General features: G+C 33.3%; 97 protein-coding genes and 2 tRNA genes (1 of these 99 running past the window's edge). 45 read left to right on the top strand and 54 right to left on the bottom strand.

Annotation, left to right across the window (positions count from 1 at the left end; translation table 11 throughout):
* On the top strand, positions 1-201 hold the 3' end of the coding sequence (locus AA089_RS02305; RefSeq protein WP_046755292.1) for a LytR/AlgR family response regulator transcription factor. 546 nt of this gene lie to the left of the window's left edge; the window shows 201 of its 747 coding nt (coding positions 547-747); its start codon lies off the left edge, out of view; its stop codon occupies positions 199-201.
* 145 nt (positions 202-346) lie between these two features.
* On the opposite strand, the gene AA089_RS02300 is transcribed toward AA089_RS02305, so the two are convergent.
* From AA089_RS02300 to AA089_RS02275, 6 genes are all read right to left on the bottom strand, one after another.
* Complete coding sequence (locus AA089_RS02300; protein WP_046755291.1) at positions 347-871, bottom strand: OmpH family outer membrane protein; 525 nt, start codon at positions 869-871, stop codon at positions 347-349.
* Positions 872-1177: 306 nt separating this feature from the next.
* A complete protein-coding gene (locus AA089_RS02295; RefSeq protein WP_046755290.1) occupies positions 1178-2020 on the bottom strand; it encodes a class I SAM-dependent methyltransferase in 843 nt (280 codons plus the stop codon).
* Positions 2021-2266: 246 nt separating this feature from the next.
* The gene (locus AA089_RS02290; protein WP_046755289.1) at positions 2267-3100 is read right to left on the bottom strand and encodes a GNAT family N-acetyltransferase; all 834 of its coding nucleotides are present in this window, start codon (positions 3098-3100) and stop codon (positions 2267-2269) included.
* Positions 3101-3134: 34 nt separating this feature from the next.
* Positions 3135-5006 (bottom strand): tRNA uridine-5-carboxymethylaminomethyl(34) synthesis enzyme MnmG, encoded by a 1872-nt coding sequence (gene mnmG / locus AA089_RS02285; protein ID WP_046755288.1) that lies wholly within the window; start codon positions 5004-5006, stop codon positions 3135-3137.
* A gap of 60 nt (positions 5007-5066) precedes the next feature.
* Positions 5067-5489 (bottom strand): rRNA maturation RNase YbeY, encoded by a 423-nt coding sequence (gene ybeY, locus AA089_RS02280; RefSeq protein WP_046755287.1) that lies wholly within the window; start codon positions 5487-5489, stop codon positions 5067-5069.
* On the bottom strand, positions 5482-8937 hold the full coding sequence (locus tag AA089_RS02275) for a DUF4175 family protein (RefSeq protein ID WP_162200401.1): 3456 nt from the start codon (positions 8935-8937) through the stop codon (positions 5482-5484). The genes ybeY and AA089_RS02275 overlap by 8 nt, the downstream gene beginning before the upstream one ends.
* Positions 8938-9017: 80 nt before the next feature.
* Between AA089_RS02275 and AA089_RS02270 the strand changes: the two genes are divergently transcribed.
* The gene (locus AA089_RS02270) at positions 9018-9845 is read left to right on the top strand and encodes a transporter (protein ID WP_046755285.1); all 828 of its coding nucleotides are present in this window, start codon (positions 9018-9020) and stop codon (positions 9843-9845) included.
* On the opposite strand, the gene AA089_RS02265 is transcribed toward AA089_RS02270, so the two are convergent.
* Entirely contained in the window at positions 9842-10582 is a 741-nt protein-coding gene (locus AA089_RS02265) for a class I SAM-dependent methyltransferase (protein ID WP_046755284.1), read from the bottom strand. The two genes, AA089_RS02270 and AA089_RS02265, sit on opposite strands and share 4 nt — an antisense overlap.
* Before the next feature lie 223 nt (positions 10583-10805).
* Here AA089_RS02265 and AA089_RS02260 point away from each other — a divergent pair, with 223 nt between their 5' ends.
* The 4 genes from AA089_RS02260 (at position 10806) to AA089_RS02245 (ending at position 16032) form a co-directional block, all read left to right on the top strand.
* Complete coding sequence (locus AA089_RS02260; RefSeq protein WP_046755283.1) at positions 10806-11846, top strand: alkane 1-monooxygenase; 1041 nt, start codon at positions 10806-10808, stop codon at positions 11844-11846.
* Positions 11847-11997: 151 nt separating this feature from the next.
* On the top strand, positions 11998-13944 hold the full coding sequence (locus tag AA089_RS02255; RefSeq protein WP_046755282.1) for a T9SS type A sorting domain-containing protein: 1947 nt from the start codon (positions 11998-12000) through the stop codon (positions 13942-13944).
* A 216-nt stretch (positions 13945-14160) separates the two neighbouring features.
* Entirely contained in the window at positions 14161-15672 is a 1512-nt protein-coding gene (gene gltX / locus AA089_RS02250; protein ID WP_046755281.1) for a glutamate--tRNA ligase, read from the top strand.
* 159 nt (positions 15673-15831) lie between these two features.
* Complete coding sequence (locus AA089_RS02245) at positions 15832-16032, top strand: hypothetical protein (RefSeq protein WP_046755280.1); 201 nt, start codon at positions 15832-15834, stop codon at positions 16030-16032.
* An 89-nt stretch (positions 16033-16121) separates the two neighbouring features.
* Here AA089_RS02245 and AA089_RS02240 read toward each other — a convergent pair whose 3' ends face one another.
* Entirely contained in the window at positions 16122-16772 is a 651-nt protein-coding gene (locus tag AA089_RS02240; RefSeq protein WP_046755279.1) for a hypothetical protein, read from the bottom strand.
* A 95-nt stretch (positions 16773-16867) separates the two neighbouring features.
* On the opposite strand from AA089_RS02240, the gene AA089_RS02235 reads away from it, so the two are divergent.
* Together AA089_RS02235 and AA089_RS02230 are read left to right on the top strand one after the other, a co-directional pair.
* On the top strand, positions 16868-17794 hold the full coding sequence (locus AA089_RS02235) for an SPFH domain-containing protein (protein WP_046755278.1): 927 nt from the start codon (positions 16868-16870) through the stop codon (positions 17792-17794).
* A 79-nt stretch (positions 17795-17873) separates the two neighbouring features.
* Complete coding sequence (locus tag AA089_RS02230; RefSeq protein ID WP_046755277.1) at positions 17874-18404, top strand: hypothetical protein; 531 nt, start codon at positions 17874-17876, stop codon at positions 18402-18404.
* Between the two features lie 350 nt (positions 18405-18754).
* Here the strand turns inward: AA089_RS02230 and AA089_RS02225 are convergent, their stop codons facing one another.
* From AA089_RS02225 to AA089_RS02215, 3 genes are all read right to left on the bottom strand, one after another.
* On the bottom strand, positions 18755-22366 hold the full coding sequence (locus AA089_RS02225) for a S8 family serine peptidase (RefSeq protein WP_046755276.1): 3612 nt from the start codon (positions 22364-22366) through the stop codon (positions 18755-18757).
* A 218-nt stretch (positions 22367-22584) separates the two neighbouring features.
* Positions 22585-23886, bottom strand: a complete 1302-nt coding sequence (locus tag AA089_RS02220) for a tetratricopeptide repeat protein (RefSeq protein ID WP_046755275.1) — start codon at positions 23884-23886, stop codon at positions 22585-22587.
* A 95-nt stretch (positions 23887-23981) separates the two neighbouring features.
* Positions 23982-26018: a glutamine--tRNA ligase/YqeY domain fusion protein gene (locus AA089_RS02215; RefSeq protein ID WP_046755274.1), complete on the bottom strand. Its 2037-nt coding sequence runs from the start codon at positions 26016-26018 to the stop codon at positions 23982-23984.
* Positions 26019-26149: 131 nt separating this feature from the next.
* On the opposite strand from AA089_RS02215, the gene AA089_RS24155 reads away from it, so the two are divergent.
* The 5 genes from AA089_RS24155 to AA089_RS02195 all read left to right on the top strand — a co-directional run bounded on the left by AA089_RS24155 (position 26150) and on the right by AA089_RS02195 (position 28201).
* A complete protein-coding gene (locus AA089_RS24155) occupies positions 26150-26359 on the top strand; it encodes a zinc ribbon domain-containing protein (protein ID WP_082113171.1) in 210 nt (69 codons plus the stop codon).
* Between the two features lie 254 nt (positions 26360-26613).
* Entirely contained in the window at positions 26614-27189 is a 576-nt protein-coding gene (locus AA089_RS02210; RefSeq protein WP_046755273.1) for a Panacea domain-containing protein, read from the top strand.
* Between the two features lies 1 nt (position 27190).
* A complete protein-coding gene (locus AA089_RS02205) occupies positions 27191-27634 on the top strand; it encodes a hypothetical protein (RefSeq protein ID WP_046755272.1) in 444 nt (147 codons plus the stop codon).
* A gap of 8 nt (positions 27635-27642) precedes the next feature.
* Entirely contained in the window at positions 27643-27999 is a 357-nt protein-coding gene (gene folB / locus AA089_RS02200; protein WP_046755271.1) for a dihydroneopterin aldolase, read from the top strand.
* A gap of 131 nt (positions 28000-28130) precedes the next feature.
* Positions 28131-28201: transfer RNA gene (locus tag AA089_RS02195), tRNA-Cys, on the top strand.
* A gap of 70 nt (positions 28202-28271) precedes the next feature.
* On the opposite strand, the gene AA089_RS02190 is transcribed toward AA089_RS02195, so the two are convergent.
* The 8 genes from AA089_RS02190 to rnr all read right to left on the bottom strand — a co-directional run bounded on the left by AA089_RS02190 (position 28272) and on the right by rnr (position 36587).
* Positions 28272-28913, bottom strand: a complete 642-nt coding sequence (locus tag AA089_RS02190) for a LysE family translocator (RefSeq protein ID WP_046755270.1) — start codon at positions 28911-28913, stop codon at positions 28272-28274.
* Between the two features lie 120 nt (positions 28914-29033).
* Positions 29034-29705, bottom strand: coding sequence for a head GIN domain-containing protein (locus AA089_RS02185; protein WP_046755269.1), 672 nt, complete (start codon positions 29703-29705; stop codon positions 29034-29036).
* Between the two features lie 211 nt (positions 29706-29916).
* A complete protein-coding gene (locus tag AA089_RS02180) occupies positions 29917-30204 on the bottom strand; it encodes a hypothetical protein (protein WP_156168867.1) in 288 nt (95 codons plus the stop codon).
* A gap of 305 nt (positions 30205-30509) precedes the next feature.
* The gene (locus AA089_RS02175; protein WP_046755267.1) at positions 30510-30992 is read right to left on the bottom strand and encodes a hypothetical protein; all 483 of its coding nucleotides are present in this window, start codon (positions 30990-30992) and stop codon (positions 30510-30512) included.
* Positions 30993-31027: 35 nt separating this feature from the next.
* A complete protein-coding gene (locus AA089_RS02170; RefSeq protein WP_046755266.1) occupies positions 31028-31795 on the bottom strand; it encodes a hypothetical protein in 768 nt (255 codons plus the stop codon).
* Positions 31796-31815: 20 nt separating this feature from the next.
* Positions 31816-33630 (bottom strand): hypothetical protein, encoded by a 1815-nt coding sequence (locus AA089_RS02165; RefSeq protein ID WP_046755265.1) that lies wholly within the window; start codon positions 33628-33630, stop codon positions 31816-31818.
* An 83-nt stretch (positions 33631-33713) separates the two neighbouring features.
* The gene (locus AA089_RS02160) at positions 33714-34043 is read right to left on the bottom strand and encodes a YbjQ family protein (RefSeq protein ID WP_046755264.1); all 330 of its coding nucleotides are present in this window, start codon (positions 34041-34043) and stop codon (positions 33714-33716) included.
* Positions 34044-34391: 348 nt separating this feature from the next.
* Positions 34392-36587 carry a ribonuclease R gene (gene rnr, locus AA089_RS02155; protein ID WP_046755263.1) on the bottom strand — a complete coding sequence of 732 codons (2196 nt, stop codon included), beginning with the start codon at positions 36585-36587 and terminating at the stop codon, positions 34392-34394.
* 332 nt (positions 36588-36919) lie between these two features.
* On the opposite strand from rnr, the gene AA089_RS02145 reads away from it, so the two are divergent.
* The 4 genes from AA089_RS02145 to rpiB all read left to right on the top strand — a co-directional run bounded on the left by AA089_RS02145 (position 36920) and on the right by rpiB (position 39852).
* On the top strand, positions 36920-37852 hold the full coding sequence (locus AA089_RS02145; RefSeq protein ID WP_046755261.1) for a diacylglycerol/lipid kinase family protein: 933 nt from the start codon (positions 36920-36922) through the stop codon (positions 37850-37852).
* A gap of 189 nt (positions 37853-38041) precedes the next feature.
* The gene (locus tag AA089_RS24490; protein ID WP_156168866.1) at positions 38042-38215 is read left to right on the top strand and encodes a hypothetical protein; all 174 of its coding nucleotides are present in this window, start codon (positions 38042-38044) and stop codon (positions 38213-38215) included.
* A gap of 76 nt (positions 38216-38291) precedes the next feature.
* Positions 38292-38534 (top strand): putative signal transducing protein, encoded by a 243-nt coding sequence (locus AA089_RS02140; protein ID WP_046755260.1) that lies wholly within the window; start codon positions 38292-38294, stop codon positions 38532-38534.
* Between the two features lie 883 nt (positions 38535-39417).
* Positions 39418-39852 carry a ribose 5-phosphate isomerase B gene (gene rpiB / locus AA089_RS02135; protein WP_046755259.1) on the top strand — a complete coding sequence of 145 codons (435 nt, stop codon included), beginning with the start codon at positions 39418-39420 and terminating at the stop codon, positions 39850-39852.
* Positions 39853-39920: 68 nt separating this feature from the next.
* Here rpiB and AA089_RS02130 read toward each other — a convergent pair whose 3' ends face one another.
* The 7 genes from AA089_RS02130 to AA089_RS24150 all read right to left on the bottom strand — a co-directional run bounded on the left by AA089_RS02130 (position 39921) and on the right by AA089_RS24150 (position 48722).
* A complete protein-coding gene (locus AA089_RS02130) occupies positions 39921-40274 on the bottom strand; it encodes a hypothetical protein (RefSeq protein ID WP_156168865.1) in 354 nt (117 codons plus the stop codon).
* A 10-nt stretch (positions 40275-40284) separates the two neighbouring features.
* Complete coding sequence (locus AA089_RS25525) at positions 40285-40854, bottom strand: hypothetical protein (RefSeq protein ID WP_156168864.1); 570 nt, start codon at positions 40852-40854, stop codon at positions 40285-40287.
* A gap of 280 nt (positions 40855-41134) precedes the next feature.
* Positions 41135-41497 carry a hypothetical protein gene (locus tag AA089_RS02120; RefSeq protein WP_046755257.1) on the bottom strand — a complete coding sequence of 121 codons (363 nt, stop codon included), beginning with the start codon at positions 41495-41497 and terminating at the stop codon, positions 41135-41137.
* A 130-nt stretch (positions 41498-41627) separates the two neighbouring features.
* Positions 41628-42104, bottom strand: a complete 477-nt coding sequence (locus AA089_RS02115; RefSeq protein ID WP_046755256.1) for an SMI1/KNR4 family protein — start codon at positions 42102-42104, stop codon at positions 41628-41630.
* Positions 42105-42110: 6 nt separating this feature from the next.
* Positions 42111-42977, bottom strand: coding sequence for a hypothetical protein (locus AA089_RS02110; protein ID WP_046755255.1), 867 nt, complete (start codon positions 42975-42977; stop codon positions 42111-42113).
* 6 nt (positions 42978-42983) lie between these two features.
* Positions 42984-45164, bottom strand: coding sequence for a hypothetical protein (locus AA089_RS02105; RefSeq protein WP_156168863.1), 2181 nt, complete (start codon positions 45162-45164; stop codon positions 42984-42986).
* Between the two features lie 108 nt (positions 45165-45272).
* Entirely contained in the window at positions 45273-48722 is a 3450-nt protein-coding gene (locus tag AA089_RS24150) for a hypothetical protein (RefSeq protein ID WP_053002164.1), read from the bottom strand.
* A gap of 288 nt (positions 48723-49010) precedes the next feature.
* Between AA089_RS24150 and AA089_RS02095 the strand changes: the two genes are divergently transcribed.
* Positions 49011-49457: a GNAT family N-acetyltransferase gene (locus AA089_RS02095; protein WP_046755253.1), complete on the top strand. Its 447-nt coding sequence runs from the start codon at positions 49011-49013 to the stop codon at positions 49455-49457.
* A gap of 312 nt (positions 49458-49769) precedes the next feature.
* On the opposite strand, the gene AA089_RS02085 is transcribed toward AA089_RS02095, so the two are convergent.
* The 3 genes from AA089_RS02085 to rnpA are packed head-to-tail and all read right to left on the bottom strand — an operon-like array spanning position 49770 to position 52991.
* Positions 49770-50861, bottom strand: a complete 1092-nt coding sequence (locus AA089_RS02085; RefSeq protein ID WP_193786560.1) for a hypothetical protein — start codon at positions 50859-50861, stop codon at positions 49770-49772.
* 57 nt (positions 50862-50918) lie between these two features.
* Positions 50919-52556, bottom strand: a complete 1638-nt coding sequence (locus AA089_RS02080; RefSeq protein WP_046755251.1) for a S41 family peptidase — start codon at positions 52554-52556, stop codon at positions 50919-50921.
* A 42-nt stretch (positions 52557-52598) separates the two neighbouring features.
* Positions 52599-52991 carry a ribonuclease P protein component gene (rnpA, locus tag AA089_RS02075; protein WP_046755250.1) on the bottom strand — a complete coding sequence of 131 codons (393 nt, stop codon included), beginning with the start codon at positions 52989-52991 and terminating at the stop codon, positions 52599-52601.
* A 73-nt stretch (positions 52992-53064) separates the two neighbouring features.
* On the opposite strand from rnpA, the gene AA089_RS02070 reads away from it, so the two are divergent.
* Entirely contained in the window at positions 53065-53379 is a 315-nt protein-coding gene (locus AA089_RS02070) for a hypothetical protein (protein WP_046755249.1), read from the top strand.
* A 140-nt stretch (positions 53380-53519) separates the two neighbouring features.
* A complete protein-coding gene (locus AA089_RS24480; protein WP_156168862.1) occupies positions 53520-53675 on the top strand; it encodes a hypothetical protein in 156 nt (51 codons plus the stop codon).
* A gap of 38 nt (positions 53676-53713) precedes the next feature.
* Here the strand turns inward: AA089_RS24480 and AA089_RS02065 are convergent, their stop codons facing one another.
* The 6 genes from AA089_RS02065 to AA089_RS24475 all read right to left on the bottom strand — a co-directional run bounded on the left by AA089_RS02065 (position 53714) and on the right by AA089_RS24475 (position 58004).
* The gene (locus AA089_RS02065) at positions 53714-54325 is read right to left on the bottom strand and encodes a hypothetical protein (RefSeq protein ID WP_046755248.1); all 612 of its coding nucleotides are present in this window, start codon (positions 54323-54325) and stop codon (positions 53714-53716) included.
* Positions 54326-54394: 69 nt separating this feature from the next.
* The gene (locus AA089_RS02060) at positions 54395-55735 is read right to left on the bottom strand and encodes a hypothetical protein (RefSeq protein ID WP_046755247.1); all 1341 of its coding nucleotides are present in this window, start codon (positions 55733-55735) and stop codon (positions 54395-54397) included.
* A complete protein-coding gene (locus AA089_RS02055; protein ID WP_046755246.1) occupies positions 55732-56172 on the bottom strand; it encodes a phage holin family protein in 441 nt (146 codons plus the stop codon). Before AA089_RS02055 ends, AA089_RS02060 begins: the two co-directional genes overlap by 4 nt.
* Positions 56159-56593, bottom strand: coding sequence for a TIGR02594 family protein (locus tag AA089_RS02050; RefSeq protein ID WP_046755245.1), 435 nt, complete (start codon positions 56591-56593; stop codon positions 56159-56161). The genes AA089_RS02055 and AA089_RS02050 overlap by 14 nt, the downstream gene beginning before the upstream one ends.
* A gap of 480 nt (positions 56594-57073) precedes the next feature.
* A complete protein-coding gene (locus AA089_RS02045; RefSeq protein WP_053002163.1) occupies positions 57074-57745 on the bottom strand; it encodes a phage tail protein in 672 nt (223 codons plus the stop codon).
* A gap of 103 nt (positions 57746-57848) precedes the next feature.
* Complete coding sequence (locus tag AA089_RS24475; protein WP_156168861.1) at positions 57849-58004, bottom strand: hypothetical protein; 156 nt, start codon at positions 58002-58004, stop codon at positions 57849-57851.
* 270 nt (positions 58005-58274) lie between these two features.
* On the opposite strand from AA089_RS24475, the gene AA089_RS02040 reads away from it, so the two are divergent.
* Positions 58275-59078, top strand: a complete 804-nt coding sequence (locus AA089_RS02040; RefSeq protein ID WP_046755244.1) for a S24 family peptidase — start codon at positions 58275-58277, stop codon at positions 59076-59078.
* Positions 59079-59131: 53 nt separating this feature from the next.
* Here the strand turns inward: AA089_RS02040 and AA089_RS02035 are convergent, their stop codons facing one another.
* The 5 genes from AA089_RS02035 to AA089_RS02015 all read right to left on the bottom strand — a co-directional run bounded on the left by AA089_RS02035 (position 59132) and on the right by AA089_RS02015 (position 66840).
* Entirely contained in the window at positions 59132-60970 is a 1839-nt protein-coding gene (locus tag AA089_RS02035) for a M1 family metallopeptidase (protein WP_046755243.1), read from the bottom strand.
* 16 nt (positions 60971-60986) lie between these two features.
* Positions 60987-62615, bottom strand: coding sequence for a S8 family peptidase (locus tag AA089_RS02030; RefSeq protein ID WP_046755242.1), 1629 nt, complete (start codon positions 62613-62615; stop codon positions 60987-60989).
* Between the two features lie 35 nt (positions 62616-62650).
* Positions 62651-63508: an MBL fold metallo-hydrolase gene (locus AA089_RS02025; protein WP_046755241.1), complete on the bottom strand. Its 858-nt coding sequence runs from the start codon at positions 63506-63508 to the stop codon at positions 62651-62653.
* 249 nt (positions 63509-63757) lie between these two features.
* A complete protein-coding gene (locus AA089_RS02020; protein WP_046755240.1) occupies positions 63758-65995 on the bottom strand; it encodes a SulP family inorganic anion transporter in 2238 nt (745 codons plus the stop codon).
* On the bottom strand, positions 65992-66840 hold the full coding sequence (locus AA089_RS02015; RefSeq protein ID WP_046755377.1) for a universal stress protein: 849 nt from the start codon (positions 66838-66840) through the stop codon (positions 65992-65994). Before AA089_RS02015 ends, AA089_RS02020 begins: the two co-directional genes overlap by 4 nt.
* A gap of 207 nt (positions 66841-67047) precedes the next feature.
* Between AA089_RS02015 and AA089_RS02010 the strand changes: the two genes are divergently transcribed.
* Positions 67048-69465, top strand: coding sequence for an HRDC domain-containing protein (locus AA089_RS02010; RefSeq protein ID WP_046755239.1), 2418 nt, complete (start codon positions 67048-67050; stop codon positions 69463-69465).
* 92 nt (positions 69466-69557) lie between these two features.
* Positions 69558-71408 carry a cation:proton antiporter gene (locus AA089_RS02005; protein ID WP_046755238.1) on the top strand — a complete coding sequence of 617 codons (1851 nt, stop codon included), beginning with the start codon at positions 69558-69560 and terminating at the stop codon, positions 71406-71408.
* Positions 71409-72004: 596 nt separating this feature from the next.
* Here AA089_RS02005 and lepA read toward each other — a convergent pair.
* On the bottom strand, positions 72005-73801 hold the full coding sequence (lepA, locus tag AA089_RS02000) for a translation elongation factor 4 (RefSeq protein WP_046755237.1): 1797 nt from the start codon (positions 73799-73801) through the stop codon (positions 72005-72007).
* A gap of 157 nt (positions 73802-73958) precedes the next feature.
* Between lepA and AA089_RS01995 the strand changes: the two genes are divergently transcribed.
* Positions 73959-76361, top strand: coding sequence for a TonB-dependent receptor domain-containing protein (locus AA089_RS01995; RefSeq protein ID WP_046755236.1), 2403 nt, complete (start codon positions 73959-73961; stop codon positions 76359-76361).
* Between the two features lie 65 nt (positions 76362-76426).
* Complete coding sequence (gene dusB, locus AA089_RS01990; protein WP_046755235.1) at positions 76427-77419, top strand: tRNA dihydrouridine synthase DusB; 993 nt, start codon at positions 76427-76429, stop codon at positions 77417-77419.
* 126 nt (positions 77420-77545) lie between these two features.
* Here dusB and AA089_RS01985 read toward each other — a convergent pair whose 3' ends face one another.
* Positions 77546-78754 (bottom strand): ABC transporter permease, encoded by a 1209-nt coding sequence (locus AA089_RS01985; RefSeq protein WP_046755234.1) that lies wholly within the window; start codon positions 78752-78754, stop codon positions 77546-77548.
* Positions 78755-79147, bottom strand: coding sequence for a 30S ribosome-binding factor RbfA (gene rbfA, locus AA089_RS01980; RefSeq protein WP_046755376.1), 393 nt, complete (start codon positions 79145-79147; stop codon positions 78755-78757).
* 95 nt (positions 79148-79242) lie between these two features.
* Between rbfA and mce the strand changes: the two genes are divergently transcribed.
* The 7 genes from mce (at position 79243) to AA089_RS01945 (ending at position 85430) form a co-directional block, all read left to right on the top strand.
* Positions 79243-79644, top strand: coding sequence for a methylmalonyl-CoA epimerase (gene mce / locus AA089_RS01975; protein ID WP_046755233.1), 402 nt, complete (start codon positions 79243-79245; stop codon positions 79642-79644).
* Between the two features lie 52 nt (positions 79645-79696).
* A tRNA-Ile gene (locus AA089_RS01970) sits at positions 79697-79770 on the top strand.
* Between the two features lie 166 nt (positions 79771-79936).
* Positions 79937-81145, top strand: a complete 1209-nt coding sequence (locus tag AA089_RS01965; RefSeq protein WP_046755232.1) for a site-specific integrase — start codon at positions 79937-79939, stop codon at positions 81143-81145.
* Between the two features lie 38 nt (positions 81146-81183).
* The gene (locus tag AA089_RS01960) at positions 81184-81999 is read left to right on the top strand and encodes a hypothetical protein (protein ID WP_156168860.1); all 816 of its coding nucleotides are present in this window, start codon (positions 81184-81186) and stop codon (positions 81997-81999) included.
* A 118-nt stretch (positions 82000-82117) separates the two neighbouring features.
* Complete coding sequence (locus AA089_RS01955; protein ID WP_046755230.1) at positions 82118-83449, top strand: DUF3987 domain-containing protein; 1332 nt, start codon at positions 82118-82120, stop codon at positions 83447-83449.
* 120 nt (positions 83450-83569) lie between these two features.
* Entirely contained in the window at positions 83570-84439 is an 870-nt protein-coding gene (locus tag AA089_RS01950; protein WP_046755229.1) for an AAA family ATPase, read from the top strand.
* The gene (locus AA089_RS01945; RefSeq protein ID WP_046755228.1) at positions 84411-85430 is read left to right on the top strand and encodes a DUF3871 family protein; all 1020 of its coding nucleotides are present in this window, start codon (positions 84411-84413) and stop codon (positions 85428-85430) included. The genes AA089_RS01950 and AA089_RS01945 overlap by 29 nt, the downstream gene beginning before the upstream one ends.
* Before the next feature lie 33 nt (positions 85431-85463).
* Here the strand turns inward: AA089_RS01945 and AA089_RS01940 are convergent, their stop codons facing one another.
* The 5 genes from AA089_RS01940 to AA089_RS01920 are packed head-to-tail and all read right to left on the bottom strand — an operon-like array spanning position 85464 to position 94358.
* Positions 85464-87851 carry an AIPR family protein gene (locus AA089_RS01940; protein ID WP_046755227.1) on the bottom strand — a complete coding sequence of 796 codons (2388 nt, stop codon included), beginning with the start codon at positions 87849-87851 and terminating at the stop codon, positions 85464-85466.
* Positions 87844-88824 (bottom strand): PD-(D/E)XK motif protein, encoded by a 981-nt coding sequence (locus tag AA089_RS01935; protein WP_046755226.1) that lies wholly within the window; start codon positions 88822-88824, stop codon positions 87844-87846. Before AA089_RS01935 ends, AA089_RS01940 begins: the two co-directional genes overlap by 8 nt.
* A 2-nt stretch (positions 88825-88826) precedes the next feature.
* On the bottom strand, positions 88827-91655 hold the full coding sequence (locus AA089_RS01930; RefSeq protein ID WP_053002161.1) for a Z1 domain-containing protein: 2829 nt from the start codon (positions 91653-91655) through the stop codon (positions 88827-88829).
* Entirely contained in the window at positions 91652-93121 is a 1470-nt protein-coding gene (locus tag AA089_RS01925; RefSeq protein ID WP_046755225.1) for an ATP-binding protein, read from the bottom strand. Before AA089_RS01925 ends, AA089_RS01930 begins: the two co-directional genes overlap by 4 nt.
* Before the next feature lies 1 nt (position 93122).
* Positions 93123-94358: a DNA cytosine methyltransferase gene (locus AA089_RS01920; RefSeq protein ID WP_046755224.1), complete on the bottom strand. Its 1236-nt coding sequence runs from the start codon at positions 94356-94358 to the stop codon at positions 93123-93125.
* Positions 94359-94859: 501 nt separating this feature from the next.
* Between AA089_RS01920 and AA089_RS01915 the strand changes: the two genes are divergently transcribed.
* The 3 genes from AA089_RS01915 (at position 94860) to AA089_RS01905 (ending at position 98742) form a co-directional block, all read left to right on the top strand.
* Positions 94860-95255 carry a hypothetical protein gene (locus AA089_RS01915; protein WP_046755223.1) on the top strand — a complete coding sequence of 132 codons (396 nt, stop codon included), beginning with the start codon at positions 94860-94862 and terminating at the stop codon, positions 95253-95255.
* Positions 95256-95333: 78 nt separating this feature from the next.
* The gene (locus AA089_RS01910) at positions 95334-95771 is read left to right on the top strand and encodes a JAB domain-containing protein (protein ID WP_046755374.1); all 438 of its coding nucleotides are present in this window, start codon (positions 95334-95336) and stop codon (positions 95769-95771) included.
* Positions 95772-96342: 571 nt separating this feature from the next.
* A complete protein-coding gene (locus AA089_RS01905) occupies positions 96343-98742 on the top strand; it encodes a TonB-dependent receptor (RefSeq protein WP_206540698.1) in 2400 nt (799 codons plus the stop codon).
* 185 nt (positions 98743-98927) lie between these two features.
* On the opposite strand, the gene AA089_RS01900 is transcribed toward AA089_RS01905, so the two are convergent.
* Both AA089_RS01900 and AA089_RS01895 read right to left on the bottom strand, forming a co-directional pair.
* Positions 98928-99518 carry a hypothetical protein gene (locus AA089_RS01900; protein ID WP_046755222.1) on the bottom strand — a complete coding sequence of 197 codons (591 nt, stop codon included), beginning with the start codon at positions 99516-99518 and terminating at the stop codon, positions 98928-98930.
* Between the two features lie 9 nt (positions 99519-99527).
* Positions 99528-100082: a YceI family protein gene (locus tag AA089_RS01895; protein WP_053002160.1), complete on the bottom strand. Its 555-nt coding sequence runs from the start codon at positions 100080-100082 to the stop codon at positions 99528-99530.
* A 223-nt stretch (positions 100083-100305) separates the two neighbouring features.
* On the opposite strand from AA089_RS01895, the gene AA089_RS01890 reads away from it, so the two are divergent.
* A complete protein-coding gene (locus tag AA089_RS01890; protein ID WP_046755371.1) occupies positions 100306-101166 on the top strand; it encodes a winged helix-turn-helix domain-containing protein in 861 nt (286 codons plus the stop codon).
* Between the two features lie 218 nt (positions 101167-101384).
* On the opposite strand, the gene AA089_RS01885 is transcribed toward AA089_RS01890, so the two are convergent.
* The 3 genes from AA089_RS01885 to AA089_RS01875 are packed head-to-tail and all read right to left on the bottom strand — an operon-like array spanning position 101385 to position 107118.
* Positions 101385-102701 carry a TolC family protein gene (locus AA089_RS01885; RefSeq protein WP_046755221.1) on the bottom strand — a complete coding sequence of 439 codons (1317 nt, stop codon included), beginning with the start codon at positions 102699-102701 and terminating at the stop codon, positions 101385-101387.
* Positions 102691-105993, bottom strand: coding sequence for an efflux RND transporter permease subunit (locus tag AA089_RS01880; protein WP_241479960.1), 3303 nt, complete (start codon positions 105991-105993; stop codon positions 102691-102693). Before AA089_RS01880 ends, AA089_RS01885 begins: the two co-directional genes overlap by 11 nt.
* Positions 105994-105996: 3 nt before the next feature.
* Positions 105997-107118 (bottom strand): efflux RND transporter periplasmic adaptor subunit, encoded by a 1122-nt coding sequence (locus AA089_RS01875; protein ID WP_046755220.1) that lies wholly within the window; start codon positions 107116-107118, stop codon positions 105997-105999.
* 370 nt (positions 107119-107488) lie between these two features.
* On the opposite strand from AA089_RS01875, the gene AA089_RS01870 reads away from it, so the two are divergent.
* Positions 107489-107686, top strand: a complete 198-nt coding sequence (locus AA089_RS01870; protein ID WP_046755219.1) for a hypothetical protein — start codon at positions 107489-107491, stop codon at positions 107684-107686.
* Positions 107687-107689: 3 nt separating this feature from the next.
* Here AA089_RS01870 and AA089_RS01865 read toward each other — a convergent pair whose 3' ends face one another.
* Positions 107690-108280, bottom strand: a complete 591-nt coding sequence (locus AA089_RS01865) for a riboflavin synthase (protein WP_046755218.1) — start codon at positions 108278-108280, stop codon at positions 107690-107692.
* A gap of 57 nt (positions 108281-108337) precedes the next feature.
* On the opposite strand from AA089_RS01865, the gene pdxA reads away from it, so the two are divergent.
* The 8 genes from pdxA (at position 108338) to AA089_RS01825 (ending at position 115073) form a co-directional block, all read left to right on the top strand.
* Positions 108338-109384 carry a 4-hydroxythreonine-4-phosphate dehydrogenase PdxA gene (pdxA, locus tag AA089_RS01860; RefSeq protein WP_046755217.1) on the top strand — a complete coding sequence of 349 codons (1047 nt, stop codon included), beginning with the start codon at positions 108338-108340 and terminating at the stop codon, positions 109382-109384.
* A gap of 74 nt (positions 109385-109458) precedes the next feature.
* Positions 109459-109998, top strand: a complete 540-nt coding sequence (locus AA089_RS01855) for a YceD family protein (RefSeq protein WP_046755369.1) — start codon at positions 109459-109461, stop codon at positions 109996-109998.
* Positions 109999-110006: 8 nt separating this feature from the next.
* Positions 110007-110207, top strand: coding sequence for a 50S ribosomal protein L32 (gene rpmF / locus AA089_RS01850; protein WP_046755216.1), 201 nt, complete (start codon positions 110007-110009; stop codon positions 110205-110207).
* 180 nt (positions 110208-110387) lie between these two features.
* Entirely contained in the window at positions 110388-111386 is a 999-nt protein-coding gene (locus tag AA089_RS01845; protein ID WP_046755215.1) for a beta-ketoacyl-ACP synthase III, read from the top strand.
* Positions 111387-111407: 21 nt separating this feature from the next.
* Positions 111408-111896, top strand: coding sequence for an acetyl-CoA carboxylase biotin carboxyl carrier protein (accB, locus tag AA089_RS01840; RefSeq protein WP_046755214.1), 489 nt, complete (start codon positions 111408-111410; stop codon positions 111894-111896).
* A 91-nt stretch (positions 111897-111987) separates the two neighbouring features.
* Positions 111988-113337: an acetyl-CoA carboxylase biotin carboxylase subunit gene (gene accC, locus AA089_RS01835; RefSeq protein ID WP_046755213.1), complete on the top strand. Its 1350-nt coding sequence runs from the start codon at positions 111988-111990 to the stop codon at positions 113335-113337.
* Positions 113338-113514: 177 nt separating this feature from the next.
* Positions 113515-114627, top strand: coding sequence for an NAD(P)/FAD-dependent oxidoreductase (locus AA089_RS01830; protein ID WP_046755212.1), 1113 nt, complete (start codon positions 113515-113517; stop codon positions 114625-114627).
* Complete coding sequence (locus AA089_RS01825; RefSeq protein WP_046755211.1) at positions 114624-115073, top strand: 3-oxoacyl-ACP synthase; 450 nt, start codon at positions 114624-114626, stop codon at positions 115071-115073. The genes AA089_RS01830 and AA089_RS01825 overlap by 4 nt, the downstream gene beginning before the upstream one ends.
* Positions 115074-115343: the final 270 nt, after the last annotated feature.

Here is a 115343-nt window from a genome sequence, read left to right as displayed (position 1 = left end):
ATGAGTTCGTATAGTATTGGGCATTTTTTGAAGCTTTTAAAACATCCCGATTTTTACCTAATTCATAAATCACATTTAATTAATATCAACTATATTTTGAAGTATTTAAATGAAGGATATGTCGTGTTGGAAGACAATCATAAGTTGCCTGTTTCACGGACAAAACGTACCGATTTTTTGAATATGATTCGGAGTGTGTGATGTGTGGAATTGTCCATTTGTGGATTCGTGGATTTGTTTATTTGTTTATTTGAAAGTTCAGTTTGACGAAAATTAAATGTAAACCATAAAAAAAGACCTTCAGTTTCCTGAAAGTCTTTCGTTTGAATCTTGTACTATTTTCTAATTATTTCTTTTCTTCAGCGTATTTTTTATTTAATACTTCTAACAATTCCTTGGTAAGGTCTGCTTCTTCTTTTCCATAATACACCGTTCCAACATATTCGTTTTTACCTAAAATATAATCGTAACCGTTTGCTTTTCCATACTCAGCAACGTACTTTTTTATTTTGCTTAATAACGAATCATTGAGCGATTGACTTTCTTGCTTGATGGCGTTTTCCTCAACTTGATATTGTTGTTGTAACATTCCTTGCTTTTGTTGCAATTGTGTCATCAACGCATCTTGTTTTACTTTGGTCATTTTTGCCGCTTTTATTTGCGCGTCTTGCACTTCCATTTGAAAAGAACGTCCGATACTGTCATTTTTTTGTTGAAACTTTTCAATCTTAGTTTTCATTGATGCCTCCAAATCCTTTTTTTCTTGGTATTCATTTACCAATTCCGAATTGTCTACAAAACCGATTTTCGTAGGTTGTTGGCAAGAATACAATCCAAGTGCTGCAATTGCCAAAACGATTAATTTTTTCATGTGTATGAATTTAAGTTGTTTTCTAAGTTTATTTTTTGAAAATTGATAAATCTACATCGTTCTGCTTTTTTTCAATTTTCGTTGGCGCAAAAATAGAAATAAAGTTTACATAACAAATTGTGAAGCTTGTATGATTTTTCAAGAAAATTAAAAGAATAAGAATAATTTATGCAAAATTTTACATGATAAGTAAAATCAATAGAAAGTGACTTCAGTATGCTTAGTTTTTAATTGATTTCTCAGAAAGACTAATACAATTTACTTTGTGAAGCGTAAAGTGAGCTTAAAACGCTTAAAAATGCCCTTTTAGTTGTTTTTAATGATGTAAATGAGTGAAGAATACTCAGAACTGTTGATCGCTTTAAAGTTTGACACAAATCCTCTGTAAAAACCTTTTATCAGATTCATTTTCCCTGTTTTGTGTTTTTCGGAAAGTAAACTTACATAATACGCATCAAATTTCATTGGTAAGATTTTTACTACTTTCATTTGTTTCTTTTCAAAAAGTACTTTTATTGATTTTTGAGAGAAATGCCAAAGATGTCTCGGCACATCAAACGCTGCCCAACTTTCTTTATAGTGATTTGCATCATGACTTTTAAAATTTGGAACGGCAATGAAAATAGTTCCGTTTGGTTTCACGATTCTTTGTAAGCTAGCAATGTATTCCTCCAAATTCGGAACATGTTCTAAAACGTGCCACATGGTTACGGCATCAAAACTTTGATCTTCAATTTCAGTCAACCAATCGTTATGTTGAATTTCGATTCCTGTTTTTTCACTCGCAATTTTTCGTGCCTGCTCGTCAGGTTCTATGCCGGCAACATTCCATTTGTATGCCTGAGCCATTTTTAAAAAATCGCCTGTTCCGCAACCAATATCCAAAATCTGTTTGGTTTCGGTTTTTGTGTACTGACTTACAATCGCCATTTTTTTAGACAACATATATGAACGCACCCAATGGTACATTTTTTCAAAGAGGTTTCTTTTGGAGTCGGTATGCGAAATGTAATCTTCACTTTGATAGTACGAAGGTAATTTGTCCAAACTCGGTTGTGGTTCGGTTTTGTACATTTCCAAAGCTTCATCAAAAACGAGCTGAAATTCTTCTCCAGAAACTGAATAATCTTTTACTGTTAGGTTGTTCATTTTGTATCTACTTCTAATTTACTTTCGATTGTTCCACGTGGAACAATTAGTTGTTTCTAATGATAAAATCCAATTCTTGCGATAAATCTATTCGTTCATTATACGAATTAAATAATTTTCTACAATAGTGCTATAAATTGATTCTTCTTTTACAATATTTAATTCTAATCAATTTCTATTGTATCTTCTATTAGTACTATTCCGCTTCTTTAGTTTATGTGTAAATCATTAAATAAACGATTCATTTTAAAAAACAAAACTCATATCGTATTGATCTATATAATTGTCAAAATTCATTTTTGTAAAAAACGCGTGCATGTTTTTATTTGAAGCATCAATATTAATGATATTATAACTTCCGTTTGGTAAAGCTGAGAATAAAATTTCCCCAAATCGATTCCAATTATTTTGCTTCACTCCTAACCTATGAATTCTTTTTGAAACTTTATGAAAAAGTAAATATGCAACTGCTTCATTTTGATCAAAAACTGAAATTGCTTGCAAACTTTGTTTATACTTTTCCAAACAATGATCTTGATTTTCTATCGATGGAATATAGTTTTGTAACTGCTGAAAAACGTCAAAAGAAAAATCATCGGTAAGCATCGTTTTAAATTCAGTTTCAAATTCAACGTTGTCCTGTTCCCAATCAAACTTGTATAAATGATATTGACGATCAATTGTAAAACCTACTTTTTGATACGCTAAAATGGCGCGTTCATTTTTTGTGATACATTCCAACGTGCTTTTATCAATTCCGTTTTCTTTTAGTGTTACAATCGCTTTCTCATACAATTTTGTCAGCAATCCTTTTCTTCTGTGTGTTGGAATTATTCCAGTAGAAGCATTATACGCTACTTTCGTTTCTCCATACATATTGATTGCATGAATGATAAATCCGACAAGTTTATTATTGTCAAAAATACCAAAGGATAAACTGTAATCTACACCTGAAGCTGTCCAGCGTTCGTTGACATATGCCGTGGTAAAATTGATCGGAACAAAGTAATCAGAAAACGCCAAGTTCAAGGTCGAAATGATCTCTTGAATTGGCGTTTGTTGTAATGATTTTATTTCCATAAGATAAAATGTTCCACGTGGAACACTAAAATATTTATCTATTCAGATAGACTAACATCACACTTATATCACTTGGAGAAACTCCGCTGATTCGTGATGCTTGTGATAAGTTTACAGGACGAATTTTAGACAACTTTTGACGTGCTTCCATGGATAGATTTGTCAATCCATCATACACAAAATCAGCTGGAATTTTAACGCGTTCCAAGTTGTTCAATTTGTCTGCATTGCTTTTTTCTTTGTTGATATAACCCGCATATTTTATTTGAACTTCTGTCTGTTCTAACACATCTTTATCCAAATTGTTGTTTTCTATAAATTGAGAAACCGAAGCAACTTGTTTCATATCATCCATGCTAATATTTGGACGCGCAAAGATTTTGAACATCTTATCTTGTTGTTTCACTTTTGATGAATTTTTAGCTTCCAATACAGGATTTATTTCATCTGGTTTTACACTGGTATCTTTAAAAAATTGAATGAACGCATCCGAATTGGTTTTCTTTTTTTCCATCGCACGCAGACGTTCTTCACTTGCCAAACCGAGTTTGTGACCAACAGGCGTTAACCTGAAATCTGCATTATCTTGACGCAACAATGTTCTGTATTCCGCGCGTGAGGTAAACATTCTGTATGGTTCTTCTGTTCCTTTTGTGATCAAATCATCTACCAAAACACCAATGTATGCTTCGTTTCTTTTTAAGATGAATTCGTCTTTTTCTTGAACTTGTAATGCTGCATTTATTCCTGCCATCAATCCTTGCGAAGCGGCTTCTTCATAACCTGTTGTCCCATTAATTTGTCCAGCAAAAAATAATCCATCTACTAATTTTGTTTCTAGTGTATGTTTTAATTGTGTTGGTGGAAAATAATCGTATTCAATGGCGTAACCAGGTCTAAAGAACTTTACATTTTCAAATCCAGCAACAGAACGTAATGCTTTAAATTGAACATCTTCTGGCAAGGAAGTTGAAAAACCATTTACATATACCTCAACTGTATTCCAGCCTTCAGGTTCAACAAATAATTGATGACGATCTTTGTCTGCAAAACGATTGATTTTATCTTCAATCGACGGACAATATCTCGGACCAATGGATTGAATTCTTCCGTTGAACATTGGCGAACGATCAAAACCTTCTTTCAATAAATCATGTACCAATGGAGACGTGTACGTCATGTGACAAGCACGTTGATTTTCTAACGGGTTAGTTGATTTTAAATAAGAGAATTTATCAGGTTGTTCATCTCCAGGTTGAATGATCATTTTAGAATAATCTAACGAACGTCCATCAACTCGTGGTGGCGTTCCTGTTTTCATTCGTCCTGATTCAAAACCAAGTGCCACAAGTTCTTCTGTAATTCCAGTTGCAGCTCTTTCTCCTGCTCTTCCGCCTCCAAAGTTTTTATCTCCAATATGAATCAATCCGTTTAGAAACGTTCCATTGGTTAAGACCACTGTTTTTGATCGTATTTCTAATCCTAAAGATGTTTTAACACCTTTTATTTTTCCTCCTTCAATGATCAATCCGCGAACCATTTCTTGGTAGAAATCTAAGTTATCGGTTTGCTCTAACATTAGGCGCCATTCTTCTGCAAAACGCATGCGATCACTTTGTGCTCTTGGCGACCACATTGCAGGACCTTTTGACTTGTTTAGCATCTTGAATTGGATCGCCGATTTGTCAGTAACGATTCCACTGTAACCACCAAGTGCATCAATTTCACGCACAATTTGCCCTTTCGCAATTCCGCCCATAGCAGGATTGCAAGACATTTGTGCAATGTTTTGAAGGTTCATCGTAACGAGCAATGTTTTGCTTCCCATATTGGCGGCTGCGGCTGCGGCTTCTGAACCTGCGTGACCTGCACCAACTACTATTACATCATATTCCGTATTAAACATAATCTACACGATTGAATTTCTTTTTTCGTAACTAATTTGTAGAAAGTTTGAGGTAATTCTTCAAGATTGTTCCACGTGGAACATTTTTAGTTTTTCGTTTTCCTTTAACGTCATTACATCTTGATCTGCTTCTGTTTTGTCTTTATATCCACAGTAGTGCAATACACCATGAACCATCACTCTTCGCAATTCTTCTTCAAAGGAAACCTTGAAATCGGTTGCATTATCTGTGACGCGTTCAACAGAAATAAATATATCTCCATGTAGTTCATTTCCTACTGAATTATCAAAACTAATAATGTCCGTTAACGTATCGTGATTGAGGAATTCTACATTGAGTTTGTGCAAATATGCATCATCACAAAATATATAATTGATGTCTCCTTCGCGTTTATCTTCCGAGTCAATAACTTGGCTAATCCAGTGTTCAATTTGCGCTTCATTTGGAAGTTCAAATTGGGTTTCGTAATGAAAACTAATCATCTTTGTTTTTGAAATACTCCTGTACTTTCTTTTTGTAATTATTGCGCAAAGGTAATACTTGTCTGTTTAATATCTCAATTTGATTGAAATACTGTCGCACATCAGGCATTTTTTCATTTGTAGTGTTGGTGAAATCTTTGCGATTTGTACTTGCTTCTCGTCTACTTTCTTGCTTTTGCTCAAAGGCAGCTTTGTCTAGTTTTTGGAGTTGATATTTGAGTTCAATCATCTTTTTCATCGTTTCGTCATTGAAACCTCGTTCTAATAATTCGGTTTCGACCTCTTCCATTTGACGTAATAATTCAAGCGATTGTGAATCTTTTATTTTCTCTCCATATTTATCTTTTAATTGCTGTTCAAATTGTTGACGCAATTGTTGTTGTTGTTTGAATATATCGTATAATTTTCCCGATTCGTTTTCGTCTCCACTACCCGATCCGCCACCTTGCTGGCCGTTTTCTCCTTGCTTTCCTTCTTTGCCGCCTTTGCCTTTTTTCCCTTCTTCTTTGCCGCCTTTTTCGCCGTCTTTACCATCTTTACCTTGTCCTTCCTGCTTCATGCCTTGTTGCATTTGCTTGTTGAGATCTTCTTGCGATTGTATCAAATCGGGCAATTGAAATCCTTTTCCTTGACCTTGATTTTGTCCACTTTGTCCAACACCTGATGAACCTTGTCCTTGACCTTGTCCCATACTTTGATTCATGTTGTCCAAAACACCACTTAGGAAATCTGCCAATGTATTTGTCGCCGTAAGTGCATATTGCTGCGCCGAAACACCTCTGTACACATTATTCTCCGCAAGTAATTCTAACGATTTGTCAATGTTGAAATAGATGTCTGTGATTTCTGTATTGATGCGTTCCGAAATTTTTGGCTGGCGTAATGATAAAGCGAATAAACTATCGTCAACATGTTCAAACATTTTACGCAGTTCGTTCTGTCGTTTTAGCTTAGACGCGTAACTCGCATTTGTATTGTCAATTTCTTCAAAACCTTTCATTAATGTTTCTTCCTCGAAAGAGAAAATTACCAGATTGTCTAGTATTTGACGCAACATTTCAGCATCTTCTTTTATGCTTTCTTGTCCGCTCATTTGCATGGAAGATTGCATCGCTTTGCTCATACGTTGCATTTTCTGCGCTGCTTTTTTCTGCTTTTGCTTCGCACTTTGTTGCTGCTGTTGCTGTTGTTGTTCGCTTGGCGATTGCTCGCTATTTTCTAAATCGTCTGCGGCATCTTGTTGTTCTTGCTTGATGTCTTCTTCTTCATTTTTTTCACGTTCTAAATCCAACGGTTTTTTTAATTCGCTGTTTTCTTTGTCCAAATCGTCCATTTCCTTTTGCAAGTCTTTGAACTTTTGATTTAGTTCTTCTTGCTTTTCGGACGTGTTTTCTTTTCCATCTTTTTTGGAGAGTTCTTCTTGTTCTTTGGCAAGTTCGGCAAGTTCACGTTGAATTTTTTCTGCCTTTTTAGTTACATAAAAACGCTTTGTTAGTTCTAGAATTTGTTGCAGATTTTTTTTACTGTTTTGTTGCTTCTTTCCGAGTTCTTCTAGTTTTTCTTGCAATTCTTCTTCGTTGATTTTTTCAGCAAGCTTTTTCAGCTCTTCCATCAACTTTTCGTTTTTTTCTAATTCTTTTTGTTGCCGTTCTAGTCTTTCTTTTAACAACTCTTTGTCTTCGTCATCTTTGGTATCTTCTGGCTGAAATTCTTCTAAATTCTTTTCCAATTGTTTGGAGAATTTTTCCATTAATTGATCATTTCGTTCTTGACGTTCTAAAAAGTTTTTTAGTTTTTTCTGATCGTTAAAATTCAGCTCACTTTTTTCCTTTTGTGTTTTGGAAATCTTTTTGAGTTCTTCTTGTTGCTTTTGCAATTTTTCTAACGATTTGTCTAAGTCTTGAATCGTTTCTTGTTGTTGTTCTAATTGTTCCGTTTCGAGTTCGGTATCCGTCAATTTACGAAAGTTGAACACTTCACTTTTTACTTTCTTTCCACCACGAATGCCGTCATTATCCGTTAGTTCAAAGTAGAATTCATAGTTGACACCTTTTGTCAATTGTAAGTTGCCAGGAAATGTATATTGAAATTGATCAATGTTTGATGTTGAAATCGCGATATTTTCTCTGGTTTTCGTTTCAGGATTTTCTGTTGGATAGTAGACTAATTGCAAACGTTTCAAACCATAATCATCGGAAACTTGTCCTAAGAAATACATCGTACGTTGATCAACCGAATCGCGTTTTGACTGCAAATCCATCTTTGGATATTCGTCCTTAATAACACTAATATTAAAACCTAAATTTTCATAGTTTTTGAGTTCATCATTACTAGTACTTATTTGATAATCAAGTTTTTGATAGATTCTACGTTCTAACTTGAATTCGTTTGCTTCTTGTTTAAAAACGTATGTACTATCGCTAGCAATTAACTCTAATTGATTCGTTTGTTTTGCTTTGGCTTCCCATGTAATTTTTGTGCCTTCAGGAATGGTAGCATTTCCTGTACTTTTTAAAACCTCATCTTTCCGTTTGGTGTACGCTGGATAATCCAACACCATTTGGAAATTCACCAACGACGGAACTTTCACGACATTTAATGTGTATGGTTTTGATGTCACTTCATTCGCCGTTAAGGTAAACGTTGTTGCTACTTTTGGTTGCGAAAATGTATATTCATAGTTTCCTACGCCTTTATTTTGCAAGAAATAGGTTTCGTCTCCTAATTGAATTTGAACTTCTTCAGGAATGACATCTCCTAAGGTTTGCACTTGCAATTTATAGGATTGATTTTCAATGGCTTGTAACGAATCATTTACGACTAAAAATTGAAATGGCGCTGGCGGTTCGTAGGTTGTTTGATAGTTGACAACACGTTCGTAACTACTACTAAATAGTGAGCTGTTTCCTGAAATCCACACAAATACTACAATGGCTAATGGTAGCATGGCATATTTAGCGTATTTGAGATTTTTTTTGAAATTGATGGCAACTTGAAACGGAATCGGTTGTAATTCCTTCGATTTTTGTTCGATACTCGCCAATAACAATTCAGATTCAGAAGAAGTTTCTGAAAGTTGCAATACATTTAGCAATTTGTCATTCACTTCTGGAAAGTGATTTCCGATGATTTTAGACGCTTCTTTGAAACTGATTCCTTGTTGCAGTTTGAAGAGTTTCGTTAGTGGAAACACAATAAATTTCGCAAAAAGTGCTACTTCGACCAAGATAAAAATCCAGAACAAAGCGGTTCGTGCGCCAGTGTTTAACCATAAAAAGTGTTCTACTAATAGCGTGATAATAAAATATAGGAGTCCGATACTAAAAAATAGAATCGCACCTTTGATAAGCTCATTTGTATAGTATTTGGTTACAAATTGCCCTAGTTTCTTTTGTATTTGCTCGTATGCATTCATCATATAACTGATAAAAATAACACATTTACGCAATTATTAGTGTATTGGAGTTGTTAAACATTCTGTAAGATTTATGGAAAAGAACCTACTAAGTGTTCATAAACAAGCCAATTATGAAAAATTTATATACAATTATCGCACTTTTGAGTTCAGCAATTTTGTTTGCACAAAGTCCTTGGACACAAGAAAAAGGGAAGTTTTACACACAACTTTCGTTTACTACAATTGCTAATTATGATGAAGTTTTTGGCGATCCTGAGTATACTACCGATCGTGAAATTACCGATAATACCTTGCAATTTTATGGCGAATATGGTTTAACTTCGAAGACAACGTTGTTGCTAAATGTGCCCTTGAAGTTTATCAATACTGGAGATGCTGTTTCTCAAAATCCATTTACAAGTGAAGAGACGATTTCATCTTTTGGAAATATTGGTTTTGGTGTAAAACATCAATTTTATAAGAAAAAATGGATTGTTTCTGGACAGTTACAAGTAGAAGCCAATACAGGAATGTTTGATCGTCCTTCTGGAATCCGAACGGGACGCGATGCATGGACTTTTACACCAACAATCAATATTGGACGAAGTTTTGATACTTTTTATGTGCAAGCCTTTACAGGAATCGATTTAACGACCAATAATTATAGTAATAATTTCAAATTTGGTGGCGAAGTTGGAACAAAGGTTCACAGCAAAATTTGGCTGGTAGGTTTTTTAGATATTGTGAATTCGTTTAATGATGGCGATATTAATTTGCCAATAAGCAACTTAGGAACCGCTTTGTATGTAAACAATCAAGAATATGCTGCTTTTGGATTGAAAGCTATTGGAGAAATCAACAAATCATTTGGTGGTGTTTTAACTTTTGGAGGCGCATTTTCGGGAAATAATGTTGCCAAACAAGCCGCATTGACTGTTGGTGTGTATCATAAGTTTTAAGCTAATTTTTGAAAGAGATAGTTTGGGTTTTTAGCTACTAATTGATAGTTTTTATTTGCTTTCATTTCTTTCATGAATGTTGTGCTGCCAAACGGAGAATCATCCATGGAATCATCAAATAGGATAAAACCTGAATTCATCAAATGTTTGTCTACATTTTCAAAATCTCTTTTTACATATGCATACGCATGATCGCCATCAATATATGCAAATGATATCGCTGATCCTAGTTGAACCGCTTGATTGAAGATGTCTTTTGCTTGTACTTTTTTGTCATATTCACTAAAGAATTCATCAGACGTTAATTGAAAAGAATGTGGCAAATTGTCTTTGTGTAGAAATTGAATACTATTGATAAAATTAGTTTTCATGTATGTACTGTAGTCTTCTCGTAATATATCATGACGACCGTCAATGCTATTCGATTTCTCTCCGTGTCTATCAAAAGCTCCTTCATAAATCCACGGATCACAATTGATTAATTTTTCTACACGATGATGTTTCTTCAATAAATGCAGCATCAGATTTGTAGACAAACCGCCGTATGATCCAATTTCAATAACAACTCCGTCAACAGGCATATTTTTCAACGCATAATCCATAAGATATATATTGCCATTATGCAACATGTCTGCTCCAATGACAAGACTTTTAAGTCTAAGAATAAAAATATCTTCTGGAATTTCTTTGACTTTAAGTTTAGAAAGTGTGCTTTTTATTTTCTTTAAAATTGTCATTATTGATGGTTCGTTAAAACAACTGTAACAGGAATTCCTGCTCTGTATACAATAACTACACTTATTTTTGCTGTAAAAGTTTAGTTATGGGTTAAAAGTAAGAGAATCTATGACAATGTCAAAAAGGAATGGATACGATTTTATGCCCAACAGAAATAGCTCATACCGTTTCATTTCAAAAAAAAATAGTATTTTTAAACGCCTTGAACTGAAAAATGAACAGATGAAAGATTTAAAATATTTAGCCGCTTTTTCTACGCCATTGGTTGCTGTACTTGCCTTATATTTAGGTGGATATTATACCTATTTAACTCCATTATATGCCTTTGGAATGATTCCGCTTATGGAATTGATTTTTTCACAAAGTACGGCAAATTTATCCGATGAAGAAGTAGAAGAAAAAGCAGCAAATCGTGTTTTTGATTGGTTGTTGTATTTAAATATTCCTATTGTGTACGGATTGCTAATTGCAACAATCATAAGCGTTTCCAACGGAAATTATGAAACCTATGAATTGGTTGGGTTGATCTTTTCTACTGGAATTGTATTAGGCTCAAACGGAATTAATGTGGCGCACGAACTTGGGCATAGACAAACACAAGTTGAGCAAATAATGGCAAAGATTTTATTATTGCCTTCTTTGTACATGCACTTTTTTGTGGAGCATAATTTTGGACATCATTTGCATGCTGCAACAAAGGAAGATCCTGCAACGGCTAGATACAATCAAGTGGTGTATTCATTTTGGTTTACCTCAACAATTCGTCAATATATAAATGCTTGGAAAATTCAGGAAAATTTACGCCAACGTGGAAATATTTCATTTTTCTCATGGAAGAATAATATGTTTTGGTTTAGCGTTTTGCAATTGGCTTATGTTGGAATTGTTGCCTATTTTTTTGGAACGTTAGGACTAATTTTCATCTTGGCAAGTGCTGTGGTAAGCTTCCTTTTATTAGAAACCATCAACTATATTGAACACTACGGATTGCTGCGTAAAAAATTAGCTTCAGGTCGTTACGAACGTGTTCGTGAAATTCACTCTTGGAATTCCAATCATGTCATCGGACGTATTGTTTTATACGAACTCACACGCCATAGCGATCATCATTACAAAGCTTCAAAAAAGTACCAATTGCTAGATTGTCATGAAAAAAGTCCGCAAATGCCTTTTGGCTATCCAACTTCAATGGTTTTGGCATTAATTCCGCCTTTATGGTTCAAAGTGATGAATAAACGCATCCCAAGTGAAATGATTTCCTAAGTGTTTTTCCTGTACCACTTACGGTTTTTCTATACCTGTTTCTCACAGTAAAACACTTCTATATTCTTAGTGCTTTGCTTCTACTCTATGTTTTGATCCTGGCGCATCTTTGCCTTGAAACAAAACAATAGAAACTTAAACACTTTACATTATGAGAAACATTTTTACTTTATGTTTACTCTTCGTTTACGGAGTAAGCTTTGGTCAATTTTGCGAAGACTTTAACGATCAAGATATTTCTAATTGGAATGGCGTTGCTGCAGGCGCAAATACAGCAGACCCTTTTGGACCTAGCGGAAACGCGGATGACTTCTTTTTACATTCGTATGACGCTTCTGGTTCATCCTACATTTATAACGATGTTGATTATGCAGGCGATTGGCGTGAATATAACGGACAATGCTTGTGTTGGGATTTTCAAGTCATTGAAGATGGAAATTTTGGCGAACCATTATCTCCACGATTAATTATTTATAGCGGATCTCCCACAAGTCCAACAGCTACAGCAACATTTGTAGCAACGGTACAAACTACAGAAGGTGGCGGATGGGTTCACGTATGTGCGCCAATTGAAACTTGTGAAGGTGCCGATTTGCCATCAAACGCAAACGGAGAATGGGTAATGGCTGCCGGATCAGATTGTACAGACTGGAACAACCTAATCAGTAATATTGACGGAATTCGTTTTTACTTAGATCTTACTTCAAGTCCAACAGAAGAATACGGATATGACAATATTTGTATTCAAGATTGTGACATTCAAGGTGGCGAACCAACCAATGAAGGTGCGTTTTGCTGTGAAGGCGGTAATTTGGTAGAAAACGGAAACTTTGAAAACGGTACCAACGGATTTACTAGCGATTATACAGAAGATGCAAGTTTGTATCCAGGCGCTTTTTATGTGTCTGACGATGCAAGCATTTTTGGAACTAGCATTACAGATCATTCTGCTTGTGCTGATCCTACACAATATGTTGACAATAAAGATTTTTTATTAGTCAACGGGAGAACAACACAACCTGCTGGAACTTCAAGTGTTATTTGGCAACAAACAGTACAAATTGATTTTGAAAAAACGTATAAATTCTGTGCAAACTTTAAAGATATGCCACAGTGTACATTCAATATAAAACCAGAAATTCGTTTGGAAGTAAATGGTCAGTTATACGATTGGATCACAATTGATACCAATAGTGACGATCCTTGCGATTGGCAACAAATTTCAGAATGTTTTGAAGGCGATCAAGATATTTTAGACATTAAAATTCACTTAAAAGAAGATGGTTTAGGCGATGGAAACGACTTAGCAATTGACGATATTTCATTGCAAGCGAAACTTGATCAAAACCTTAATATTAGCGTATTGCACCAAGGAAGTCCGCAGCAATTAACAGGTTCTATCAATAGTATTGATACTACAGATGATATTTTATTGGTAGAAGATGTATGTACGGAGCAAAACAGTGGTTACCAATATGCTTGGTTTGTGTACGAGTTAGAATTGTCTTCTTTCCCATTCACGCAACCGTTAGATTTCATCAACATGGTTCCTGATACTTTTGCGTGGTCAAGTAATATTGGCGGATTCAACAATCAAATCCCAACATCAACCAATCCTGTTTGGGGATTAACAACAACGTTCCCGAATTATAACTTTGAACATAACAAAATGTATGTTATTGGATTGTACGTAGGAAGCTGTTGCGATAGTTGTTATGATGAAGATTGGTCGTACCAAATTACGCTAAGTACAGAAAACGGAAATTCAACTCCAATGAATGTATTTACCACAGAAGTAAAAGATCATTTACGTTCGTTATTCGTAATGGGCGAAACCAACAACGGAACATTAGGACGAGAAGAAGCAGACCTACTTAACTTTAGTATGTTTCCAAATCCAACATCAGATATTTTACAATTTAATTCAGACGAAGCAATTGTATCTTACAGAATCACAGATATTACAGGAAAGTTGGTACAAAGCAAAGCAATCGAGGTTTCAGAGATTGATGTTTCGCAACTAAGCGCTAACATGTACTTTGTGACGGTAACAACAACTTCAGGCATCGTTCATACAGAAAAATTTATTAAAAAGTAATAAAGATACATAAGTCTAATCTGTCACTTCGGACGCAGTTGAGAAGCTAAACACGCTATTATTTCATTTGAATCTCGACTGCGCTCGATTTGACATTACTTTTAAAAGAAATAGCATTTTTCTCAAACCTGCTGATTTTCGAAACCCTCAAAATTAAAACTTTGAGGGTTTCACTTTTCCAATTACCTTTGTATATATAACCATATACTAAAATTCATGTCAAAAAAAGTTCGTGTTCGTTTTGCACCAAGTCCAACAGGACCATTACATATTGGAGGCGTTAGAACTGCCTTATTCAACTATTTATTCGCCAAAAAACATGGCGGCGATTTTGTGTTACGTATTGAAGATACAGATCAAAACCGATTTGTAGAAGGTGCGGAAGAATATATCACAGAAGCATTAGAATGGTGTGGAATTCCGTTTGATGAAGGTGTTGGAAAAGATGGCGGATTTGGTCCATACAGACAAAGTGAGCGCAAACATTTGTACAAACAATATGCCGATGAATTGATTGAAAAAGGACACGCATATTACGCGTTTGACACTGCCGATTCATTAGATGCACACCGAAAAGATCATGAAGCAAAAGGAAAAACATTTATCTACAACTGGCACAATCGTTTAAAGTTGACGAATTCTTTAGCGCTTTCGGCGGAAGAAGTCGCGGCTAAACTTGATGCTGGCGAACCGTATGTAATTCGTTTCAAATCGCCACAAGATGAAATTTTACACTTACAAGATATCGTTCGTGGAGATGTAAAGATTGATACGAATATTTTAGATGATAAAATTCTGTTTAAAAGTGACGGAATGCCAACCTATCATTTGGCAAATATTGTAGATGACCATTTAATGGAAATTACACATGTTATTCGTGGAGAAGAATGGTTGCCTTCGTTAGCGCTACATTATTTATTATACCGTTCGTTTGAATGGGAAGCGCCACAATTTGCGCATTTGCCATTAATTTTAAAACCAACTGGGAAAGGAAAATTGAGCAAGCGTGATGGTGCAAAATTTGGTTTCCCAGTATTTCCAAAAGAATGGAATGATACCAAAGAAGGACAATTGTATATGGGTTTCAAGGACGAAGGATATTTCCCAGATGCCTTGATAAATTTCTTAGCATTTTTAGGTTGGAATCCTGGAACGGAGCAAGAAATTTTCAGTTTGGATGCGTTAATTGAAACATTTGAACTAGAACGAATTAACAAAGCTGGTGCACGATTTGATATTAAAAAAGCGGATTGGTTCAACCAACAATATATGCAATTAAAATCTAACGAAAGTATCGCCATTGCTTTTAAAGAAAATCAAGCGGAATTGGCAGATATTGACATCAATTATATTGAAATGGTCGTTGATTTGATAAAAGAAAGAGCTTCATTTACGAAAGATTTATGGAGTTTGAGTCACTTTTTCTTCGTGGCGCCAACGGAATATGATGAAAAAGCACGTAAAAAGGCCTTAAAAGAAGGTACAGGCGATATTTTGAACAAGCTGGTAGAAATTATTGAAGCTACGGAAGATTATAGTGTAGAAACGCTTCAAACTAATATTAAAGGCTGGATTACTGATAACGAAATTGGTTTTGGAAAAGTAATGCAACCGTTGCGTTTTGCCTTAGCTGGCGCATTAAGCGGACCCGATTTGTTTCAAATTATGTTTATGATTGGAAAACAGGAAACCATCAAACGTATTCAGAAAGTAATTGATATGTTGTAACTGAATCAAGTTCAATATGACGTATTTTTCGAATTCACTAATATTGTATTAAATATAATGATATTACTATCCCATAAGTTGAAAGTATTATTATGAAAGTTGCAATTTGGCATGTTTTTTGATTTTTTTTCATTTTATTAACCTTAAAATCAACACATTATGTCATATGATAGTTTAGACTTTGAAGAGGATTTAGAATTAATTGGAAAAGAAGTTGGTATAAATACTGCTATTGGAGCTTCATTAGGAACTTTTGTTTTTCCTGGAGTGGGAACTGTTGCTGCGGCAATTGGTGGGGCAACGTCTGGAATAGGTTCTGGCTTAGGAAAAGTTATTGCTAAGCGAATTAAAAACAAGTAGATCAAATGGATCGACATTATTCTCACTTACTAAATAAAATCGGAGAAAAAAATTAAAAAGCGCGCCAATTGGCGCGCTTTTTCGTGTTACTACAAATAGAAAGTGGCTAAAACACTCAACTGTTCTGTATTTCCTTTCAATTTTTTATTGTCAACTGTCAGTTTATTTAAAACGTTTGAAAATCCATATTCGTATTGCAAAGAAATTTTAAATACTTGAAATCCTCCTGATATTCCTATAATTCCCATAACATTAAAGCGTGATGTTTGGCGCGCATCTTTTGCTGTAAATGTATCATACCCTTGTAATGTATAGTCTTCAAATTTGCTGTCAATTTCAAATTTATCAGAAAGTTGCACGGCTGGACCAAATTCTACACTAAAGTGTTTTTCACTAATTTTATAACTTCCGAGTACACCTATTTTGGCTGCCAATAAATTGAATGGTATTTCTTCATTTTCAGATACCAACGTTTCTCTTCCTAATATATTGAATTCATGAAAGTTAAGATGTAAAAAATAAACCATATCAAAACGTCGAGCCACAGTTCCACGGGTAGATAATCCTCCTTGAAAACCGACAGCATTGGTAGTAACCAGATCATTTGTACGGATATCAAATAGATGCGCACCAGCCGAAATTCCTAAGCGGTTGTAGTCATTATAACGACTTTGTGAAAAAGATTTTGTAACAAAAAGTAGGGTTGTTGCTACTAATAGTAGAAAATAGGTTTTGTTCATTTTGGGAGTACTTTTGATTAAAGTTGCCAAAAGTATCCTTTTTTACACAAAAAAAAATTATTTTTAATCACACTAACATTTAAAACATACACGTTATGCCACATCCCATCTTTATAGTATTGATTGTTCTTGCAGTCATTATACTGTTATCGTCATTCTTTATTGTAAAACAGCAAACTGCAGCTATTATTGAACGTTTCGGACGTTTTAATAGTATTCGCCAATCGGGTTTACAGCTAAAAATTCCTTTGGTAGATAGAATCGCAGGGAAATTAAGTTTAAAAATTCAACAATTAGATGTAATCATCGAAACCAAAACATTAGATGATGTATTCGTTCGTTTAAAAGTTTCTGTACAATACAAAGTAATTAAGGATAAAGTATATGATGCTTTTTATAAGTTAGATTATCCACACGATCAAATTACATCGTATGTATTTGACGTTGTACGTGCCGAAGTTCCAAAAATGAAATTGGATGATGTATTCGTTAAGAAAGATGATATTGCAATTGCAGTAAAATCTGAATTGAATGATGCCATGATGGAATATGGTTATGATATCATTAAAACGTTAGTTACAGATATTGATCCTGATGCGCAAGTAAAAGCGGCAATGAACCGTATTAATGCGGCTGACAGAGAAAAAACTGCTGCACAATATGAAGGAGATGCACAACGTATTTTAATCGTTGAAAAAGCAAAAGCAGAAGCAGAAAGCAAGCGTTTACAAGGACAAGGTATTGCAGATCAGCGTCGTGAAATTGCACGTGGTTTAGAAGAGTCTGTAGAAGTATTAAATAAGGTTGGAATTAACTCGCAAGAAGCATCTGCCTTAATTGTGGTAACACAGCATTATGATACCTTACAAGCTATTGGTCAGGAAACAAATAGTAACTTAATATTATTACCAAATTCACCACAAGCAGGAAGTAATATGCTCAATGATATGGTTGCTAGTTTTACGGCAAGTAATCAAATTGGAGAAGCTATGAAAAACGCTAAAAACAAGAAAGGAGAATAATATTCTCTATCAAAACACACAACCCGAAACAAATTGTTTCGGGTTTTTTATATCTTAAAAACTTTAAAATACACTAATCATGATTAAAAAAATCACTTTCCTCCTATTCGTTTTTTGTGCTACCTCAACAATGTATGCACAAGATATGGACGCTATGAAAAAAAGTGCCATGCGTGATGCACAAGCGGCGTGTGATGCTACTTTAAAAGAAGATTTTAAAACCTTACTTACGTATACACATCCAAATATTTTAAAAGCTGCTGGCGGTGCTGAAGTTATGGAAGAATACTTAATATCTACATTCAACCAAATGAAAGCTGGCGGTTTTGCTTATCAAGTCGCTGAAACCAAAGCTGTTTCAGATATTGTAAAAGAACAAGGCGAGTATCGTTGTTATGTTGAAAATTATAACGTAATGACGATGAACGATAAACGTATTATTTCTACAAGTTATATGTTAGGGTTTTATAATGAAACTACTAAAAAATGGAGTTTTGTGGAAGCTAAAGAGATGAAGCCAAACGGAACTATTATTTCATATTTTCCAGATTTTAAAACTTCATTGAAGATTCCTGAAAATGTAATGAAAACAGAAGATATTAAAAAATAATATGATTCAAGTTTGATGTATTGCTGAAAGAAGTTTAAAATGCCGTTTTTCACATAATAATACAATTATATACATTTAAAAAAGATCCTGCTCAACGGCAGGATTACTTGTATATAGGTTTTTGTGTTTTAAGTATGTTTTTAGAGAGTTTTGAAGAGCGCTAAACTAAGTAGTTTCAATTTTATTTTAATTGCATGAGAACGCTCTATTTAAAGCAGTTTTTTATAACTGTTTTCAATAGTAAACTGTATAAAAATCAACATTATCTATACTTCTTTAATGGATAAAAAAAATCCTGAGAATGTACTATTCTCAGGATTTTTAGAATTTGGTTGGATTGGTGTTGCTTTTTAGTTGACGATTAATTTTTTCGTCACCACTTGATCACCTACTTTGATTTTTACAAAGTATAATCCTGTTCCGTATGCAGAAACATCTAAACGTTGTTGTGCTCTTGCACTAAAACGAGTTTCTTCAATTTTAGAAATTGATTGTCCTAAGCTATTTAGTAACTCAACTTCGTATGTGTTTCCAATTGTTGTATTGATAATAATATCTACATTACTTTTTGCAGGATTTGGATACATAGAAATAGCGCTTTCTAATGCATTTTCTCCAACAGATAATGTACTTTCAATAGAAATATTATCTACAAACGTACTGTTACTGTAATCGTTGATATTCACAAATCTTAATAAGATATCATTTCCAACATATGGTGTTAAGTCTACCACTTCTGTTCTCCAGTTTGTAGCACTGTTTGGTACCCAAGCAGCATTTACATTAGGAACAGTAGCTAAGTTGGTTCCATCTTTAAAATAGATTTGCGTATATGTTGCTCCACAATCAACAGAAACTTCTACACGTAATCCGTCGTTATAAGCGGCAGACCATTGTGCTTTTGCTAAATCGAATTTTAATTCGGCAGTTCCGTTAAAGTTAAGATCAAAATATTCTGTTGTAAATGTATCTTCTTCTCCTCTAGTTGAGTAGTTTGCACCATCGACAAAGGCAGCTGTTGTTGAGCTTCCATCAGCACCTATAACATTTGATCGTCCTTGCCATGTTCTTGCGCCATCAGGATTGTCTAATACCCAACCTTCTGGTAAAACAGGGTTTACTTCAAACGACTCAAGAAAGTCTACCGAAGTTCCGCTTACTTGTGCAAAGAAATCTAGTGACTTTTCATCATTGTTTACGTATTCGTCTCCTGATAATGATGTCCACACTTTTAACGTATTTGCTCCGTTCGCAGTTAATGTTACTGGTGTAGCAAAGCTAAATGTGTCTGACGCTCCTGAAGCTAATGTTCCGTTGTACATTTCTTGTACTACAGGATCTGTTCCAATTTGATACGTTATCATAAAGTTTGTTTGCGGATCTGTACCATCATTTTGAATATCTACTGATACTATAATTGAACCTGCGTTACAGATCGTTTGGAAGTCTGAAGCATCATTATTGATTGTACTTACCGACAAGTCTTTAGCTAATACACAGTTAAATAATACGCCTGCTAAGTAGCTTCTTGCATTGGTACGTAAACCAGCCCATCCATTTCCTCCTTTTGCACTTACAGCAAACCATAGTGGGTCAGCTGGATCAGCAATTGGGAATGTATGTGATGTTGTGGTAGAGTTTCCAATAACTTCCATGTATTTTTGTCCTAATACATACACATCATATGATGTTGCACCTTGAACGGCATTCCAAGAAATTGTTGCTTCCGTAGGGCAAACAGACTGAATAGAGACACCTGTTACACGTTGTGCAATTGAGAAATTCTCTGGGCTTTGATCTGTTAGTGTTCCATTTGTAGCTCTTATAATACACTGACCAGAAACATTATTAGGTACTGTCCAAGTGTAGTTTCTAGTAGCTGGAGGCAATGTTGCCATTGTTGTCCAAGTAGCTCCATTATCTACAGAGAATTCTAATGTAGTAGTGTTCACAGCATTTACAGCATCCCAATGAATAGTTTCTTGTGTTGCTGGTACAAAACGTTCGCCACCGATTGGATATGTCATTGTTAATCCATCAGTAATGATTTCATACACTACATAATATTTTTGTGGCCCAACAGGAACGTTGAATCCGGCAACATTAATGTTATATGTTCCTGCTGCTGGATTGTTGATCAATACTTGCTCTACATTGTTTAAACGGTCAACTCCTGTACCCGCTGCTAAATTTAGTAAAGCCGAGTTTGGTGTAGTGTTTAATACCCATGGTTGGAATGTTGCACTTGTTGGATCAGTTACAACTAAATCTAAGTCATTTACTAAAGCTGGTGCAGCTCCTGGCGCAGCAGCTACATCACTCCAATATACCATAAAACGAACTTGTGTCGTATTTGCTGGTACTGTAATTGAGTGATTATTATTTGCACCTTGTGTTACTGTAGCGTCTAAATAACGTCCTTCTTCAATAAGCATTGCAGCTCTAAGTCCGTTAACCATTCCCCATCCGAAGCTGAAATCTGGTCCTACATTTCCGTAATCATTTGCTGTGTTTAATAATGTAGCTTTGATTAAGGCTGATTCTGGAAATGCACCTCCATTTAAATCTGCATATGCTTCGTATAATTGTGCTGAAACTCCTGCGATTCCTGGTGCAGCTCCTGAAGTTCCTCCAAACGTTTGGTATGTATTGTTTTCTGCTGTTGATACTTGATTTTGACCGTGTGCAGTGATATCTGGCTTAATACGACCATCAGCTGCAGGTCCACGACTACTAGAACTCGCTAATTGTCCGTTAAAGAATGTGTTTGCTGTTGCAATTACATTTTTTCCTTGCTTGTGTCCACCCGTAATATTTCCCCATCCGGCTCCAGCTCCGTAACCACAGTTACTTGTTCCTGAATTACCTGCTGAGAATACGTGAAGTAAACTTGGAATTGTATTTGTTTGCTCATCTACTGTACGAGTAACAGATGTGTAACCTCCATTACAACCATTACCATAAGATGAGTTAGTAATTTGTACCGTTCCAGCATTGATTAGGTCTGTTGTTGCTTGGTCTAAGAATGATGTTACATATTGTACAACATACATATCAGATCCAGCAGCCATTCCTTTGTTCGTAGGATCTAAGTTACCAGCTCCCGCCATGATTCCACCTACACCGTCTCCGTGTGTTGGTCCTGTAGTTGATGTTGCTGAGTTGTCAACACGTCCTTGAAAGTCAATATGAGGACCAACAAAACCGTCATCACGATTCATTACTCCTACGCCTGCTCCAGTATAGTGTCTACCAGTTGGCGTTTGCGAGTCAAGGTTTGAAGCTCTGTGAATACTTCTTCCTCTAATATCTTCTTTTACCGCTGGTGGTGGAATTAATTCTAACCACTTTACAAATGCTTGTCCTGCGACTTCATCAATTTTTTCATAAGGAAGTGCAATTTGAAACATGCTTTGTCCTTTGTAATCTTCTAGAATACTTACAGATCCTAATTTTGTTAATTCTTCAGCAACATACGCTTTTTCAATAAAGTCATAATGTTCTAATGTAACTAACACATTGTTGCCTTGCATAGCATAGCTGTCAATGTTGTTAAATTTGATTTGTGAAGATTTTTTAATATTACTTGTAACAGGAATTATTGAAATAGCACCTGAGTTTCGTAAAAAGGATACTTCCGTACTTTTTGGAAAGTAAAATAAATACGTTTGATCTGGATAGTACTCAATAAGTTTAAGATTTCTAGCTACAAAATCATTTTGAATAGCTTGTGTTGGTGTTTGGTTGAAACGAATCCAACCGAAATATCCATCATTAAATTCTGCTGATTCAGGCATAGAGTTCCAATCAAATGATGAAATGTTGTTTGGCATCGTGATGATTTCGTCCTGGAAAAGCACTGTGTTTTGAGCCTTTATAACGGAACAATTTAAGAAAATTGCGGCCACTAGTAAAGGGAAGAAAGAACCTAGCAAGTTCTTTACAAGGGTAATTTTTTTCATGACAATTTTTAATTAAGTTATAGGTATTAATAAAACTTACGATTTTTTTATTACTGCTTCCAACAATGATTTAAAAACGTGTTTTACTTCTAAAAGATTGTCAAAAAAGTAATTAGCTTGCTAATATACTAATAAGTTTGCAAAAAAATGTTACATTTTTTAAGGATCTAAACTCTTTTGTTAAAGAATTTGTAGGATTTTTACAATGATTTCAGCCTTTAATTTTCATTCCAGTATTTTTTGGCTTTGTCCCAAAGTTCTTCTCCACCTTCTTTGAGTTGTTCTTCAGCTGCTTTCAATCCGTCTTCAGTAGTGTATTTTTCTAGGTTTTCAATGAATTCTTTGGTGGCTTCTATTTTGTCAAAAGTAGCATCTACATTTTCAAAACCTTGTTTTTTCATAAAATGTTTCCAATTGAGCTCTTTTACGGTATTCCATGTATATTTCGTTACTATTTTACTTAAAAAGTATTTGTCATATACCGAATTTAGCACTTTTCCTGATTCTCTATTTTGCAAATATCCTATGGATTCATCTATTGTTTTCTTTTCCTTTTCGGAAAGCATGGTACTTTGTTTTAACAATTGTAATGATGCAATCGCTTTTTCAGCATCTTCATTTTTGAGGTGTATATAGGTTTCAACTGCCAGCGTTAATTCTGTTTGTATGCCCAAATGATTCATGATATTTAGAAATGCTTGAAAATCTTCCAAGGCGCCTTGTTCTTTTTCATCACCTATAAGTAATCGATCTACGCCGCGTAGAAGGTAATGTATTGCTAAACTTACATCGTATGCTTGTCGTTTGGATGTGTTTTTTCCATGTAAATACTGATAATATTCAGAAAAATCAATATTACCACTTTTTTCAATGTATTGAATGTTTTGCGTCAAATCTTCTTCGGCTAAATAGGTCAATCCTTTTTCTACATACAAGATCGCTCTAATGTATCTAAAGAGACATTTTGCTTCACTTTCAGGAGTATTTTCAATGTCAATTTTCATGATTTCATAGATGGCAATTTCCCTTCCTAAATCTTTGGAAAGGATAGAAGCTATGGAAAAAAGTAAGTGTTCCAACGATTTTTGTTGCCGTATTTCTTCTGCTGAATATTGTTTTTTACGATCAGTGTCAAATTCAAAAATTGAAGGTAAAACGTCCTCATCCGTTTCTTTGATGAAGTCTTTTATTTGCATGAAATCTTTGTACAAATCGATGTAATCTAACGCTGTTAATTCGTCATTTTTTAATTTTTTATCATACAATTGAGAAAATTGTTGAATGTTGCCGAGTTTTTCCTTTATAGGTAATAATTCAGGATAGGTTTCTTCCGAAACGTACGAAGCTTTGTAGGACATTTTGAAATATTTCCACAATAATACTTTGTATGAATGTATGCTTTCTTCCAGCTCTAATCGTTCTTTTTCAATAGGAGTGAGGCTGTCATCTTCTAGAAAAGAACAACTACTTAGGAAACATAGTGTAACTAATATGATAGTTTGGTAAACGAAGGTTTTCATGCGGTTTTTGTTCATAAATCACAATATACAATTTAATTTAAGCACAAAAAAAGCCATACGTTCGTACGGCTTTGATTTATATTATATCCTAATTTTTACTGTAATTGTTGTGCTTCTGCCACTAATAATTCGTTTTTATCATCCAGTGCTTTTTCAATGAATTCTGTGACGTTTTCAGTGCGTTCTTGTCCATTTTTGAGCAATACACCAAGCGTTAACATTGCGGCAATACGTGTTCCTGCTTTTTTAGCTGCTGTGTTGAATAAAGGTTCTAAATCTTCATATGCAACATTTTCAGCCAATGCTTGAATCTTCTCTTTTGCTTTTTGTTGTTTTTCTTCAGGAAGATTGGTGTACTTTTTACCCAATTGTTTTATTTCTTCAATTGGTGGACGTTGGTGTTGTTGTTTTTGTTGCGGTTTCGCTTGATTTTGCTGTGGCTTTGGTTTCTGTTTTGCCCATGTATCACGCAATCCGACCGTTTTATTGAATACTAATTTTTCAGCTGTAGAATCTTTATCTACATTGAAATATCCTAAACGTTGAAATTGAAAACGATCTTCAACTTGTGCTTCTTTTAGAAACGGTTCTACGTATGCTTTTACAATTTTTAACGAGTTTGGATTTACAAACTCCATATAGTCTTTGTCTTTGTGACTGTCTGGCGCTTCATCTGAAAATAAACGATCGTACACACGAACCTCAGCTTCTATAGCATGCGCAATGGAAACCCAATGCAATGTACCTTTTACTTTGCGTACACTGGCTTCTGTGCCGCTTCCACTTAGACTATCTTCATCATAAGTACAGTGAATTTCTGTGATGTTTCCATCAGCATCTTTTACTACATTTTCTCCTTTGATGATGTACGCATTTTTAAGACGCACTTCTTTTCCGAGCGTTAGTCTAAAGTATTTGCTTCCTGCATCTTCTTTGAAATCTTCACGCTCTATATATAATTCTTTTGAGAATGGAACTTTGTGACTTCCAGCGTTTTCATCTTCTGGATTGTTTTCTGCTTCTAACCATTCTACTTTTTCATCTGGATAGTTGGTAATGATCAGTTTTACAGGATCTAAAACCGCCATTACACGGTTAGCCGTTTTGTTCAGATCTTCTCTGATACAGAATTCTAATAATGAAACATCAATTACATTTTCACGCTTTGCAACACCAACCGTTTCTACAAATTTTCGAATAGCTGCTGGCGTATAACCTCTTCGGCGCAAGCCTGAAATTGTTGGCATTCGTGGATCGTCCCAACCAGAAACAATGTTTTCTTCTACCAATTTGAGTAATTTCCGTTTACTCATAATGGTATAACTTAGGTTGAGTCGTGCAAATTCGCGTTGTTTTGGTTGTAGCGGATATTCGTCTTTGCTGTATTTGTATACGTTTTCTTTGAACCAATCATAGAGTTTACGATGCGGTTTAAATTCTAATGAACATAAGGAATGTGATATTTGTTCGATGTAATCACTTTCGCCGTGTGTCCAATCGTACATTGGATAAATACACCAATCGTTTCCTGTACGATGATGATGTGCGTATAAGATTCTATACATAATTGGATCGCGCATGAGCATGTTTGGATCTTCCATGTCAATTTTGGCGCGCAATACATGTGTACCTGCTTCAAATTCGCCATTTTTCATGCGCTGAAATAAGTCTAGGTTTTCTTCCACACTTCTGTTGCGATACGGACTGTTGGTTCCAACTTGCGTTGGCGTTCCTTTTTGTTCCGCCATCGCTTCTGAAGTTTGCGAATCTACATAGGCTTTTCCATCTTTTATCAATTGAATTGTCCAATCGTATAATTGCTGAAAGTAATCTGAAGAATAACATTCGTTTGCCCATTGATAACCAAGCCAAGCAATATCACGTTTGATGGCATCTACATATTCTTGTTCTTCTTTGGCAGGATTGGTATCGTCAAAACGAAGGTTTACAGGCGCATTGTATTTTTCACCCAAACCAAAACTAATACCAATAGCTTTCGTGTGTCCAATATGTAAATATCCATTTGGTTCTGGTGGAAAACGAAAACGGAGTTCGTTGGTTGACATTCCGTTTGCTAAGTCTTCTTCTATAATATGCTCAATAAAATTGAGTGATTTTGTTTCTTCTGTCATGAGAATAAGTGCTTCTTCAAATAAAAGCGTAAAATTAGCGAATTAATGTGAAATAAGAATCTGCTTTTTTGTTTGTAACAAAAGTTTCTTTTTGGATACTGATTTTATGAATCAAAAAACTAAAAATAATCATGCAACATTCAAATTACTCCTGTCCAAAATGCAATAATAGAACCTACAAAGTAGGAGAGATGCGTGCTACTGGCGGACGTTGGTCTAAGATTTTCGACGTTCAGAGTGCAAAGTTTACTTCTGTAAGTTGCGAGCGCTGTTCGTATACCGAGTTTTATAAGGCAAAAACGAGTGCGATTAGTAATATTTTTGATCTGTTTACGAATTAATATTTTAAGAGAAAAATAAAGATCATTACGCTTTTGTAATCAATAAGTAAGATTTGATACAGCTTTTGAGATAATACGTTATTTTTGCATTCTTAAAATGAGAATAATTCTTGACTTAAGCTTATTCTTTTTATTAACCATTTACTGCAACTACAAGCTTGACTACAATAAATTCAAAAAAGTTTCCTAAAATTTCGTAAATTTGTATGTAACATTATATTAATCTTTAATGTTATTATAGAATACATTTAAAAATGAGTAAGTTTTATACAACATATAATCCTGAGCATCTTTCAAAGATTGGTCATACAATTATTTTCTTGGCTGAGAATATTGAAAACTTATCTAAAACAAAGATTCTTAAATTATTATACATTCTTGATGAATTATCTATCAAGAAAGGTGGAATTCCATTTTTAAATTTGAAATATAAAGTTTGGAAGTTTGGACCTGTTTCAGAAGATATTTTCATAGAACTTTCAACGGAACCAACGCTTTTAAAAAATTATATAGAGAAAACAACGAATTCAGATGGTCAGACTTTTATTCAACCTAAGGTAAAATTTAATGATGACGAATTTTCACAGAATGATATTGAACTTTTGCAATTTGTAACTGATAATTTCGGAAAGAAAACAGCAAAAGAACTTGTTTCGCATACCCACAGAAAACTCTCTCCTTGGTACAATACTGCCAAAGAGAATAACATTTTGGAATTATTAATTAATGAAAACATTAGTAATTCAGAATATATAATTGATCTAAGTCAGTTAGTGAGTCATGATGAGAGAAAAACAGCACTATACAAAGACTATTTAGCATATCACTAATATGTTTGAAGAAGGCACTATTGTTTATTTTGATCCTTTTTATTTTAAAAATGGAAATACCGCTAAATCAAAATATTTTATTGTTTTAAAAAATACTGAAGATAAAAGTATCCTCGCATCACTCCCTACAAGGAAAGATTCTATACCAACTGAATATCTTGTTGAGCAAGGTTGTATTGAATTACCAAATATAAATTTTAATTGCTTTGTCTTTTCTCCAAAAATAAATATTACTACTTGTCAAAAAAGTTTTGACTTTCCAACTCATGTTTATGGTTATCAAATAGACTTATATAAAACAGATTATTTACAAGAAATTTATCCTATTGAAGGTACAGATTATATCATTTGGGGAAAAATGAAGAAAGCCATATTTAATGATCTTATAAATTGCCTCAAAACATCAAAAACCGTAAAAAGAAAATTTATTAAAATATTAAGTTAAATCACTATATGGGAATTATTCGTGTGACTAACATCAACGTGTATGCGTATCACGGTTGTTTGGTAGAAGAGAGCAAAATTGGAAGTGAATATCGTGTCGATGTTGCTGTAAAAGCTGATTTGCAACCTTCAGCAGTGAGTGATAATTTACAAGAAACAGTTGATTATGTGCATGTCAATAGGATTGTAAAGGAAGAAATGGCAATTAGATCTGCGTTGTTAGAACATGTTGCCAAGCGTATTTTGGATCGTATTTTTAAAGAAATTGTAATTGCAGAAGAAGCAACCGTTGAAGTTTCTAAGATCAATCCGCCAATTGGTGGCAACGTAGAAATGGTTACGATTGAGATGACACAAAAACGTTAGATTTTCTTTTTTAGGGTTCTGAAAAAGTAAGAATTAAAAAAATGTTAGATTTTCATCTGTAACATTATGGGTATTTAATGTTTCTTTTTTGTTGCATAAAATGTAAATTTGGTTAAATTTGCATCAATAATGGCGTCGTGGCCGAGTGGCTAGGCAGAGGTCTGCAAAACCTTGTACAGCGGTTCGAATCCGCTCGACGCCTCTACAAAAAACAAAACCTTCTGAATATCAGAAGGTTTTTTTGTGTTTATATGTTTTCTTTTTTAAACGATTTAGAATTTTAGTGTCGGAAATACACCTTGAAATATCATTGCTGCACCAAATACGATGATGAGAATACTGACCCATTTTTTCGTTTTGAAGATAAAACGTGGTGTCATTTTGCTTTTTAATTTTTTTGCAAGTAAAATTTTTGCTACGTCCGTAATTAACATACTTATTAAAACGGTTGCAAGAAATGCTATAACACCTTCTGAGGTAGTTGTAAGTGCATTTGCCATGACGATAACGCCTATCCAACCTGCTAAGACACCAAAGTTGATAAAGTTGAGCAGAAAGCCTTTAATGAATAATCCTAGGAGATTTTTTTTGGTATCTACACTGTAATGTTCACGGACAATTTGCCGAAATGATTTTGATGTTTTTATGTACGATATGACGCCAAAGACGCAGAGTATGAGTCCTCCAAAAATGATTAGGTTTGGATCATCTTTTATTTTGTCTAGAATTCTACTTGTACTGTAATAAGCAAAGACAATGAAAACAATATCGGCAAAGATGGCGCCTAAGTCAAAGGTTAGTGCGCTTCTGAAACCTTTTGTGATACTGGTTTCAATGATGATAAAGAATACTGGACCTACTGCAAAAGCAAGTATGAATCCGTAAAGTACCGCATATAGTAAGCCATCAAACATGAAACAAAAGTACTAAAAGTAATATGATTTATTTTGTATTGCTCTTGAAATATATGAAACGAAAAAACGTCCAAATGGTAGCTTGGACGTTTTTGTTTGATTGATGATGTGCTGTAATTGTTATTTTACTTTTATTTTTCCTCCGAAGAGTTTGTCTTTTTTTATCGTTTTTGGATCGCCATATATTTCTATATATCCGCCAGCTCTTACTTTGGCTTCAGCTAATACGGAAGCATTTATAGAAGCTTCGCCACCTGCACTTACTTTTACTTTTGTTTGTTCGGTGCTGAGTTTTTCGCCTTCATAAATTCCGCCAGTGTTTAGGGTAACTTCTTGAATTTTTGCTTTTCCTGATGTATTGATAATTCCGCCAGTAACTGCGCGTACTTCTAGATTGTCAACTTCTAAACCTACATTTATTTTTCCGCCTTCTTGTGCTTTTAGTCTTAGAAACGGAACTGTCATCGTTTCGTTGGCAACGATTTCGGCACCTTCATTGGCATCAATCACACTGATATTTGTATAATATACTTCTACAAAGGTTTGATTTCCGTCGAAACTACGATCGAATTTCATACGTATTTTTAGTTTTCCTTTCTTGTTAACAATTTCTACATCGTCAACATCGGCTCCTGTAATGACAACTTTGTTTTCGTCAGATTTGATGAGGTTGATTTCGATAAGGTCAAAAACTTTTACTTCGTTGAAGTCGCCTACTTGCTTTTCTAACGGTTCTTGCGCAAAAGCTGCCACTGTGATAAGGCAGAAAATGAACGTGATGATATTTTTCATGATGAATGTTTTAGTGTTTGTTGATAAAGAGCATAAAGAAAACGGTTTGTTACAGTTTTTATTTAAATTTTATTGAATTCTGGAAAATAGTAAATAGTAGAAAAGCCCGATTTGTTGAAAATTGGGCTTTTTTGTTATTTTATGTTTATATCATTTATCTAAAGGCTGTGCTTAAACAACCATAATCAAATTGGTTTAATAACTCGTTAGTTTATTGAATTCTCGTGAATAAGTTTAGACTACCTTTTTCTGACGTGATTGATAACGTTGTAATTCCATTATTACCTACATGAATACCATTAAAAACATCACATGTAATATCTGAATCTGAATCAATAGTTTTTAGAAATAAATCATTTGAGAACGAAGTATTAGTATCACAAGTATTTGTTAGAGAATATGTATATGTGTCTTCTAGTACTCCTTCGTAATAATCTTTTCTTATATTATTCTCTAAAAACTCTATTTTCCATAGATTATCATCATTAGAGACCCACATTCCTAGTATATTTACTTCAACTGAATCTCCATTTTTATAATTAAAAGAAGAACTTATAATTACTAAAAATATCGATGCAATAACTAGAGTATATCTTTTAAATTTAATCGTTTTCATCATAATATTATTCTATACAAGTTATGGAATCTTTTGCTTTATTAAATCTTTTCTTACGATCTTTTAGTCCTCTTTTTTTCTTACCATTCACTTTTCTGGTAACTTTTGATTCAGAGGCAAAGTCATGTAAGAGCAGGTAAATCCTGTTGTTGAGAATAAAAGTAATAGTAGTAATATGTAATTATTTTTCATTGTTTTTTGAAGTAATTAATATTCCAATCTACTCTATATAAGAAAATCTTATCGTCTTGATTTTTTTTTCTATCTATTAAATAAATTACTTTGTTAAAGTTTTGGTTGTAAAACTTTCTTCTTTCTTCTTTAGAAAGCTTTCGTAATAAACGATGTGTTAATATTTCTTTCTTACGTTTCTTTAAAAAATTACATTTTCTTACAATTGGAGTATTCTTAATTATAGTATCTGACTCTTTTCTTTTAGTTAAATACATGAACCAATAATAATCATTGTTTAATTTTCCGAATTTCACTTCATATTTTTTTCCATATAAATCTGGAGCTTGATACAGTCTCAAATCTCCTTTATATGTGTACTCATTTTTTTTATGTTTGAAATAGTAGTATAGCGTATCTTGTTGGCTAAAGTCTTCTAAGCTTTGAGACATTGTTAATTGACTAAATCCGATAAAAAATATGATGATAAATGATTTCATAGTTGTTTATCTTATTTCAAGCATCAAAATTTAATTTATCTAAAAAAATCTGATAAATATCCTTTACTATTCTTTTTACTTTTTCCATAATATATAATTACCAAATATTTTGAGTTATTGGGAGTGCTATTTCGTTCACCTTTGTAGCGACTAGCCCATTCTGTATGTTTTAAGAATTTCTTTATTTTCCGATCTATTCTATGTTGAAATCCTCTCACTTTTTGTACACATTTCACTTTTAAATTTTCTTTGAACGTAACTTCATAAATGGCAAAATCAGTATTTAACTCAATTCCTCTATAACTTCTTAAAAATATGTCTAAATCTTTAGCTGAAAATTTAATTGTATTGGTAAAGTCTATATTTTTTGATTTTAAGGCACGTAATATTTGTATTTTTTTATGGTTTCGTTTTTTTATGAATTCAATAGTATCAGCTTTATTTAGAAAAATTGGCTCTGAACATGTTTCAAGATAATAGCTTCCATTATCATGCTTTTTGAGATATACCAATACTTCTTGTCCTTCGTCAATAAAGATATCACAAGAATCATTAAAATCTCTTCCATTGTTCCCGTGTATGTATATTGATTTTGTTTCGTTTCCTTTGTATAATTCTTTGATTTCAATATCAGCTTTATAATAGCGTTCTCTTCCTTTATTAGTGTATATTTTTTTGACAATAATTTTCCCTACAAAATCAGCTTGTGTAAATTTATAGTGTATCGGAGAGGTAAAGCATTTACACGCGTATCCGTTTATAGAAAATAAAAGAAATAGAATTAATATGTGAAAATGTTTCATTTATTTTAGAATTATATTAATTATTCATTACAAGTATCAAAATTAAAAGGTTCTTGATAATCTCCTTCATTATTTATGAGTGTATTATATTTATTAAATAAAAATTCATGTCTTTCATCCGAAGTTATTTCTTGATTGAAGGCATTTGCTTGTTCTAATCCGCTTAAAGTCATGTAAAATAAACAACCTTCTAATAAATTTCCTTGAGCATCTTGTTCATTTTCCCAATGCCATTGTTCTGGTTCATCGGAACTGACATCCCAATAAAAATTATAAAAATAGCTTTGATCTTCAGTAGCCACTAAATCTGGTTGTATATCATTCAGAATTTGTTGCATATAAGGTACTAAGATATCAAACATTAATGAATGTTCATTTACGGCTGTGCTTAAACAACCATAATCAAATTGGTTTAAGAGTTCATCCAATTCTTGATTATTTAATCCAACTACTGAAGTTCCCGAACTGCATTCATAGGCTTTTACTTTTAAATATGCATGTACGCATTCATGAATTATGGTTTGTGCGTTGGTTAATGGATGCTTATCTCCACTAAAATGATTTTTATTAAGTACTATAACCTGATTTCTTACATTTCCAACATCAGCTTCATTTCTTCCTGCTTTATCATCTGGCAAATCTTCTAGCTTAAAGGTAACATTTGCTTCCATGCTTTCGCCAAAGGTATTGGTAAATAAGTTTTTAAAGGCTGGTAATTGTGTAAGTTTATTGTAAATACATAAGAATTTTTTGTTTTCATTGGTTGGTAAAGTAATGCTATCACATGGAATTCTAATTTCGCTTAAATCTACATTGAAAGGAGATTTTGAACTGTAATATGTATTGAAGCTTCCAATATCCATATTACATAATTCGTCATCCGTTAAAATGACACCAACATCACCATCATCACACGGATCTGTTGGATTTCTTTTGACATATAATGAACTGTTTGAAACATTTCGTTGAGCTACGTGAATCCCATTGCAGTCAGTTACTACAAGTGCACTTCCATTACAGCAAGCATGACCGCTAGGGCTATGTCCATTTGCATATTGTATTCCACAACCACAATCGGCATAACTCCAACGCAAGCCACAATCGTCATTGTCTGAACTTGCAAACCAACCACCATTTCCTGTATTATCAGTTGAAGTGTCTGTACCATTCGTATCACTACCAGGAATTCCTGCACTTGTACTGGAACTACTTGTTGTTCCACCTGAAGGTTCGTCGTTTGTGTTGGAAGTATCATCTACAGGTTCATCTGGACATGGGGCAAATTGTCCTTGATCATCCGTAACTATTCCTTCACTAACCGTAATACTTCCTATAGCGTTACCATCCGCATCAAAGGTTTCAATAGTTCCATTAAATCTTGAGAAATCAACAGCTGTGCCTTCATCATTGTAAGGAATTGAACCGTTAAATGAATATTTTAGAAAGTATTCATAGATCGTATTTTCAGTTTCTACGATAATTAAATTGATGACAACATTTGTATCGTTTGGATCAATTATTTTGAATGTATGTTTTGTATTTGTTTCATTGATGACAACGATTTCTTTACTTGTATCAATGATTCCTAATGGCGTATTTTTGGAGAGAAACGAAACTGTAGCTAATTTTACGCTATTTTTCTGAGTTGTTATGGAAAATGTATTATTGGTTTTCTGTTTGATGTACTCAATAGCTTTTTTGGAAACTTCCGTTCCTTTTTTAATTTGTACTTTTTGTGGTGTTTCTGCTAGTATATTCTTTGTAGTATCAATATCATCATTGTGACACGCTACTAGTAACCAACAAACACAACAAATTTTTATAAGTATTCTCATAAAATATTGTTATTTACTTTAAGAGAACAATTATAAAATTATTCTTACAATTTAAACTATGGTTTTACCTTACTTTTTATTTTTTAAGAATTGCGCTTATGCTGCGTTTTTACTGCCGTTCCAGTGATGCTTACCAGTACAGCACCACCTGAACTTATTTCCATATCAACATTGATTCCTACAACGGCATCTGCGCCTAATTTTTCGGCATTTTCTTTTAGTTTTTGAAAGGTTGTTTCTTTTACAGCTTCGATAGCAGTTTCTATTTGTGCGTAGTATTTTTTCATGTTAAACATGTCTTTGAACGAAACGCCTTTGTAACTGTAGTTGACATTGTAGGTCATTCCAGTAACTAAACCTAGATATTCAATGATTTCTTTGTTTTCGAAGTTGTTGGTTGTTGTAAATATCATAGTATATTTATTTTTGATGGTTGTTTTTAGATGTATGCAGTTAGTATATTTTTTTCTGAATTTGTTACATAGTTCATAGTAATGAGAAATTAGTATTGAGAAGTGAGAAGTGTTTTTTTGAGTTGAAAATATAGTATGACTGAATACTTACTTCTCAATACTGTTTTTACTTCGCGTTAAGGATAGGAGCATTTGTTTGAGCTCTTTGTGGTTTGGATTCCTGCGCAGGCAGGAATGACAAACCGCAAAAGCAAGTGCGGATAGCCTGACCACAACAAAAAATGCACACCGAAATAGTGTGCATTTTTTGTTGTGGGAACGCCCAAATATTTGTTGATATGTAAACTGTTATGCTTCTACCTCAACACGTTTTCCAATGAGATTGAAATCTAAGTGACGTTTGACTAAGTCTGTATTTTTTACTTTTACAACTACTTCATCTCCCAATTGATAGATGTTTTTAGTTACTTCTCCAACCAACGCATATTGCTTTTCATCAAAAGTGTAATAATCGTCTTTTATTTCGCGAATGCGTACCATTCCTTCACATTTGTTAGCAATGATTTCCACGTAGATTCCCCATTCGGTAACACCAGAGATCACGCCGACAAATTCTTCATCTTTATGATCTTGCATGAATTTGATTTGCATGTACTTGATAGAATCGCGCTCCGCACTTGCTGCCAAACCTTCCATGTTGGATGAGTGTTCACATTTTGACTCGTATTCTTCCGAATTTGCCGATTTTCCGCCATCTAAATAGTGTTGTAAGAGTCTGTGCACCATGACATCTGGATAACGACGAATTGGTGAGGTAAAGTGCGAATAATAATCAAACGCTAAACCGTAGTGGCCAATGTTATTTGTGGTATATTTTGCTTTGCTCATGCTTCGAATTGCCAGCGTATCTACCATGTTTTGCTCGCCTTTTCCTTTGACATCTTCTAGTAATTGATTTAAGGAATTTGTGGTCGTTTTTCTTGATTTTAGATTTAATGAATACCCAAATCGAGAAATGATGTTTTGCAGATTTGCCAATTTTTCTACATCTGGTTCGTCATGAATACGATATACAAATGTTTTTTCTGGCTCTTGTTTTCCAATGAATGCCGCCACTTTTCGGTTGGCTAGTAACATAAATTCTTCAATGAGCTTGTTAGCATCTTTTTGTGTTTTGAAATAGACACCTTCTGGATTGCTATTTTCATCGAGGTTGAACCGAACTTCTACTTTGTCAAACGAAATGGCACCTTGACGCATACGTTTTGCGCGCATGATTTTTGCCAATTCATCGAGTTTTAAAGTCGCTTCTACAATGGCTTCGTCTACTTTGTACTCTTTTCCTGTGAGTGAGATATCAGCAGGAATTTCATTGCTTTTGGTTTCTATGATTACTTGAGCTTCTTCATAGGCAAATCGTTTGTCAGAATAGGTTACGGTACGACCAAACCATTCGTTTAGTACTTCTGCTTTGTTGTTAATTTCAAAGACTGCCGAGAAGGTATATTTTTCTTCATTTGGACGTAAGGAACACGCGCCATTGGACAGTATTTCTGGTAACATCGGTACTACACGATCAACTAAATAGACTGAAGTAGCACGATCATACGCTTCTTCATCTAAGATACTTCCAGGTTTTACATAGTGTGAAACATCTGCAATGTGAATTCCGATTTCGTAGTTACCATTTTCAAGTGTTTGAAATGATAATGCATCATCAAAATCTTTGGCATTTTTTGGATCAATCGTATACGTAAGCACATCGCGCATGTCACGACGTTTTTTGATTTCATCTTCTTGAATAGATGTATCGAGTTTGTTTGCAAATTTTTCTACATGTGCTGGAAATTCGTATGGTAATCCATATTCTGCTAAGATGGAATGAATTTCCGTATTGTGTTCGCCTGGTTTTCCAAGTACTTGTTTGATGATTCCAAAAGGAGAATCGGCTCGTGCTGGCCAATCTTCAATTTCGACGACTACTTTGTCGCCGTCTTGCGCAAAGTTAATTTTGTTTTTTGGTACAAAGATATCTGTGTACATTTTTTGATTGGAAACCACCACAAACGCAAAGTTTTTCTGCATTTGTAAGACACCGACAAATTCTGTTTTTGCACGTTTTACGATGTTTGTAATTTCGCCTTCAGGTCTGTTATTTTTTCTGCGTTTGTACACATATATTTCAACTTCATCGCCATCTAAAGCTTTGTTGAGTTTGTTATTTGGTACAAAGATATCTTCTTCAAATTCTTCGCAAATTACATATCCTTGTCCGCGTGTTGTAATGTCAATAATACCTGTAAAGTATTCTGTGGCACCAACTACTTTGTATTTTCCACGCTCAACTTCTTCAATCTTTTGTTTTGCTTTGAGCTTTTTAATCGTTTTTATGATTTGATTTCTTCCGCTGGTATCATTGATCTCAAGCTTTGCTGCAATTTGTTTGTAGTTAAATATTTTGTTGGAAGATTTTTTAAATATTTGAAGAATCGCGTCTGTTAAGTTTGGTATTTTGTGCGATTTCTTTTTTTTCTTTCTTGTCATTTTATCATTTCTGTTTTACACGCTTTTCGTGTATGTTGTTCGGTACTTATTGTTACTATTTATTGATTGTTTAGAAAAAAGCATACCGAAATTGCTTTTATCATTTTTTACTTTTAGAATGTATCTATCGTTTTTTTCTATTTCTTGAAAAATTAATAGTTTGTATAAATTCATTGAAAAGTACAAATTAATTATGTCAGGAATGTTGTGTTTTTTGAAATTATTTTTTCGTTTTGTACACAACGAATAGGAGAGAAGCAGTAAAAATTCTGTTGCAAAGATATAAATATTTTACAATTTGTATTTTGCAACACTTTAAATTGCTGTTATGTATGTGTAAAGAAACTTGGTTTTTGATTGTAAATCCTGCTTCGGGAAGTTTTTCAGGAAAGCGAAAATGGAAGAAGATTGCAAATGAATTTACAAAACAACGTATTGCGTTTGCATTTGCATTTACGGAGAAACCTCAACATGAATATGAATTGGTCCTAGAAGCTTTGGAACAAGGCTATCGAAAGTTTGTAAGTGTTGGCGGCGATGGAACTTTGCATCATATTGTAAATGGTTTGATGCAACAAGATTTGGTTCCGAAAACAGCATTGAAATTGGCTGTGATTCCTTCTGGAACTGGAAATGACTGGGTAAAAACGTATAAAATTCCAAAAGATATTCAGAAAGCTGTTGCAATTATTAAAACTGAACATACTGTTTTTCAAGATATTGGAACGATTTCTTTGTTGAATTCTGATAAGAAACTGTTTTTTAATAATGTAGCTGGTTTAGGATTTGATGGGTATGTGGTCAAACGAAATGAAGGCTTGAAATTTTTAGGCGCTGCTTCTTTTTTAATTTCTACCATATTGAGTTTGGCAAGTTATACTTCTACAGAGTTTGTTATTGAAAGTGCTAAAAGAAAATTAACGACAAAATCATTGTTAACAATTGTTGGCATTTGTCAGTATTCAGGTGGCGGTATGCAATTGACAGAAAGTGTACAACCTGATGATGGATTGTTTGATGTTTCGGTGGCAAAACATTTTTCTTTGTTCAAATTACTTCGAAATGTCGTTGGTTTGTTTAACGGTTCTATTACAAAACATACACAAGTAGAAACATTTAAAACGGATGAAATTACGATTACAACTTCAGCAACGGATGTATTTGTACAAGCAGATGGCGAATTGATTGGAACTGGAGGATTTACAGCAAAAATACTTCCGAAAGCCTTGCAATTTGTAGTTTCTTCACGTGAGTGTATTTCATAAAAATTTAACTTTTGAATTCTTTTTTTAACTTTTTTTTTAAATGAGTCAATTTCTCAACCGTTTAGAGTCAATACTTTAGCAAATTATGTCTAATTTTGAAAAAGTTAAAGAAATCTTAAACAAAAGTGTAACATTTTGGATTTTCTTTCGTCTATATAGAAAGTCCTGTTAGTTTTTAACTACTATTTTATGAAACGAGTATATAAAGTTATCCTGTTATTTTTAGCGATCTTCGTGATCGGGATTCTCTCGTTTGGTAGTTATATTAATTCTTCACTCAAAAAAGAACACGATACTAGAGCTGTAGATATCCAAAAGGATTCTATTAAAAATGCAGCTGTAGATACGTATTATTTAAACTAATCTTCTTATTTTTAAGTTATTGTATTTTATTTGATTACAGAGATGTAAGTATTTTTTTGATTTTATTTTTCGTTGTATGACAAATTTTGTGACCATAGCTACTTTTACATATCATTTTGAATATGCAATTTTGCGTATTGTGTTAGATCAGAAAGGAATTACGTATGTGTTTGAAAACGAAATGATGTTGAGTGTTTTTCCGTTTTATTCGAATGCTATTGGCGGAATTTCATTGAAAGTTCATAAAAACGATGTTGACATAGCACAACAAATTTTAGAAGATTTTAATACGAAGCAATCACATTTGAGGATTGTGTGATGTTTGATTTAAAAAAATTGAAAGATTTAAAGATTAAAGAATTGAAAGATTGAAGGATTGAAAGATTATTGAAGCATTTTAAGCTTTGCTCAGCACTTCTATTTTTAAAATCAACACATCTTACCTTGCATACGCATACGCTTCCTAATAGCTATTTAAAAACGATTAGCTTGTATGCTTTCGAAGACGCTTCAAACTGAGCAACATGCTTACCTTCTTTTTTCTTTTGCGAAAGTGATACTATTAAATAATTTTAAATTTAGATTGCATTCTACATTTCTACTGTGCTCAATGTGACACATACGAAGTATTTGAAACACGACAGTTTTTAATTTTTGAAAATCAATTTTACAGAAATGTTATAAACATTAATAATATATATATTTCTTTCTTTTATAAATTTAAAAAAAATAATGATGGTTATTATAGCTTGTGAATAGGTAGCAAAACTTTTTTGGCTTTTGATAGGATTTGTTTGTTATTGAATTTGATTAACAGTTTATGAAAAGTATAAAGTGTTCATTTTAAGATTTGTTAGCTAGGTTATCAACAGTTATTAACAACCTTTGTACACAGTATTTTTTTGATAAAAAGTTGGTAATTTTTTGTTAACAATCAAGAAAACGATTCTTGAAAACTTTTCTAAAAAGAAGTGCTAAATAAATTGGAAAGACTAGATTTTTGTCTGTATTGTAAAATTTATTGAAGTCACAAAATTTTGTTCTTAGTTTTTAGCTACGAGATATCAACAATTGGAGGTAGGTTTTAATAAGCTCATTGTTAAGTTATTGTAAAATGAAATTAACACTGACTTTTTTCGGTTGTTCACAAGTCTATTCATACCTTTGTTTTCAACAAACACAACTCTAAAAAATTTAAATTGATGAAACATATTTCTATCGGGAACGATCATGCCGGAACTGATTATAAAAATGCCATTGTAGCGCATTTGGAAGCGAAAGGTTATACGGTTCAAAACTACGGAACCAATACAAATGATAGTGTAGATTATCCAGATTTTGTGCATCCAGTAGCTTCAGATGTAGAACATGGAAAGATTCCGTTTGGAATTATTATTTGCGGAAGTGGAAATGGTGCCGCAATGACGGCTAATAAGCATCAAAAAGTACGTGCGGCGCTTTGTTGGACCAAAGAGATTGTAGCGTTAGCCAGGGAACATAATAACGCAAATATTTTGAGTATTCCTGCGCGTTTTACATCGATACCACAAGCCATTGCTATGGTAGATACTTTTTTAGATACTGAATTTGAAGGAGGAAGACACCAACGTAGAGTAGCAAAGATAGCTTGTAGTTAGATTTTTAGATAGTAAGATTTATAAATAATTAGAAAACGCCAGCTTGTTTAGAGTTGGCGTTTTTTGGTTTATTTTTTATTTTGTTTTAGAAACGATTTGAAATCTTCCATAAAAGAAATAAATCTTTCAAAAGTCCAAGTAATATCTGGTGTTTTACTTCCTCTTGCCCACATATTAACTTTTTCTTTTTTTATAATAATTAAGAAATCACTTCCTTCAACTTCATAATTATATTCTTCGTTTATTATTAATTTATTAGAGTTATTTATTATTTTTTCTATCTCTTTTGATGTCCATCCATCCCAGTCTAAACCTTGTAAAGCGAATTCATTTTCATTTTTAATACTATCTAAATCTACTCCATAGTCATAAATTGGATTAGGATCATAATCTGCAGATATGTTTTTTTTCTTAAATTTCATAATTATATATTTATATTTTTGGATAAGCATTAACAAAATTACCTGATTTATCAACTTCAATTAGAATCTTAAAAGTGCCTTCACTGTTCATGTGAGTAAATTTATCAACGACTGCTTTTGGATGATATTGTTTACCACTTTTTAACATTTGTTCGTATACAAACGCTATTTCTTTTTTTACTCTAGTAATATCCCAATCTAAAGGAAAAAAAGAAGAAGTAGCTGTTTTTTTATAAGTTTTACCGTTTTTAACCATACTTACATTAGCTCTAAAAGGAATATCTCTAGGTAAATTCTCGAAGACTTCGTCTAAAGGATCTCTAATAATACCAATATCAAAATTTATACCTATCATTTCATGATTATGAGCACCAACCATTCGTTCATTTGATACTGTTACTCCATCTGGCAAATAAGTTGTGTCAATTTCACCATCAAAATGTTTATGGAATTTTTGTTTAAATTTAGCGATCCATTTTTTGTAAGCAGACTTTCTTAGACTCCTAGCTTCAACTAAATCATCCAAATATTGCTTTGTAGGTATTCCTTTAGCTTTTGCTTCATCACTATACTTAGCCATCAACTTAGTAGCTTCATCATCAGTAACACCTTTATGAAGTAAATCCTAGCTAGCGCGAGTTTCCAACTCGTGTCAGCATTTATAAAATTGTATGAGAAAGTTTATTTGATCCATCAATAAGACTTATAAAAATAATACTGTTTAGACAGTGAATTTGAAGGTGGAAGACATCAGAATAGAGTTGAGAAGATTGCTTGTAGTTAGATTCTGGACTGTAGGATTATAAGATTTATAGATAATTAGAAAACCCAACTTTTAATAAGTTGGGTTATTTTTTTATTTAATTTTCTAAAGTGTATACAGCTTCTAAAAAAAGTTGATATCTGGCAGGTTGTTTTTCACCCAAAGAAAAGATAAACAGATCATTTTCTATTATAGTAAAAAATAAATCTAATCCTGAATTTTTTGATACATACGAAATAAACGTTTTAGTATTTACATTGACTTCTAGATCTTCAACAATTTTCATAAAATTATTTTGTCCAATTATAGGTTCTAAATTTTTAAATTTACTTCTAATAATTGTCCAAATATTTATATTTCTATGATCTTTATTTCCTTTAACTTTAAAATTTGCAACTTCATGAAGTTTATCTTCTAAGCCATCAAATAGTTGTTCTATTTTTTTATGTATTAGTTTCATAGTTGCTTAATCATTATACATAACTAAATTTAGTTAGAAATTAATTTATAAATTATTAAAAAACCCAACTTTTAATAAGTTGGGTTTTTTATTTTCAAAAATTGCAAGTGCAATTTTCTCTTATAATTATTTACTTATTTCTGTATTTGTCCCATGAATCAGCACTATCCATTAGGAAAGAAATAAATTCAGAAAAAGTTTTTTGATTATAAGGATAATATAATGGTTCTCCTTCTTCTATGTGTTCAAATGGGTTGCATATATAAATATTAGGGTTGTCTTTTTCATCATCTAAAAAGAAAAAACCAAATTGTTCACATCCATCTAATTGATCAAATATAAAAATAGGCCTATTAATTGTTTGTTTATATTCTAATAAAATATCTTTAGAAGTTTTTTGTAACCAATCAAAACCTAAACCTTGATCAATAGCAATTCCACAGTGCTTTCCTGCTATAAAAAGATATTCTCTATAGATTCTAGGGAATGAATTTCCATTATTAAATTTTTCCTCTAAGGAAACTATTTCTTCTATAGATAATCCTTCATTTTTCCAACCTAATATTGTATTTCTATTTTTTAGTTTATTTAAATATTGTATTGTCATATTCTTTTATTTTAAAAATTTAATAACATCATCTACAGTTTGCATTTCATCTCTTGCATTCACTATTATTCTTACTTTATCTCCTAAAATCTCTTTTAATATTAAAATTTCTCTTCTACATGATGAGCATGCTGTCATTATATTAGTTGTTTCTATTATAAAATAATCTCCTTTTTGTAAATGGTTTTTTAAAAAATGATATATGTATTTAATTTCACTATCATTTTTTCTTGATTTGCCATCTAAACTTTTGACTTTTTGAAGAAAATCTTTATCTGTAATTCTGTTAATAAAACCTTTTATAGTTTTTGGTCCTGAATTAGAAAATTCAACAATTTCATCTGTTAATTTTCCGTTCTTAAAAATTTTTGTGTTAAACTGAGCAAAATTCTTGCCAGCTAATGTTGGATGTTTTTTTATAAGTTCATAGTAAAACTTTTTTAAATGTATTAATCTTCTATTTTTTATACGTTTACGCCATATTTGATTAAGTTTAGATTCTGTATTGTACTTTGCTAAAAAAGATTTTCTAGTTTTTAAATAATTTAATTTAATATCATCAAATTTATTTTTTAAAATTAAATCATCAATATATTGTCTTAAACTTTTTTTTTCTTGTTTTGCAGCCTTTTTATATTTCTCCATTAGTTTTACTGCTTTTTCTTCAGTAATTCCTTTATGAAGTAGAATATGATTGTCATCATAAAGATCTAATTTTCCATTCTTTATATTAGCTTTAACAAAACAAGTTAACGTAATTGAAGAATCTTTAATTAATTTGAATCCTGTTAACTTTAATAGTTCTTGTAATTTTTGCTTTCTTTTTTTCTTTTCTTCCCATGGATACATGAGAAATTTTAATAGTTTTCTCATGATATTTTATTTTATAGGACAAAAGGTTATGGCATCTCCAGCAGCATTAACTTTTGAAGGAGCAAAACCTGCATCTTCAATAGCTTTTCTACTTGCTTTACTTGGGAATAATTTTTTAAATGCTTCATCTAAGAAATTCTTTGCAACTGCTGACACTTCATTGAACCAGTTGGCTAGTTTTTTTAGTAATTGTGGAAGCTTGGTTACAAAATTTCTTAGGTATGCCATGAATTTAATGACAAAATCAAAAGAGAATTTTATTGACTTAACAACACCTTTCCCAACAAGCTTCGGTAATTTTCCAATTCCTTTAATGATAGATAAATATCCTTTGGCTGTTACTTGTAAGGCTGTACCAACAGTTTTTGCTCCGCCTGTAGCTATAGCAAGTACTACTTCAGAAAGTATGAAACCGACAAAGTATCCAATTCCATATCCCAATACATCGAAGCTAATACTAATATTTAAATCAATTTCAGAGACTTTCTTCTTAGCAGCATTGTACTTTTCCTTTGCTTTGTCAATGATTCCTTCTACAAACTCTTTGTTTTCTTTTGTAGGCTTTGGAAATATGTAGAATTTTACAATTTCATACAAGAAGCGCATAAAGGCAAATACATTTGTTGGTGAGAAGAATTTAAAAATAGTTTCCATTGCATTTTCAAATAATTCTAAGAACAAGCTAAAATAAGTTCCTGGATTTTGAAGAATTTCAGATCCTGCTTCTACTAAAGCATTGACACCTTTACAAATCATACTGATTAGTTGTAATATGCCTGTAACAGCATCAATTAAACTATTGTATAAACCAATGATAAAGGCATTGCAGTAAATAAAAATTTTCTCTAAACCATTTAAAATGATTTTTACCACTTTCTTGATTAAAACTTTTACTTCAGCTAAAAATTTGAAAACACCTTGAAGTTTCTTTTTTGCATATTTTATGAGCGAAGAAACTTTTAAATTATCAACGCTTTCTCTCAAATCTTCTTGCGATTTGGTTATTCCGCCCTCAAGTGATGATAGCGATTCTTTGTTAATACTTTTTTGTAAATTTTTCTGTGCTTCTTTTTTATCTTTGACTTGACTTTTTGGTATTTCGTTTTTCTTTAAAACTTTTTCATCGTCCACCAATTTTTGCAATGTTTTAATAAGTCCGTATCCAGGAAGAAGCGGATCGTACGATTGATTTAAGTTTCCATCTTTATCATACCTTTTCCAAGAATTAGTATCGTCAATTCTAAAGAAATTGATACCTTCTGTAAGACTATCAAAAACATATGCAATACTACCAAGCGCAATTTTTGAACCTAGTTTTATAAGTTCAAAACCTGCTTTTACAAAATAACCAGTTTCTTCATTTTTCTCCGTAACATGATCTTTTAGAAGTTCAACTATTTTTCTTTTAGAAATATCAATATTGTAGAGTTTACAAAGCTTTGCAATCAATCGAAAAGGAAGTTTTGAATCTTTAGAGATTGCACTTCCAGAACGTACTCTAAAAACCGAACCTGTAAAATTGAAACCATCATCATTTTCAACGAAGATGACCATTTCATTTGGTAGTAAATTAGTGACTGTTTGAAATGCCCTTTCTAGTTTTGCTCCGTCATTTGAAATCATCATAACCACGGAAACATTTGCTTCAATTAGATCTTCTTCCAAATCTCTGAAAATAGGCTCTAGTTTCTTTCTTTTAGCAACATCTTGTTTTATTTGCTTTATGGTTTCAGCATCATTTTCAATAATTTCATCACCTTCAGCTCTATTTTTTTTATCGGTAGCAATAATGACTGCTTCTTGACCTCTATTGACATCAATTAATGCATAGTATTCTCCTTTGTAAGACACTATAGGCACTTCTCCAAGATCTTGACTAATAACTCCACCGTATTCAAAATTATATACTATTCGTTGCCCAACTTCTTCATATGGATCTATATATTTTAAGTATTCTTCAAAAACTCTAGCACGAATTATTTTATAGTTGCTATCTCCATATGAGAAAGCCGTTGCTGCATTATCATCGTATTCATTTAAAACAACTTTAACGTAGAGTCCATAGCCTGCGATATTACCTAGATCATTTCTTTTAAGAACTTCATAGATATCGTTAAATACTGTTACATGACCATATGGTTTGTAATGTTCAGTAAAGTTTGATAATCCGTATTCGTATACATACATGATTTTTATTTTTTTAAATAGATTCCCGTCAAATTTTGACATTAGAAAAGCGGTCCCGAAGCTAGTTCGGGACGACTTTTTCTATAAAAATCTATGATTAATTAAGGGTTATTGTACTATGATTGGATTTACCGTTTCGCTTCCAACGCCTTCGCCACCACCAATCAATTCGTCACTTTGTGAAATTGGATTGGTAGAAACTGGGTTGCCATCTTCATCTAAAACAGGATTTCCGTCAGAGTCAAACTGTAACCAATCGTCACAATCGGTATCACATGGCAATCCTTCCACATCTAAACCAATGGCTCCAGCCTGAATTACGGTTAAGGAAGTAGGCACACGTGTTTCCCATGTTTCTTCAACTTCACTTTCTGGATTACGTAATTCCTCTACAATAGATACAAATTCGTCATCGTTAAGTGTAGGTACTTGCCCACCATTCCAAATTTGACCAGTTGCTAAATACCAGTTGACCATTTCTTCAAATCCTGGACGCACGGTAATAATAACGCGTGCCATTCCACTTTGTAAGAAGGCTTTAAATAATGGATCATTGTTTTGAACTTGGTATAAATCGTCCCATTTTTCTTTACTTGCCCAATAGAATGGATAGAAATTGTAACTCATGATATCCCATTCAAAAGCTTGTTCAAAGAATTTTACTTTTGCAGCATAACGGTCTAAAGCAGCACTTGTATATTTAGGAATGATAGCTGAAAGTGTATTTCTATTGTCTATCATATCTTCTCCAACATTTTCTTGTCCGACTAAGTAAGAGATACAGTTTTTACGCAATACAGTACGTTCAATTTCTCTATAGAATCCAGGATTTATTTCTAAAAACTTCGTTTGCGATTCTTTTTGAGCTGCATATTTTTCTTCAAATTCAGCTAAACGCTCTTCATACGCTTCAATAATGGTGTTGAAGGTTTCCATTTGCCACGCTTGTTTTGCAGCAGACATTAGCATACAATCTACACGTAAGTTAAAAGCATAAGAACCTACATCCCATGAAGTTACTGATAAATCTAAGGAATTGATTAAATTTTGACCTGTGAACAAACCGTCTACAGCTAATTTACCTCTTGTCGACAATGTGTGTGCTTGTCCTCCAATAACTACATCTGCTCTAGGATATACTGGACCATGTTCAAAATGACCGTGTTCAGCCGTGAAATATCCGTTATATTCAAAAGCTCTATAATTTTCAGGAATTTCAATAGTTTCATACGCTTCATGCGCCCATCGACCTGAATTTGAAATCATATTATCTTTACTGTACGATTTTGTGATAGAAATGTTTTCCGTTGGCATTGCAGTTACTTCAGCATTGTAAATAGCTGCCCAATGTTTGTAATTTTCTTCATCAATGCTAGCGTAATCCTTCATATTCAAATTACCAGAAGCAGTTCTTGGATCTACAGGTTTTACTAAAATTTCTGCATTGTCTTTTAACTGAATGGCTAAGTCGTGGAAAGAAGCTGGTTCAGGAACCATAAATTCATACATCAATCGTTTTCCGTAGTTTAGAATTTTGTTTCTATACACTTTATCAACCCAACGATATACACCTGAAATGTGTTTGTCTCCTTTACGGTTGTCATATCCGTGAGATGTATTTTCTTCGTATTCTTCTACAACCTTGGTAACACGCTCTTCTCTGATTTTTTGAACAACTCTATCAAGAGCTCTTTCTGTTAATTCTTTAGCATGTGTGATAGCTTGCGTTTCGGAATCTTCTGAAGATGTATTATTTGCAAAGCTTGCACTTGCGTTACCACCAAATCCACCAGGATTTCCCCAGTATACACCTACATTTGCACTCACAGATTGATCTTGTGCATTCATCGAAGAAATTTCTTGATTCATTTCAAAACGATCCGTTGAGGTTGTTTCTGTAAGATTTTCTCGTTCGGTTTCGTTAGAGAATGTATCTGTAGTTTCTTGACGACGAGTACGTTTTATATCTTTCGATTTATATTCACGTGCCATAATGTTTTCAATGTGTGAAACTTCTCCTGGCACATAGCAACATACTTCTTGCTCTACTTTACGGTAGTCAGCAATTCCTAAGCGCTGAATTCCGTAGGCTACAGGCGCTTGTGTAGGTGTTGTAGTACTGCTTCCGTTAGCAGGCTTAATTTTCCCTACATAACATTTCGATTTTACGAAGTTAGGAACTACAAAATCATACGAATCTCCATTGGTAAACGTGATGGTTCCTGAAAACTCAGTGGTAGGACTATCCAAGTCAATTCCGTTGTTGTACAATCTTAATACTATTGAGTTTCCTGATTTTGTTTCTTCAAAGTATCCATCTGTATTATTTGATGCGTCTGCATATTCCACATTATACGTCATATTGGCCACATTGTATGAAGAATTTGGCATTCGTACGACCATTATAATAGATTGGATTGTTCCTCCTATTGGAACGCGAGAACAAACTCTAAAATCAAAAGGTTGTGTTGAAGAATCAAAGACTGGCACAGAAATTCCACCTGTAACTACTTGTGTGCTTCCAAAATCAACATTACTAAAAGCTGCTGCTGTATTCGTCTGAATTTCTTCAGAAATAACTTCGCTTACTTCGTTTAAAGTTGAGAGTCCATGTTCTGTTTCAACATCTGTAACATAGTTAGCGGCTTCTGCACTCAATCTACTTTCTAAAATGGTTTTGTCTAATTGAGCATCTTCTGGAAAGTTGTACGGTGGAATCGTTAAGTTTTGATATTCTTCTATTACCGAAGTTTCGCCCGTATCAGGATCTGTCACTACACGTTCCACAATGGTTGCGGCAGCATATGCATTTTTTACATCTAGATCATACGTTTTTTGGTAAGCATCTTTTGCTACTTGATTTTCTCTTTTATACTTTTTTGCTACTTTTTGAACTTCTTTAGCAATTTTTTTAAGCTCTTTTACATTCTCCTGAGCCATGAATGCGTCCATTTCTTTTTTCAAAGTTTTTTCAGAAATCGGAGCTTCTTTGTCAGTAGGAGCCGTAGCAACTTCGTTTGTAAATAAAGATTTATCAATTACTACTCTAGCCTGTGCTAATTTTTGCAATGCTTCCGCAGATTGATCAACCGCATTACGTTGTCTTAGGAAGAAATCTGCCACTAACCATGATAATAACATATCTCTTAAATATGGATCACCATTTGTTAGAATATTGTAGTGTAAATCATCCCAAACTTGAGTCATATCAGGATAGGTACTATTAGGAGCGTAGAACGCATTAATTCTAGCAGTAACTTCTTCTAAAGAAAATTTTGTTCTGTTAGCAGTAAGCCAAATAGCAAAATGATAGAAATAAATGTTATTATTTTCTAAATCTTTTTTTGAAGAAAAATTAACTGTATAGCCTGATATTGCTGTTTCAATTGCTAATTTTTTAGCTTCAGTTGTAGTTGCTTGTGAAGCAGAATCAATAAATACACTTGTTTCATTTTCAGGAAACTGAGTAAATCCTAATGCTTTTTCTAAGTCTCCTACAAGTTCTGGAGCTCTCATTGTCACAAATCGGTACAATGTGTTTTTGATGTTTTGTTTCATCTGTTAAATTTTTAATCGTTTTAGATATGTTTTGAATAAACTGTTTCCGCTTTTCTAATAACAGCACTTCTTTTCTGTACGATTAAAAATTTATTGTCATTTCTTTCGATATTCAATCAAATGTTTGAATATTTTCATTTAAAAATTAAATAATCCATATTTTTCAGCTATACTTGTATTGTTTTATAGCTTTTATGAATAAATAACAAGGCAAATATAAAACATATTACAAAACAAACATAACATATTACAATTTATTTTTGTAAAATGTTGGAATAATTTTATAAGATGTTGACAGTTAACGTAAAAACTTTTAGTGAATTTTCAGTGGATGAATTGTATGATGTGTTACAACTACGAAGTGAAGTGTTTGTAGTAGAACAAGATTGTGTGTATCAGGATTTGGATGGAAAAGATAAAAAAGCACTTCATGTGATTGGAACTACGGATGGAAAAATAGTTGCCTACACACGATTGTTTGATGCTGGCGATTATTTTGAAAATGCAAGTATTGGTAGAGTAGTGGTTTCAGAAAAAGCACGCGCGTTTGGCTACGGTCATGCCATTATAAAAGCTTCTATTGCGGCTATTTATAAATATTATAATACAAGAAAGATTAAAATTTCTGCTCAGACATATTTGAAAAAATTTTACGAATCACATGGTTTTTCTCAAATAGGCGATGAATATTTAGAGGATGGAATTCCACATATTGCCATGACAAGAAATGCTTAGAATGAAACTAATTTGCAAACGCTGTAATCCAAATGAAGTATTTGAGATTCCTAATTTTTCGTTGGAAGAAAAGATAAAATTATCGGAAATGAATAAAATATCTCCTTTGAAAACTATCGTTGAAATGAGAACTATGTACAGTATTACGCTTAAAAATTCGAAGTTTGTTACAAGTCATATAAATTTGAAAACTAATATTTGTTTGCGTTGTGATACAGCACTTTCTCAAAAAGAATATGTTACTTGTTCAAAGTGCAATTCGTTAAATTTCAATTGGAATTTAGATTCTTAGTTTATAGTAAAATGTAGTTATTACTCAATTTCCATGATACTAAAATCAGCAAATAATACAGTTTCATCTCTTAAGTCTTGTACATTTAGTAGACTTCTATAAATACCCCATTTAGGTCTTACAAAAGTGCCGTCGGGTCTCCAATTTACAATTGCGGTATTGGTATAGTTGAGTAAAACTTGATTGTCACTTATTCTTTTGATTTCAATTTCATAGGTTCCAGCTACACTATATGTAATGATTTCTGTTACTTCTACCCAAGAGTTTATAAAAGGTGCTATATCTGTTTCTGTGAGTGTAATTTGAGTATCTGTTTCCGCATAACGCAATTCTAGTTTGTCTGGACTGCCTTTTCTTGTAGTTAAGGTATACATTGGCATGCTAGAGAATGCTCCGCCAACTGATTTTAGTTGATGTATGTGTGTAAAGTTGGGCGAAGATTGAAAGCCAGCATCCAGCTTAAATTTCCATTTGTAAACTACTTTTTCATTTTCTACACCCACTAAATTATCAGGCGATTGATTATACGTTTTGATTTCATTTCGTTGTCTATCAAAATTTATACATCTATCATTATCTGGTGTAGTATGAATATAAAATCGAAAAACATTTGTATTTAATTCATTATCAAAAACCTCATCAATATGTTCGCCAAATCCATTATGGCCACAATCTGGTGTTTCAATAGGATTATATCCTGGTGCTAATACAGAAGTAATGAGTTCATAGGTATTTCCAGGACCATCAGCTTTGAGTTCAATAGCTTCGTTTTTTTCAAGACTAATGGTGACGGAGTTATTCGCTAGGTTAGTATCGTTGTATGTATTTTGAAATGCTGTTTTGAAGTTCAATGTTGCAATTACTTGAGTTGTATCGGCATTAAAGTTTTGTTGTTTTTCAGTCTCACTTTCAAGTGCGCTTCCGTAATTGTAACTTAATATATTTTCTAGTTTTTGTGTCAAATCAGTATAATTAATCCAAGAAATTGAATTTTCAGATGACGTTATAGAAATATCAGTTTGTATGGGTGCTGTTGTTTCCTCTATTGTTTCTTCATTTTTATTACAGCTGTTAAAAACGATTATTAAAATTAGAAAGAAATATTTTTTCATACTTATATGGATAAAGAGATATTACAAAAAATCACTATTTGCAGTATTGAACATACATTAGTTTAAAATTTTATCATAATCACTTTTGTTTGCTAAAATTTCAGTCGCTTTTTTGATGGTTTCGTCATTTGTAAGTTGATATTCAAATAAACCTTCTCGGTAGAAATAACGTTTTAGAATTTCACTTTTTAATTCTTTTTTGATTTCATCTTCATACGTATCAAGCGCGTCCAATTTACTTTGTTTGATGGAAGCCAGTAATTCTTTGTATTCTTCAGATACATTTTCTCCAAAGTCTTTTGCTTCTTTGGTACTCATGGCTTTTTTTAGTGCTTTTTCCGTTTCTGTTTCGTAAAAGTCCAATCCCGTGGAAGCGACACTTTGTTTGAAATCATCGTAGTTTGAATCATTAAAATCAAATGCATTCATATCTGCAAACGTATTTTCGTTGTAGAATTCTGTCGCATAATTGAAGATAACTAAGTTTCCGATTAACGATTTTGTAAAATCGCTTGTTTTTTGTGAAGAAATTTCAATATCTGGATTAATTCCGCCACCATCATATACGCTTCTTCCTTTTTTCGTTTTGAATTCTGTATAATCGTTTTCATTGGTTCTAACGGCGTTTCCATCGGCATCTCTATTCCAGTAATCTAATGCCTGAATACAACGTCCTGAAGGTGTGTAATACCTTGAAATGGTAACTTTCAATTGCGTTCCGTAGGTAAGTTTTTTAGGCTGTTGTACCAATCCTTTTCCAAAACTACGTGCGCCAATTACAACAGCTCTATCCAAATCTTGCAAAGCACCCGAAACAATTTCACTTGCCGAAGCGCTTCGTCCATTTACCAAAACTACAAGTGGAATTTCCGTATCTACTGGTTTTTTTCTGGTTTTGTAGGTTCTGTTGTATTTTTTAACTTTTGATTTTGTGGTTACTATTACTTCTCCTTTTGGCACAAATAAATTTACAATGTCAATCGATTCTCTAAGCAATCCACCTGGATTACTGCGCAAATCAAGTACAATACGTTCTGCGCCATCTTCTTTGAGTCGTTCAAGCGCATCTTTGGTTTGTGCGCTGGCTTTTTTGTTGAATTTTGCCAGTACAATGTATCCTGTTTTGTCATCAATCATTTTGAAAAACGGAACAGCATCTACTTCAATTTTACTACGTGTAAGTTGTGTTTTGTATTCTTTCCCTTGACGTTTGTATACAATGTTGATAGTGCTATTTGCGGCACCTTTTAGCAATTCTCCTGTGTCTTCTTTAAAGTTGGCAATAACGATATCATCAATCTGAATAATTTCATCACCTGCTTTTAAACCAGCTTTGTCCGCAGGATAATCTTTATACGGTTCGATGATAGTAATTTTTTTGTTATTTCTTCGAACAGAAGCGCCAATTCCTGAATATTCGCCAGCATTTCTAATTTTTGCCGCTTCCACATCTTGTTCATTGTAAAACTTGGTATACGGATCTAAATCGTTGAGCATTTCTTTGATGGCTCCATCCATTAAATCGGCAGGATTGGTTTCGTCCACATAATTCATATTCAATTGCTTAAACATGGTCGTGAATATTTCAATTTGCTTGGCAATTTCAAAAAAATCACTTTTAAAACTTACGGTTCCAAATAGAAAAACGGTAGCCAATACTGGAATTAGAATTCTTTTTCTTAATATTTTTTTCATCTTCTTATATCATTAATAGCTAGAAAGATAGCAGGAATAACATTATTTTTCGGGTGTGTTTTGTGTTGCGGTTTTCGCTAAAAATTTTTGCAACAAACCAATCATTGCGTTTTCAATTTCTTCAAAAGTTGGTTCTTGTTTTCCAATATACAAAAACATAAAAGCATAGGATGTTGATATTGTGTTAAAAACGTCATTTTTGTGCAAACGATAGGCTTCACGCATTAATCTTTTGATGCGATTGCGTGTTACCGCTTTTTTAAATCTTCTTTTTGTGACTGAAACGCCCGCTTGTGCAGGTACATTTTTTGGCAACTCTGTAGCTGTATAGATGAGTTTGAGTGGAAATTTTGAAACTGAATTTCCTTCACTAAAAAGTAGATCAATACACTTTTTGCTTTTTAATTTTTCTTCTTTTGGAAAACTATAATTCATGAAAATTTATTGAATCTCGGTAAAAATAGAAAATAAGATTGTATTTACTATCTTTATTGTACACGAACCACGAATGAAAAAAACAGATTTAGAGCGTTATTTTAAATTATTTACCAATCAAGAAGCTGAAGATTTCTTCGATTCGGCTTTGCGGGAGCAGCATATTAAGTTTGTGAAGCGTGACATTCCAGATTCTAAGTTTTCAGAGTATTTTTTTCATAAAAATGATATTTTTTTAGTTGAAATTATCAATGAAAAACTGAAAGAAGTAGAGTCGGAAGAAACCAACAGACTTACTTCGAAAAAACACAATAAACCCTATGCAATAGAGCTTTTATTGATGCTCGTATTGATAGGGATTATTATTGTGATTATTCTTCGTTTGTAAAAATATTCTTCGTTTGAAAAGACAACTTTCAATTTTTTAGCGTACTTGGAAATAGTCATTGGCAAACTCTGTAAGCTGATTTATATCATAGATTTATCAGGGTATATTACCTATTTTTAATTTCACTAAAATAATAGGATATGATATTTTTTAAACAGCTATTTTTGATCACAATACTTTTACAACAAACAATAGAGGAAAAGTATTTTTTAGGTGCGGCTTTGGTTGTAATGACTGCAATTATCATCTTTTTATTGGTTTGGTCTAAAACAAAAAGAGGTAAGAAAGATTTATAAAAGCTACACCTTACGACATCAATTGGAATCGTTTTGTATTACCACAACCGAACACCAACACCAATATTATGTGTGGTTTCTTGTATTTGATTGAGATTTACACGGTAAGACGCAAACCAATTTCCTTTGTGTTGATATTGTAGACCAAGACTTAGGTTATCAAACTGATTTTTATTGCCACCAATTTCTCCAAAAACATACAATCCACTTTTATAGATTGGCGGATGTTCAATGGTTTTTGTAATGGTAATTTCTCTGGGAACTTTTAATTTGTATGAAAATTTACTGTCAATCAACGTTCCATCGACTAAGTTGTGTGTAAAAATGTCAATATCGTCGGTTTGTAAAGTGTCTTTGTAGAGTTTTCCTTTGGCAAATTTTGCTATTTCTTTTGCGTTGATTTCTTTTTGAAAATTTTTACGTTCTTCTTTTGTTCCCTTCACAGGAATGTATACATATTCAAACTTTGTTGTTTCAATATGTAATGTATCAACTTTTGTTTGCCAAATGGTATCTTTTACAATGGTAATTGTTGGTTTTGTATTGAGTTGAACATCACTTTCGCACGATTTTAGCAATAAGCTATACCATAATAAACCGATAATGATGACAAGTAATATACGTTCGGTAGATATATATTTTGTATTCATAGGTATTGAGATAAAAAGAGCCTTTGATTATCAAAGGCTCTTGAATTAGTACTATTAATAATTGTATGTTTAGTAGGTATTGGTATTTCCGATAGTTACGGTTGCTGTTGCTGTGTTAGTTCCCGTAAGCGTTGTATTTAGAATACCATTGGTAATTAAAGAGTTTTGAAGTGCTACATTGTAACTCACATTTGTAGGTATAGCCGTTGAAAACTTTACTACTAAGTTTGTTCCTGGATCATCTGTTTGGTAAATACAGTTGTATCCAATAAATTGTAGAATATCTTGATTAAAAGCGGTATTGGTTTCTATGTATACAAGACTTGAATGTACTTCTACATGACAGTTTTTAATAGAAACTTGTGCTGCAACACCAATATATGTACATAAATATGTGGATGCTTTTATTGATAAACCTTCAAAAAACAATTTGTTTTGTAGTCTAGCAAGTGGAGCATTTACGGTTACATTATCGCCTGTAAAATAGGTTTCTGTAGCATTAAAATTGCCATAAACTTCTGCATTGTCTTTAAAGTTAACGAAGATTTTTCCATTTGTACCAGTTTTTACAATTTCGCTTGCAACATCGGGTTTGTGCTTACCGAAGTTGACATACGCTGTATATACAAGTCCTGCTTTTAATAATGAAACTTTATGTGTTCCTTCAGCTACATCAAAATCAAAATAGCAGGTTCCGCGTCCTTCGTTATGAACCATTAAGTCAGCTCCAACACTTTCAATATTACCATTAAAATAATTAATACTATTTATACCTAAAGCAGTGAATGCAACTCCACTTCCTTTTAATAAATTATACGTAACATTTATTTGGTTAGCACTAATGAAACCTTTATTAAAATTTGAGTATGGAGCGCCGTAGGTTTCGATTACGTCAAATTCCCCTTCAAAATATAAAGTGCCTCCTAAGAAGGTATTTTCAGAATTGTTTAGTAACCTACCATTTGGTAATGAAAACACATATTTATTGTACACATCTTCTACTCTGTTGTGGAAATACTCGTTTGTGTTATTTGAAAAGTCAATTGTACAAGACGCTTTAGATTCGAAACGAATATTTCTTTGAGGTAACAATGCGTTTATTTCATAGGTTTCATCCGTGAGCAATTTGATTGTTAAAAAAGGATGATCTAAGCTTGTTAAATCGCCTTCTCTTGGATATTCACTTTCAAAAGCAGCAATGGCTTCATCAATGGTTAGAAAAGGTTTTCTTGGTTCACCTATTTGTGCTGTAACATCATTTCCATTTGTTGCAGATACGTATACAGTATTTGTTGTTGTTTCCATTTCGTCTCTATGTACAAGACTATCAAACACATCTTCGTATTCTGCTTGTGTAGGTTTGTCACCTGTTTCGAAATAGGATTTTAATATTTCTAATGATTGTTTCATTTTTTTTGAATTTTATGATTTTGCTCTTTGTCATTTACAAGAATATCTATGGTTTCTTCTAAACTGTCGAGAGACTTTTTTTTTATTAAATTAATTAAAGCTTTGAACGGATTGATGCCATATATTTTGTTGAAGTTTTCTAAAATAGATTTCACTTCTGCTATGGCGATAAATCCTGTAATGATTCTCTGAAAAGGGATTTCATTTACAATATATTTTTCCAATAAAAAGGCCGAAAGTATGACCAAGTTATAGATGAAAAATTTTGAGATCGTATTTCCGATACGTTTGCTACTAATAGGAATGTTGTTTTTAAAAGAGGCATACGCTCCAGTAATAAAATCAACAATTATTAGAAAAATGATCGTTAACATTATGGTGACCATTGGCGATAGTAAAGCCAACAACCAAAAAACATATATTTTAATCTTCTCCATTTTTATATAATTTTTTATAATCCAAGATTCTGTTTTTAGGATAGGCTTTTATACAAACACTATTGTTTTGGTTTCCACCTAAAACATAAACATAACGTCTAGTTTGTTTGATAAAAAAGCCAACGTGTCCTTTCCAACTACTAGGAGATTCACGCCATAATATGACAAGGTCTCCAAGTGCGGGAATTGCTGTTGATTCTCCAATATTTAGCCAACTTCGTGCATTTAATTTTCCGCTATAAGGGTAATTTTGAGTTTTGGTGACCCAATTCACAAATGCACTACACCAAGCAGTTTCGTCATGCAATTTGTTTCCGTCGTATCCCAATGTTTCAAAGTATCTAATGATTTGAGGATTAGATTCCTTTCCAGTAATTTCTCTAACACCATATTGTGATAATGCTTTTTGAATTAAGTTCATAGTTTTTACTTTTTTCAGTTTGAACGACAACTGTTATTGTCTGACATATAATTTTTATACACTATAATTTTGCAACTGTATGGATACAGTACATGTGTATATATTCATGAAAATGTTGGAATTTTTAATTTGAGAAGAAAAAGTAACTAAGTAGTGCAACCGTGTTTTTGTATTTTCTTAACCAGAATGGGGCTTTTGCATCTATATTATGGTTCTTCTCAACAGTATTTTTGATATGAATCGTACAAAAAAGTTGTACTGTTCATTAGAAAAGCGAGTACAAATATAAAACATATTACAACACAAAACAAACATATTACAACATATTATATAGATTTTTCTGTTTTTTGTTGGAAAGAGTTGCTATGTATGCTTTTAAGAAGAAAAGTTATTGTGTAAGCGTACATAATAGAATAAAAAAAATCTCTTTGATAGTGAAAGACCAAAGAGATTTTTAAAACTAATAATCTGATAAATAAATTAACTCGCTAAAGGATTAATTCCTTCTAATGCAATGATTGTGTTTACCACTAAATACGGTTGCATGTTGTTTACAGGTGTTGAACTTCCAGTAGTGGCTGTATTTCCTGAAAGTGTTACATTTCCGTTGATTTGAACGTTGTCGGCTCTCATTAAATCTAAATTAACAGTAGAAGTAGTTTCTGAAAAATTTTGGTCTCTTCCTGAAGAAAAATGATTCTCTATCGCTTCATCTGAAAGCCCTTCGTCAGCTAAAGCTTTTACTGTTCCTGTTAAACTATGAGAAGCAGTTAAAGTTCCAACGCCGTGACTGTGCGCTGGTAATTGACTTTCGGAAAGTGTATTTTGTGCTTCTCCACCAGCTTGTCCAAGTGGATACGTTGGATCGCTATGAATCATGGTTTTCCCTTGTAAATTTGGCAAGGCAAAATTTGTAGTTCCATTACCTCCATAGGTGTTTCCAATTATATTAAATAGTGTTTCATATTCAGCAATATTTAATAATTGGCCATTGCATTTTGCCCAGCCACTCGGCACACTGGCGAAACTAACTGTTTTAATTTCGCCAATCATTGGCATTGCTAAGCTGTCAATTAAGTCTGCAAATTGACTTTCTGTAGGTTTGTCTCCTGTTTCAAAATAGGATTTTAAGGTTTCAATTGTTTGTTTCATGGTATATGTTATTGTATTATTATTAAAAAAAGAAAGCTCCTTTACCCTAATAAAGGAGCCTTCGGATATACATATATTTTAATGCGTATGAGTGACTAGCTAATTACTGTTTTAAAATATTGTATATGGTTTTTTCTGAGATGAATAGTTGTTCTACTAATTCGTTAATGATTACTTTCATCTGCTTTGCAGAATTGTCTTTTACGTAGTTCTGCACAAATTGTTTTCGTCTGTCTAAAAGTTCTTTACTTCGCTTCATAGCCGTTAAATGTATGTGTATTCTATATGTTTTATATTTCTAAAATCGTGTTCGAAAATCATTTTCAACACGTAACCATCAGTCTATATTTTGTTGCTTTTATTGTATTTATGAAGAATAAAATCGACATTTATACTCACAAATGTTTGATTTTCAATAAAAATTCATATCTTAGCAACAAATTACAATACAAATATAAAACAAATTACAGAATATATAAAACAAAAAACAGAATTTTTTGTAAAATGTTTAATTTTAAGTAAGCGAGATATGGAAGGAATACATGAAAAAATAAAAGAGATTATAGATCATTTTCATCTTAATAATAATTCATTTTCCAAACGAATAGGAGTGACAAGTACTACTATTGATAGTATTACCAACGGTAGGCCACAGGCAGATGGAACGCGAAAAAGAACAAAACCTGGATACGATTTATTAACCAGTATTATTAATGAATTTGAGATTAATCCAGATTATTTATTTGGAAAAAGCACACAATTGTTTAAATCTGATAAAAAAGAATTTCAAACATATGCTGGAATTCCACAAGTAGTTGCCGTGAATCAAGATGGAGAAGAAAATGTTGTATACGTTCCTATTAAAGCACGAGCTGGTTATTTAGACGGTTATGGAGATGCTGATTATATCGAAACACTTCCTTCTTTTAGCATGCCACATTTAACCAATGGAACATTTCGTTGCTTTGAAGTACAAGGAAATTCGATGGTGCGTACGTTTTTTGATGGCGATTTAGTCTTCGGTAAGTATGTGGAGGATTTAAGCGATGTAAAAGACGGACGTGTATATGTTATTGTGAGTCGTAATGACGGAATTGTGCTGAAACGTGTTATTAATAGAATTGAAGAACGTGGAAAGCTGATTTTAAAATCTGATAATAAAGATGGAAATTATCCAACATATACAATTAATGCAGAAGAAATTATGGAAATATGGTATGTAACAATGTTTGCATCCAAACAAATGCCTGAACCTGTTGATGTTTATGATAGACTTCACGATTTGGAAAGTAAAATTGTACTACTCGAAAATGCTTTGCAACAAAAAAATTAATAAAAAAATCCCGCTAAGAAATTAGCGGGATTTTTTTATACTGTATGGCTTGCTTATTTTCTCGCCGTATTATTATTTCTATCAACGTCTGCCATCAACTGCGATGGATCAATTTCTACGCTTTTTACTTCCTTGTTGGTTTTTAATTCATAGGTTGGATATGCCCAAGCCCAATCGTCCTTTAGTGTAGCCGTTGTTGGCTTTTCGCCACGCATCATACGTAACGGAATGTAAAATGCTTCACTAGTTCCATCTGTATAATTTACCATAATATCTATAGGCATTGGCATTAAACCAATTCTTTCCAACACAACAGTGTTTCCTTTGATATCTTTTACACCATAATCAATGGTATTGGTTGTTTGCGCCCAATCTGTCAAATACCAATCTAAGTGAATTCCTGAAACTTTTTCAGCACTTCGTTTGATATCATTTGGTGTTGGATGCTTAAAACTAAAGTCGTCAAAGTATTTTCTTAGCGCTTTTTCTACGTTTTCTTTTCCAATTACATATTCTAATTGCGATAAGAAAATAAGTCCTTTGCTGTATGCAGAAGTTCCGTATGCTCTGTTGTATTGATAACGATCAGCATGTGTGGTAAGCGGTTGTTCTCTGCCAGATTCTACTAATCTAAAATATGCTCTATATGAACCCTTATATGGGTTTTCAACATTTTTGCCCATTTTTTCATTCATATATCTGCCCGAAATATACGATGTAAAACCTTCGTCCATCCATTCGTGTTTCGATTCGTTGGTAGCTAATAAGAACTGAAACCATGTATGTGCCAATTCATGTGCAGTAACACCAGCTAAGCTTCCAAATTTTCGTTTTCCAGTAATTAGTGTACACATTGCGTATTCCATTCCGCCGTCTCCACCTTGAATTACAGAGTATTGTTTGTATGGATATTGTCCAACATATTTGTTAAAATAGGCAAGCATTTCGGCTGTTCTAGGTTGCAATTTTTTCCAGTTATCTCTAATACTTGGATCATTTTTGTATAAAAAGTGAAGTGTTACACCATTTGCTCCTTTGTACGTATCGTGTATATATTCAGGATCGGCAGCCCATGTAAAATCGTGTACATTTGGCGCTTTAAAATGCCAAGTAAGTGTGTTTCCCGCAGGACGTTTTACGGTTCCTGTTTCGTATCCGTATCCTATTTCATTCGGATTTTGCAAATATCCTGTTCCACCTAAAACATAGCTTTTATCAATGGTAATTTTTACATCAAAATCTCCCCAAACACCGTGAAACTCACGTCCAATATATGATGGCGTATGCCAACCTTCAAAGTCGTATTCTGCCATTTTTGGATACCATTGTGTCATTGATAATGCGACACCTTCTTTGTTGTTTCTACCCGAACGGCGAATTTGTACAGGAACTTGTCCTTTAAACGTCATATCAAATGTAGTTGACTCACCTGGTTGAATTGGTTTTGCTAGCGTTACTTCTAAAATAGTATCTTCTGTCGTATGCACCACTTTTTGTCCATTCTGCGTAAGCGAAAGTACTTTTATGTATCCAATTTCAGTATCCGAAAGTTTACTAATTCTACTTCCTATTTTTGGACTTGGATCTGCAATGGTTCTAGAACGAACGTCCATTTCACTTCCAGGTTGAAAGGCATTAAAATATAAGTGATAATACACTTTGTTTAATACGTCTGGTGAATTGTTGGTGTATACTAATTTTTGTGTTCCATCATATTGGTAATTGTTTACATTCATGTCGATGTCCATGGTATAATCAACATGTTGTTGCCAGTAGCCTGAAGATGCACTGGAAGAAGTTCCATTATTGTTGATTTTAGTCATAGATTTTTGCGATGCGCAAGCCACAACTACCAAAAGAACTAGAATACTTATTTTACTAATAATTTTCATGGGATTTGGTTTTATTTTACAATTTTACTTGTCCTCTACTTACTTTATCAGCTAAAATAAGTGCGTTGTATGCATTAACAATTTTACCACTTTGTGATGCGCTTGCGAAAGGAACTGCGTCTTCATCTTGATTGACAACAACGTTTCTATTGATAGCCAATCCTGATTGCATAATAATCTTTTTTACTTGTGCAGCTGTTAGTTTTGGGTAGTGTGATAAAATTAAGGCTGCAACACCTGCAACACCTGGCGCTGCCATTGAAGTTCCACCAATAGACTTATAGTCGTTTTCTGGAAATGTAGAGTAAATAGCAGAACCTGGCGCAAATACATCCACATTTGTTTTTCCATAATTAGAATATCCAGCAACCATTTGTGATCCGTACTTATTTTGAATTGCTCCAACAGTAAGGAATGTATCTGAAATTTCAGCTCCTGTCAAAGTTTGATCATTTGGAAATACTTCTTTTTTGTCTAAGTTTGTGTTTTCGTTTCCTGCCGCATTTACAATTAATACATTGTTTCTTCCTGCGTAAGCGATGGCATCTTTAACCCATTGAGAGTTTTGAGAGAAATATTTTCCAAAACTTGTATTAATCACTTTTGCACCATTGTCAACCGCATAGCGAATTGCCAAAGCAACATCTTTATCATATTCGTCTCCATTAGGAACTGTTCGTACAGCCATAATTGCTACATTATTGGCAACTCCATTAACACCTTTACCGTTATTACGCTCTGCTGCAATAATTCCAGCAACATGTGTTCCGTGTGATTCACTCTTTTTAACGTGCTTTACGTTTCCGTTTCCATAACCTGTATCTGTAATGTCGTATGGATTGTCTCCAACTGGCGTTCGTCCGTTAAAATTTGTATTTAAGTTATAGTTTAAACGCTCTGCAATGCCCTCAACAGCATCTTTGATAACCTCTTCAACTTCGTCAATAGATTCTACATCTCTACCAAGCATTGCATATGATTGTTTTGCAACAGCAATGTGATTTTGCAATGTTTCATCATTGGTATTCACCGCATTTAACTCTGCAAGCGTGTACTTATCTTTTTTGAAATATTTTTTTAGAGCATCGTTAGAACCTTTGATTCTTTGATATATTACATCATATCGTTGCTTTATATTTGAAAACCTTTGGTATTCAGAATCAAGTTCTGCTTTTGCTGCTGCATAATCAGGATGACTCGTTCCTTTTTTTACAATTCGGGTCATTTCTAAGTTTTCGTTATACGAATCTCCTAAAAAGTTCCAACCATGAATATCGTCAACATAACCGTTTTTGTCATCGTCTTTTCCATTGTTTGGAATTTCCTTTGTGTTGGTCCAAATCACATCATCTAAGTCTTCATGATCGATATCGATTCCAGAATCTAATACGGCAACAATTACTTTTTTACCTTTTCTATCTTTGATGATTTCAGCGTATGCTTTGTCAACACTCATTCCAGGAATGGTATCACTAACTAAATCTTTGTGTCCCCAAGTTTTCAACTCCATTTCTGAGAGCTTCGATTCTTTGAGAGGAGTTGTATCAATATTTTCAATCGGTGTTGATAAAATTGGAGGTGTACTTCCGCAGCTAGCTATAATAAGCGCAGTAGCAATTAAAAATGAGGATTTTACTAATTTCATGTGAGATATTTATTATTCTATTTTTATAAATGTGTTTAAAATATGTCTTTGCAGGTAAATACTTCGTTGAGTCTTACCCCTTTTTCGGTATGTTTTACGGTAATAATTTCGTGATGTGCGTCGTGTTCTAAAAACAGATAGAAATTATTGTCTGCTGCCATGTTTAGAAACTTTTCTTTTTCGTCCAACGTTAACAAAGGTCGCGTATCATAACCCATGACAAAAGGAAGTGGTAAATGACCAACCGTTGGTAATAAATCGGCCATGAAACAAATAGTTTTTCCTTTGTAATGAATCATCGGAATCATTTGTTTTTCTGTATGTCCATTAGCAAAAAACACGTCAAAACCCAAAGCTGATTTTGTTAAGATATCATTTTCAGGTTGCGCAATAAAATTCAAATGACCGCTTTCTTGCATCGGAATGATATTTTCTTTTAGGAATGAAGCTTTTTCACGTCTGTTTGGTACTGTTGCCCATTGCCAGTGATTTTCATTACTCCAAAAACGAGCATTTTTAAAAGCAGGTTCGTAACCAGTTTTATCTTTATTCCACTGAATACTTCCACCACAATGATCAAAATGTAAATGTGTCATAAATACATCTGTGATATCGTCTTTGTGAAATCCGTAGTGTTTCAGTGATTTTTCAATGGAGTCATCGCCCCACAAATGATAGTATCCGTAAAACTTATCACTTTGCTTATTTCCCATTCCTGTATCTACCAAAATTAATCGGTTTCCATCTTCAATAAGCAAACAGCGTGCAGCAATATCAATCATATTAGCAGCATCAGCAGGATTGGTACGTTGCCACAACGATTTTGGCACTACACCAAACATTGCACCACCATCTAATTTGAAATTTCCAGCAGCTATGGGATAAAGCTTCATAGGTCATTTAATTTTAAGGTGTTGCAAATTAACAAAACCGCAACAAAAAAGCGTGTTCGTTAAGTTTTTATTAAGAAAACCAATCCTATATTTTTGATTTTTGAGATTATTTTAAATTTAGAAGTATGGTTTTAATAGAAGTTCTCAGTTATTGACTTATGTGTGTTATGATACTATTTAGGAGTTTTTTGTTGGTAAATATCAAACAATTTGATTAAAGTGAAGAACATTGTCTAGACAATTGCATGTTTATTTTCGAAGTACATTTTTCAAGCGTTTTCCAAAGTCAAAAAGCACTTTAATTTCCTTGATATTTGCCAAACGTTCTTTTCCAAAAATCAACAAGGCTTTTCCGTTCGATTCTACATGATAATACGGATTGCTTTCAAAGAAATGCACCAAATCATCATTAAAATATTGCTGAATTGCTTTTCGGTCTTCGCCTAATAAATAGAAACGATAGGAGAAGTCAGAATGATTGTCAATTGGAATGTCTTCAAATCCTGCAAATGCATATACTTTTTCCAGAAAACCTTCTCTATCTAGCGTAAATTCAGGGATTTCTTCATTGAGTTCTACATACATCATGGTAGTACGAACCACTTCTTTTGCAATAAATTCTCCTTCAGAAAACTCTAAATCGAACAACCGAACCGAATTGCTTTCTTCTGCCAATTGATTGTAAGTATGATTGATTTTTTTTGTGCGAAAGAATAAAAAATTCTCCAAAAAGTGAATGTCTTTATTTTTGTTTGATTCGTAACTCAAGTCATAATCTAGCGACAATTCTTCCATTGTTTTTTGTCGTCGAGTTAGGTTTGACAACAAATTCGGAATCGGCAAAATACGTCGCAATGCAAACGGATGTTTAGAATCTGTTCCGTGCATATCGAGTCCGATAACTTCAAAATGTCCACCACGTTTTGCAAATATTTCTTGGTAATTGTTGAGGTTTTCCATTACGGTATGATCTACAAATTCACACATAGAAAAATCAACAATTACGTCTGTATCTTCAGGAATTGCGTCAAGCTTATTTTTTAGTTTATAATAGTTTAAAAAACTACAGAAATGCTTCACACTCAAAAAATAATCATTGCTTGTATCTTGTTCTTTAAACATCAATACATTTGGCTTTGTAAGATTTCGAATGAATAATGAAAGACTTTTGTTGATAATGATATGAATGATAAATGTCGTAAAAACACCAACGGCAATTCCTGTAATCAATCCTACTTTTAAGGTTGTCAATAAGGTGACAAAAAAGATGACCAATTGTTCTTTTCCAATCGAAAATATTTTGGTTACAATGACAGGAGACGCCAATTTATAACCTGTATATACTAAAATTGCCATTAAAGCGGGCAACGGAATTCGAGTTAACTGTGTACTAAAAAGAGCAATGAAAAGTATTAAGAAAAATGCATGAAAAAAGTTTGCCGATCGGTTGCTTCCGCCATTATTCACATTTACGGAGCTTCGGGCAATTACGGTAACTACATTCAAACCGCCTAAAAAACCACTTCCAATGGTTGCCAAACCAAGCGCTTTTAAATCTTTATTTACGTTCGATCGTCTTTTTTCAGGATCCAATTTGTCAACAGCTTTGATGCTTAATAACGATTCAATACTCGCAATGAGCGTCAAGGCAAAAGCACCTGACCAAAAACCAGCTTCGCCAATTTTACCAAAACTAATTTCGGGCAAATCGGTTATAATTTCATTAAAACTTGGAACTGCAGGAATCATCGCGCTTGCCGCTATAGGATTTGGCATTTGTAGTACCAATTCGTAGTAATAACTAAATGAAATTGAGAGTAATACAATCCACATTGGTGCAGGAACCAATTGCAAATATTTGTTTCTGATTTTTGGATAAAACACCATAATACACAAACTAATAATTCCCGCAAAAGCGGCATATGTAAGACCAGAATCTTTATTTGAAAAGAGTCCAATAATTGTTTTAGGAATCCCGAAAAGCAATGCCAACACGCTTCCTTCTTCAAAAATGGTAAACGAACCAATACTAACAGGAACGCCTTGAAAACCCTGATTTCCTAGCATTACATGTGTTGATTTTGCCAAAATAATGAGTCCAATAGCTGCCAACATTCCCTGAATTGCGGACGATGGAAAAAAATCGGCAAGTTTGCCCAATCGTAAGAAACCTAAAAGCAATAACAACACACCTGAACATATAATAGCGCCGTACGCATCGTTGATTCCAAGTGTACTAATGGTAATGAGTAATACACCAACCAAACCATTTCCAGGACCTGTAATAGTGACATAACTTCCGCCTAAAATAGACACGACAAATCCGCCAACAACGGCAGCAATAATTCCTGCAATTGGTGGTGCTTCACTTGCCATAGCCAATCCTAAACCAAGTGGCAATGCAATAAGACTTACGACAAAACCAGAGAAAATGTTTTTGGGAAGTGTTTTTAGGAAATCTTTAAAAGTATTTTTTTTGGGACTCATTGAATAATTAGTACGTCGGTTGGTAGTTCGGTTAAAATGTGTTCAATATCATGTGGAAACAAACGATCCCAAAAGGTCATTTTTTCTGGCGCATTCATCACGAGCAAATCGGCACGGACAACTTGTGCATAATGTCCGATAGAATAACCTCGTTTTCCAAAAATGGGTTGCGATTTTATGACAATTTTTTCTATATGTTTTTCAGGAATTTCGGTTACCATTTTTTGAATCCGGCTTTCTTCACGCATACGAATCCGCTCTTTTAAAAGTGTAGCTTTTCGTAACGATTTGTCATCATCAACATTAACAGCAACTTCCTGTTGACTAATTTCTTCAACAATCGTAATTTTTTCAGCGCCCAATTGATGTCCCACATAAAAAGCAGAAGCAATGGCTTGTTTTGTTTTGTGATCTTCCAAACCATTTACCACGATATGTTCGCACGGAACGCGTTCTACGGAAGGATTGATCATTAATAAAATAGAGCAATTTGCTTTACGCGTAATTTTTCTTGCAATAGAACCAATATAATATTTTACAAAATTTTCACGTTGTAAGGCTCCTAAAATCAACAGATCGATCTTTTTTTCTATCGTTGTAGATAAAATAACATCAACAGGTTCGCCCGTTTTAAATACAAGTTCGTAAGAAAGATGTTGCGCGCTAAATGGGTTTAAAATTTCCTTAAGTTTTTGAATCTTTTCGGACGATTTTTCTCCAACATGAATCAATACCAACGTTGCTTGAAAAAGCAAAGATAATCGTGCGGCTTCGTAAATGTTGGCTTTTAGATTTGGAGAAAACGCGACTCCAATTCCGATGATTTGAAAAGGTTTTTGTTGCAAAAAGGTTATTTCTAGGATTCGGATTGAAAGATAGTATTTTTTTGATGATATTATCGTTCTTCTACCAAAATCATACTTTTTAAAAATATGTAGTGTTGCAAGTACCAATTTTGAAGACAATCAATACATGCTACGTTTAATCAAAAAAATAGTTCAAAGTAAAATTAGATCAGCTATTTCTGTTAACTTTAAGGCAAGAAATATCGCATGGAAATTAACAGAGAGCTAGACTTAGCATTTAATTTTATAGAAAAAACGAATAGAAATCTATTTCTAACCGGTAAAGCAGGTACTGGAAAAACTACCTTTTTACACGAACTCAAAGCAAGATCATTAAAGCGATTGGTCGTAGTTGCGCCAACAGGTGTTGCTGCAATTAATGCAAAAGGTGTAACTATTCATTCCTTTTTTCAGTTGTCTTTTGATCCGTTTATTCCAAGCACTACAGGAAAAACGAGTACAGTTCAACGCAAGTTTAGTAAAACAAAAATCAATATTATAAAATCGCTCGATCTTGTCATTATTGATGAAATTAGTATGGTCCGTGCCGATGTTTTAGACGGCATTGATGAGGTGTTGCGAAGATATAAAAGAAGCACTGCGCCTTTTGGTGGTGTACAATTACTATTAATTGGCGACTTGCAACAACTTTCGCCCGTTGTGCGTCCGCATGAATGGCAATTACTGAAAGATTATTACAAAACTCCTTATTTTTTTAGCAGTATAGCGTATCAAAAAGCGGCTATTGTGGCTATTGAATTGAAATATATTTACCGGCAACAAAATCAAAAATTTATCGCCATTCTGAATGAAATTCGCAACAACCAACTTTCTGCGGCTTCTGCTAAAATATTAAACACACAATATCAGCCAGATTTCAATCCGAAAAAGGAAGATGGTTACATTACACTGACTACGCACAACAAACGTGCAGACGCTATCAACAAAAAGGAATTAGACAATTTGGCGAGTAAAGAAAGCGTATACACTGCTAACGTTTCAGGAGATTTTAGTGAAAAAATGTATCCAAATAGTGAACATTTAGTGCTCAAAGAAGGCGCGCAAGTAATGTTTATAAAAAACGATAGTTCCATTGAAAAGCGTTATTACAACGGTAAAATTGGCACCGTTTTGCATTTGGACGAAGATACAGTCACGGTAAAATGTTCAAATGACGATATTATTGAAGCTTCTTATGAAACTTGGGAAAATATAAAGTACACGCTTGACAAAGAAAGCAAAGAAATTTCGAACACTATAGAAGGTACTTATACGCAAATTCCGTTACGTTTAGCGTGGGCAATTACCATTCATAAAAGTCAAGGATTAACATTTGACAAAGCTATCATTGATGCCGAAGCTTCCTTTGCACACGGACAAACGTATGTAGCATTGAGTCGATGCAAAACTTTGGAAGGAATTGTACTAAAAACCCCGATAAAAGCAGAAAATATCATCAGTGATACCACGGTAAATACCTTTACAAAACAAGTTGAAGAAAACGAACCCGATGAAGCTGATTTAAAAGCTTCGCAAAAGGCGTTTCAATTAGAGTTGATTCATGAAGTGTTTGATTATCATGATTTTATGCATCCGATAAATCGATTGATATCTTTGTATCACAATCATAAAAATACTTTGAGTGGAAACATTTTGCAACCGCTTGAAACACTAAAAGATAAAGGAATTATTCCGTTACTAAAGATTAACAATTCGTTTAAAAATCAATTGGAAACTTTAGCAGAAAATAGTGAAAATCCTGAACAAGATGCTACAATTCAGGAACGTTTTAAAAAGGCAATTGGTTATTTTAAAACACACACAAAAGCGCATATTGCAACCGTTTTAAGTACGTTAACGTTTACAACGGACAATCAAGCGATATCAAGCGATTTTGAAAAACAATTGAAAGAAGTAGAAGCGCAATTGGCAATAAAATCTAAAATTTTAGAAGCATTATCAGGCAATTTTTCAACAGAAAATTACTTAAAAATACGTGCAAATTCAATCTTAGAAGTTTCAGAAGTTAAGGTTGTAAAACGCGCAATTGCAACATCTACTACGCACGAAGAATTATTTGAAGATTTACGCATGTTTAGATTAAGTGTTTCTAATTCTGAAGACATTCCACCGTTTCAAATATTTACCCAAAAATCACTATTTGAAATGTGCGAATTGTTACCAACAACACTAAAACAGCTGAAAAATATACACGGAATGGGCAAAAAACGTGTAGAAAAATATGGTGACGAAATTTTAGAAATCATACAAGAATATACCACTAAACACAACTTGGAGTCAAAAGAAGAAGTGGTCGTGATTGAGGTTGAAAAGAAAAACACCAAAGAAATTTCGTTAGATTTTTTCAAGGAAGGTTTGTCTATTGCTAAAATTGCAGGCAAAAGAGCATTGGCGGCATCCACTATTTTAGGACATTTGGCACATTATGTTCAGGAAGATGTATTGGATATTACCGAAATAATACCAGCAGCAAAAGTTACCAAAGGTTTGGTACTTATCAACGACAATACTTTTGAAGATTTAAACGAACTCAAAAAAATTGCAGGCACTGACTTTTCATACAATGAACTTCGAATATTGTTGAAATACAGTGAAAAAACATAATTTTAAAAAACAGTTTCTTTAATATCACAACATCTCACTTCTGTTAAGATTATAATTGTTAAATTTACGACTCAATTTTAAAAATTGCGTACATGCTCGAATTAGCGGGAATTATCATTTTAGGAATATTGGCACAATGGGTGGCGTGGAAGTTTAAAATTCCAGCAATTTTACCCTTAATTCTTATTGGACTGTTAGTGGGACCAATTGCCGCAGAATTTTTATCAGAAGATGGAACAAAGTGGATTGAACCAATTTGGGATAATGATAAAGGAAAAGGACTTTTTCCTGGAGATAGTTTGTACTATTTTGTGTCGCTTGCCATCAGTATCATTCTATTTGAAGGTGGATTGACACTGAAACGATCTGAAATTAAAAATGTAGGACCAGTCATTACAAAACTCATTACATTAGGTTCTGCAATTACCTTTTTTGGAGCTGGACTTGTAGCACATTTTATTTTTGGATTGAGCTTTGAACTGTCATTTCTATTCTCAGGATTGATTATTGTCACAGGACCGACCGTAATTACACCAATTTTGCGAAACATTCCTTTGAAAAAAGACATTTCAACCGTTTTAAAATGGGAAGGAATCTTAATTGATCCAATTGGTGCCTTGGTTGCCGTTTTGGTATTCGAATTTATAAGTGTAGAAGGCGATAGCGGATTTACCAAAACAGCTTTGATTGAATTTGGAAAAATTATCCTTTTTGGAACTACATTCGGATTCACGTTTGCACACGCATTGGCCTACGCTATCAACAAAAAATTCATTCCACATTACTTACTAAATGTAGTATCATTATCCGCCGTATTATTGGTTTTTGTAGAATCAGAAATATTTGCACATGAATCTGGTCTACTGGCAGTTGTTGTGATGGGAATGGTACTTGGAAACGGAAAATTAGAAAACATAAAAGAACTTTTATACTTTAAAGAATCGCTCAGTGTCTTATTGATTTCCATACTGTTTATTCTACTGGCAGCTAACATTAATATGGAAGATTTGATGTTGTTATACAATTGGAAAACTGCGGCGCTATTTGCGGTGGTTGTATTTGTAATTAGACCTTTAGGTGTATTTTTAAGCACCACGAACTCGAAACTCAAAGTCAACGAAAAGCTATTTATCAGCTGGGTTGGCCCACGTGGTATTGTAGCGGCAGGAATTGCATCTTTATTTGGAAGTAAATTAGTGAAACAAGGAGTTGAAGGTGCAGAATATATTACACCATTGGTATTTATGATTGTGCTTGGAACCGTTTTACTAAACGCAACGACGGCGCGATTGTTTGCAAAATTGGTTGGTGTATTCTTGACAAAATCAGATGGAATTTTAATAGTTGGTGCCTCAAAAATATCACGCTTGTTGGGACATTATTTAGAAACCAATGGACGCCATGTAGTTTTAATAGATAGCAATCAAAACAACATAGAAAAAGCAAAAGAACTCGGTTTAGAAGCGATTAATACAGATATTTATTCCAATACTTTAACAGACAACATAGAACTCAACGATGTTGGTTATTTGATGGCAATGACAGGAAACTCTGGAATTAATAAGTACGCCATTGATAAGTTTGGAGCAGAATTTGGTGAAAATGGTTCGTTCCGACTGGTTACCAGAGAAGAAATGTTAGATGATACTAACAATCCGAAAGAAGGATTATTTTCTAACACTGATGATTATGGTACGTTGACGGAAGTAACGCGAAAATATCCTTCAATTCAAGAAATTGATATTAACGATAAGGCACACTACGAAGGTTTGATTGAAATTACGAATAAAGACAAAGACATCATTCCGTTGTTCATTAAAAAAGAAGATAACGAGTTTTATATTATCTCTTCACACAATATGGAAGTAGACGAGATAGGTGAAAACTGGAAGCTTGTCTATTTAGGAAAACCATTTGATGTGGAAGATACGGAAACGAATTAATTTACTTATATAGATATTAGACCGCTTACGCTGTTAGAATTGAGATCGCTTTTTCGCTTTGCTCGAAGCTGTTAGAACTTTACAAATAGCAATTAGTATTGAGAAGTACTTTTAAAATCATAGTTTTTTACCATGAATTTTTTCTTGTGTGAGAAGTTGAATCAAGTTAAGCTTTACGCAATCGAAACCAAATGTCATTCCTGCGCAGGCAGGAATCTACAAAACAAAAACAGATTCCGCATCAAGTGCGGAATGACAATTTCAAATAAAACGTTACTTCGAATGATTTTTCAAAAATAAAAAAAGAAAAATTGTATGGAGAAGTATTTTTAAATCATAGTTTTTTACCATGAATTTTTCCCGCGTGAGAAGTTGAATCAAGTTCAGCTTTACGCAATCGAAACCAAATGTCATTCCTGCGCAGGCAGGAATCCACAAAATAAAGACAGATTCCGCATCAAGTGCGGAATGACAAGTTCAAACAAAACGTCAATTTGAGTGAAATTTCGAAAAGAAAAGAAGAAAAATTGTATCGAGAGGTATTTTTAAAATCATAGTTTTTTAACCATAATTCCTCTCAATACTCACAACTAACTTTAATCATTTAGTTTCAAAACCGCCATAAACGCTTGTTGTGGTATTTCTACATTCCCAACTTGGCGCATACGTTTTTTACCTTTCTTCTGCTTCTCTAAAAGTTTACGCTTACGCGAAATATCTCCACCGTAACATTTTGCAGTTACATCTTTACGAAGTGCTTTGATGGTTTCACGCGAAATAATTTTTGCTCCAATAGCTGCTTGAATAGGAATATCAAACTGTTGTCTTGGAATCAATTCTTTTAGCTTTTCACACATCTTTTTACCAATGTTATACGCATTGTCAGCATGAATTAACGCAGAAAGTGCATCAACCGATTGTGCATTCAATAAAATATCAACACGCACTAATTTCGATGTGCGCATTCCAATTGGTGAATAGTCAAACGACGCATATCCTTTGGAAACAGTTTTCAATCGATCATAAAAATCAAATACAATTTCTGCCAAAGGCATATCAAATGACAACTCAACACGTTCTGTTGTTAAATACGTTTGATTTGTAATTAAACCACGTTTTTCAATACACAACGACATTACATTTCCAACAAAGTCAGATTTTGTAATGATAGTTGCTTTAATATACGGTTCTTCTACACGATCTAAACCTGAAGGATCAGGCAAATCAGAAGGGTTATTTACGATGATAATTTCATCAGGATTTTTCTTTGTATATGCATGATACGACACGTTAGGAACTGTCGTAATTACCGTCATATTAAACTCACGCTCCAAACGTTCCTGAATAATTTCCATGTGCAACATTCCTAAGAATCCACAACGGAAACCAAAACCTAAAGCGGCTGAACTTTCTGGCGTAAATACCAACGAAGCATCATTTAGCTGTAGTTTTTCCATCGAATTACGAAGTTCTTCATAATCTTCCGTATCTACAGGATAAATTCCGGCAAAAACCATTGGTTTTACGTCCTCAAAACCTTCAATTGGGTTTGTTGTGGGCGTTTTAGCATCCGTTATTGTATCTCCAACTTTTACTTCGCGCGCGTCTTTAATTCCTGTAATTAGATATCCAACATCGCCTGTTTTGATCTCTTTCTTTACAACTTGATTCAGCTTCAAAGTTCCAACTTCGTCTGCACCATATTCGTTTCCAGTAGCAACAAACTTAATACGTTGTCCTTTTTTAATAGAACCATTCATGACTCTAAAATACGTTTCAACACCACGAAACGGATTGTACACAGAATCAAAAATTAAGGCTTGTAACGGCTCGTCATAATTTCCTTTAGGAGCAGGAATACGGTTGATAACGGCTTCTAAAATATTGTCTACACCAAAACCTGTTTTTCCACTTGCGTGAATTACCTCTTCAGGATCGCAACCTAATAAATCAACGATATCATCGGTTACTTCTTCAGGATTGGCGCTTGGTAAATCTACTTTGTTTAATACGGGAATAATTTCTAAATCGTTCTCTAAAGCGAGGTATAAATTTGAAATCGTTTGTGCCTGAATACTTTGCGCAGCATCAACAATAAGTAAAGCACCTTCGCAGGCAGCGATAGATCGTGAAACTTCATAAGAGAAATCAACGTGTCCTGGAGTATCAATTAAGTTCAAAACATATTCTTGTCCTTCAAACGTATATTCCATTTGAATGGCATGCGACTTAATCGTGATTCCACGTTCGCGTTCTAAATCCATACTATCCAATAATTGATCTTGCTTTTCTCGTTCCGTAACAGAGCCTGTAAAATCTAACAATCTGTCAGCTAACGTGCTCTTTCCATGATCAATATGTGCAATAATGCAAAAGTTTCTAATGTGCTTCATCTAATTCTATAGCTAATGATTTGCAAATATAGCTTTTTACAGAGTAAATACACATGTTTTATGCGTGTTTACAAAGATTTTTTAATTTAATATGTAGCTTTTTTTCTACGTTAAACAAAAATGAATATATTTGCCCTGAATTAACCTAACCAATGCCATGAATCTAAAAATCACAAGTTTATTTGTGTTTTTTACAGTTTTTACTGTGTTTGGTCAAGAAAAGTACCAAGTATCAGGTAAAGTAATTGCTTCCGAAACGGAAACTGCAATTGCTTTTGCCAATGCAGTATTATTGCAAGATGGCAACGTAGTCAAAGGAAGCTCAACAGATACTTCAGGAGCTTTTGTAATTTCGAATGTAACTTCAGGAAAATATACGCTTAGTGTTAGTTATGTAGGCTTTGCTTCATACAGTAAAGAAATCAACGTTACGTCTAAACTTGATGTTGGTATTATTCCACTTAAAGATGATAACGAATCTTTAGACGGTGTTACCATTACTGCCAAAAAACCAAAGTTGAAACGCGAAGTTGATCGGTTGGTGTTTAGTGTAGAAGGTACGGCTTTGACTGAAGATAATACGTGGGAAGTATTACGCAGAACGCCAGGAGTGATTGTTATTAACAACACATTATCTGTTAAAAATAGCACGCCAACGGTTTATATTAACGATCGAAAAGTGCATTTATCTGCAAGTGAAATATATCAATTACTAGAAGGAACGCCAGCACAAAATGTAAAATCGGTTGAGGTAATTACCAATCCGCCAGCACGTTATGATGCGCAAGGTGGAACGATTTTGAATATTGTAATGTCTAAAAATCTAATTTTAGGTTATAATGGAAGTATTTACGGGAATTTTACACAAGGAGTTTTTCCACGTTACAATGGTGGAATGAATCATTTTTACAAACGTGATAAACTTAACATTTTTGGAAATTATAGTTATACGCATACAAAGATTAATAGAGATAATGATGAACGTATAAATTATTTAGATAATACTACAACAACATCAGTTTGGAATTCAGCTATCAATAGAAATACAACTGAGAAAAGGCATAATGCTAATCTTAATATAGATTATGAATTTGATGAAAAAAACACCTTAAGTTTCTCAGGAAGTTTGTTATACAATCCGTATTGGAAACGTAGAACGTTAACGAATTCTACGGTGGACGATCAAACAATGGCGAATGAAGACTTCTCTTTGGCGGCGATTAACAACTACAATCAAGATAAACACAATTTAGGATTGAATCTAGAATATGTACATCATTTCGAAAAAGAAGGAGAAAAGCTTTCGGCAAATGTGCATTATACTGATTATGATAGAAGTGGCGACCAACATGTAGCTACAGATTATGATGTAGTGTCAAATTTAGATTTTTCAACCGCTTTTACCACAGATGCGAGTCAGGCAACTAATATTGTCAGTGGACAGCTCGATTATGAATTGCCTATAAGCGAATCTGCTAATTTTGAAGCAGGTATAAAAGCTGCAAACATTGACACGGACAGTAATTTATGGCAATTTAATATTCAAAACGGAGTTCCTGTATTAGATGTTAGCAATTCGGATACGTTTCAATACAATGAATCTATCTATGCAGGATATGTGAGCTACGCTAAAAATTGGGACAAATGGAGTGTAAAAGTTGGTTTTAGAGGAGAACAAACAGAACTCAAAGGAACTTCTCTCAGTACAAATCAGGTAAACACACAAAACTACTTCGAATTATTTCCAAGCGCTTATCTAAGTCATAAAGTATCCGACAAATTAAATGCGTATGTAGACTTTAGTAGACGTATTCAACGACCAAGTTTTGATAATTTGAATCCGTTCCGATTCAACTTTACTGATTTTTCGTTTGTTGTTGGAAATCCAAGATTGCAACCTGCCATTGTTAATAGTTATAAGGTAGGAGTTGAGATCAATGATAAATTTTTTATTGAAGCTTATTACAGATACAATAAGTCTGCAATTTTTGAATTAACGCTTCAAGATAACGATAATGATGTATTGCAATATATTGCGTCCAATATAGAAAATAGTGTAGAGTATGGACTTGATTTTGTGACGTACTTTGCTATACTTGATAATTGGGATGTTTCTTTTGTGACTTCAATGTTTCGAAATTCAGATCGATTTACTTTAGGAAATAACGTGCGTACAACACAGCAAAAATGGGCAAATTATACAACACTTGATAATAATTTTACATTTCTAAAAGATGAAAGCTTAACGGCAAACCTTTCATTTTTATACATATCAGCTAATATTCAAGGATTATCTGAAGTTTCAAATAGGAACTTGGTAAGCTTAGCGCTTCGCAAAACAATTTGGAATAAAAAAGCAACACTTTCTTTAACTTTCAACGATATTTTTAACGGACAAAAATTTACAAATACTACGGTTTTTGCGAATCAAAATAGTGCCTATAGTTCAGATTATGATACACAAACGGTTCGTGTAGGATTCCGTTACAATTTTGGAAATACCAAGCTTAGTACCAATCAGCGTACAAAATCTTCTTCTGAACAAGAACGTTTAAAATAAGCGTCTTTTTAAAACGTTGTAAATTTTCATGTATCTTTGCCGAATCTTTTAAAAAACAATCTATTGTGGTTAAAATAGGAGACATAGAGTTACCAGACTTTCCGTTGTTGCTTGCGCCAATGGAAGATGTAAGTGATCCGCCATTCCGCGCGTTATGCAAAGAACAAGGCGCAGATGTTGTGTATACTGAATTTATTTCTTCTGAAGGACTCATTCGTGATGCGGCAAAAAGCACCATGAAACTTGATATTTACGAAAAAGAACGCCCTGTTGGAATTCAAATATTTGGTGCAAACCTTGATTCCATGTTAAAATCGGTAGAAATTGTTGAAAAATCAGGTCCAGATATCATCGATATCAATTTTGGTTGCCCTGTAAAAAAAGTAGTTAGTAAAGGTGCTGGAGCAGGAATTTTAAAAGATATTGACTTGATGGTTTCACTAACGAAAGCCATGGTTGAACACACAAAACTTCCCGTTACGGTAAAAACACGTTTGGGTTGGGATCATGATACCATAAAAATTGTAGAAGTTGCCGAACGCTTGCAAGATGTCGGTTGTGCAGCAATTGCGATTCACGGGCGTACGCGTGCACAAATGTACAAAGGTGACGCAGATTGGCATCCAATTGCAGAAGTAAAAAACAATCCGCGCATGCACATTCCTGTATTTGGAAATGGCGATGTAAACTCTCCAGAAAAAGCCATGTTAATGCGAGACAAATTTGGCTTAGATGGCGCCATGATTGGTAGAGCAAGTATTGGCTATCCTTGGTTTTTTAGAGAAGTAAAATACTTTTTTGAAACAGGAGAACACATGGCAAAGCCAACAATGGAAGAACGTGTAGATGCTGCGCGACGTCATTTGCAAATGTCTATTGATTGGAAAGGCGAACGTTTGGGTGTTTTTGAAACCAGAAGACATTACACCAACTATTTCAAAGGAATTCCACATTTTAAAGAATACAGACAACGCATGGTAACTACGGACGATTCTGCAGGCGTTTTTCAAGTATTTGATGAGGTTTTTGAGAAATTTGGCGATCATCAATTTGTGTAGATTGAAGATTGAATGATGTAAGAATTCAAAGATTGAAATAGTAACTGAAAGATCAATTTTAACAACTAGATTCAAGCTACTCAAAAACTGTCTATTATCTATATTCTTAGTTCTCTTTCATCAGATCTATCTAACAATAAAATTACGATTGATTCTATGACTTGCTAAAAAAGAAGCAAATACACCTAAAATAGTAATCGTCAAAAATACTGTCACACAGTTCATAAAACGCAATTCTACAGGATATGGCAAACTAGGTGTTATGTAAAATAGCTTAAATTGTAATTGGCAGAAGATTATAATTACACCAAGCGCAATTCCTAACAAACCTCCTAAAACGGTAATAATAATTCCTTGAAAGAAGAAAATTTGTTTAATTTCTAGAACAGTTGTTCCCATGCTAAACAAGGTTTTCATATTGCTTCTTTTGTCTAAAATCATCATCACAATTGCTCCGACAACATTAAACAAGGCTAGAATCAATACAAGTGTAAAAATTAAGTAAATCGCAATATTTTCGGTATTCAGCATCTTATACAATGCGCTATTCAGTTCAATTCTAGTCTTAATTAACACCTCATTATCAAAAATAGAAGTCAGTCGCTCTTTTATCAAAACTTCATCAGCATTTGGCTTCAACTTGCATTCGATATGTGTAATTTCATTTGCGTTTAAATCCAATAATTCTTGCGCCAATTCTATATTGGTAAATACATATTTACTGTCCAAATCTTCATTAATTCGATAAATACCTTTAGTAATTACATTAATCTTCTCATACGGACTTTTAGAACTACTGGTAATGCTTTTTGTACCAGGCTTTGGAACAATAATTTCTAACAAATTGCTGTAATCTTGAGCCACAACGCCTAAAAGATTGGCGGTTCCGACACCAATAACAGCTTCGTCAAATACTTGCGGATTTATCCAATTTCCCACATACATAATACTATCAATTGCATTCACATTTACAAAAGAAGCATCGATTCCTTTAATGTTGGCAATATGATGTTTATTATTCAAACTCAGTACTACACGTTCTTCTACCACTTTCGAAAAAGAGGCAATACCAGGAACTTTTTCTAAAGATTTTAATTGTGTATCGCTTACGCGAAAGGACTTTCCAGTTGCTGCTTCAATCTTAATATCAGGATCAAAATCGTTACTAAACGACAAGCTAAAAGTCTTCAATCCTGCAAAGCCTGAAAGTACAATGAACAAAGCCAATGCACCAATAACCACAACCACACTTGTGACAATGTTAATAATATTAATAGCGTTTTGTGAACTTTTAGAAAACAAATACCGCTTGGCTATGTAAAAAGGGAATTTCAATTACGCTTTCTTTCGTTTATCTAATAAATTAGGATCTTCAATTGGGTTTTCTTCTCCTTTCAGGGATTTTTCAATATTTTCAATATATTCCAATGAATCGTCTACATAAAAGGTCAAACTAGGAACCTTTCGTAGTTGATGCTTTACACGTTGTGCCAATTCGTGCTTAATCAAAGGCGCGTTTGATTGTATGCCTTCTAATAATTCTTTTCCTTTACCGTGCGGAAAAATACTCAAATATACTTTTGCTACGGAAAGATCAACCGTTACGTTTACTTTCGTTACTGAAATAATTACGTTTGTCATTCCGCCGCCACGTGCTGCTCCTTGCAAAATATCTACCAAATCTTTTTGTAAGACACCTGCTATTTTTTTCTGTCTGTTACTTTCGATATCACTCATAATGCTGCAAAAATAGAATATTAACACCACAAAACGTTGACTTTACTACTGAATTGCAATAACTTTACGCCAAATTAAGGAAAAACGTGAATAAAATAGAACATATTGGAATTGCTGTCAAAGATATTGAAGCCTCCAACCAATTATTTGCTAAGCTGTTCAACAAGGAACACTACAAAATGGAAGCTGTGGAAAGTGAAGGCGTAAAAACCTCTTTTTTCCAGTTGGGCGAAAGTAAAATAGAACTATTAGAAGCTACGCGTGACGACAGTCCTATAGCGAAATTTATTGCTAAAAAAGGCGAAGGCGTACATCACATTGCTTTTGATGTAACTGACATTCATGCAGAAGTAGAAAGACTTAAAGGCGAAGGGTTTATCGTGCTAAACGAAACACCAAAAAAAGGCGCTGACAATAAATTAGTGGTTTTTTTACACCCAAAATCCACCAATGGAACACTCATAGAGTTGTGTCAAGAGATAATTTAATGCACTTATATTTTTTCGGAATTAAAAAAAATAGTAATATTGCACCCGCATTGGTCCCATAGCTCAGCTGGTTAGAGCATCTGACTCATAATCAGAGGGTCCTTGGTTCGAGCCCAAGTGGGACCACTACTTAAGAGTCAGACATAAGTCTGACTCTTATTATTTACCACATATTCAAGTTATTAGTATTTTTCTTCTCCTAGACTTATCCACTACAATTCATTAAAAAAAGGCATACAATTCGGCACACCATTCCTCAAAAAAAGTACCCCAAAATTTAAAGCATAACATTATGAATAACAATAAATTAAGTGTTCTGTTTTTAATTGACAGGACAAAACAGAATAAGCAAAATAAGTGTCCTATTAAATGTAGATTAACTTTTAAAGGTAAAAGAAAGCAGTTTTCTACAGGTTTTTTTATTAATCCTAAAGATTGGAAAAGTAAGTTACAAAAAGCTAGTCCACCCAATAAAAACAATGATTATCTCAATACACAGTTAAGTCTGATTAAACAACAAATTAATCAGGCTTTTTTGTTTCTACAAGTTAACAATGAACAGTTTGATGCAGAAGATATTTATCTTCAACTTAAAGGTATAGCAACAAAAAAAGACAAGACTATTTTAGAAGTATTTCAAGCACACAATGATAAGGTAGAAAAGTTAATAGGTAAGGAATATGTATTGCCTACATTGTGGAAATACAAGCAAGCTAAAACTCTTTTAAAAGACTTTATTTCATTTCATTACAAGAAGAATGATTTTCAATTTAAAGACCTTGAAATTAGTTTTATTAAAGAATACGAGTTCTATCTTAAAACTGAAAAGAAACTGGCTCAATCCTCAACTTATAAAGCAATTCAGAGATTTAAACGTATTGTGAAAATTGGATTGTCTGAAGGATATTTAGATAAAGATCCTTTTGTTATGTATACATGTAAAAACCCTAAAACCCAAATAATTTATTTAGATAGTAATGAATTAGCTAAACTAGAAGAATATTCTTTTGCTCAAACTAGATTAGAACAGGTAAGAGATATGTTTATATTTTGCTGTTATACAGGACTAGCTTATGCAGAAATGTCAGCTTTAAGTTCTGAACATGTAATTGATGGATTTGATGGTAATAAATGGATTCAAATACATAGGAAGAAAACAAATGCTAAAGTATCTGTTCCTTTATTACCAAAAGCTCTAGCTATTTTGACTAGTCAAAATAATATATCTTCAAATAAATTACTGCCAGTAATATCTAATCAAAAGTTTAATTCATACTTAAAGGAAATTGCAGAAATAGTAGGTATTGAAAAAAGGTTGACTCATCATATTGCTAGAAAGACATTTGCCACTACTGTATTGCTATATAATGATGTACCAATGGAAGTGGTTTCTGAATTATTAGGGCATTCTAAATTAGATATCACTCAAAAGCATTATGCTAAAGTGGTACAGAAGAAAGTAAGTGAGCATATTATAGCATTGAAAAAGAAACTAAAATAATTATTTTTTTTAGGTTCAATTTGCAGAATTTGCAAATTATGCATTATTTGCAGTTAATGATTTACAATTGGAGAAAGTTTAAAGGGCAAAACCAGACTTATGAATCAATATCAGAAGATATTGAACTCATTACATTTGATGTAAAAGAGATGTCACTTAATGAAGAATTAAATAAGTTTTCTAAACCTTTTGTAAATATCTACAGAAGTTTTTCAATACCAAAGTATAATAATGATACTCTAGAATCTTTGGTAACTCATATATGCATGATGGATAAAGTTGAAGACTTCATAATACTAGGTTGTGCATTACAAGAAATCTTTTCAAATAATTTTAATGAATCATTAGGATTTGCAGGAATAGGCTTTAGTAATTACAAAAAAGATTTTGAAAAGCTTTTGAATTTTCTTTCAGAGTATCTACACAGTGAAAGTAGAACTCCCTACAGCGGCATACTCTTTAAAAATAAACTTGGCAATGAATCACTACAAAACCCCTTTGTTATTGATGATGTATATGAAGCTATTTTTAAAGGGTTTAATATTAATAAAGAGAATTTTGAAACTCGCAAAGTAGAAATACTGAATGGAACAAACCTATTTGATTTAAAAAAGAATGCTGAACGTTTTAAAGATGATTTCATAAAGATTTTTTTTAGTTTTTTGAAAGAGAATTTAACCTCAGAAAATCAATGTTTTAGGGTTGTAGGTGTATTTCTTCATATATTTTCTGTTCCATATAAAACTAAAGCTGAATCTATTGATATAACAGCAGATATAAAAACACTTTTATCTTTAGTGGATTACCAACATATTAGAAATAATATTATTAGAGATAGAAACTTTCACACTTAATACTAAAACAAATTACACCTTTTTTTTCTTCAATTTTGTTTTAAGCTTATCCCATAATTCTTAAGAAATTTGTAAAAGTTACAGGATAATCCTGTGATATAATTAATTCATTTAAAAAATGAAAAACAAAACAAATTTAAAAGCAATTTTTGAGGGTTCATCAGTTATTGCAGAGACTGTAAGTTCAAAAAACTATATACCAAATGAAGTATATACCAACTTACCAGAGCCATTAAGCGGATTATCTAATCAATTTTCAGACAGGGAAAAAGATATTATCTTATTATCTTCAATAGGAGTTTTAAGCGCTTGTTTACCTAATGTTTATGGGCAATATGATGATAGGGAATACAATCCAAACTTGTACGTTTTTATTATTGCACCACCAGCATCTGGGAAAGGAGTAATGGATTGGAGTAAATTACTAATTAAACCAATTCATGATGCTAAATATGCAGAGTATAAAAGGAAGTTAAAGGAATTTCAAGATAGTTCTGGAAATGATTTAGTTAGTCAACCAAAACTAGCTATAAAGATTATACCTGCTAATGTTAGTAGTTCCAAGTTTTATATGCATTTGAAGTATTCAGAAGATAGTGCATTGATATTTGAGAGTGAAGCAGATTCATTGTCTAACATGTTAAAACAAGATTGGGGGGATTTTTCAGATTTAATGAGAAAAGCATTTCAACACGAAACTTGTAGTATTAGTAGAAACGATAGATTTTATGAAGTAGATAAGCCAAAATTATCAATGGTGTTATCTGGTACACCAAATCAAATAAAACCTTTGATTTCCTCTAAGGAAAGTGGACTTTTTAGTAGGTTTTTATTTTATTATTTTGATGAAGTTGAGGGGTGGAAAGATGTTTCCCCTAAAGTAAATGCATCTAATAAGAAACAACTTTTCGAACAAGCTGGAAATGATGTTAAGCAATTATATGAGAGACTTCTAAAATTAGACCTAATAGAAGTTAAAATGACTTCTGTTCAATGGAAAGTCTTCAATGATGAAATGAGTGCTATAACCAATACTTTTTTAGGGGATAAAGATGCTTTTGTATCAGTTACTAAAAGATTGGGATTGATAGTTTTTAGAATAATAATGATTTTTACAGTACTAAGAAATTCTTCAAATATTGAAGATAATTCAGTTGAGATTTATACTAATGATATTGATTTAAATTCAGCATTAGGTTTGATAAAATATTTAGTAAATCATAGCTTGTTTGTTTTTGATAAATATGAAAAAGAAGTAAAGAGATTAACTCTACAAGATAGACAACTTTACAAAGAACTCCCAGATGATTTTAAGAGAAGTGAAGGTGTTGAAATTGGAAGAAAACTTGAAATACCTGAAAGAACTTTTGCAGAAATATTGAAAAGATGGCAAGTTGAAAGAATACTAGAGAAAGTAAAGCATGGGAAATATAAAAAACTACCCATATAAGAATTACAAAATTTGCAATAATTGCAATTGTTGCAGTATGAAAAAGCAGGCATTATGCCTGCTTTTTTAGTTTAATCTAAACACAATTAAAATACATATTAACCTTTAAAAATATAAATTATGAAATTAAGACAATCTGAACGTAAGAAAGCTAAAATCAAACTGGCATTACAAGGCAGTTCTGGAAGTGGTAAAACATATTCTAGTTTGCTTCTAGCAAAAGGACTAACTAATGGAGACTTATCTAAAGTTGCTATTATAGATACTGAGAATGGTAGTGCAGATTTGTATGCACATTTAGGTAATTATAATGTATTATCATTACAACCACCATTTACACCAAAAAAATATGTAGAAGCAATAGAAGTATGTGAAAAAGCTAATATGGAAGTTGTAATCTTAGATAGTATTTCACACTGTTGGGAATATCTATTAGACTACCATTCAAAACTAGCAGGGAATAGCTTTACAAATTGGGCAAAAATCAAACCTCTTGAAAAAGTATTTTTAAACAAAATACTTCAATCTCCAACACATATTATTGCCACTATGCGTACTAAACAAGACTATGTTTTACAGCAAAAAGATGGAAAATACATTCCTGAAAAAGTTGGTCTTAAATCTATTTCTAGAGATGGAACGGATTATGAATTTACCCTTGTATTTGATGTAGATATTAAACACTTTGCTACTAGTTCTAAAGATCGTACAGGCTTATTTATGGGTAAACCTGAATTTGTAATTAATGCTTCTACAGGTAAGAAAATATTAGAATGGTGTAATTCTGGTGCTAGTTTAGATGAGGTTAGAGAGAAAATAAAGAACTGTAATGATATAGAAGCTTTAAGACAGCTTTACAATCAGTATTATACAATGAAAGATTTAGATGAAGATTTTAAGCTTCAGAAAGAAACTATTCAATCAAAAAAACAATTATTAAATCCTCAAAACTTTAGCCAAAATGGACAGACAAGTCATACCAATGCATAACCTAGAATTAGTTCCTATTACTCCTAAGACACAAATTGAAAGTAACTCAATCCAACTAGTCAAAACGGAGTATTCACAGAATCCATTTATAGAGGCTAATACTAAAAATGTTAGTCTTTCTCATTTACAAAAGGATTGTATAATACCAGTCTTTAGTAAGGATAATGAACGCACAATAAGTCATCAAGAATTTGTTGAGGTAGCATATAATTGTGTTAGTAAGGTGTTTTCACATCATAGCATAGATGCACCAGAAATAAGAATAAGCCATCAAATTAAAGGTAGAACACCTAGTGCAATACACAAGTCAGCTAAAGACTTATTAGATCATGAAAAGACACAATACTACGAAAGAATGGCATTTATAATTCGTGTACCTAGTATCACAGAAACTATCAATGGAAACAAGCTGTCTTTGATGGTTGGTGGAGTGCGAGCATATAATAGAGAGAATTTGTATTCCAAGAAGTCTGTTGAGAAGTTCCAAGTATTTATAGGGTTTCAAAATATGGTATGTTGCAATCTATGTATAAACACAGATGGTATGCAGTCAGAAATACGTGTAGGTAGTGTAAATGAGTTAGCAGTAAAAGTACAGGACTTAATTACCAATTATGATGCTGAAAAGCATTTAAAAGAAATGTTAGCTCTAACTGAATATAGTATTACTGAATCACAGTTCGCACAACTTATTGGAAGAGCAAAGCTTTTTAACTATCTACCAAAAAATGAAAAGTTACAGATTCCACAATTGCTTTTAAATGATGGGCAGATTAGTTCTATTGCTAAAGATTATTATCAAGATGAAAGGTTTTGTAAAAATGAAGATGGAAATATTAATCTTTGGAATGTATACAATCTATTCACATCAGCCAATAAGAGCAGCTATATTGATACTTTTTCAGAAAGGAACGTCAATGCTTATGAATTTTCAAAAGGTCTAGCACAAACTCTCAATGGTAATTCTAACTACCGTTGGTTTTTGAGTTGATTAATGCTCAACTTCTTTAATTAGAGGTTGGGCTTAATATTTGATCCCAAATTTTTTCACTTTATTTAGAGATTCAAAACATTTCAGTAGTGCTTTTTCTTTTATAGATTCCCTCTTTAAAAGTTTTGAACTAGTGTATTTAATATTGGATAGTTCTTTATATTCAAAAACCTTAGTTTGCTCACCTAAATCAATGATTTTTTTCCATTCTTCTGATGATAGTAATTTTAGTCTGTCGTAAATTGGTTTTATCTCAACTACTTCTTTTTCCTTTAGGTCTGAAAGCTTTTTAATTTCATCGACTTTATCAGGGTTATTGACTATGAATCCTAATCCTTTTTTACCAACATGGCAATCTTTAGAGTTTAAGTTTCTATTCTCTTTTAACTTTTTCACTAAATTAAATAGCTCATAAAAATCTAACCCATCAACAGAGTTTTTGTCTACGTACTTTTTTAGACCATCCCAAAACTGTATACCATGTTTCTTGATTTCACTTATTACAAAAAGGTTGTTTTCTGTATCATTTTCATCAACTTCTTTTTCCTTTGCTCTTATGTTAGCCTCCTCTTGACTAATTAAATACTCCTCTAAAACATTCTTGTCAAGGTTGTACTTTTCTTCTTGTAATCTTTTCCAAGACAATTCTTTTTTTGCATATTCTGATATAAGCGTATTTACTGCATTTTTAGTTAAATGGTTATACACAAATACAAGTAGCTCTCTAAACATCTCTATAAAAGAATCTTTAAGCCTTTGCTCATTGTAGATTTTCCACAAGTCAGTTCTATTATTAGTTAAGAAATGGTAGTAAGCTACAGTATATGCTACAGAAAAAGATTTTAAGTTAGTGTCACCTATAGCATCAACATTCTTTCTTCCAAAGAGCTTATCAACAGTCTTGAAAATGATTGCATTGGCAATAAATTTTTTATAGAAATTCTCACCTGGCATTTTGTTTTTTTCAACTAACTCATTAATGCTTTTGGTAAAATCAATAAAGTTTTTCTGAGAACCTCTTGATACCATATAAGGCTTTTGCTCCCAAAGATTCATGTACTTGGCAATGTCAGATTTTACAAACTTCTGTTTTGTTGGATTTTGTTCTTTAAACTTCTTTTGCATACTTGGAGTAAGCTTATTAATAGCTTCTCTGTATTGTCCTTTTACTCTTTCAAAATACCACAGAATAGATTGGTTTTTATTCTCTGGATTAGCAACATATTTCTTTCTAGATAAGCTTTCTATTTTTACAAAATATGGGTTGTTAGATGATAAGTCTAATTCTGTAACCTTATTTTGACTATTAGCATATCTGGCAATATTAGGAACTTCTATATTTTTCTTATCAATGTCCTTAATAACAGTTAACTTCATTTGAACGGAAATACTACTTAAGTCTGCATCTTTATATTTTTTTTGGGTGTGATACAAAGAAGCTGTAGTTTGTCCTCCATTTACAATTTGAAAATCATTTAATTTTGTAACGAATAACTGGTTGTTTATGACTTTTGTTTTGACTTCATTAGCTGTAGCAGTTATACCATTATTGTATGGCAAGAACATTTGTGGTTTTTCTCGAATAGTATCTCTAATACCTTTATTGTACCTACCTGCTTGCCCAAGAAAAGCTCTTACATTACTTTCTAATAATTCATTAGAAAACTCTTTATACAAATTAGCTAAAACATAACCAGGAATAATAGCTAAGTAACAATCATATAATTCATCTATAGTAGGGACTTTTAAACATTGAATTCCTTGTTGATTGTTATCTAAGAAATCAGCAAAATTAATTTCAATAGGCTCCCTATTACTATTCGTCTCATTAATTCTAAAAAATCTATTTATGTCCCAAACATGAAGATTTATGCTTAAGCTTTCATCTATTCCTTTTATTTTTATTTTATCTACTTTCTGATTTGAATTACCATTCATTAATAAGTAGATATTAACTCTATCAAAAAGATGGTTTTGCTTTCCTATAATTTTTAGAAGCTCGACTAATTCATCATTAGATGAATCTATATAGTCTATATGCCTTTTAATAGCTCCGTTTAGGAATCTCTTTATTTGATTTAAGGTCTTAGTAAATTCTGTTGAAAGAATATTGTAATCATAATCATCAGGATTATAATAAGTAATGAACAGTTCTAAGGTTTCAAAATAACTCTTATTACCATCATCTTTGTAAGAGTCTTTCAAGCAATAACCGTTAATTTTCCAATCAATTCCCCCTTTTGAATTAGGATGAATGAAGGATAAAACTCTAGCGCCATCAGTCTTACCTATGGACTCAAGAACCTCAATACAATACTCAGTAAATTTATCTTCGAAACTAGAGCCCTCACCATCTGAATATACTAGTGCTGCAACTTCAGACTTTACTTCATCTATGTAATTTCTTAAAGCTCTATTCATTCTTTACTTCATTAATTATTGTATCAAAATCAACTCTATATTCTTCAATAGCGGAATTTTCAATGTAATAAGAGGTGTTATAAATTCCTTGAGGTAGGCTATCAGTAGTTAGTTTTGGGAAAGAATCATTGACTTGATATAAAGACCTTGATTTTACTCCATATTGAGCATTGTAATTATCTCTATCTTCATCATAATATTCTGCTGATTCAAGTTTTTCATTAAAGTACTTTAGAGTAGCTGAGTTATTAGATATTTTGTCACGAATAATATCTACAGCAGAATTAAGTGAAATACCGTTTTCCTTTAATGTTTCAGATGCGTAATTATTTAAAAAGAGATTTTCAACATTAGAAGTATCTAGTTGTCGTTCACTAGTGATTTTAATTCTAGGCAGTTTAGATGTGGTGAATTTGATTTCAAAACAAGTTGCTCCAAGAGTAAAATCTTTATCTTCATAATCAGGACCAGTCCAGCAGTTTAAAAGGTAGTCTGGGTTAATATTACTGTCAATTAACTCATTTAGAAATAAAAGTTCACCTAAAAGCCCTTTTTGTTGCTCTAGTGTCAACCCTTGGGTATTTAGTTTGTCAAATAGCTTTTTCCATTTTTGAATGACGTTTGATGTAATTGTAATTGCTTCATTTTCTGTTGGTACATTTGTAATTTCCTCAATAATATTTTCAACAAATAGGCTAAATATGTCTTTAAGCTCATTATCAATTAAATATATATTTAACTCTTTACTGTCATCAAGGTCAAATATATCTATTCTAACACCTTTAAAACTTGAATTTTTAAATTCAGGAATTATAGTATGTGAGGATACCTCCATTAGATATAGATGATTCCCTGTTAGATGATTTGTAGCTGCAAAGCAATTGAATTGAGGTAGTATATCAATTCTAGTCTTTATTATTAATTCATCTTTTGAAGGCTTTTGCAATTCCCAAATTGATTTTAAATCTAACATAGTTATTCGCTTTTATGGTTTACCTCTTCAGGCATAACTTCTTCGTCAAAATCATCAAAGATTGTAGCCGTATAAGATGTTTTGGTTTCGTTATCTATTTCAGGAAAATAAATACTATAACCAACTACAGGCATATTGTTTGTCAAATCACTTGTCCCTCTTTCATCTAACCCATAAATTAAAAGCAATCCTTTTCTTTCTATTTTTCTTTGTTGCTTAATTGAACTGTATGACCCTAAATCTTGTTTTTCTAAATCAACTTGTCTATCAACTAAGTCATCAATTTGATTTTTTGTTATTTTATATTGCTCAGATGGTTCAGTCTGGTTTCTTATACTACAAGTCATATCATGAGTTTTCCCTTCAGAGATTAAAGTGTACTGCGTGGAAAGACCTTTAGTTTTTTTTCTGTTTTTCCTATCATCTTCATTTATATAAAAACCTACTTCTTTATCTGTATTAGAAACTATACATATAGTCCACTCTTTTACACTCTTTTTAGCTTTTTGTAATACAATATAGTCTGTTATTACTTGCTTGTTTATATGAGGTGTGTCTACACTGAATCCATTTATAAATTCTGTTAGAGGTTCTGTGCTCACATCATTAAAGATTAAATATCTCAATTTTCCTCTTTTATCAACTGTTTTAGCATTACTCAACCTTTTGGTTAAAGCCTGTAATTGTTTGAAGTTATTTTTTATAGAGTCAAAGTCTTTGTTTAAAAGATAGGTTTGAAGATTAGTGCCAGAAAATGAAATTTTTATATTAGTAGACCAATATAATTTAGAAGCACTTGTTACAGCCAATAGACCATGGTGGTTTCTAACTTTTAATTTAAAATCTTTAGGCTTTAGGTTTTGAGAACTCATAATGTCAAAATCATTTCTCATTTCCTCAGTAGCCATTGTGATATGGTTAAACCAGTCAAAGATTCTATTATTAGTAAAAAGTCTGCATAAATCAACGTAACCTGGTCTATATCCAAACCATCTTCCCATTTGCATAAGTGAATCATACATTTTAGTAGTTCTCAAATAATAACTAACAGAAAGACCTTCAAGGGTAATTCCTCTTGACAGTTTACCTCCACCTATGGCAATTACAGATAAGCCGTTTTCATGTCTGTCGTAGTCTATGTTGGAGATGTTGTGGTAATCTATTTTTGATAATGAAGTAGTACCATGTACAGCTCTAACATCAAACTTTTTAATAGCTGTTCTAATTTCTTGTTTTACTTCCTCCCAAGTATGAGATTTAATCCTATTGTCTTTATACCTTAGATTTTCTAAAACATTTTCAGTAGTTGGTTTGAAGTCAGATTCAAAGATGTTTCTCATGTCTTCAATGAACTCAGCATCATTAGCCTCAATATTATTGGTAAACTCTTTTATTAATTCGTTGACAAGCAGAGACACTCTGTCTATCCATTTAACATATAAAGCAACGTGAATAAGCATTGAATTGTGCTTTTTTTCATGCCCTCTAAGTCTTCTAATTGCACAAGTAAGAATATAAGATTTGATTGCATACTTCAGACTATTTGGAAGATGTTCAGGTAAATCGTCTTTATTATGCTTATTTATTTTTTCAAAAAGTGGTGGATTATATTCTTCACTATAAATTGGTCTAAAAATGTCTAATGGCTCTCTGCTTTCTTCAGAATTAGGGTCTTCTAGCCCAAATAACGTAGAAGCTCCTATATAGTTTTTAGCGGCTTTAATATTGACAATAAAATGCTTAGGAAATAAATCATCTCCAATGAAGTATTCTTTGCCTTTAACATAAGTAGTTAAGTCTTCATTATATTCTTGAGAGATAAATAAGTTAGCATAAGGTGTAGCTGTGTAGCCAATAAATGTATTTTGGTCAAACAAGTTAAGTAAGACTCTTATTAGCTTATTTATTGTCTTAACTTCATTAATATCTTTAGTTGTATTTACTGAGGCATAATCTGATTCATCATCAATAATTAATGCAGGTATATTCATCAATTTTTTCCGACCTTCAATTGTCTTAATATCTTCATTGTGTGACAACCAGTCTATTAAGTTTTCAAGAATAGTTTTGTTTTTCTTTATGACAAATACAACAGGGTTTTTACCTATTGGTATGTTAGAATTATGTAATTGTTTTGTGCTAAAATCACCTTCATCTCCTTTAAGATAATATGAGGAAGTTAAAGGATATATATCTGTCCTGACCTTATACTTTCCAACACCTTTAATTCGGTTTTCTCCCTTATTTCTTAGGTATAAGGAGCTATTCCTACCTATATACCCAGAATCAATCCTTTCTTGAGTCTGTCTTCTAAGAGAGCTTATTGTCCCTGCAATAACAATGATTAATTTATAACCTGCATCAGTAGCTTTATTAATTAGCCCAACATAGTTTGAGGTTTTCCCAGACTGAACATGTCCTACTACCATTCCTCTTCTATCCCAAGAACCTTTCTGTTTAGGATTAACGCATTTATCCAGAATCTTATCAGTAAAGTCATCAAGTGATGGTATTGGAAAAGACTTATCTTTTTCTTTTAAATATAGTTTATACCTGTTCCAAAGTTCAAAATCGATATTTGCTTTTTCATCATTTAGCCAAGGTTCAATATCATCTGTCATTGAAGTAATTGAGCCTTGTCCAATACTTAAATCAGACATTAAAACTTCAAATAAATCTTCTTTATTAATTTTTTGACCAGGTATAATATCTATTGCAGATACTTTCTCTATTATTGAAAGGATTACTTCCTCTGTTATTTCTGCATTTTTTTTCTCGTGGTCTAATAAAGAATGAGCAATCATTCTAGCAGTTTCGTTTATGTTACTCATTTTAAATAGTCGTTTATTAGTGGGAAAAGGTTGAAAGGTACAGAGTTCATTATTTGCTGTTTTGCTAGTGACTCAGGTATGCCATTTTCTATATTTATTTTAAACAAATCAATAGCTAACTGAATTAAAGCATCATCTGGAGTTTCAGATATTTTTTCTAATTCATGATGAGAAGGGTCTTCATTTTGATTGTAAAGAATAAGTTCAATAGGTATATTACTTTCTATTAGCTTAAGTGTTTTGGAAAAAATCTTCTTTGAACCTTCTATCTCTAGAGCTTGAACTACTATTGGATGTTTTCTATTTATCTGATATTTTTTAATTCCTTCCCTATTTGTAGTGTCTTTCCAGAGCTTTTCCAAGTTATTTTCACTACCGATTTGTGAAATAGATTTCTGCCCTCTCCAATTATAAATCTTAGCAGACTTTTTAATAGCGATTTTAGCTATTCGAGATAATTCTCTACGTATTTCGATAGGAGGTGTTGCTGTAGATTTTTTTATATCCAAATTCCAATCAAAATCTCCAGTATTTGGAAAGTTTACAGCAATTCTAGCTAATTTGGAATAGTCTCTTTTCTTTTCAAGTCCTAACCAGTCTCCTGATACTAAAAGCCTATCTCCTCTATAGATATAAAAGCCTTGTTGATTGAACCAGCCTAGAGGTCCTCCAGATTTTTCATACTCGTCATGTGATATTCTTGACATATGGGGTAGGATGTAATATGTTACTTCAACATTATTACTTAATCTTTCAGGTTGCCCCATCTCTGGTTTAGTAGTAAGATTATAAAGGAATGGATTCCAAGCCTCAATAGAATAAGAGTTGGAGCTCAGGATTAGGCGAGAGTTTTCAATGAATCTATGGAAAACAAGTCCAAGATGCTCTTTAACAATAGACATTTCTTGATAGAAAGCATTTTTTACACTTTCATTATTATTCTGAGCATCCCCAACAATTCTGTCTAGATTTTCCCATAATACTAATGTTCCAGAATCAAACTTGTCTAGAAGTTCTATAAAGCTTGAGTCTGAAATATAATCTAATAAAACCCATTCTTCAACTTGATTGATGTAGTCAATATCCCAACACCTCTTTATTGTTTTATAGCCTTTCTTTTTTGTTATTACAGTAAGTCGTTTGCATTGAGAGAATGAAGCTGTTTTAAGTCCCATGCCAAATCTACCTAAGTCATTTTCGCTTCTAATTTCTTCAGGGTCTTTGCTTCCGGGAGTCATTGCTTCAATAAGCTCTTCCAGGTTCATCCCATTGCCATTGTCAATGATAGAGATGAATGACTTTTTTCCTTCCCATTTATAGTCTACTTCTACTAAGTCTGCATTTGCAGAAATACTATTATCCACAATATCTGCAATAGCTGTAGATAAATTATAGCCAAAACTTCTATAAGAATTTATTGTTGATTTTGGGTTAGGTCTTGCATTTTCAGCTCTATATTCATCCATACTAGAGCATTTCCTTGATTTTATGAGCAATACCCTCAGCCATTAATGGAGGTACTGCATTACCAATTTGTTTAAATGCAGCAGTCCTACTACCTTCAAAAAAGAAATCATCAGGGAATGATTGAAGCCTAGCAGCCTCTCTTAGTGAGATAGACCTATTTTGTTTGATATCTGGATGAATATAATAATGACCATCCATAGCTATATGTGCAACTACAGTATTTGATATGCCATTAGGGTTTACAACTTGAAATCTGTTTGTAAATGAAGTTGTGTTTTTATGCTTAATTAGTCTTTTAGGTAAATCAGCGTAGTTTAATCTTTTGCCTTTTTTAAGAAGTAAGTTAACCGCTATTCTGTAAATCTCTAAATCCGTCTCATTATGGGGTCTAGCAATATGCTGAGTAGTAAAATCAATTCCATTTCTGATACCTGTTTCCTGTAAGTAATCAGTTACTGGTTTGGCATACTTAACAACACCTAAAGAGCCTTCTCCATGTTTTAGTTTAGGTAAATCAGAAAACAAACTCTTCCCGAGATTATATTCAATTGGCTTTTCTTCAAAATCAGGATACTTGAACTTAGAACCTTTTTTCCAACCTATCATTATAACTCTTTTCCTGTCCTGTAGGACATTAAAGTTTTTTGAGTTAAGATGTTTTGTTGATGGAATTTCTATTTTATAACCTGCTCTATCAATTGCACTGAAAATCTTTTTTAAAAAAGAGCCATTACTAGCAGATAGAATACCAGGGACATTTTCAAACACAAACATTTTAGGTTCATACTTTTTTAAAAAGCCTACATAATGCTTGTAAAGGTGATTTCTTGGGTCGTCAACCATTCCTTTTGGGTCTCTAGCTCTTCCTACAATTGAATAAGCTTGACATGGTGGACCTCCAATAATTAAATCTACATTCTTATCTCCTAATGAAGAATCTATTTGTTCAAATATTGGATTGAGAGTTTTTTTTGAGATTTCAGTATTGATAACTGAGTCAATTAAATTTCGAGGTACTGAATTCCAAAACTCTTCTCTAGTTATTTTCTTTTTTAAGTATTTGTGGTATGTTTCTATGCTATTATTATCCTTTAGGTAATGGTAAGCAGTTCTTGTTTTTAGGGTATCACAAGCATCTTTGTTCATTTCCACATGTGCAATTGGATTGAATCCAGCCCTCATAAAGCCTTCTGATAAACCACCTGCTCCTGAAAATAAATCTATAAAATTAGTCATAATTGGATTACAAAATTAATTACTCTAATATCAAAAATATTATAATTATTAGCAAGCTTATATGTGTTTTTTTATAAAAAAATTGAATAACAATTATGTGTGTCCAAACCACCTTACATAAAACACCCCTTAGTGTTTCAAATTTCAAACTCCCCACTCCAATCTGACAGAGAATTTATTTTTTTTAAGCAGTATATATAAAAGTTGAATTTTTATAAACTTTTTGAGTTGTAGTGTAGTGAAGATTTCAAGTTGACATAATTTTATTCTGTAGACTTCATTTCTTTGACTAGAACATTTAAGATACTTATTGAGCTTAATTTGTAGTTCAACCCCTCACTCAAACTCAATCAGTCCGCACTAAATACCCTTGCTAATTTTTGCAGATGAATCAAATCTGTGCCTAAAATTATTTTAATAGTATTCCATTCAAGGTGATAGTTGAGGTGGTTATTTATTGAAATAAGTATTTAGGTTTTATCAACTCAAAATATTTATACAATGGTTAGAATTATTGGATTTAAACAAAGAGAAAAAGAGGATGGAACTCCATTCTTTATTTTAGAATTACAAGGTGGTGTAGAAATGTCTTTAAGTAAAGAAACGGGGCAATTCTATGCTACAGCTAAAAAGGCTTATGTTACAAGCACATTTGATGAAAAAACTTGCAAGGCTCTTATAGGCTCAGAGATGCAAGGTAATATTGTAAAGAAAGAAGTAGAGCCATACACTTACGTGGTTAAAGAAACAGGAGAAGAACTTGTACTTACTCACAGATGGGTATTTGTACCAGAAAATGAGCAAGCCAAACAAGATGAATCTATAAACCAATTAATGGCAGATACTTCTGTATTCTCTCAAAATGGAGCTTCACAATTAGCTCAACAAGCTATCTAGTTTTAATTACCTGTCCTTTTTTGACACTTCACTAAATATGTGTCTAGTCATTTTGGGACAGGTTTTAATTTTTTAATTATGAAAGTTCGAGAAATTAAAGTGGTTTACTCAGATCATGAAGATAAGAGTATCACTGTAAATAATAGTAAAATAGTACATGAAGTAGCTTTAGCTCATTGGGATATGAATATCATTGAATTTCAAGAAGAAGTGAAGATAATGCTACTCAATAGGGCTAATGCAGTACTAGGAATTTATGATTTATCTAAAGGTGGAGTAGCAAGCAGTCATGTAGACATAAAAATCATTTTAAGTATTGCATTAAAAGGGCATGCTTCTGCAATAGTATTATTACACAACCATCCATCAGGGAAGTTAGTTCCTAGTAGGTCTGACAAACACTTAACTTCAAAACTTAAAGAAGCCTGTGAACTAGTTGATTTAGTTTTACTAGATCATTTAATTGTCACAAAAGACTCTTTTTATAGTTTTAAGGATAATAAAAATATTTTGTAGAAGTACTGAGTGTGCTAGTGCGTGAATAAGGCTAAAATGTGGTCATTTTGACTAGATTGAAAAAATGCACATATAATATTATAGCCAAAACTGAAAGAAAAATGCTTGTATAGAGCTGTAAAATGAATATACTCTTTTGTTCTAGTCAAAATGAGGTAACTTACTGCATAACTACCTAATAGCTAAAATTAGTTTGAAGATTCTTTTAAAACACTTTTTCAAGATAATTATTTGATCTAGTCATAGCTGGTTTGTAACAAGGTAGATTCAGGAATAAATGAAATAATATTTTCAAAAAAGTAAAATATCATTAAATATAGGGAAGTTTAAGACCTAAACTTTTAGGCAAAAAGGCACACTTTTAGGCACACATTAAAATTGTAAGTTTTACAAACAATTGATTTGTAATAGGATAGTTTCAATGTCTAGAGCCCAAGTGGGACCACCTTATTAGAAAGCCTTTCGAGAAATCGAAAGGCTTTCTCATTTACAACATCTCTTTCCTTATAAAAATATACCAAACAGATACGATCGCAATATTATTCCTATATTTGTTCAACGAAACAACAAAATGTTTAAACAAAATAATTCTATTATAGAATTATATCAAATAAAAGCGATGAAAAAGCTACTCATTTTTTTACTATCAATAAGTATATGTTCAACTGCGTATGCACAAGTTGTAGGAGAAGTAACAGGAAAAGTCACGGATGAAAAAGGAACACCAATTCCAGGAGCCAGCGTATTACTAGAAGGAACAACCATTGGCGCACAAACCGACTTTGATGGAAATTACATAATTACCAAAGTAACACCAGGTTCTTATAACTTAATTGTCAGCTATCAAGGTTTTGAAACACAAACATTATACAATATAATTGTACGATCAAAAGGAACGCCTGCATATAATTTTACGCTAAAAGAATCGAAAGAATTCTTAGACGCCGTCATTATTACAAATGCTGACAAAATTAGCAGACCGAAAGAAACACCGCTTTCAACACAATCATTATCCGCAGTAGAAATTGCAACCTATCCAGGAAGTAACAACGATGTTGTACAAGTGGCACAAACCTTACCCGGAGTTTCACCTTCTATCGGCGGTTTTCGAAACGATTTAATCATTCGTGGTGGTGCGCCCAACGAAACGGTTTATTATTTAGACGGAATGGAAATTCCTAACATCAATCACTTTAGTACACAAGGAAGTGCGGGCGGACCTGTAGGAATGATCAATGTATCATTTATTGACAATGTAACGCTATCTACTTCGGCATTTGGTGCGCAATACGACAATCCATTATCAGGCGTATTACAATTTAGTCAACGGAATGGAAATGCACGAAACTTTAGCGGAAACTTCCGTGTAAGTGCCAGTGAAGCTGCGCTTACGCTAGAAGGACCTCTGTTTAAAGGAACCAATGAAGAAAGTAAAACCACCATTTTAGCTTCCGTACGTCGTAGTTATTTGCAATTTCTATTTGAAGCAATCGGATTGCCATTTCGACCAAATTATTGGGATTATCAATTCAAAGTAGCACACGAAATAGATGATTTTAATACGGTAAGCTTACTTGGTTTGGGTTCTATAGATGACTTTTCTGTGGAAGCACCAGACGATTTTGACGCCGAACAACAAGCGCAATTAGAACAAGCACCTTTTATCAATCAACGTACAAATGCGTTAGGTGTAACTTGGAAAAAACGTTTCAAAGACGGTTCAGGTTATATGCAAACAACGTTGAGTAATAACACGTTGGTAAACGAATTTACACGCTACGAAGATCCAGAAAATGAAACAGGCGTATTTTTCAATAACGATTCAAGAGAGTCCGAAACAAAACTCCGTTATCAATTGACAAAGTTTTTGGACGATTGGAAAATTACGACAGGATTTAACGCGCAATATTCTGACTATGAAAATAATACCATCAATCTTACCGATAATATTGCGTTCAATACGGAAATCGATTTTATGAAATACGGAATCTTTGCCAATGTGACCAAAAGTTTTTTAGATGACAAACTCGATATTTCTTTTGGTTTTAGAATGGACGACGATTCATTTACAAGTGAAGACAACTTACTTTCTACCTTTTCGCCGCGTTTTTCAGCTTCCTATGAATTTGCTGCCGATTGGCGACTTAATGGTTCAGTTGGACGCTACTTTAAACTGCCACCATACACCATTTTAGGATTCAGAGATAATCAAGGCGCATTGATCAATCAAAATGCTGAATACACTGTAAGTGACCATTATGTCATTGGTTTACAGCATTATTTCAGTCCATCATCAAGTATTTCATTAGAAGGATTTTACAAGCGTTATGACGATTATCCAGTTTCTGTATTAGACGGCGTTTCATTAGCCAACAAAGGTGCCGATTTTGAAGTATTGGGAAGTGAAGACGTAGAAACGGTTGGAAAAGGAAGAAGTTATGGTTTGGAATTACAATTTCAGCAAAAACTAACCAATAATTTCTACGGAATCTTTGCATATACCTTCTTTTACAGCGAATTTACAGGATTTGATCGTGACACATTCAAACCTTCCGTTTGGGATAGTAGACATTTAATTTCCTTTACAGGAGGATACAAATTGAAGCGAAACTGGGAAGTAAGTGCGCGTTATCGTTTTGCAGGAAACACGCCATTTGTTCCAACAGACCAAAATCAAACATTAGCAAATTATCCAGAAGTTGTCTTAGATTATAACCGATTGGGAGAAGAAAAGTTAGACATATTCAGTCAATTAGATGTACGAATTGACAAAAAGTGGAATTTTGAAAAACTCTCTTTAAATGTATTTGTAGAAGCACAAAATATCTTAGGACAAGAAATACCTCAAACGCCGCAATTTGGTTTGGCAAGAAACGCAAATGGAACTGTTGCACAACCAAGAAGTTTACAACAAATAGAAACCGAATCGGGTCAAATAATTCCAAGTTTAGGAGTTGTGATTGATTTTTAATGAAGTATAGTACAATTATATAAAAGTAAGAGGCTTTCTGAAAAGCTAAATTTTCGTCAAACCGAACTTGATTCGGTTTCTCATCATCATTGAAAATCAGTGTAATGAGATTCTGAATTGAATTCAGAATGACGCTTTTTTATACTTTTTAAACAGCCTTTTTTATTTTTACACCTTATGAAAAATCAATCCTCACAAGGTTTCTTCTTTACTTTTATGTTATTCAATTCATTCCAAATGGTATGCTCAAAAGGCTTTGGAGAAAAACGAAAAAGCACCATCGATTGCTGTTTGTCCGCACAATAATAGTGCGTTACGGTACAATATAAAATCATGGTATCTTTAGTGTGAAACGAGTTGTAAATTTGAAGTTTTCCCTCAAATTTGACTGTATCATTCGCACTTTCTTTTTTGAGGATTAACGCAATAGTTTTGGGTAAAACTTTGCCTTTGTCTTTATTTACGCCAGCCATTAAACCATCAAAATAATACTGTAAGTCGGTTTCTATGGCAGTTGCGGTTAGTTGTTTGTCTATATCAACATTCCAAACAAACGCATACGTCCAAAAACCTTCACGATCTTGTTTGGACCAATCTGGCGAAAAACGCAATTCTTCCACACCTTTATACGGAATTTCAGGCGCAAAATGCAATGGCATTTGGATAATTTCTTTTGTCCAAGAAGCATCAGAAATTAACAAATCGGCTTCTTTTTTTTCTTGTCCAAATAGCGCAAACGCACTAAAAAGAGTGATTAAAAGTGTAAAACGTTTCATGTATGTAAGTTATAAACTCAACGTTACATCAAATCCAATCGCATCCGAAATAGCACTATCTTTAATTTCACTATTGTACGTAATTCCCCAACGCGTACGATCAATTTTGAACTTCGTTTTCATCGTTTTATTCGCAAAGTCAAGCGTTGCATCAAATTTTACAGGTTGTGTAATGCCTTTAATTGTCAAATCGGCTTCTGCACGAATTTTATCCGATTGTAGATAATTTACACGTGTTATGACCAAAGTTGCAGTAGGAAACTTTACAACTTCAAAAAAATCAGGATCTTTCAAATGTTCAGTTAAACCTTTATTTCCTTCTTCTTCCATGTCTGTCGCTTCCAACGTATGTAAATCAATAGTAAAACTTCCGCCAGTTATTTTATCGTTAGTTTTTGAAAAAAAGCCATCTTTAAATTTCACAAATCCATAATGACCATTAAAATAAAAGCTATAATCGCACGACCATTTTATTTCACTTTTCTTCGTATCAATAGGAAGAACATCTTGTGCATACATTTGTGTGAAAAATAAAATAGCAAGACATGTACATAATTTTTTCATCTGTTTCGTTTTTAAGATTAATTTCGTCTCAAAACTAGCGGGAACACGGCGTGAAAAATGTCAAAAAAGTGTAAAAGAAGTGTCAACAGTTGTAAAAAGTCGCGAAATTGTATGTTATTTACCCGATAATCGAGCTATAAATGCTTTGACTTGTCTCAGTTTGTTATATTAAATTTTATAAAAAATATCTTGTGGAAGTATTCCAAAGCAACGGATGTATGTTATGAACAAAAAACGAATCTATCTATATAGTGTATTGATCGTGATTGGATTATTGATTTGGCAATTTTCAAAACCAACCAAAGCACACAAGCAATTTTCTGAAAAGGTAAAAATTGCTTTACGCGATGCAGGAAACAAATTATTATTGTCTGAAAAAGATAGTACATCTTTGATTTTACCCGTAAAAGAAATTGGCAATTCTAAATATGAACTTTCCTTTCAAAGTCAGCTTACTTTTGAACCCACGAGTTTGGTAAGTATTGTAGAAAACAGTTTTCAAAAAGCGGCACTGCCTGGTCAATATCGTGTTGAGGTAATTCAATGTAAAGATGGAGAAGTAGGTTATAGTTATCAAATGACGCGATCTGAAGAAACGACTATCATTCCGTGTAACGGTCGTGTGTTGCCTAAAAATTGCTACACGGTTCAAGTTCGATTTACCGAAATAAAAACGGCGTATACGAATATTTCTACGTTTTTATATGGTTTTATTATTATGATTTTCATTGTGATGGAATTGTTCTTTCTTAGAAAAAAAACTGTAGAAATTCTTCCTGAAAATGATGAAACTTACGCGCAATTGGGCAGTTTCCAATTTTATCCTGATCAGAATAAACTCATCAAAGAAGCAACAGAGATTAGTTTATCGAAGAAAGAATGTGAATTGCTGAAGATTTTCATTGCAAACCCGAATCAAATAGTCACCCGAGACGAATTGACCAAAAAAGTTTGGGAAGACAATGGTGTTATTGTCGGAAGAAGCTTAGATACGTACATTTCTAAAATCCGTAAAAAACTCAAAGAAGACGACGCTATTAAATTGACTAATGTTCACGGAGTTGGCTACAAATTGGAGATTTAGTGTTTAAATTCTATATGTACAACGATCTAACAATCTTACATTATTTCTCAGTTTGATGTGAAGCTGAATCAAGTTCAGCTTGATGGAATTTATTCTTATAAAATACTTTTCTAGCAATTGAAAAAGAATTGAATGTTTTACGATCTAACTAACCAAAAGGCAAAGCCGAGTCCAAAAATCCAACAGGCAAAGCCGATCTAACAGCGAAGCGCTCCAAATTAAAATTTCACATTCAACAATTCGCCACTAATTTGTAAGACAGTTAATTCAGATAATTTTGCGTTGTATTTTGCTTGATTTCTGCTAAGTTCCGCATTTAATAAATTCAATTGTGCTTGGCGAAATTCAATAGAGTTTACTTGTCCAATTTTGAACTTTTCTTTAGTTCGATCAAAATTATTTTTAGCCGTTGCAATGTTTTCCTCTTGCAATTCATAAATCAACAATTTATTTTGATAATCGTCCCAAGCATTGTTAAAATTACGTTCCAAATCGATCATCACTTGCTCTTTTTGAAGCTGTTGGTTTTCAAGCGCAATCTTAGCATTTTTAACACGTGTTATGGTGCTGCCACCATCAAACAAATTCCAAGTTAAATTGATACCGCCTGATAATCCAGTATTGGTAGATACTGCAACGAAAGCTGCGGCATTGTTATTATTCTGATTCCAGCCGTAACTTCCTGTTAAACCAACAGTTGGTAAGTATTGTGAACGATTCGTTTTTACATCTAACGAACTGATACTGATGTTTTTTTCAATCTGTAGCAACGAAATATTATTCACTTTTGTCTTTTCCCATAAATCATCTTTTGTAATCTGAACTAAAAATGAAATGTCTGTGTCTACATCAAATGCTTCCGACAGTTTATTACCCAAAATCACATTCAAATCACGTTTTGTGTTAATAAGTTGTTGTTCCGTATTTACAATATTAATACTGTCATTATTGATATCAACTTGCGCGTTTAAAACATCTAATTTTGTATTCTGACCATATTCAAATTGATAGGAGGAACGCGTCAAACGATCTTTAGAAATCGCAAACGTTTCTAGAATTGCTTTGTTGTTTTCCGAAAGTTGTGCTACCGAATAATACACTGAGAATAGTTGTAATAAAGTGTTTTCAATAGTTTCACGCGCTTCCAATTCAGACAATTGATATTGCTCTTTTAAGCGTCTGTAATTGTACAAACGACCCAAACCGTCAAACAAAGTGTAATTTAAGTTTACCGAAGCATTGTAGCGTGAACTTTCGGCACCATTTAAAACGGTTGAATTTCCATTGGAAAATTCGGCTTCCGTATTGTCCAAATTATAAGTTGCTCCAGCATTTCCTGTCAAAGTTGGCAAATATCCAGAGTTTAAAACACTTGTATTGTTTTTGGCAACTTCAACGGTATTATTGGCAATTTGAATTCCGTAATTGTGCGACAATGTTAATTCAATAGCTTCTTCGGGAGTTACTATTTTTTGCGCATTCGCGAAGATTGCGAACAAAACTAACACATATGTGATGTAATATTTAGTGTTCATCTGCTTCGTTTTCAGTAGTTTCATTAGGTATATATACAGGTTCAACTTCCTTGATTGGCGGTCGTACAGGTTGAATTTCCTTTTGTTTCAATTGTTGCAATTCATGATTGCGTTCTCTTACCACACGTTCTACTTCTTCCTTAGAAATATCTCGGTTGTAATACAACCATTTTCCATGTTGTTTGATATAATTACTAAACGATAAGAAAATCGGCAATACAATTAAGGTTAACACGGTAGCAAACCCAATTCCGTATGCAATGGAAACCGCCATCGGAATTAAAAATTGTGCTTGTCTGCTTTCTTCCAAAATTAATGGTGCCAATCCTGCAACCGTTGTAATTGAGGTTAAGAAAATAGCTCTAAAACGCGAACGACCAGCTTCGTACAACGCTTCGTCAAACAGCATTCCTTCGCGTAAATTGTTGTTAAATTTCCCGATAAGCACCAATCCGTCGTTGACCATAATTCCGATTAAAGCGATAATTCCTAACATGGATAGAATATTCAGTGGAAAATCGTGAATCCAATGTCCCCAAGCTACGGCTGGCAAACTCAACGGAATTAGCAATAAAAGTAATAGCGGTTGACTGTAACTTCTAAAGGTAAATGCAATCACAATGTAGATTAAAATTAATACAGTGATACCAACAGGTGCTAAGGAATCGAACAATTTGTTACGTTCTCTGTTTTGTCCTTCGTAGGAAGGTGTTACAGTTGGATAACGTGATAAAATTTCAGGCATAATTTCGTTTTGAAGCTCTGCCATAATATCGGTTGGACTCGTTTTTTTAGTGTCTTTTATATCTGCCGAAACCTGAATTTCTCTTCTTCCTTCCAAATGATTTATTGCCACTTCACCACGATCGATGCTGTAACTTGCAATTTCTTTCAAAGGAACGCGTTGTCCACTTGGCGTTACGATGCGCATATTGTCCAAACTACTTATAGAAGAACGATTGGGTCTATCGTACCGAACCCACACACGAATTTCATCTTGTCCTCGCTGAAAACGTTGTGCTTGTGCACCAAAAAATGCGGCACGTACTTGCGACATTACGGTGCGTAAATTTAAACCTAACGCATACGCACTTTCATTGAGTTCTAAACGAATTTCTTTAATTCCCGCAGGATCTGTATCGGTAACATCTTTTAGTAAAATATTGTTTTCTAAGACTTGTTTCAGCTCTGTTTTTACGGCTTTTAGTTCGGCAATATTATTTCCTAATAAGGAAACTGAAACAGGAAGTCCACCAAAATTTCCGCCACTTCCGTAGACTAAACTTTCAATACCAATTACAGGACCAACTGCGTTTTTGATTCGGTTTGATACAATATTGGACGTAATTGCATTTGGACGTTCTTCTCCAGGTAATAAGTTGATTTCCAGTGAAGCAGTTGCCGAACCTGGTCCAACTTTTCGAATCATATTTTCAACCAAATATTTATCTGCGTCAGCGCCAATGTATTCGTCGTTAATTTCTTTTGTAACAATTTTTGCAGTTTCTTCAATGTAGGAAATGATACTATCGGTCACGTTTTCGTTGGTACCATTTGGCATGTTGAGCGTAATGGTGACTCTATCGCTGGCAATTCTTGGGAAAAACGCACCTCTAATGATTCCTGCTTCAAAGCTTGATTTGGTCAAAATTAAAAAGACAATGAAGAACGAAAACATTAAAAATTTGTATTTCAACGCAAATCGCAATGTGGGACTGTATACTTTATCGCGCAACCAACTCATGATGAAATCACCAAATTTATTAACGTATCGTAATTTGGAGAAAAGTCTTGGAAAAAAACCTTCTGGTTCTTTGTTTTCTGCACGCAATGCTTTGGAATGTGCTAAATGCGCAGGTAAAATAATCAAAGCTTCAATTAGTGAAACCAATAACGTAAGCATTACCACAACGGAAACTTCGCCAAAAAATTCGCCAATTCGTCCATCTAAAAACAGGAAAATACTAAAGGCTAAAATAGTCGTTGCAATGGCAGAAATAATGGCTGGTAATACTTCCATAACACCATCAATAGCCGCTTCTTCAGGTGATTTTCCTTTTTCGTATTGTTGGTAAATATTTTCAGCAATTACAATTCCATCATCTACCAAAATACCAATTACGATAATCATTCCGAAAAGGGACAATACATTAATGGTAATGTTAAAATAGCCTGCAAACATAAACATTCCCAAAAAGGCGACAGGCAAACCAAAAGCTACCCAAAATGCCAAACGTGTGTTTAGAAATATTGATAAGAATATCAGTACGAGAATCATTCCGATAATCGCGTTTTCGGTTAGCAATTCGGTACGTTGTACCAACGTTGTAGATCGATCGCCGACTACATTTAGTTGTACATTGTCGTACTTTTGATTGAACTCTGTAATGTATTCTTTTACATTTTCTGCGGAAGAAATTAAATCTTCCGAGTTGGTACTTGTAATACTTATATTTATGGAAAGATTGCCGTTAAAATAGTTTGCATTTGGTGTTTCTGAAAACCGATCGCGAACGGTAGCAACATCTTTTAAACGAATAATTCTACCTGAAGCATCTGATTTTACAACCAAATTAGACAATTCATCAGCATAGTACGATCGTGCGTTGGCGCGAATGAGATATTCTTCTGCGTCTGTTTTTATGGTTCCTCCAGTGGTAATTAAACTTGCTTCGTTGATGGCTTGCGAAACTTCGGTAAACGATAAATTGTATGCTAACAAATTGGTTTCATTGATGGCAACTTCTATTTCTTCATCAGGATAGCCTGAAATATTAATTTGCGAAATTCCATCAATAGCGCGCAAATCGTTTTCAACTTGTCGCCCAATTTGCTTTAAAGTTGCTAACGGAATTTTATTGCCACTTATGGCAAACGAAATTGTTTCACGAACGGCTTCACGTTTGGCAACAACCAACGGTTCCATTCCTGTGGGAAATGTAGGCACACGATCGACGGCGTTTTTTATTTCCAACAGCATAAAGTCAATATCTTTGCCTTTTTCGATCTCAATATTGATGGTTCCGCTATTTTCATTCGATGTTGAGGTCACACGTTCCACGCCATTTAGACCTTTTAGATTGTCTTCTATTTTGAGTACAATTCCTTCTTCAATTTCTTGTGGAGAAGCGCCAGGATAGGCAATACTAATTGTAACATTTTTAGAATCGACTAGTGGAAAAAAGGACGAATTTAGCGTGTACGCTCCATAAAAACCGAACGCCACAAACATGAGGACTACGATATTTACAGCAACACTATGCTTTATAAAGTAAGCAATAATTTTTCTCATGACTTACTTTGTTTTGTTAGATTGGAAAGGTTTTACCATCATTCCAGCATACGCGCCAGGAACAGGTTTTGATAAAATAATAGTTCCATCAGGAATATTTTTTAAAACGACTTTGGTGTCTGAAAAATATACTGGTTTTACATCAATAACATCTAAAATGCTATCTCTAACAATAAAAATTTGATCATTATCCAATACTAAACTTCTGTTGACTTCAATAGCGTCTGCTTCTTCTTTCGCATTTAAATTAGCTTCCAAGTACATTCCTTCTCGCAATGCATCATCTTTTACTTCAATAAATGCGGTAATTGTTTGTGTTGTTTGATCAATATTTCCGTTTACACGCGAAACGACACCTGAAAACGTTTGTGTTTTTTCCAGATTATTCAGTATTACTTTTTCGCCAACTTTCAACAGGCTTGCATATTTTTTACTCAAGGCAACTTCCATTTCATAGATTGAAGTGTCAATGAACTCGCCTAATTTTTGTCCGTTTCTAACCAAAGAACCTTCTGTAACCAACGCTTCCGTTAAAATTCCTGAAAAAGGAGCGCTAATGGTGTATTTTGCCAAACGTTGTTCTAAATTTTTCACATTGTAATAATTGGTGACAATATTTCGTCCTGTAATGAAATATTTTTCTTTTTCAGAAGTCATTTCAGGTAATTTCGGCGTGGTTTTATTCAGATCGAAACTGGTAAGGTAGTTTTGCCATTTTTGATATATTTCTGGGAAATCTAAGCGCAAATCGGGCATAATGGCCGCGATAGAATTGTACAAATTACTTTTAGACGATTGTACACCTGCATAATATTCGGCGGCATCAATACGAATGAGTGTTTCTCCTCTTCTAAAAGTTTGTCCAGGCTTAAATAGTTTTCTACCTGCTTTGAAAATTCCTTGAACTTCCGAAAATAGTTCTACTCTGCGTTTTGCTACCAAGCTTCCATTGGCTGGAATAATAATAGGAATAGTCGTATTCTGAACCGTATCTGTAAACACAGTTTTCACTACCTTTTCTGCAACAGGTCTTAGTTTCTTTTTACTATTTGCAAGGATATTTCCAAAGTAAATGGCGCCTACAATAAGTAATGCTCCAAGAACCGAAAGTACAATATTTCGCATTTTGGGAAGGATATTTTAGATGGTTATCCTGCAAATTTATCTATTCCATTCTTTTAAAACTCTTAAAAAAACCTTAATATCCTAAACTACGTATATATTAGTGAAGATGTAATGGCATGTTTTTTTGATTCATCCATTTTAAATAATAGTATAAGAACAATGTAAAAATAGCGTTACTAAACTGTAAGGATGTAAAAAATCCTTTTGTGAAATTAAATTTAGTTTTTATATTGGATTTTGTAATAAGTAGGCAGAAAAAATACGAAAATACTTGCTTGGTCGAAGATTTTTGTCGTTTTGTAGATTATTTATGAATGATATGTCGTAAAATCTTTTGTCAAATCTTATAATTTTTTACTTTTACACCGTTATGGCACAAATAAATAAAAAGACCCTGTTGTGTTTAGTTGTATTAGCAGTCGCTTTTTTAACTGAAACACACGCCCAAATCACGCCTCCACCGCCAGGACCACCAGCACCTCCGGGATTCCCGATTGATGCAGGCCTTGTTGGTGTACTTGCAGCTGGACTTTTGTATGGTATACGGAAAAAAGTGAAAGGTAATTAACTTCTATAGCCCCTGAAGTCTTGCTACATATTTCCCTATGACATCAAATTCCAAATTTACTACTGAACCAACGTTGAAATATTGAAACGTTGTATGTTCGTATGTATACGGTATGATGGCAACTGAAAATGCGTTTCTCTCAGAATTTACAACTGTTAAACTTGTTCCATTCACGGTAATAGAACCTTTTTCTATGGTAATATTATGTAATGATGAATCGTATTCAAAAGTAAAATACCAACTTCCGTGACTTTCTTTAATTGCTGTACATGTTCCTACTTGATCTACATGTCCTTGTACAATATGACCGTCTAATCGATCGCCCAATTTCATCGCACGTTCCAAATTTACCCGATCATTTATACGCCATGTGTTCAAATTTGTTTTCTCTAACGTCTCCTGAATTGCCGTAACGACATACGTGTTTTTTTCAAGATTTCTTTCTACAACAGTCAAGCAAACACCGTTGTGAGCAACACTTTGATCAATTTTCAATTCTGGCGTTAATGTGCTTTGAATTGTAATGTGAAGGTTTTCTTTTTCTTTTTCAAGATGCGTGATCACACCTAATTCTTCAATAATCCCTGTAAACATGTATTTATTTCGTTAAATTTGCATGTAAAATTAAGAAATAAAAGTCTGAATACTTAGATGAAGAAAGAGGAAAAAATAAAAGTAGGGATTTCAGTTGGAGATTTAAATGGTATCGGAACAGAGGTAATTCTGAAGACATTCCAAGACAATAGAATGTTAGAATTGTGTACGCCTGTTATTTTTGGTTCCACTAAAATTTTATCATTTCAGAAAAAGCAGTTCAATATACATACCAATTTTCACGGAGTTCCAAGTGCCGATAAAGCACAACACGGAAAAATAAATGTGGTCAATATTTCCAAAGATCAAATTAATATTGAATATGGAAAATCGTCAGAAGCCATTGGGCAATTTGCTATAAAATCATTTGTGTCAGCTACAAACGCGTTAAAAGAAGGAACTATTGATGTGTTGGTAACAGCTCCTATAAATAAACACAATGTTCAGTCGGAAGAATTTAAATTCCCAGGACATACAGATTATTTAGGCGAAAATTTAGAAGGCGACAGCTTAATGTTAATGGTCAACGGATCGTTACGCGTTGGTTTACTCACAGATCATGTTGCTGTAAAAGATGTTTCTGAAGCCATTACACCTGAACTCATAGAGAAAAAGGTACACATTATATACAACACCTTAAAACAAGACTTTGGAATTAGCAAACCGAAAATTGCAGTGTTAGGGATCAATCCGCATGTAGGCGATAATGGAGTTATTGGTGTAGAAGATGATGAGATTTTGAAACCAACGTTAGAAAAAATAAAAAATGAGGGCAAATTAGTTTTTGGACCATATGCTGCTGATAGCTTCTTTGCTTCGAGCAATTACAAAAACTTTGACGCCATTTTAGCAGCATACCACGATCAAGGCTTAATTCCGTTTAAAACGCTTTCATTTGGACAAGGTGTTAACTTTACGGCTGGACTCAATAAAGTGCGTACTTCGCCAGATCATGGAACGGCATACGAAATTGCTGGAAAAAACAAAGCAGATCACAACTCATTCAAGGAAGCGGTATTCACTGGAATACAGATTTTTAGAAGCAGAAGTGAATATCAAGAAATCGCAAAAAATCCTTTAAAAAAGCAGCCTAGCAAGATATAAACAAAAAAATGTTAACAACTTAACGTTGGTTTAAAAAAATTTATATCTTTGCACGCTCGAAACTGATGTTTAAGATGATGGAACTAAAGGACTTTAACATTCCTTTTATAGGATTAAAAGAAGGAAAGCACCAGTTTGAATATCAAATTGATAATTCGTTCTTTGAACTTTTTAACTATGATGAATTCAACGAAACTGCGATTACTGCAACGTTAGAATTTCACAAAAAAGCAACCATGCTTGAGCTAACGTTCAATGCAACGGGAACTGTGACTGTAAATTGTGATGTTACGAACGAGCCGTTTGGGCAAGCTGTTGAAGGAAATTTGAATCTAATTGTGAAATTCGGCAACGAATACAATGATGAAAATGAAGAAATTCTCATTGTACCACATGGAGAATATGAAATCAATGTTGCACAATATATATATGAAATGATTGTGTTGGCAGTTCCTTCAAAACGAATTCATCCTGGAATAGAAGACGGTACATTACAGTCGGACATCCTAGAAAAGTTAGAAGAATTACAACCTGGTACAGAAAAAAAAGAAACTGAAGAGGAAATAGATCCTCGTTGGAATACATTAAAGAAACTATTAACGGATAATAAATAAGATAGAAAATGGCACATCCTAAGAGAAAAATCTCGAAAACAAGAAGAGATAAGAGAAGAACACATTACAAAGCATCAGTTCCTCAAATCGCTACGTGCCCAACTACTGGTGAAGCACACTTATATCACAGAGCTCACTGGCACGAAGGAAAATTATATTACAGAGGAAAAGTATTAATTGACAATACAGTAGAAGAAAACGTAGCATAACTTGATAAATTGCTATAGTGATAAAAGCTCTCACTTTTGTGGGAGTTTTTTATTTGTTCAAATTTTTTTGTTAAAAATGTAAAAACGATATATTTTGCCGATATTATCGCAGAATTTTAGTAATTTCGTTTAGTTTTTAATGAATTTTTGTTAAAAAGCAAAAAAAACCAACGTTAAGGTATGACCAAAATTACAGCAGCAATAACAGCTGTAGGAGCATATGTTCCTGAATATGTATTAACCAACAAGATACTTGAAACAATGGTTGATACTAACGATGAGTGGATCACAACTCGAACAGGTATCAAAGAACGTCGAATTCTTAAAAAAGAAGGAGAAGGCACCTCATACTTGGCTATCAAAGCCGCAGAAGACCTTATTGCTAAGAAAAACTTAGATCCCAAAGAAATAGATTTAGTTATTGTCGCTACCGCAACTCCAGACATGCCTGTAGCTTCAACTGCTGTGTATACGGCTAGTAAAATTGGAGCAACCAACGCGTTTGCCTTTGATTTGCAAGCTGCATGCTCAAGTTTCTTGTATGGAATGTCAACTGCCGCAAGCTATGTACAATCGGGTCGTTATAAAAAAGTACTTTTAATTGGAGCCGATAAAATGTCTTCTATCATTGATTATGAAGACAGAGCAACTTGTATTATATTTGGAGATGGAGCTGGCGCAGTATTATTTGAGCCAAATGAAGAAGGATTAGGATTGCAAGATGAACTTTTAAGAAGTGACGGAATCGGTAGAGATTTCCTAAAAATAGATGCCGGTGGATCTATCTTACCAGCATCAACAACAACCGTTGAAAATAAACAGCATACTGTTTTCCAAGATGGAAAAACAGTTTTTAAATTCGCAGTATCTAACATGGCAGATGTGAGTGCCAAAATCATGGAAGATAACAACCTGACGAATGAAGACGTACAATGGCTAGTACCACACCAAGCCAATAAACGTATCATTGACGCCACAGCAAGGCGAATGGGCGTAGATGAAAGTAAAGTAATGGTAAACATACAGCGTTATGGAAATACAACTTCCGGAACGCTCCCTTTGTGTTTACACGATTATGAAAAACAACTCAAAAAAGGAGATAACCTTGTATTTGCTGCCTTTGGTGGTGGATTTACTTGGGGAGCTATCTACCTAAAATGGGCATATAACTCAAACTAGAAAACGACTAAAACCTATCTCATGGATTTAAAAGAAATTCAAAACTTAATTAAATTCGTAGCTAAATCTGGTGCAAGTGAAGTAAAACTTGAAATGGACGACGTAAAAATCACCATTAAAACCGGAGAAGCTAAAGGCGAAACAACAACTGTAGTGCAACAAATTCCAATGGCTGGAATTCCACAAGCAGCCGCTCCTGTAGCTCCCGTAGCTCCATCAGCAGCAACTCCACCAGCCGAAACATCTGCAGCGTCAGACGATAATGCAAAATACATTACTATAAAATCTCCAATTATTGGTACTTTCTATAGAAAACCATCTCCAGACAAACCCGTTTTTGTTGAAGTTGGCGATACCATCTCAGAAGGAAGCGTTTTATGTGTAATTGAAGCTATGAAACTTTTCAACGAAATTGAATCAGAAGTTTCAGGAAAAATAGTGAAAGTCTTAGTAGATGACTCTTCACCAGTAGAATTTGATCAACCATTATTCTTGGTAGATCCATCATAAGGAATTTTAAAATAACACTACACACGTACGAAGCAATTCGAAACGATGCAATAGTGAATGATTTAAATTTCAAAATTTAAAATTTCAAAAGATGTTCAAAAAAATATTAGTTGCAAATAGAGGGGAAATAGCACTAAGAGTTATTAGAACCTGCAAAGAAATGGGTATCAAAACAGTTGCTGTATATTCTAAAGCAGATGTGGATAGCCTACATGTACGTTTTGCCGATGAAGCGGTTTGTATTGGACCAGCGCCAAGTAGTGAATCGTACTTAAAAATGGCAAACATTATTGCTGCTGCAGAAATTACAAATGCAGACGCCATTCATCCAGGATACGGATTCTTATCTGAAAATGCCAAATTCTCAAAAATCTGTGAAGAACACGATATCAAATTCATTGGCGCTTCTGCCGAAATGATTGATAAAATGGGAGACAAAGCTTCTGCAAAAGCTACGATGAAAGCTGCAGGTGTTCCTTGTGTACCAGGAAGTGAAGGAATCATTGAAGATTTTGAAGAGTGTGAAAAACTAGCCGTAGAAACAGGATATCCTGTCATGCTAAAAGCAACTGCTGGTGGTGGTGGAAAAGGAATGCGTGCCGTTTGGAAACCAGAAGATTTAAAAGATGCTTGGGATTCTGCTCGACAAGAATCAAAAGCCGCTTTTGGAAATGATGACATGTACATGGAAAAACTGATTGAAGAACCAAGACACATTGAAATTCAGGTAGTTGGAGACTCTTCAGGAAAAGCATGCCACTTGTCAGAACGTGATTGTTCTGTACAACGTCGTCACCAAAAATTAACAGAAGAAGTACCTTCTCCATTCATGACAGACGATTTACGTGCACGTATGGGAGAAGCTGCTGTAAAAGCTGCTGAATTCATCAAGTATGAAGGTGCCGGAACAGTTGAATTCTTAGTGGATAAGCACAGAAATTTCTATTTCATGGAAATGAATACACGTATTCAAGTTGAACACCCAATTACAGAACAAGTAATTGATTTCGATTTAATTCGTGAACAAATATTAGTCGCGTCAGGTGTGCCAATTTCTGGTAAAAACTATACGCCAAACTTACACTCTATTGAATGTAGAATTAACGCAGAAGATCCGTTTAATAACTTTAGACCTTCTCCAGGAAGAATTACTACTTTACACGCGCCAGGCGGACACGGAGTTCGTTTAGATACGCATGTATATGCTGGATATTCAATTCCGCCAAACTACGATTCAATGATTGCAAAGTTGATTACAACAGCGCAAACTCGTGAAGAAGCGATCAATAAAATGAAACGTGCGTTAGATGAGTTCGTAATTGAAGGAATTAAAACTACGATTCCTTTCCACAGACAATTGATGGATCATCCTGATTATGTAGCTGGAAACTACACTACAAAATTCATGGAAGATTTTGAAATGCAACCAGAAGAAGAATAGATTATTCTATATATATCAAAAAAGCTCTTTAAATTTTAAGGAGCTTTTTTTTATGACCTTTCCTGAGATTTGTGTCAAACAGCATTTACACAAGAATTCAAAAGAAATCATTAATTGTATACTTGCTTCAAAAAGAGCATAGGTTTGATTATATTGAAGCCAAAATGAATATGTATTATGAATTTGAGCTTTTGGGAATATAAAACTTGGTTGACCGATGTCGATTTCACAATTGTGGGAAGCGGTATTGTGGGACTCAATTGTGCATTGCAACTTCGAAAGCAATATCCAACAGCAAAAATTATCGTGTTAGAGAAAGGAATTTTGCCACAAGGTGCCAGTACAAAAAATGCTGGTTTTGCTTGTTTTGGAAGCCTTTCGGAGATTTTAGATGATCTTGCCACACATTCGGAACAAGAAGTGTTAGAACTCATCAAAAGACGCTGTAGCGGATTGCAATTGCTGCGTGAAACACTTGGCGATGATACGATTGATTATCAAGCATTAGGTGGTTTTGAATTGTTTACACAAGAAGATGCAGCGTTGTATGAAAATTGTTTATCTAAAAAAGAAAGCATCAACCAATTGCTGAAACCAATTTTTCAAGAAGCTGTATTTAGTGAAGTTTCCAATACATTTCAGTTTAAAAACATTCAACAAACCTATATTTTCAATCAGTTTGAAGGACAACTAGATACAGGAAAAATGATGCATGCTTTGTTGCAAAAAGTGCTATCAAACAATATTCAGATTTTAAATTCGATTACGGTAGAAAACTTTACAGAAAACGGAAATACAGTACATGTTGAAACCAATCATTTTGACTTTCATACCAAAAAATTATTAATTGCTACCAACGGTTTTGCGTCACAATTGCTGCAGGAAAATGTAAAACCAGCACGCGCGCAAGTGTTGATTACTAAGCCAATTCCTGATTTACACATCAAAGGAACGTTTCACTTGGATAAAGGTTATTATTATTTTAGAAATATTGACAATCGAATTTTATTTGGTGGCGGACGAAATTTGGATTTTCAAGCCGAAGAAACAACCGAATTTGCTCAAACCGAGTTAATTCAACAAAAGCTTGAAGCACTTTTAAAAACAACCATTTTGCCCAATACTTCTTTTGAAATTGCACATCGCTGGAGCGGAATTATGGGCGTTGGAAATCAGAAAAAAGCCATTGTAAAACCACTTTCAAATCATGTGTATTGCGGCGTTCGCTTAGGCGGAATGGGCGTTGCGATTGGTAGTTTGGTTGGAAAAGAATTAGCACAATTGGTATGAATGTAAAAGAAGAATTATACAACGAATGTTTGGCAATTGTAAACGAGCGTCAAGCGAATATTCAACGGAATTTTTCAAGTATTCAGGAAGCCATGTTGTCTGAAACGAAAAGTTCGGCTGGCGACAAGCATGAAACGGGCAGAGCCATGTTGCAATTGGAACGTGAAAAGTTGGGCAATCAGTTGGCGGAAATTCAGAAAGTAAAAGAAATTCTTTTTAAAATTGATCAAACAGCACAAGTTTTCCAAGGTTGTTTGGGCAGCGTTGTATATACATCGCAAGCCAATTATTTTATCTCGGTAAGTGTTGGCGAAATTATGGTTCACAACGAGAAATTCTACGCCATTGCCACCAATACGCCCATTGGGAAATTATTACTTGGTAAAAAAGTGGGCGATACGATTACCTTTAGAAATCAGTCTTTTGTGATTGAAAAGATTGTTTAGATTTGTCATTCCTGCGTAGGCAGGAATCTAGACTCGCTTTGCTCTTAGATGTTTTGACAATTAGATTTTTGGATACTTCATGTGAAGCTGAACTTGATGCAGCTTCACATCACAGTGATAAATAATGTAAGATTGTTAGACTGGTTCGCTGTTAGATCGGCTTTGCCTTTTAGAAGGTTGGATTCTAAAATATTCAACTCTTTTTAAATTACTCGAAAAGTATCTTATAAGAATAAAATTTGTACGTCCCTGATATGTGTTGACCACTTT

This window comes from Kordia jejudonensis, assembly GCF_001005315.1.
Taxonomy (GTDB): domain Bacteria; phylum Bacteroidota; class Bacteroidia; order Flavobacteriales; family Flavobacteriaceae; genus Kordia; species Kordia jejudonensis.
Note: the sequence above shows the minus strand (reverse complement) of the source record. Positions and strands in the feature narration are given on the sequence as shown.

What these genes read in the sequence shown, in the direction of transcription:
- AA089_RS01875 (WP_046755220.1), bottom strand. Translation starts at nt 107,118, where the DNA reads ATGCGAAATATTGTACTTTCGGTTCTTGGAGCATTACTTATTGTAGGC.
- AA089_RS01910 (WP_046755374.1), top strand. Translation starts at nt 95,334, where the DNA reads ATGAAAGTTCGAGAAATTAAAGTGGTTTACTCAGATCATGAAGATAAG.
- AA089_RS02190 (WP_046755270.1), bottom strand. Translation starts at nt 28,913, where the DNA reads ATGTTTGATGGCTTACTATATGCGGTACTTTACGGATTCATACTTGCT.
- AA089_RS01915 (WP_046755223.1), top strand. Translation starts at nt 94,860, where the DNA reads ATGGTTAGAATTATTGGATTTAAACAAAGAGAAAAAGAGGATGGAACT.
- AA089_RS01940 (WP_046755227.1), bottom strand. Translation starts at nt 87,851, where the DNA reads ATGAATAGAGCTTTAAGAAATTACATAGATGAAGTAAAGTCTGAAGTT.
- AA089_RS02270 (WP_046755285.1), top strand. Translation starts at nt 9,018, where the DNA reads ATGAAAAATTTATATACAATTATCGCACTTTTGAGTTCAGCAATTTTG.
- AA089_RS02300 (WP_046755291.1), bottom strand. Translation starts at nt 871, where the DNA reads ATGAAAAAATTAATCGTTTTGGCAATTGCAGCACTTGGATTGTATTCT.
- AA089_RS02265 (WP_046755284.1), bottom strand. Translation starts at nt 10,582, where the DNA reads ATGACAATTTTAAAGAAAATAAAAAGCACACTTTCTAAACTTAAAGTC.
- lepA (WP_046755237.1), bottom strand. Translation starts at nt 73,801, where the DNA reads ATGAAGCACATTAGAAACTTTTGCATTATTGCACATATTGATCATGGA.
- AA089_RS02060 (WP_046755247.1), bottom strand. Translation starts at nt 55,735, where the DNA reads ATGAAACAATCATTAGAAATATTAAAATCCTATTTCGAAACAGGTGAC.
- AA089_RS02030 (WP_046755242.1), bottom strand. Translation starts at nt 62,615, where the DNA reads ATGAAATTAGTAAAATCCTCATTTTTAATTGCTACTGCGCTTATTATA.
- AA089_RS02035 (WP_046755243.1), bottom strand. Translation starts at nt 60,970, where the DNA reads ATGAAAATTATTAGTAAAATAAGTATTCTAGTTCTTTTGGTAGTTGTG.
- AA089_RS01945 (WP_046755228.1), top strand. Translation starts at nt 84,411, where the DNA reads ATGGACAGACAAGTCATACCAATGCATAACCTAGAATTAGTTCCTATT.
- AA089_RS02215 (WP_046755274.1), bottom strand. Translation starts at nt 26,018, where the DNA reads ATGACAGAAGAAACAAAATCACTCAATTTTATTGAGCATATTATAGAA.
- AA089_RS02115 (WP_046755256.1), bottom strand. Translation starts at nt 42,104, where the DNA reads ATGACAATACAATATTTAAATAAACTAAAAAATAGAAATACAATATTA.
- AA089_RS02255 (WP_046755282.1), top strand. Translation starts at nt 11,998, where the DNA reads ATGAGAAACATTTTTACTTTATGTTTACTCTTCGTTTACGGAGTAAGC.
- AA089_RS02260 (WP_046755283.1), top strand. Translation starts at nt 10,806, where the DNA reads ATGAAAGATTTAAAATATTTAGCCGCTTTTTCTACGCCATTGGTTGCT.
- AA089_RS02230 (WP_046755277.1), top strand. Translation starts at nt 17,874, where the DNA reads ATGATTAAAAAAATCACTTTCCTCCTATTCGTTTTTTGTGCTACCTCA.
- AA089_RS02235 (WP_046755278.1), top strand. Translation starts at nt 16,868, where the DNA reads ATGCCACATCCCATCTTTATAGTATTGATTGTTCTTGCAGTCATTATA.
- AA089_RS02120 (WP_046755257.1), bottom strand. Translation starts at nt 41,497, where the DNA reads ATGAAACTAATACATAAAAAAATAGAACAACTATTTGATGGCTTAGAA.
- AA089_RS02080 (WP_046755251.1), bottom strand. Translation starts at nt 52,556, where the DNA reads ATGAAAAAAATATTAAGAAAAAGAATTCTAATTCCAGTATTGGCTACC.
- AA089_RS02160 (WP_046755264.1), bottom strand. Translation starts at nt 34,043, where the DNA reads ATGATATTTACAACAACCAACAACTTCGAAAACAAAGAAATCATTGAA.
- AA089_RS02240 (WP_046755279.1), bottom strand. Translation starts at nt 16,772, where the DNA reads ATGAACAAAACCTATTTTCTACTATTAGTAGCAACAACCCTACTTTTT.
- AA089_RS02050 (WP_046755245.1), bottom strand. Translation starts at nt 56,593, where the DNA reads ATGAACTTAATTCAAAAAGCATTATCACAATATGGTGTTAGAGAAATT.
- AA089_RS02165 (WP_046755265.1), bottom strand. Translation starts at nt 33,630, where the DNA reads ATGAGAATACTTATAAAAATTTGTTGTGTTTGTTGGTTACTAGTAGCG.
- AA089_RS02145 (WP_046755261.1), top strand. Translation starts at nt 36,920, where the DNA reads ATGTGTAAAGAAACTTGGTTTTTGATTGTAAATCCTGCTTCGGGAAGT.
- AA089_RS01830 (WP_046755212.1), top strand. Translation starts at nt 113,515, where the DNA reads ATGAATTTGAGCTTTTGGGAATATAAAACTTGGTTGACCGATGTCGAT.
- AA089_RS02105 (WP_156168863.1), bottom strand. Translation starts at nt 45,164, where the DNA reads ATGTATGTATACGAATACGGATTATCAAACTTTACTGAACATTACAAA.
- pdxA (WP_046755217.1), top strand. Translation starts at nt 108,338, where the DNA reads ATGAAGAAAGAGGAAAAAATAAAAGTAGGGATTTCAGTTGGAGATTTA.
- mnmG (WP_046755288.1), bottom strand. Translation starts at nt 5,006, where the DNA reads ATGTTTAATACGGAATATGATGTAATAGTAGTTGGTGCAGGTCACGCA.
- AA089_RS01900 (WP_046755222.1), bottom strand. Translation starts at nt 99,518, where the DNA reads ATGAAACGTTTTACACTTTTAATCACTCTTTTTAGTGCGTTTGCGCTA.
- AA089_RS01890 (WP_046755371.1), top strand. Translation starts at nt 100,306, where the DNA reads ATGAACAAAAAACGAATCTATCTATATAGTGTATTGATCGTGATTGGA.
- accC (WP_046755213.1), top strand. Translation starts at nt 111,988, where the DNA reads ATGTTCAAAAAAATATTAGTTGCAAATAGAGGGGAAATAGCACTAAGA.
- AA089_RS01920 (WP_046755224.1), bottom strand. Translation starts at nt 94,358, where the DNA reads ATGACTAATTTTATAGATTTATTTTCAGGAGCAGGTGGTTTATCAGAA.
- rnr (WP_046755263.1), bottom strand. Translation starts at nt 36,587, where the DNA reads ATGACAAGAAAGAAAAAAAAGAAATCGCACAAAATACCAAACTTAACA.
- AA089_RS02070 (WP_046755249.1), top strand. Translation starts at nt 53,065, where the DNA reads ATGAAAAAAACAGATTTAGAGCGTTATTTTAAATTATTTACCAATCAA.
- AA089_RS02210 (WP_046755273.1), top strand. Translation starts at nt 26,614, where the DNA reads ATGAGTAAGTTTTATACAACATATAATCCTGAGCATCTTTCAAAGATT.
- rpiB (WP_046755259.1), top strand. Translation starts at nt 39,418, where the DNA reads ATGAAACATATTTCTATCGGGAACGATCATGCCGGAACTGATTATAAA.
- AA089_RS01950 (WP_046755229.1), top strand. Translation starts at nt 83,570, where the DNA reads ATGAAATTAAGACAATCTGAACGTAAGAAAGCTAAAATCAAACTGGCA.
- AA089_RS01925 (WP_046755225.1), bottom strand. Translation starts at nt 93,121, where the DNA reads ATGGATGAATATAGAGCTGAAAATGCAAGACCTAACCCAAAATCAACA.
- AA089_RS02020 (WP_046755240.1), bottom strand. Translation starts at nt 65,995, where the DNA reads ATGAGTCCCAAAAAAAATACTTTTAAAGATTTCCTAAAAACACTTCCC.
- AA089_RS02220 (WP_046755275.1), bottom strand. Translation starts at nt 23,886, where the DNA reads ATGAAAACCTTCGTTTACCAAACTATCATATTAGTTACACTATGTTTC.
- AA089_RS24480 (WP_156168862.1), top strand. Translation starts at nt 53,520, where the DNA reads ATGATATTTTTTAAACAGCTATTTTTGATCACAATACTTTTACAACAA.
- AA089_RS02175 (WP_046755267.1), bottom strand. Translation starts at nt 30,992, where the DNA reads ATGAAATCATTTATCATCATATTTTTTATCGGATTTAGTCAATTAACA.
- rpmF (WP_046755216.1), top strand. Translation starts at nt 110,007, where the DNA reads ATGGCACATCCTAAGAGAAAAATCTCGAAAACAAGAAGAGATAAGAGA.
- AA089_RS02005 (WP_046755238.1), top strand. Translation starts at nt 69,558, where the DNA reads ATGCTCGAATTAGCGGGAATTATCATTTTAGGAATATTGGCACAATGG.
- AA089_RS02040 (WP_046755244.1), top strand. Translation starts at nt 58,275, where the DNA reads ATGGAAGGAATACATGAAAAAATAAAAGAGATTATAGATCATTTTCAT.
- AA089_RS01895 (WP_053002160.1), bottom strand. Translation starts at nt 100,082, where the DNA reads ATGAAAAAATTATGTACATGTCTTGCTATTTTATTTTTCACACAAATG.
- AA089_RS01855 (WP_046755369.1), top strand. Translation starts at nt 109,459, where the DNA reads ATGATGGAACTAAAGGACTTTAACATTCCTTTTATAGGATTAAAAGAA.
- accB (WP_046755214.1), top strand. Translation starts at nt 111,408, where the DNA reads ATGGATTTAAAAGAAATTCAAAACTTAATTAAATTCGTAGCTAAATCT.
- AA089_RS24155 (WP_082113171.1), top strand. Translation starts at nt 26,150, where the DNA reads ATGCAACATTCAAATTACTCCTGTCCAAAATGCAATAATAGAACCTAC.
- AA089_RS01905 (WP_206540698.1), top strand. Translation starts at nt 96,343, where the DNA reads ATGTTTAAACAAAATAATTCTATTATAGAATTATATCAAATAAAAGCG.
- AA089_RS02085 (WP_193786560.1), bottom strand. Translation starts at nt 50,861, where the DNA reads ATGAAAAAATATTTCTTTCTAATTTTAATAATCGTTTTTAACAGCTGT.
- AA089_RS01870 (WP_046755219.1), top strand. Translation starts at nt 107,489, where the DNA reads ATGGCACAAATAAATAAAAAGACCCTGTTGTGTTTAGTTGTATTAGCA.
- AA089_RS02055 (WP_046755246.1), bottom strand. Translation starts at nt 56,172, where the DNA reads ATGGAGAAGATTAAAATATATGTTTTTTGGTTGTTGGCTTTACTATCG.
- AA089_RS24475 (WP_156168861.1), bottom strand. Translation starts at nt 58,004, where the DNA reads ATGAAGCGAAGTAAAGAACTTTTAGACAGACGAAAACAATTTGTGCAG.
- AA089_RS02095 (WP_046755253.1), top strand. Translation starts at nt 49,011, where the DNA reads ATGTTGACAGTTAACGTAAAAACTTTTAGTGAATTTTCAGTGGATGAA.
- AA089_RS01935 (WP_046755226.1), bottom strand. Translation starts at nt 88,824, where the DNA reads ATGTTAGATTTAAAATCAATTTGGGAATTGCAAAAGCCTTCAAAAGAT.
- AA089_RS02140 (WP_046755260.1), top strand. Translation starts at nt 38,292, where the DNA reads ATGACAAATTTTGTGACCATAGCTACTTTTACATATCATTTTGAATAT.
- AA089_RS02045 (WP_053002163.1), bottom strand. Translation starts at nt 57,745, where the DNA reads ATGAAACAAACAATTGAAACCTTAAAATCCTATTTTGAAACAGGAGAC.
- AA089_RS02180 (WP_156168867.1), bottom strand. Translation starts at nt 30,204, where the DNA reads ATGTGGGTCTCTAATGATGATAATCTATGGAAAATAGAGTTTTTAGAG.
- ybeY (WP_046755287.1), bottom strand. Translation starts at nt 5,489, where the DNA reads ATGATTAGTTTTCATTACGAAACCCAATTTGAACTTCCAAATGAAGCG.
- AA089_RS01930 (WP_053002161.1), bottom strand. Translation starts at nt 91,655, where the DNA reads ATGAGTAACATAAACGAAACTGCTAGAATGATTGCTCATTCTTTATTA.
- AA089_RS02130 (WP_156168865.1), bottom strand. Translation starts at nt 40,274, where the DNA reads ATGAAATTTAAGAAAAAAAACATATCTGCAGATTATGATCCTAATCCA.
- rnpA (WP_046755250.1), bottom strand. Translation starts at nt 52,991, where the DNA reads ATGAATTATAGTTTTCCAAAAGAAGAAAAATTAAAAAGCAAAAAGTGT.
- gltX (WP_046755281.1), top strand. Translation starts at nt 14,161, where the DNA reads ATGTCAAAAAAAGTTCGTGTTCGTTTTGCACCAAGTCCAACAGGACCA.
- AA089_RS02170 (WP_046755266.1), bottom strand. Translation starts at nt 31,795, where the DNA reads ATGAAACATTTTCACATATTAATTCTATTTCTTTTATTTTCTATAAAC.
- AA089_RS01960 (WP_156168860.1), top strand. Translation starts at nt 81,184, where the DNA reads ATGCATTATTTGCAGTTAATGATTTACAATTGGAGAAAGTTTAAAGGG.
- AA089_RS01955 (WP_046755230.1), top strand. Translation starts at nt 82,118, where the DNA reads ATGAAAAACAAAACAAATTTAAAAGCAATTTTTGAGGGTTCATCAGTT.
- AA089_RS02025 (WP_046755241.1), bottom strand. Translation starts at nt 63,508, where the DNA reads ATGAAGCTTTATCCCATAGCTGCTGGAAATTTCAAATTAGATGGTGGT.
- AA089_RS01865 (WP_046755218.1), bottom strand. Translation starts at nt 108,280, where the DNA reads ATGTTTACAGGGATTATTGAAGAATTAGGTGTGATCACGCATCTTGAA.
- AA089_RS02185 (WP_046755269.1), bottom strand. Translation starts at nt 29,705, where the DNA reads ATGAAAAATATCATCACGTTCATTTTCTGCCTTATCACAGTGGCAGCT.
- AA089_RS02110 (WP_046755255.1), bottom strand. Translation starts at nt 42,977, where the DNA reads ATGAGAAAACTATTAAAATTTCTCATGTATCCATGGGAAGAAAAGAAA.
- AA089_RS02245 (WP_046755280.1), top strand. Translation starts at nt 15,832, where the DNA reads ATGTCATATGATAGTTTAGACTTTGAAGAGGATTTAGAATTAATTGGA.
- AA089_RS25525 (WP_156168864.1), bottom strand. Translation starts at nt 40,854, where the DNA reads ATGGCTAAGTATAGTGATGAAGCAAAAGCTAAAGGAATACCTACAAAG.
- AA089_RS02295 (WP_046755290.1), bottom strand. Translation starts at nt 2,020, where the DNA reads ATGAACAACCTAACAGTAAAAGATTATTCAGTTTCTGGAGAAGAATTT.
- AA089_RS01995 (WP_046755236.1), top strand. Translation starts at nt 73,959, where the DNA reads ATGAATCTAAAAATCACAAGTTTATTTGTGTTTTTTACAGTTTTTACT.
- AA089_RS02065 (WP_046755248.1), bottom strand. Translation starts at nt 54,325, where the DNA reads ATGAATACAAAATATATATCTACCGAACGTATATTACTTGTCATCATT.
- AA089_RS02225 (WP_046755276.1), bottom strand. Translation starts at nt 22,366, where the DNA reads ATGAAAAAAATTACCCTTGTAAAGAACTTGCTAGGTTCTTTCTTCCCT.
- AA089_RS02010 (WP_046755239.1), top strand. Translation starts at nt 67,048, where the DNA reads ATGGAAATTAACAGAGAGCTAGACTTAGCATTTAATTTTATAGAAAAA.
- AA089_RS01965 (WP_046755232.1), top strand. Translation starts at nt 79,937, where the DNA reads ATGAATAACAATAAATTAAGTGTTCTGTTTTTAATTGACAGGACAAAA.
- AA089_RS01885 (WP_046755221.1), bottom strand. Translation starts at nt 102,701, where the DNA reads ATGAACACTAAATATTACATCACATATGTGTTAGTTTTGTTCGCAATC.
- AA089_RS01880 (WP_241479960.1), bottom strand. Translation starts at nt 105,993, where the DNA reads ATGAGAAAAATTATTGCTTACTTTATAAAGCATAGTGTTGCTGTAAAT.
- AA089_RS02290 (WP_046755289.1), bottom strand. Translation starts at nt 3,100, where the DNA reads ATGGAAATAAAATCATTACAACAAACGCCAATTCAAGAGATCATTTCG.
- AA089_RS02205 (WP_046755272.1), top strand. Translation starts at nt 27,191, where the DNA reads ATGTTTGAAGAAGGCACTATTGTTTATTTTGATCCTTTTTATTTTAAA.
- AA089_RS24490 (WP_156168866.1), top strand. Translation starts at nt 38,042, where the DNA reads ATGAAACGAGTATATAAAGTTATCCTGTTATTTTTAGCGATCTTCGTG.
- AA089_RS01845 (WP_046755215.1), top strand. Translation starts at nt 110,388, where the DNA reads ATGACCAAAATTACAGCAGCAATAACAGCTGTAGGAGCATATGTTCCT.
- AA089_RS24150 (WP_053002164.1), bottom strand. Translation starts at nt 48,722, where the DNA reads ATGAAACAAAACATCAAAAACACATTGTACCGATTTGTGACAATGAGA.
- AA089_RS01825 (WP_046755211.1), top strand. Translation starts at nt 114,624, where the DNA reads ATGAATGTAAAAGAAGAATTATACAACGAATGTTTGGCAATTGTAAAC.
- folB (WP_046755271.1), top strand. Translation starts at nt 27,643, where the DNA reads ATGGGAATTATTCGTGTGACTAACATCAACGTGTATGCGTATCACGGT.